Source organism: Deinococcus aquiradiocola (assembly GCF_014646915.1).
GTDB classification, from domain to species: domain Bacteria; phylum Deinococcota; class Deinococci; order Deinococcales; family Deinococcaceae; genus Deinococcus; species Deinococcus aquiradiocola.
In genome coordinates, this window is the sequence record NZ_BMOE01000009.1 from 55,359 (window position 1) to 168,868 (window position 113,510).

Below are 113,510 nucleotides of genomic sequence, written 5' to 3' on the forward strand. Positions count from 1 at the left end.
GAACTGCCCGTACAGGAAGCGGCCGCCGGGCGTGCCGCTCGGCGCACGCCGTCCCCGGAACACCGCGTCGGCCAGCGCCAGGGCACGCGGACCGCTCACCCGCACGATGCCCACTCCGGCGCTGCCCGGAGCGGTCGCGACGGCGGCAATGGTGTCGGACAGGCCCAGACGAGTCATGCCCGGCAGCATAAACGATCCCTGGTATCTTCCGGCCATGCCGCCCACCCTGATCCTCGTCACGGGCCTCCCCGCCTCCGGCAAGACGCACCTCGCGACCCGCGTCGCCCGGACATTCGGGCTCCCGCTCGTCAGCAAGGACGAGTACGAGGAAACGCTGCACGACCACCTGCCCACACTCACGCAGGCGCAGTCCCGGCCGCTCAGCTTCGCGCTGATGTACCGCGTGGCGCACGTCATCCTCTCGGCGGGCGGGCACGCCGTCATGGAGACGCACTTCTACCGCGGCGTGAGCGAGGCTCCCATCCTCGACCTGCTCACGCAGACGGGCGCGGACCTGCTGCAGGTGTTCTGCCACGCCCCGCTCGAAGTCATCCTCGCGCGGCACGAGGCGCGCGTGGCGCTCGGGCAGCACCCGCACCTGTACCGCCCCTGGCCTGCCCTGGCGGCCCTCCCGCCGCACATGTGCAGCGAACCGCTCGCGCTGCAAGGACCGCTCCTGCGGGTGGACACCACCGTGCCGGGCGGCGAGGACCGGGCCGCCGCGTGGCTGCGTCATCACCTGCCCCCGGCACGTCAGGCGCTCCGGTCGCTGCCCGCGCGCGCCTGGAGCGACCCGTGAAGCGCCCCGTCGTTCCTGTGAATCCCGTTCCATTGTCCCTGCGGCACGTTCGGGCGGGCCGGGCGGGTGTTGAATACCGGCATGTCTCTTCCCCTGTCCATTCTTGATCTGGTTCCGGTGCCTTCGGGGTCCGGGAGTTCGCAGGCCATCCGGAACTCGGTGGCGCTCGCGCAGGCTGCCGACCGCGCCGGGTACACCCGGTACTGGGTGGCGGAGCACCACAACATGACGTCCGTGGTGAGCAGCGCGCCGGAAGTGCTGCTCGGCGTGCTGGCCACGCAGACGGAACGCATCCGTGTGGGGTCGGGCGGCATCATGCTGCCGAACCACGCGCCGCTGAAGGTCGCGGAGAACTTCCGGACGCTGGAGGCGCTCGCGCCGGGCCGCATCGACCTGGGGATCGGGCGGGCGCCCGGCACGGACGGCGTGACGGCCCTCGCGCTGCGCGGCTCGCAGGACGCCCTGCACCGCGACGACCTGCCGGACCAGCTGGCGGAACTGCGCGCGTACACCGGAGAGGCCGGGTACTTCCCGCCGTCGCATCCGCTCGGGTCGGTGCGTGCGACGCCGCAGGACGTGCCGCTGCCGCCCATCTACCTGCTCGGGTCGAGCACGTACAGCGCGCAGCTGGCCGCGCAGCTCGGGTACGGGTTCGCGTTCGCGTACCACTTCAGCGCGGCGAACGCGGCCGAAGCGATGCGGCTGTACCGTGAGACGTTCCGCCCGTCCGCGCAGCTGCAGCGCCCGCACGCGATCCTGGCGACCGTGGCGGTCGCGGCCGACACCGAAGCCGAAGCGCAGCGCCTGTCGTCGTCCATCGGGCTGTCGTTCCTGAACATCCGCAAGGGCCTCAGCCTGCCGCTCCCCAGTCCAGGGGAGGCGCTCGCGTACCCGTACACGGCGCAGGAGCGGGCGTTCGTGGAGGGGTACGCGGCCACGCACGCGGTCGGCACGCCCGGTCAGGTGCGCGCGAAGCTGGAGGCGCTCGCCGGGCGGTACGGCGCGGACGAACTCATGCTGACGGGCGCCGTGCACGACCCGGCTGCCCGCATCCGTTCGGCGGAACTCATCGCGGCTGCCTTCGGCCTGACCGGCGCTGCCCAGGCGGTGCGCGAACCCGTCCTGGCCAGCTGAGCGGACGCACGGCAAGCCTCGCCACCCACGGTTCGGGCGCTGAAGGGTGAACGGCCAACGCCCTGCAGTCCCGCCGGAACGGCGGACGGCCTCCACCCCGGGTGGCGCCGTTCGCCGTTCCGGGTTCAGGGCGTGGCCAGCCGCGTCCGTCCACGACGACACGCCCTGCAGGACGCCTGCCCGCTTCTTGGGCAGAACAGCGCCCATGAGGACGCTTGCCCGCTTCCATCTCCTCCGGTCCGGAGATGTTGGCGCACTTGTCGCTCGGCTGAACTGTACAGGTTCAGCTCAAAGCGGTATCAGTTGCCGCGCTTCCAGCGGGTGCGGCCGCGCGTGCCGGCCCGGCTGCCCGGCTGCGCGGTGCGGGCGCGCATCTGTTCGTCGTCCCAGCGCAGCAGCACGGCGAGGCGGGCGCGGCTGATGATGTGGTGCGGGTGTTTGGGGATGAAGGCCGTGACGACGTCCAGGCCGTCCTCGTACATCTGCGCGACGACGTGCAGCGGCAGGCGGATGCCGCCCGACTCGAAGAAGCCGCACACCAGGAAGCGGCGTTCCTGCGGGTACACGGCGCGCACGCGGCCGCTGACGAGCACGCCGACGATGTCGGGCTCCAGGAAACCTTCGGCGCGGGCGTGCCCGACGGCGTGCGCGCAGACGTGGTAGTGCCCGTCGTACACGAGGTCGCGCAGGCGGGCGTGCGCGCGGCCGAGGCTGAAGTCGTCGGTGGTGACGCCTTCGAGCTCCTGTTCGCGCTGCGGCTGGACGGGTTTCTGCAGGGTGGGTCTGGGGGTGGCGGCCTGCTCTGTGGCGGCCTTGCGGGCCTGTTTCTCGGCACGGGCCAGCTGTGACCTGAGGGTCAGCAAATCGGTGTGTTCACGCATCGGCAGCCTCCCCGCCCGTCGTCCGGGCGACCTTCCCGCCACCTGTTTCGTGTTCGGGGTGGTCCCCAAAACGAAAAAGCCCCCGTCCGTACACCCGTGCTGGTGTCTGGAGGAGGATGTGGCTTCGTACCCAGTTCAGGGCATGACAGCAGGATAGCAGGCGGAGTGCACGCTGAAAGGTGTGGGAGGCACGGCGCGGGGTGGGTCGGGGGGGTGAGGGGGGGGTTTGTACGATGGTTCACCGTCCGAAAAGTTCGGTGGCCGAATACTTCGGGAGATGAAAGATTCAGACTCCGAAGCAAATCGGCACGCCGGTGGTCCACCCCCGGACGACACCGCCGCACAGACCGGACCGGGCGGGCGCGAAGACATGCTCGCCGAGGTCTTCGAACTGCAGATGAGCATGCTGTGGCTCGCGCAGCAGGCCATGCGCGACCTGACTGCACGTCACGAACTGCACCCACCGCACATCATCATGCTGAACCTGCTCGGCGGCCGGAATCCCGGCGTGGCGGTCGCGCAGGGCGGCGGACTCAGCATGAGCGAATGCAGCCGCCACATGGACATGGCGCCCGCCAGCGCCACCACCATGGTGGACCGCCTCGCCTCGCAGGGGCTCGTGGAGCGCCACACCGGCGAGCAGGACCGCCGCGTCGTCATGGTGCGCCTCACCGAGCGGGGCCGCGAGGTGCTCGACAGCCTCACGCGCCTGTGGCAGCAGGTACAGCGCGACGCCTTCGAGGTGCTGTCCGACGCCGAACTCACCTCACACCTCGCGCTGATGCGGCGCCTGCAGGAAGGGTACCTGCGCCGCTTCCCGGAAGGACACCGCCCGCCGGGCGCGATGCCCTTCGTCACCCGCCCCACCTCCAGGGAGTCCTCATGAGAAGCCGTTCCTCCCGTCTGCTGGTCCTCACGCTGGCGCTCGCGCTGCCGGTGGCCGCCGCGCAGACGCAGCCCGCCCAGCCCGCGCAGACGCAACCCGCCCCGGCCACGCAGACGCAACCCGCCCCGGCCACGCCCGCCCTGCCCGCACCCGCCATGCGCGTCACGCTCCAGCAGGCCCTCCAGGCCCTGCAGCAGTCGCCCGGCTGGCGCAGCGCCGACCTGCAGTACAGGTCCGCCAGTCAGAGCCTCGACGCGGCCCGCGCCCGCGCCGGACTGAGCCTCACCGCCAGCGCCGACGTGAGCGCCGTCAAGATCCCTACTGACGGCGACTGGACGAGCGCCACCACGCTCGGCGTGCAGGCGGGCGTCAACGTCCTCCCCTGGAGCAGCGCGCAGGGCAGCGTCCGCCTCGCCGAACACGCCCTGTACCGCGCGGGTCTCGACCAGAAGGACGCGCAGAACACCCTCGCGCTCGGCATCGTGCAGGGCTACCTGAACGCCCGGAATGCCCTCGCCGCGCTGCAGGCCGCGCAGGCCCAGGCGACCCTCGCCGCCCGGCAGCTGCAGATCACGCAGGCACAGCAGCAGACCGGCACCCGCACCGCCGAGAACACCCTGACCGCGCAGGCCGCGCAGGAGAACGCGCAGGCCGCCCTCGCCCAGGCCAGCAGCGCCCTCGACACCGCCCTGCGGCAGCTGTACAACACCCTCGGCCAGCCCGCCCCGACCCTCCCCGCCGACGCCGTGACGGGCCTCAGCCTTCCCAGCGCCCCCACCGTGCCCGGCGCGCCCGCCAGCCTCGACACGCTGCTCGCCACGGCCGCCCGCAGCCGCGCCGACATCCTCAGGGCGCAGAGCAGCGTGCAGGACGCCCGCGAGGGCCTCGACGCGGCCCGCTTCGACCGGGCCGTCCCGAACGTGAGCGCCACCGTGCAGTACGGCCAGATCGCCAGCAGCACCGCCAGCGCGGGCAGCACCGTGAGCAGCAGCCTGAACTTCAAGACCGGGCAGCTGAACGCCACGGCCAGCGTCCCGCTGCGCTCCAGCGACCTCCCGACCGGACTCGCGCTCGGCCTGTCCGGCAGCTACGGCATCATCGACCGCAGCGCGGACGCCACCGTCACCAGCGCGAACCTCTCGCTCGCCAGCGCCACCCTCGGCCTGAGCAGCACCACCAGCGCCGCCGACCTCGACGTGCGCCAGAAGTACGCCGCCCTGCAGAACGCCCTGCTCGGCCTGAACGGCCCCCGCACCTCCCTGAAGGCCGCCAGCACCGCCCTCGTCAGCGCGCAGGCCAGACTGCAGGCCGGACTCGGCACGGCGCTCGACGTGCAGCAGGCAGAGCTGAACGTCGTGCAGGCCCAGAACACCCTCGATCAGGCCGTCAGCAGCGCGTACCTCGCGTCCCTGAACCTCAGCGTCGCCACGGGCGAGTTCACGCCCGCCCTGATCCAGCTGCCGGACGCTGCGCTGCCCGGCCTGAACCTCACGCTCGCCCTGAGCACCCCCACCCCCGAAGCCACCCCTGCCGCCCCCGGAGGCCAGCCATGAACCGCACCCGTACCCGCACCACCGCCCTGATCCTGACCCTGGCCCTCAGCGGCGCCGCCACCGCGCAGTCCAGCTACGACCTGAGCAGCGCCGTCGCGCGCGCCATCGCGAGCGGCCCGGACCTCACCACCGCCCGCGCGAACCTGCAGAAGGCGCAGGCGAACGCCGCGGCCGTCACGGCTGACCCCACCAGCCTCATCACCACCAAACTCAGCGCCCAGCAGGGCCTCGCCACCGCGCAGCTCGGCGTGCAGAGCGCCCGCCTGAACGTCATGAGCAGCGTCGTGAACGCCTACGTCGGCGCCTACGAGACCGGCCTGCGCGTCACCCTGAACGACGCGCAGGTGAAGCTCAACACCCGCCAGCTGCAGATCACGCAGGCGCGCGCCCGGGCGGGCACCGCCACCAGCCTCGACGTCACCAAGGCCCAGAACGCCCTGAACAGCAACGCGCAGGAACTCGCGGACGCCCGCGCGCAGCAGCCGATCCTCGAAGCGCAGCTCGGCAAGATCCTCGGCCTGAGCGGCGACCTGAAGCTCGCCCCGCTCCCCAAGGCCCCCACCCTGAACGTCTCGCTCGCCAGCCTGCAGAACGGCCTGGAGAACCGCCTGAGCAGCGTCCAGCAGGCCACGCAGCAGGTCGAGAGCGCCCGGCAGCAGGTCGACATCTCCGACAACGACTACACGCCCGCCCGCACCCTGCAGGACGCCCGCACCGCCCTCTCCAACGCGCAGATCACCCTCGACGACGCCCGCAAGGCCGCGCAGAACAGCCTCAAGGACGCGTACCGCAGCGCCCAGAACGCCGCGCAGCAGGTCGGCATCTCACAGGCGGCCCTGAACACCAACCAGACGACCCTCGCCCAGACGCAGGCGCGCCTGAAGGCCGGGACCGCCGCGGCCGTCGACGTGCAGAGCGCGCAGGTGAACGTCCAGCAGGCGCAGGTCACGCTGACGCAGGCGCAGGACACCCTCTGGAAGGCGCTCGCGGCGCTGTCCGTCGCGGCCGGACAGGACCTGACCGGACTGGTGAAGTGATGCGCGCCCGCCCCCTCGCCCTGCTCGCCCTGAGCGGCGCCCTGCTGCTCGGCGCGTGCCAGAAGCCCGCCACCACCGACGCCGGCGCAGCCAGCAGCACCGGTGCCAGCGCGGCCAGCGGCACCGCCAAACCCGCCGCGACCGGCAACAACCTCGACGCGGCCCCCGCCAAGAGCGCCGCCCTGAACGTCCGCACCGTGACCGCCGCGAGCGGCACCCTCAACGTCACGCGCACCGCCAGCGGCACCGTCAAATCCAGCCACGACAGCAACGTCGCCGCGCAGGCGTCCGGCACCGTCAGCCGCGTCCTCGTGCAGGTCGGCGACCGCGTCGGCAGCGGCCAGGCGGTCCTCGTGCTGGACGACACCACCCTCCGCCAGAACCTCAGCACCGCCCGCCTGCAGCTGCAGAACGCGCAGATCAACCTGTCGCAGGCGAGCCGCAACGCCGGACAGAACACCACGCAGCTGAACGCCACCGTCCAGAGCGCCCGCGCGAACCTCCAGAAGACCCAGCAGACCGTCACCGCCAACCGCGACCTGTTCCGGCTGGGCGGCATCTCGCAGGCGGACCTGACGGCCAGCGAAGCGCAGCTCGCGCAGGCACAGGCAGACCTCGCGCAGGCACAGAACAGCGCCGCCCAGAACGGCCAGAGCGGCGCGGGCAGCATCGCCCTGCTGCAGAACCAGGTGCAGCAGGCGCAGGCGAGCGTCACGCAGGCGCAGGACAACCTGAGCAAGGCCACCATCCGCGCGCCCTTCGCGGGCGTGATCGCCACCCTGCCTGTCGAGGTGGGCGAGAGCGTCCAGAACGGCGCGACCGCCTTCCGCCTCGTCGACCCGCGCGCCCTGACCGTCGAGTTCAACGTCGCGCCCTCCGACGCGGCCAGCTTCACCCGCGGCACCGGCATCAACATCCAGTACGGCGACCGCAAGCTCACGGGCCGCGTTCGCGAGGGCGACCGCGTGGCCGGCACGGACCGCCTCGTGCCGATCAGCGTCCGCCTGGACAGCAGCGACGGCCTGCCCGTCGGCGCGCCCGTCCAGGTCCGCTACACCCTCAAGCTCGGCGGCGGCCTCAAGGTCCCCGTGGACGCCATCCAGCAGACCGGCGGGCAGAACGTCGTGTACGTCGCGAGCGGCAACGTCGCCCGCCTCACCAGCGTGCAGATCGTCACGCAGTCCGGCAGCACCGCCATCGTCAGCGGCCTGAACGAAGGGGACCGCGTCATCGACCCCATCCCGCCCAGCCTCGGCGACGGCAGCAGCATCCAGGCGGACGGCACCGGCAGTACCGGAGGCAACCCGTGACGCACGACCCGCTCACTCCCGGCACCCCCCAGGAGGCCGAGCCGCGCATCAACCCGGCCGTGAACTTCAGCGTCAAACGCTACGTGTTCTCCATCGGCATCTTCGTCGCCATCGTGCTGCTCGGCCTGCTCAGCCTCCCGAAGCTCGGCGTGGATCTCCTCCCGAACTTCGAGGTGCCGATCCTGGCCGTGTCCACCTCGTACTCCGGCGCGACGCCCGACCAGGTGGACCGCAACGTGAGCCGCAAGATCGAGGACGCCGTCAGCACCCTGTCCGGCGTGTCCGACATCAGCAGCACCTCCGTCAGCGGCCAGAGCGCCGTCGTCATCACGTACCAGAACGGCACCGACATCGACTCCGCCGCGAACGCCGTCAGTCAGGCCGTCGCCGGGATTCGCGGCACGCTCCCCACCGACGCCGACGCGCCCGTCGTGCAGAAGTTCGACCCGAACGCGCAGCCCGTCATCACGCTCGCCCTGCTCGGCGGCACCGAACGCGTCAGCACCCTCAACACCTACGCCAGCGACAAGCTCAAACCCCTCCTGCAGCGCGTGAACGGCGTCGCCGACGTCACCGTCACCGGCGGCCCCGACCGGCAGGTGCAGGTGCAGCTCGACCCGCAGAAACTCCAGAGCTACAACCTCACGCCCGCCCGCGTCATCAGCGCCATCCAGGCGTCCGCGCTCGACCTGCCCGCCGGGAACATCACCCTGAACGGCAACCAGGTGGGCTTCAGCACCCGCAACACCCCCACCAGCATCGGCGACGTGCAGCGCATCCAGGTGGACTCGCAGGCCGGCATCCGCGTGCAGGACGTCGCCAGCGTCCGCGACGGCAGCGCCGACGCCACCACCTACGCCCGCCTGAACGGCCAGCCCGCCGTGCTGATCGGCATCCGCAAGGCCAGCGGCACCAACAGCGTCAGCGTCGTCGACAACGTCCGCGCCGCCATGAAGACCGCGCAGCTCCCCGAGGGCTACCAGGTCGTCGCCGCGAGCGACGGCACCCGCCAGACGCGCAGCAGCGTCAACGACACCTACAAGGAATTCTTCATCGGCATCCTCGCCGTCGGCGTGGTCGTCCTGCTGTTCCTGGGCCGCCTGAACACCGTGTTCGCCGTCGTGCTCGCCATCCCCATCTCCATCAGCGCCGCGCCGCTGCTGTACGGCGCGATGGGCTTCACGCTCAACATCATCTCGCTGCTCGCCATCATCGTCGCCATCGGCATCGTGGTCGACGACAGCATCGTCGTCGCCGAGAACGTCCAGCGGTACCGCGACCGCGGGTACAGCCGCGTGCGCAGCGTCCTGCTCGGCGGGTCCGAAGTGTTCAGCGCCGTCACGGCCGCCAGCTTCAGCCTCCTCGCCGTGCTCATCCCGCTGAGCTTCATGCCCGGCATCCTCGGGCAGTTCTTCCGGCAGTTCGGGCTGGGCCTCGCCGCCGCCATCACCCTCTCGTGGCTGGAATCCCTGCTGTTCCTCACGGTCCGCATGGCATACACCTCCGACCCGCAGCCGCTCACGTGGCGCGGCCTCGGGCAGCGCGTCGCCGCGTTCCCCGCCACGCTGCGCTGGGCCTTCACGCACTTCTACAAGGTCTGGGGCCTGATCGGCCTCGCCCTGTACGCCGGCGCCCTGTACGCCGCCTCCCGTCAGACCGGACCCGTCGTGTTCGTGGCGCTCCTTGCGTACCCGCTCGTGCTGGGCGTCGTCCGGTACGTCCTCGTGGTCCTGTACGGCCTGCTCGAAGCGCTGACCGGCACGCTGCACGGCATCACGGACCGCGCCGTGGACCGCGTCGCGGACGCCTACGCCCGCAGCGTCGCGTACCTGTTGCCCCGCAACGGCCTCGTGATCCTCGTCGCGCTGCTGTTCCTCGCGACCATCATCATCCCGCTCAAGGGCGTGGGCTTCGCGTTCACTCCCAAGAGCGACACCGGCGAGCTGCAGGTCACGCTCACCATGCCGCCCGCCGCGAGCCTCGACCAGACGAACGGCCTCGTGAGCCGCATGGAGACGTACCTGCTCGCGCAGAAGGACCTGCGCCTCCTGTCCACCAGCGTCAATGCCACCACCGCCACCCTCGACATCACCCTCGTCCCCAAGACGCAGCGTGACCCCATCGATACGGTCGTCGAACGCTACAACGCCGCGCTGCAGCCCATGGCAGCCCGCGTGACCGGCACGAACCTCGTGGTCGGCGTGCAGCAGGCCGGACCCGGCGGCAGCTACGACGTCTCGCTCGCCCTCACCGCGCCCAACCAGACGCTCCTGCAGCAGCGCAACCGCGACGTGGTCGCCCTGTTCAGCCGCGACGCGCAGGTCAGCGTCGTCAAGAGCAGCCTCTCCGAAACGAAACAGGAACGCAACTTCGTGCCGTCCAGCGCGCAGCTCGCCGGGACGGGCCTCACCGTCAACGACATCGCCAGCGCCCTGCGCAGCTACAACAACGGCACCACCGCAGGCACCCTCCGCGACGGCGACGACAGCATCGACATCGTCGTGCGACTCGACCCGGCCCTCGTCGCGGGCGACCAGGCCCTCCTGTCGCAGACCGTGTACTCGCAGGCGCTCGGCGCGAACCTCCCGCTCGGCTCGCTCGGCCGCTTCCAGCTGCAGCAGGCGCCCGCCACCATCAACCGCTACAACAAGGCGTACACCGCCACCATCAACCTCAACCTCAAGAAGGGCGCCCCCAGCCCCTTCCAGTACCAGACGACCCTCATCAAGAAAGCCGAAACCGCCGGATACCTGCAGGGCGGCGTCACGCTCGGCAACGCCAGCGCCTTCGGTTCCGCCGGACTGACGGGCGACCTCGTCTTCTACGGCCCGCTCGTCATCCTGCTCGCCGTGCTCCTCACGTACCTCGTGCTCGGCAGTCAGTTCAACAGCTTCCGCTACCCGCTGTACCTGCAGCTGCCCGTCCCGCTCGCCATCGTGGGCGGCGTGTGGGCCCTGTACCTCTTCAAGACGAACCTCGACGTCATCACGATCCTCGGCATGGTGATCCTGCTCGGCCTCGCCACCAAGAACGCCATCCTGTACCTGGAGTTCGTGGTGGAACGCATGCACACGCAGAGCATCTACGACGCGCTCGTCGAATCCGCCCGCCTGCGCTTCCGGCCGATCCTCATGACGACCCTCACGGTCCTCGTGATCAGCATCCCGCTCGTGTTCGGGCAGGGCGAAGGCGCCGAGTTCCGGCGCGGCCTGGGCATCGTGATCCTGGGCGGCGTCATCACCAGCACCCTGCTGACGTTCTACGTCGTGCCCGCCGTGTTCTACCGCTTCGAACGCAACCGCAGCGGCAAACGCCGCGAGGAGGACGACACGCGCCCCCTCCCGGACGGCATGCTCCCCACCGACTGATACGGTGTTGATCCGATTCCAGGGATGCCGGGAACAGCACCGGCATCCCTTCTTGGGCAAAACAGCGCCCTGCAGGACGCTTGCCCGCTTCCATCTCCTCAACACCGTACTTTTTGGCGCCCTTGTCGCTCGGCTGAACTCCAAAAGTTCAGCTCAAAACCGTATGACCTTCAGTCCGTTCCGGCCGTACGCGCGTGCCGCTCCCAGCCCGGGGGCGGCACGCGTCCGTTCTCCCCGGGCGGCACTCCTCACGCCCGCACCTGCCATCATGCTCGCGTGCGCTTCCCTGTTCCCGTCACCCTCGCAACCCTGGCCCTGCTGAGCGCGTGCGCTCCCGCAGACGCGCTCGGCACGGCCGACGTCACGTACCAGGGCACCGCCTACGCCGTCGTGACCGTCACACCGGGCCGCGACCACCTGCGCCTCTCCTGGCAGGGCCTCGACGGCCAGCCGTACGGCACGGTCGGCGCCCTGAAGGCCGCGCTGGCCGCGCAGGGCCGCCGCCTGCTGTTCGCCACCAACAGCGGCATCTACGCGCCCGGCCTGCGCCCCCTGGGCCTGCACGTGCAGCGCGGCGAGACGCTCACGCCCCTCAACCGCGCCACCAGCGGCGGGAACTTCGCCCTCGTCCCGAACGGCGTGTTCTGGGTCAGGGGCGACCGGGCGGGCGTCACCGAGACGCGCGCGTACGCCCGCAACGACCCGCGCCCCGACTACGCCAGCCAGTCCGGCCCGCTCCTCGTGCAGGGCGGACAACTGCACCCCAGCTTCAACAGGGGCAGCACCAGCTTCAAGCTCCGCAGCGGCGTCGGCGTGTGCGCGGGCGGCGTCGTCAAGTTCGCGATGAGCGAAGGCCCCGTCAACTTCTACACCTTCGCGACGTTCTTCCGTGACCGGCTCGGCTGCCCCGACGCGCTGTACCTCGACGGCACCATCAGCACCGTGTACACCCCGCAGCGCGGCGACCGGCAACTCGTCCCGTACGCGGGCATGTGGGCCGTCACCGACCGCTGAACCGCGCCGCCCAGCGTTGCTGGTGAAGGGGGGTCAGTGGGTGGGGTTGGGGATGCTGGCGAGGTCGTCGGTGCCGCGTTCGGTGTCCAGGGCCGTGGTGCGCCAGCCGCTATGCTGCTGGGCATGACTGGCCCTGCCGACGCTGCCCTGCCCGTGCCGCTCGTGACGCTGGAGGGTGTGCGCGTGACGCAGGGCGGCGCGACGGTGCTGAGTGACGTGACGTTCACGGTGCGAGCGGGGGAGGCGTGGCTGCTGACCGGCCCGAACGGAGGCGGCAAGAGCAGCCTGCTGGGCGTGCTGCGCGGGGACCTGTCGCCGCAGGAGGGGCGTCGCCGGTACGTGCTGGAGGGTGAGGTGCGCGTGTCGGCGGTGCGGGCGCGGCGGCTGCTGCCGCTGGTGAGTCCGGCACTGGAGGCGTGGTTCCTGACGCGCGACTGGGTGCAGTCGGTGTCGGACGTGCTGCTGGTGGGCCTGGAGGGCGAGATGCTGCGCCTGCGCGAGCCGGACGCGGCCGCCCGGGCGAGGCTGGCGGAGGTGGCGGCCCTGACGGGCCTGGAGGGCCTGCTGGAGCGGGACGTGCGGACCCTGTCGCACGGGCAGCGGCGGCGCGTGCTGCTGGGGCGGGCGCTGATGCCGCGCCCGGCGGGCCTGCTGCTGGACGAGTTCACGGACGGGCTGAGCGTCCCGGCGCGCGCGGAGCTGCGCGGCACGCTGGAGCGCGTGGCGGCGTCCGGGGTGGCGGTGGTGCTCGCCACGCACCGGCCGGATGAAGCGCCCGGCCTGGCCTGGCGGCACCTGCGGGTGGAGGGCGGCACGGTCCGGGAGGAACCCCTGCCCCCAGTGGGCGCGCCGGACCTGGCGGTGGGCGGCCCGCGCCTCGCACCCGCCCCACGGGCGGCGGACGGGGAGGTGCTCGTGGCGGTGCGGGACGCGGAGGTGTACCGCAACGGGCACCGGGCGCTCGGCCCGCTCGACTGGGAGTGGCGGCGCGGGCAGCACTGGCTGGTGACCGGCGAGAACGGCGCGGGCAAATCCACCCTGGCGCGCCTCGTGGCGGGCGAGTTCCACCCGGCGCTCGGCGGGCTCGTCACGCGGCCCTTCCTGAAAGACGCGCAGGGACAGCCGCGCGACGTGCTGCGTGAACGCCGCCGCGCGATCGGTGTGGTCGGCGCGGAACTCACCATCCGGCAGCGGCGCGACTGGACGGGGGAGGCGGTGCTGGCGTCCGCCTTCCACGGCAGCGAGGGGTTCGCGGGCGGCCTGACGGACGCGCAGGCGCTCGCCGTGCAGCGCGTCGCAGGGCGGCTCGGCGTGACGGACCTCCTGCCACGCCGCGCGGACACCCTCTCGCAGGGGCAGCTGGGGCGACTGCTGCTGGCGCGCGCCGTCGTGCACGCCCCCACGCTGCTGGTGCTGGACGAGGCCCTGAACTTCCTCGATCCGGACGGTCAGCGGCGCTTCCTGGACCTCCTGCCGGACCTCACGGCGACCGGCACGCACCTGCTGGTCGTCGCGCACCGCGAGCAGGACGTGCCGCGCGGTCTGACGCACCACCTGCACCTGAACGCGGGCCGCGTGGCGGGCGTGAAGGCCCTCACGCCCGACTGATACGGTTTTGATCCGATTCCAGGGATGCCGGAAGCAGCACCGACATCCCTTCCATCTCCTCAAAACCGTACTTGTTGGTGCTCGCTTCGCTCGGCTGAACTCTACAAGTTCAGCTCAAAACCGTATGAGACCAGATTGAGCTGAACGCCTGGAGTTGAGCCGTTCGGAGCGTGAAGCCGCCGCCCAGCCGCGAGCACCGGAGCGCCGGACCCGGCACCCACATCATGCCTTCATGTTCGCTTCAGGCGGTCACGTTGTGGTGAGCCTGACAGAGTGCCGTCCGCATACTCGCGGTATGACGACGCACGACCCTTCCGCGCCGGACGTTCACGAGGCCGCCTTCAATCCCGCCGCCCCGGCGTCCCCGTTGGAACGCGCGCGTTCCCTGCTGCACCTGACGCGCCAGGCGATGGCCGCGCCGGACCTGCAGGGCGGACTGCTGCCCGTCATGGAGGCCCTGCTGTCCGGCACGGCGGCGGTCGGCACGGCGTACTTCGAGGCGTCCGGCGATCAGGCGCTCGTGTACCAGGTGCGTGCCGCGGCGGGGGAGATGCCGTCCACGGCGGGCATGGCGGCCATCGCGGCACACGGCCTGCCCGCCAACGTGCCGCTGCTGCGGGTGCTGCAGGAGGCGCCCGAAGCGCTGTTCTACGGGGACGTACACGCGTCGCCGGACACGCAGGGCTTCGTGGAGCTGGGCGTCGCGAGTCTCGCGGCGGCGCCGGTGCAGGACACGCAGGGCGAGCTGTTCGGAGCGCTGCTGATGCACACCTTCCGGCCGCACGCGTGGACGCACGACGAGCGGCAGCTGTTCGGGATGGTGGCGGACACGGTCGCGTCGCTCACGTGTCGCCTGCGGGCCGAGGAGCACATGCGGGCCGCGCAGGAATCGAGCCTGCGGGCGCTGGGGCTGGCGCTGGAGGCGCGGGACGGCGAGTCGCTGGGGCACACGGACCGCGTGACGGCCCTCGCCCTGAAGATGGCGGGCCGACTGGCGTTCACGCCGCAGGAGACGTGCGCGCTGCGCTGGGGCGCGTACCTGCACGACATCGGCAAGATCGCTGTGCCGGACGCGGTGCTGCTCAAGCGCGGCCCGCTGGACGCGGACGAGTGGGAGGTCATGAAGGGGCACGTCGTGGCGGGCAGCAGTTTCGCGACGACGCTGGCGTTCCTGCCGGACGCGTCGCTGGCCGTGATCGCGCAACATCACGAACGCTGGGACGGCAGCGGTTACCCGTGGGGGATGAGCGGCGACGAGATCAGCCTGGGGGCCAGGATCTTCGCGCTGTGCGACGTGTACGACGCGCTCGTCAGCGAACGCCCGTACAAGGAGGCGTGGCGACCAGAGGACGCGCTCGCGGAGGTGCAGGCGCAGGCGGGACGGCAGTTCGACCCGGCGCTCGTGCCGGTGTTCGTGACGGTCGTGAACGAACAGGAGGGCTGAACCGGGCCTGCCGGGTCAGGCGTGCGTGGCGCCGGGTGCGGGTTCGGTCTGCAGGCGGTCCGCGAGGGCGTTCAGGTACGTGCCGAGCGCGCCCGGGCCGTCCACGGTGTCGTTCGCGTGCGGGCGCAGGAGTGGCAGGTTGCCGAGCTGCACGGCGTGCCCGGCGACCTGCAGCATGGCGAGGTCGTTGTCGGAGTCGCCGAAGGCGAAGGTGTGGGCGCGGTCCACGCCGAGCGACTGCGCGATGGCGAGCAGTGCCGCGCCCTTGTCGGCCCCGGCGGGCGTGACGGTCAGGAAGTCCGTGTACGGTTCCTGCGCGCCGGTCATGACGAGGTGCGGGTGCGTGTCGGCGAGCGCGTCGCGCCAGCCGCGAATGCCGGGGTGGTAGAAGCCGACCTTCTGCACGCGGTCCGTGGGGGCGGCGGCCAGGGGGGCGTGCGGGCGGCGCGACAGCCATTCGGGGACGGGCGTGCCTTCGGGCAGGTCCACGTACACCTGCTCCTCGGCGAAGGCGATGACGCGGGCGTCGTCGAGGCCGTGCGCGAGGACGGCCTGCAGGTCCTCCTGGCTGAACACGGCGCGGGTGTGCAGTTCGCCTCCGATCTCGATGCGGCCACCGTTGTTGGTGGCGACCGCGTCGGGCCGGGCCGCGTCGAGCACGTCGGCGGGCGGCGTGTCGCGGCCGGTGATGATGGCGGTCAGGACCTTCTGGCCGGGCAGGTCGCGCAGGCGCGCGAGGGCCTGGCGGGTGTCTGCGGGAACAAGGAGGCCGCCGTCAGGGATGAGGGTGCCGTCCAGGTCGAAGGCGAGCAGCAGGGGCGGGCGTGACATGACTCAGGCTAGCGCAGGGTGGTCAGCGGCGCTTGACGCCTGCGCCATATGTAACTAGTCTGATTACAGGTTGGGTGGAGGGCGTGCAGAGCGCCGCTTCCGCCTGCGTCCCTGTGCTGCCCGGCCTGCGCCCACCCCACATGTCACAACATCGGTGACACGTTGCCCTGCCGCCCCACACCCAAGGAGTCACGATGCCCGCCCGCCACCCCACCCACCTCGTCCTCGCGGCCCTCGCCCTCCTGACCGTCCCCCCGGCCCTCGCCGGAAGCGGTACGTCACCCGCCGCCCTTCTCCCGGCCACCGTCACCACTGCCGCCCCCACAGCCATGCCGTCCGCCAACGCCGCGCTCGTCCTGCGCCTCGTGCGGGACGGCCTGGAACGGCGCGACACCGCCACCGTGCGCCGCCTCGTCGCGCCCGACTACCGCGAGCACGACCCGCAGCGCGCCAACGGACGCGCCGCCCTGCTCGCCGCGCTCTGCGACCCCGCCACACCACGCGTCCGGTACGACGTGATCCGCACGCTGGTGGACGGCGACCTCGTCATCCTGCACAGCCGCGTCACCCTGACCGGCACCCCGAAACCCCTCGCGGCCTTCGACATCTACCGCGTCCGCGACGGACAGGTCACCGAACACTGGGTGAACCGCCAGCCGAACGCCGACGCCCCCAACCCCAGCGGCCGGACCCTGCTGGACGGCGAGACGCGCGTCACGGACAGCGCCCTCACCGCGCAGAACAAGGCGACCGTGAAGGCCTTCTACACCCGCCTGTTCCTGCAGGGCGACCTGAGCGCCCTGCAGACCATCGACCCGGACACTTACCTGCAGCACAACCCGGGCTTCGCGGACGGCGTGGACACCATCCGCAGGGCCTTCGGCGGCATGGCGGCCGCCCCCGCCGCTCCCGGTCATGCAGCCGCTCCCGCCAACACGGCCGCCGCGCCGTCTCCTCAGCCGCTCGCGGTGTCCGGCGAGGGCAACTTCGTGCTCGTCCGGACCGTCAGCAGCTTCGGGGGTGGCCGGAGCCTCGTGTACGACCTGTTCCGCCTGCACTCCGGGCGCATCGTGGAGCACTGGGACATCGTCTCGCCGGTGCCCGCCACTGCCAGCAACAGCAGCGGCGTGTTCTGATCCGGTTCTGAGCTGAACGCCTGAAGTTCAGCAGAGCGAAGCGAGAAGCCGCTGCCCGGCCGTGAACACCAACAACTCCGGTTTGGAGGAGACGGAAGCGGGCAAGCGTCCCCTCTTTCAGATCCGGACCAGTCTCCTGCGGAGCTATCCCAGTCATGGGCGATGTTTTGCCCAAGAAGGGGGTGCCAGTGCCAATTCCGGCATCCCTGAAACCGGATCAGAACCGTATGACCCGCTGAGTGAGGCAGAGCGAACGCAGAAGGGCGACGCAGGAATCGGTCCCTGCGTCGCCCTTCCCGGGTGGTGGGGCGCTTCAGCCGCGCACGATGGGGCGGGGTCTGCCGCTGGCGTCCACGGCCACAAACACGAACACGCCGCTCGTGGCGAGTTCCTGCTTGCCGGTGGCGAGCGTCTCGCGGAACACGTCCACCTTGACGCGCATGCTGGTGCGGCCGGTGTGGATCACCTCGGCCTCCAGCGCGATGGCGTCGCCGCGCCGGATGGGGAGGTGGAAGTCCACGGCTTCCATGCGGGCCGTGACGACTTCGCCCTGGCAGTGGCGGATGGCGGCCATGCTGGCGGCCTTGTCCATCATGGACAGCACGAAGCCGCCGAAGGCCGTGCCGTGCCCGTTGAGGTCTTTCGGGAACACGAGTTCCAGCATGCGGGCGCTGCTGCGCGGGGCGGGCTGGACGGGGGCGGGCGTGTCCGGCGTGGTGGGGGGCGTGTCGGGGGTCTCGGGGGAATTCATGCGGGCAGTGTACATGCTGTCCGGCCTCTGCCCGTGCGGGGGTGGACGTGCAGGGGCGGCCGCAATTCCCAAGGGAGGGTCAGGTTCACGTCACGGTTCTGTCAGAGCTGCGGCGTTACCCTGAAGGCCCGCTGGGTGAGCTTCCGGAGGTGTCCGGGAGCGGCTCGGGCGGGGCCTGACGGCGACGGCTTCTCATCCTTTCTGCGGTTGTGTTGTTCCAGGAAACTTGATACACTTGCACTCAAGTTATCTGGGTACTGTGTTCGCTGCGCGTGCAGCCCCAGCCCCGACAGGCGCCCACGCACCTGACAGCGACAGGCACGCACGATCAACGCACAGCGTTTTTCAAAGGTCAAAGGAGCCAACCATGCCCGACGTTCCCACCGACACCACCATCCCTGCCAACGTCCCGGTCTGCCCGGTGCGCGGCAGCGTGATCTACCCGACCATGGTGCAGCACATCGACGCGAGCCGCGCCATCAGCATCGCCGCCATCGACGCCGCCATGCTCGAAGAGAAGACCATCCTCATCGTCTCCCAGCGCGACAAGGACATCGACGACCCCCAGGGCAAGGACCTGTACGACGTCGGCACCCTCTGCAACGTCCTGCGCGTCCGCAAGAACGCCGACGGCACCGTCCAGATGCTCGTCAGCGCCGTCGGCCGCGCCCGCGCCACCAACTACACCCGCACCGACTTCCTGCGCGCCGACGTCACCCTCATCCGCAGCGAGACCGGCAAAGCCATCGAACTGCAGGCCCTCAGCCGCGAACTGAACGAGAAGTTCGAATCGCTCATCGCGGGCGGCAAGTTCCTGTCCAGCGAAGCCGTGACCACCATCCAGAACAAGGAAGACGCCGGCGAGATGGCCGACTTCATCGCCTTCAACATGGATTTCCGTATCGAGGACAAGCAGGCCGTCCTCGAAGCGACCAGGGTCACCGACCGCATCCGCAAGGTCCTCACCCTGCTCGACGGTGAAGCCGAAGTCCTCAACATGCAGCAGAAGATCCGCGCGCAGGTCAAGGAAGAAATCGACCGCAACCAGCGCGAGTACTACCTGCGCGAACAGATGAAAGTCATCCAGAAGGAACTCCACGGCGGCGAGGACGGCGAAACCGACGAGACCGAGGAACTCCGCAAGAAGATCGACGCGCTCGGCCTCGCCCCCGAAGTCAAAAAGGAAATCGACCGGGAACTCAACCGCCTCAGCCGCATGCACCCCGACGCGGCCGAAGCGAGCGTCATCCGCACGTACCTCACCACCATCAGCGAACTCCCCTGGAACACCCGCAGCGACGACCAGCTCGACATCGCCACGGCCGCCACCATCCTGGACGACGACCACTACGGCCTGGAGAAGGTCAAGGACCGCGTCCTCGAATTCCTCGCCGTGCGCCGCCTCCGCAAGGAACGCGCCGAACGCGGCGAGATCGACGCCGCCGAAGTCAACAAGGGCCCCATCCTCGTCTTCACCGGCCCTCCCGGCGTCGGCAAGACCAGCATCGCGCAGAGCATCGCCAAGAGCCTCGGCCGCAAGTACGTCCGCATCGCCCTCGGCGGCGCGCGCGACGAGAGCGACATCCGCGGCCACCGCCGCACGTACATCGGCGCGATGCCCGGCCGCATCATCCAGGGCCTGCGCAGCGCCGGAACCCGCAACCCCGTCGTGCTGCTCGACGAGGTCGACAAGCTCGGCAGCGGCATGCAGGGCGACCCCAGCGCCGCGCTCCTCGAAGTGCTCGACCCCGCCCAGAACGCCAACTTCACCGACCACTACCTCGGCGTGCCCTTCGACCTCAGCGAAGTGATGTTCATCGCCACCGCCAACTACCCCGAGCAGATCCCGCCCGCCCTGATGGACCGTATGGAAGTCATCGACTTCTCCAGCTACATCGAGCAGGAGAAACTCCAGATCGCCAAACGCTACCTGCTGCCCCGCCAGCTCAACCAGAACGGCCTGAAACCCAACCAGATCGCCATCACTGACGCCGCCCTGGAAAAACTCATCAGCCACTACACCCGCGAGGCGGGCGTACGCAACCTCGAGCGTGAGATCGGCACCGTCGCCCGCAAGGTCGCGCGCCGCGTCGCCAGCAGCGAAGTCAAACGCGCCAAGGTCACCGACAAGGAACTCGACCGCTACCTCGGACAGGCCCGCTACATGCCCGAGCACGAGAACCGCGAAGACATGGTCGGCGTCGCCACCGGCATGTTCTACACGCCCGTCGGCGGAGACATCCTGTTCATCGAGACGAGCGTCTCCCCCGGACGCGGCATGCTGCTCACCGGCCAGCTCGGCGACGTCATGAAGGAATCGGCCCGCGCCGCCCTCACGTACGCCAAGACCAACGGCGACCGCTTCGGCATCTCCAAGGAACGCATCGACGAGTCCGAAATCCACATCCACGTGCCCGCAGGCGGCATCCCCAAGGAAGGCCCCAGCGCAGGCGGCGCGATGCTCACCAGCATCATCAGCGCCCTGACCGGCATCCCCGCCCGCAAGGACGTCGCCATGACCGGCGAGATCACCCTCACCGGCCGCTACCTCCCCATCGGCGGCCTCAAGGAGAAGGTCCTCGGCGCGCGCCGCGCAGGCATCCGGCACATCATCATGCCCAAAGCCAACGAAGGCGACCTGCGCGACATCCCCTCCGACCTGCGCAGCACCATGCACTTCCACCCCGCCGAGACGGCCGACCAGGTGCTCGACGTGGCCCTCGTGGGCGGCCTGAAGGCCCTGGAAGCGCGCGGCAACGGAGGCGGCACCGTCACCCCGGAAGCCAAGCCCAAACCCGCCCGCCGCAAGCGCGGCAACGACGAAGCGGTCGCCACCGCCTGAACCGAACACATCAACGAGAGCGGCCCACTTCCCGAAAGGAGGTGGGCCGCTCTCGTTCTTGAATGCGTTCTGACGAATCGCTACTGCCGGGTCATTCTTTTCCGGCGTGGGCTTTCAGTTTCAGGTACTCGGCGTACACGTTCGCGGACGCGCTGTCCTGTTTCGTCTGGACCGCCTGGAGTTTCTGAGCGTTCAGGCTGCCCAGCGGACGCGTGACGCTGTTCGTACTCAGCGAGTACCGGTTGCCCTGCATCGCGTAGCATCCGGACATCTGTCCGCTCGACACCTCGATGAGGTAAGAGCATCCGCTCACGGTGTTCTGGGCGGTGAAGTCGAAAATGTAGAACTGATCGATGGTGTCACCGAGATCGAGCAGGGAGAAGACGCCGTGATCGCTGTCGTACCCGGCCACCACGGGACCGCCGTAATCGTTCGTGCCCGTCAGGTAGTAGTCGTTCGGGGCGTCCGGAGCGACGACCAGGTCTCTGAGCTTGTACCCGTCCGTGTAGGTGTTGAGGATGGTGTACGTAAACTTCCAGCTTCCGTAGAGGCGTTCGGTCTGCTGCTGGTTGCTCACAGGGGCAGGAGCGGTGGGTGCCGGAGTGGTCGTCGTGGGTCCACCGCCGCAACTCGCCATGAACAGAGGGACGGTCAACGCCAGAGCCAAGTACTGTTTCTTCACGCCGTCCACTGTAGCCCCGGCCTCCTGCGGGTGTCAGGGCAAGTGTCGCCCGGGTGCCGGGCATCAACTCGGCGCGAGGACCGTGGAGGGCGCGCGACGGCCGGGGATGCCTGACGCTACCCTGTCCCCATGCCTCTGTATCCTTCATCGCGTCAGCCCGTGTACGCCCGTCGGGGCATGGTCGCCACCGGTCAGCCGCTCGCCGCGCAGGCGGGCCTGAGCATCCTGCAGGAAGGCGGGAACGCCGTGGACGCGGCCATCGCCACGGCGATCGCCCTGACGGTGGTGGAGCCGACCGCGAACGGGATCGGCGGTGACAATTTCGCGCTGGTGTGGGCGGACGGTGAACTGCACGGCCTGAATGCGAGCGGCGCGGCCCCGGCGGGCCTGAGTCTGGGCGTGCTGCCGGACGGGCGGATGCCGGTGCACGGATGGCTGCCGGTGACGGTGCCGGGCGCGGTGCGCGGCTGGGCGGACCTGCACGGCCGCTTCGGGCGGCTGCCGTTCGCGCGGCTGTTCGGTCCGGCCATTCATTACGCGCGGCACGGCTATCCGCTCAGTCCGGTGGCGGCCCGCAACTGGGCGCGCGCCATCGGCATCTACCGCAGCCTGAACCTGCCGGAACTGCAGGAGTGGTTCGGCGTGTTCGCGCCTGCGGGCTTCACGCCGCGTCCGGGCGCGGTGTGGGCGAGCGAGGGGCACGCCACGACCCTGGAACGCATCGCGGCGAGCGGCGGGGCGGACTTCTACGAGGGGCAGCTGGCGGAGCGCATCGGGCGGCACGCGGAAGCGACGGGCGGCGTGATCCGCGCGGCGGACCTGGCCGCGCACCGCAGCGAGTGGGTCGCGCCGATCAGCGCCACGTACCGGGGCCACGAGGTGTGGGAGATCCCGCCGAACGGGCAGGGCATCACGGCCCTGATGGCGCTCGGCGTGCTGGACGGCCTGGACCTGCCGGACGAGCGGGACACGGCGCGCGGCCTGCACCTGCAGATCGAGGCGATCAAGCTGGCGTTCGCGGACGCGCACGCGCACGTGGCCGACACGCGGCACAGCGACGTGCCGGTCGAGCGCCTGCTGTCGGCCGCGCACTTCACGCAGCTGCGAGACCGGATCGGGGGAGAGGCGCTGGACCCGCAGACGCGGGCGCCCAGCACGGGCGGCACCGTGTACCTCGCGGCGGCCGACGGGGACGGCATGATGGTGAGCCTCATCCAGAGCAACTACATGGGGTTCGGGAGCGGCGTCGTGATTCCCGGCACCGGCATCGGCCTGCACAACCGCGGCCACAACTTCAACCTGGAGGACGGGCACCCGAACGTCCTGAAGCCCGGCAAGCGCCCGTACCACACCATCATTCCGGGCTTCCTGACGCGGGACGGCGGGCCGGTCGGGCCGTTCGGCGTGATGGGGGGCTTCATGCAGCCGCAGGGGCACGTGCAGGTCATCCTGAACACGCTGCGGTACGGCATGAACCCGCAGGAGGCGCTGGACGCGCCGCGCTGGCAGTGGCTGACGGGCCGCAACGTGGAGGTGGAGCACGGGCTGGGCGCGCACCTGAGCCGCGAACTGGGCCGCCTGGGGCACCGCGTGAACGTGCAGCTGGAGGCGGGGAGTTTCGGGCGCGGGCAGATCATCTGGCGCGACCCGCAGACGGGCGTGCTGGTCGGCGGGAGCGAACCGCGCACGGACGGCCTCGTCGCCGCGTACTGAACGCCGTGCCCGGCGGGTGGGCGGCCGCGTGTCACAGTCTCCTGACCGCTGCCGGGGTTGAATGACGCTGTGAGCGCGCCCGAAACCCCACCCACCGCCGAGCAGACCCTGGACGCCGAGGGCCTTCAGCCGCAGGCGCAACCGCAGCCCTCCGACCCCTTCTCGAACGGGTACGGGTTCACCCCCGGCCTGCCCGGCCCGGCCACGCCCGCCCCGGACGCGCTGTGGCTGGTGTTCTCCCGCGACAGCCTGCTCCTGCAGGACGCCACGTTCGCCCTGCCGGACGGCCCGCCCGCCGGGACGGAACACGCGCAGTACCTCGGCATGCAGCACCTCGGCGTGCAGCACCTCGGTGGGGAGCAGCTGGACGGCCGGAGCGGCACGGCGGACCGCGAGGTGTGGACGGCCCGCCTGACGGCGGACGCGCCGGACGGCCTGAAGTTCTCGCGCCTGCGCGGCCTGTACGGGCGCGTGCCCGACTGGCTGTGGGTGCTGGGTGGCTACGCGTACCAGATCGTGGAGTGGGACCGCACGCACACGTACTGCGGGAACTGCGCGACGCCCACCGTGCGCGGCGACACGGAACGCGTACGCCGCTGCCCGAACTGCGGGCTGAGCGTGTACCCGCGCCTCGCTCCGGCCGTGATGGTGCTTCTCACGCGCGAGCACGAGGGGCGCCCGCAGGTGCTGCTGTGCCGTTCCCCGCAGTTCCCGCCCGGCATGTACAGCGCCAACGCGGGCTTCGTGGAGCCGGGCGAGACGGTCGAGCACGCCGCGCACCGCGAGATGAAGGAGGAGACGAACCTCTCCATCCGGGACCTGCGGTACTTCGACTCGCAGCCCTGGCCGTTCCCGCACAGCCTGATGCTCGCGTACACCGCGCGGTACGCGGGCGGCGAGATCATCCCGCAGCCCGGGGAGATCGAGGAGGCCCGCTGGTTCGACCACGACGCCCTGCCCGCCCTGCCGGACCGCGCGAGCATCTCCCGCCGCCTGATCGAGTCGGTGGTGGGCCCGCAACCCGACTGACCGTAACTGCGCCCCCGGTTCCGCCGGGGCATGCATCTCCATCAGAAAAGGAACCCGGGTGGCTGCCCTGGGTTCCTTTTCTGGTGTACGGGTGCTGCGTCTCTGTCTTTGTCCGTCAGAAGCGGTGGTGGCCGCTCAGGGCGACCGTCACGGCCGTCAGCAGCGGAATGAGCGCCGCCAGCAGCCACACCGTCATGGCCCGCCCCCGGCCCGGCCGGATCAGCAGGACCAGCAGGCACAGCAGGGCGAACACGGTCACGGCCAGGTACAGCGTCGGCATCTCGGGAGCAGTGTAGCGGGTCCCGGCCCGTTCCCGCGCAGCGGCGTGTTCCGTCCGGCTGCCTTACCGCCGGAACCTGTCTTACTGGCTGGCTTTGCGCTGCGCTTCCTGCAGGGCGGCCGTGGCGGTCGCCTGGCCGGTGCTGGCCTTGTGAATGGCGTCCTCGAGGTACTTCTGCCAGGTGTAGTAGTCGGGCGCGGTGGGGCGGGTGGTGGTGTCGTCCATCTGGTCGTACGCGGCCTTGCGGTACGGGTTCTTGGCGTAGTAGGCGTCCAGGCTGGGCTGGACGCTGCGGCGCGGCGTGACGTACGCGGTCGCCTTGACCCAGTCGGTGAGGCGGGCGGGCTCCATCAGGAACTTCCAGAAGGCGAGGGCGCCCGCCTGCTCCTGCGCGCTCGCGCCCTTCACGATGCCGAGGTTCGCGCCGCCGATCGGGACGGTGCAGACCTTCTCGCACGGGAACTGCGCGGCGCCCAGCTCCACGAACGGCAGCTTCTGGAAGTCCGTCCAGTTGGCGATGCTGGCGACCACCATCAGGTTCTGGCCGCGCGTGAAGTCGAAGGCCGCGCCGAGCGCGTCGCCGAGCGTACGGGCCTGCGCGCTGCCGCTCCTGACCATGCCTGCCAGCTGTTCGAGCGCGTCCACGGCCTGCGGGGACGTGAAGTTCGGCTTGCCGTTCACGACGAGTTTCCCGCCGCGCACGCTCACCATGCTCTCGAAGGTCCAGGCGTCCGCGATGGTCAGGTACGGGCGGCGGCCCTGCTTGAGGCGTTCGGAGGTGGCCTGCAGTTCCGTCCATGTTTTCGGGACGCCCGCACCGGATTTGCGCAGCGCGCCCGCGTTGTAGAACAGGACGGGCGTGCTGACGTTCCACGGCAGGCCGAAGCGTGCGCCGTCCACCTCGCCGGCCTTCCAGACGGCCGGGTAGAAGTCCCGCACGAAGTCCGGGCTGAGCGTGCCCTCGTACCTGTCGAGGTTCACGAGCTGGTTGTCGCCGACGAGCTTGTTGAAGTACGTGAATTCCGCCTGGAACAGCACGGGCGCGTTCCCGGCCTTGATGGCCGCCTGGAGTTTGGCGGGCGTCTCGCGGTAGTTGCCGGCCGAGGTGGGGATCACCTCGTACTGGTTCTGGGAGGCGTTGAAGTCCCTGGCGTAGCCCGCGATGACGTCCTTGACGCCCTCCATGCTGTGCCAGAAGGTGATCTGGGTGGGCGCGGCGGCCGCGTTCACGGCGAGGCTGAGGGTGAGGAGGGAGCTGATCAGGAGGGCTGGGCGCTTCACGCCGGGCAGTCTAGAGTGCCAAGGTGACGCGCATGTGATGCCCGCTGCGGGTCAGCGGCGGCGGACGAGCATCTTCATGCGCTGCGTGAGGCGCTGGTACACGGGCGGCGCGTGATGCTTGCTGAAGTCCAGGGCGGCCAGCTCGCTGCCCACGTCGAACCCGTACCGCTGCGTCAGGAAGTACCGGTGATCCATGATCCACAGGTACAGGTCCGCCTCGGTTCGGCCGGGGAAGCGCGACAGCACGTCGTGCGTACGGATCTGCTCCACCACGCGCGCGTACAGGCGCACGTACCAGCTGCAGGTCGCCTCGTCGATCGGCACGTCGCGGCTGTACTTGCGGTCCAGGTAGTACTTGCGCGTCTGGATGTGCTCCGCGAGGCGGTCGTAGCGGCCCGGCGTGGTGAACAGGATCGCGTGGTGTTCCGGCATGAGTTCGTCGAGGTGCGTGGCGCGCAGGAAGTCCGCGTACTCGCCCTTGATGATCAGGTCCTTGAGGGTATCGCCCGGTTCGGGCGGAACCGTCACGTGCAGCTCGATCACCTGCGCGTCGATGTACGCCTGCCCCTGGCGGCGCGCGACGGACACGCGGTGGTTGCCGTCCTTCACGAAGTACAGTTCGCCGACCTTGTACACCTGGATGGGCGGCAGTTCCTTGCCCTGCAGCTGCGCGGCGCGCACGCCGATCCAGCGTTCGTCGAGGTGCGGTTCCTTCGGCAGGTAGTAGCGGTCGAACTCCTTGTAGCGGTCCACGGACCCCACGATGCTGGCGGTCGGGATGGCCTGCGTGCCGCGCTGGAATTCCGCGTCCGGGTGCAGGTGCCGCACCCACTCGAAGGGAATGAGTTCGTTCGGGGCGCGCACCACGGCGTTCAGCAGGTCGTGCACGTCGGCCGTCAGCCGCGCCCGTTCCACCTCGCTGCGCGCCTGATTGCGCATGTCGCGCGCACCTCCGTTTCCGCCTTCTGTCTGCATCTCCCGCTCCTGGACAGTCCCGTGCCGGGCCCGCCTCTTGGTGTCCATGCTACACCTGCTCGCCTGTCAGCTTCCTGACGGGCCGTCAGGGAACGGTCAATCGGACGCCGGGGCAGCACCACGCCGCTCCTTAGGTTTCCTTTGGGATGCCCGCGAATGCGGCCAGCACCACCGAAGCGCGCCCCCGGATACGGTCCAATACGGGCATGCTCGGACGATTCTTCAAGAAGCCCGATGACGACCTCGGCGGCCGCGTGCCGCCCGGTCAGACACTCACCACGCGCTTCCCGGTCCTCACGTACGGCCCGGTGCCCCGCTACAGCAAGGAAGACATCACCGTGCGCGTGTTTGGACTGGCCGAAGAGCAGACCTTCTCGTGGATCGACCTGCAGAAGATGCCGCAGACCACCCTGACGTACGACATCCACTGCGTCACGCACTGGAGCAAGCTCGACACCACCTGGACCGGCGTGCAGGTGCCGGAACTGATGCGGCACATCACGCTCAAGCCGGGCGCGACGCACGTCATGATCCACTCGGTGGGCGGGTACACCACCAACCTGTCGCTGGAGGACTTCGCGCGGGAGCAGAACCTCCTCGCGCACGCCTTCGGGAACACGCCCGACACGGTCGCGCCGCTCGAGACGGAGCACGGCGGCCCGATGCGTCTGGTGGTCCCGCACCTGTACTTCTGGAAGAGCGCGAAGTGGATGAACGGCCTGGAGTTCATGAGCGCCGACGAGGCGGGCTTCTGGGAACGCAACGGCTACCACATGCGCGGCGATCCCTTCAAGGACGAGCGGTACAGCGATTGACACCCCGTCCAGCGCGGGCACTCCGCTGACCGGCCCTGTCGCGGACGGCGGGACGGGCGCGCCGTACCTCGTGCCGGACCTGCTCGCACCGGACCTGCGCCTGCTGCTGGTGGGGTCGGCGCCCAGCACCATCAGCGCCCGCGCGCACGCCTACTACGCCAACCCGCAGAACAAGTTCTGGCGCACCCTGCACGCCGCACGCATCACGCCGCGCCTGTTCCTGCCGTCCGAGTACCCGGAACTGCTGACGCTGGGCGTGGGCCTCACGGACCTCGCCAAACGTCACGCCGGGGCGGACGCCGCCCTCCCCGGCCACGCCTGGGACCGCCCGGAATTCCTGACGAAGGTGCAGACGTACCGCCCGCGCACCGTCGCCTTCACCAGCAAGCGCGCGGCGAGCGAGGCGCTCGGACAGCCGACCGGTCGCCTCCCGTACGGCCTGCAGGTGCAGGACCTGCACGGCGCGCAGGTGTGGGTGCTGCCCAGCACCAGCCCCCTCGCAGACACGCACTTCCGGCTGGAGCCCTGGCTGGCGCTCGGCGAGACGCTCCACTCAGACCAGATTGAGCTGAACTCTTAGAGTTCAGCTGAGCGGAGCGAGCACCAACAAACAGGTACTGGATCAGACCCCACCTGGAGGCCGGTGTGTCACATCACGGCATGCCGACCGGCTGCCGCGCTCAGGTGGGGTTTTCCTCGGCCGCCCAGATGTCCGCCATGCTCTCGCGGCGGCGCATCGTTACCCAGTCCTGCCCGTCCCACAGCACCTCGGCCGGGCGGGGCCGCGTGAGGTAGTTGCTGCTCATGGCCGCCCCGTACGCGCCTGCTTCCAGGACCGTCAGCAGGTCGCCGCGCCGCGCGCCCGCCGGGAGCGGCACGTCCTGCCCCAGCAGGTCGCCGCTCTCGCAGGCCGGACCGGCCAGGTCAGACCGCGTCTCCTGACCCTCTCCCGCGCCTTCGTGCCACAGGGCGCGCACCGGGTGCTGTGCGCCGTACAGCATCGGGCGCAGCAGTTCCGTCATGCCCGCGTCCAGCAGCGTGAACGTCCGCCCTGTCGTCTTGCGGCCCATCACGCGCGTCAGCAGCACGCCCGACCGCGCCACGAGGTACCGTCCCGGCTCCACCCACACCCGCGCCCCGAACGCCGCCGCCGCTTCCCGCGCGCGCGCCGCGATGCCGTGCAGGTCGGCGTCCAGCCCCCAGCCGCCCCCCACGTCCAGCACCTCCAGCGGTCCCGTCACGGCACTCAGTTCCGCCACGCGCGCGAACGCCGCCGAGAAGTCCGCCGCGTCCCGGACGGCACTCCCCACGTGCAGGTGAAGGCCGCGCAGGGTGTGCCCACCCGCCCGCAGGTCCCGCAGCAGGCCCGGCAGGTCCAGCGGCCGCACGCCGAACTTGCTGCGTGCCGCGCCCGTGGCGAGGTGATCGTGCGTGCTGACCTCCAGGCCCGGATTCACGCGCACCAGCACCCGCGACCCTCGTGGCAGCAGCGCCGCCTCCTCCACGCGGTCCACGATGAACGTCGCGCCCAGCTGCCCGCCCAGGGCGTACTCCTCGTCCGTCTTGGCGGGCCCGTTCACGATCACCTCGTCGCCGCCCGCGCCGACGTGCACGGCGCGGCCCAGCTCGCCCAGCGACACGCACTCGAAGCCGACCCCGGCCCGGTGCAGGCGGCGCAGCAGCGTCAGGTTCGGGTTGGCTTTCATGGCGTACCACACGCGCGCGTCCCCGAACGCGACCCGCACGCGGGCGAGCGCGGCGTCCAGTTCGGCCGCGCTGTACGCGTACAGGGGCGTGCCGAAGCGCCTTGCCGCGTCGCGCAGCTGATCGTCCGTCAGGGGAACGTGCGGGTCCGTGTCAGTCCGGGTCATGACCGACAGGGTAACGCAGCGGGCCGCCCGGGGCAGGGGAGGGGCGGTCCCCGAAGTCACCATCTGCGCGCACGGCACCTGTTACACTCCCCCGGTGACGCACACGGCAGGAGACCCCCACGTTCAGCAGCCCACCCCCACCGCGCAGGCCCGGCCCGGCCGCGTGCTGTGCGCGATGTCGGGCGGCGTGGACTCCAGCGTGTCCGCCGCGCTCCTCAAGGAACAGGGCTACAGCGTGATCGGCGCCATGATGCGCTTCTGGCCGGACGACAAACGCGTGGACACCTTCGACTCCTGTTGCTCCCCCGACGCCGCCTACGAGGCCCGCCGCGTCGCGGATCAGGTGGGCGTGCCCTTCTACCTGCTCGACTACCGCGAGCAGTTCCAGGAGCACATCGTGCAGCCGTTCATCCGCGAGTACGCGGCCGGGCGCACCCCCAACCCCTGCGTGAACTGCAACACCAAGGTCAAGTTCGACGAACTCGTCAGGAAGGCGAAGATGCTCGGCTGCGACTACGTCGCGACCGGTCACTACGTGCGCCGCGCCGACACGTCCCACGGCGTCGAGTTCCACCGCGGCGACGACCCCCGCAAGGACCAGACGTACTTCCTGTGGGGCACGCCTGTGGACGCGCTGCCGTACATCCTGTTTCCGGTCGGCGAGATGGAGAAGCCGCGCGTGCGTGAACTCGCCGAGCAGCACGGCCTGCTGACCGCGCAGAAGCCCGAGAGTCAGAACATCTGCTTCGTGCCGGGCACCGTGAAGGAATTCGTGCAGGAGTTCATCCCGCAGGCGCGCGGCGCGATCCGCGAGATCCGCAGCGGCGAACGCGTCGGCGATCACCTCGGCACGCAGTTCTACACGCTCGGGCAGAAGAAGGGCCTGGGCCTGTACCAGTCGCACGCCGTGCGGCACGTCGTGCATCTCGACCCAGGAAGCAACACCGTCTGGGTGGGCGACCATGCCGACTGCCAGTGGAGCGGCCTCCGGGCCTCCGGCGCGAACTACCTGCTGCCCCTCCCGGAACTGCCCGAGGTGCTGGAAGTGCAGGTGCGCTACCGCAGCACGCCCGTCCGTGCGCGCGTCGTGCATGCCGACGAGCACAGCTTCCAGCTGGAGTTCGAGGAACCGCAGTTCGCGGTCGCGCCCGGCCAGAGCGCCGTGCTGTACAGCGGCACGCGCCTCCTGGGCGGCGGTCTGATCGAGGACCACGTCCGCACCCTGCCCGCCATTCCCGACTGAACGCCGGACACGGGGCGGCCGCGCGGTTCAGCCCTGCATGACCCGGCTCGGGGTGGGCGGGCCGGACGTCGCTTCGCCCCACTCCACTCGGTTGCGGCCCCGGTGCTTGGCGCGGTACAGGGCGCGGTCCGCGAGCTTCACGCTCTGCTGCGCCGACTGCCGCGCCGTGAGCGTCACCGCCCCGATGGACACCGTGACGGGCACCCCGACCTTCACGGGCAGGGTGCGTTCCACGCTGGCGCGGACGCGTTCGGCCACCATGCGCGCCTGCTGCGGCGTGCAGTGGCGCAGCAGTACCGCGAACTCCTCGCCGCCGTAACGGTACGCGCCGTCCCAGTGACGCAGGTTCTCGCGCAGCACCTGCGCCGTGACGGCCAGTACCTTGTCTCCGAAGTCGTGCCCGTGCGCGTCGTTGATGCTCTTGAAATGATCGAGGTCCAGCAGCAGCAGGAAGGATGGCGGGTCCGACTGGCCGGGCCGTAGGTCCTCGTCGAAGCGGCGGCGGTTGAGGAGGCCTGTCAGCTTGTCGGTGTACGCCATACGGCGGTAGTCGCGGTACGCTCCCACCAGCCGCAGGCGCGTCTGCAGGAGCGCCACGGCGAGCGCCAGCCCCACAGCCTTGACGGGCCACGTGAGCAGCAGCGGCCACACACCGCCCGGCACGAGCAGGTATGGGAGGTTTCCCGCCAGCGTCACGATCAGGCCCAGGCGGTAGAGCGGCCAGCCCTGCAGCTGGAAGGGCCGCCACACCCGCACCACGAGGACACTCACGCCGACCGTCAGCGCGACACTCAGCACCGACGGCCACACGCCCGCCCCGCCCAGCTGCGCGCGGTACAGCATGGTGGGGACGCTCACGCTCAGACCGTACAGGGGTCCGCCCAGCATGGTGGCGAGCGCTACCGGCAGGAACCGCAGGTCCGCCAGCACGCCCGACTGCAGGACGACCGCGTGCCCCAGCAGCAGCAGGCCTGTGCAGGTCAGCAGGCCCCAGCGGGACAGGCGGTGCGTGGCCCGCTCCGCACTCCGGTACGGGTACGTCAGGCCGAGCAGCGACACCATCCCGATCAGGAGGGTGAAGTTCACGAATGCACGGTCGAGCAGTTCCAGCGACAGCGGACTCCTCCCCGTCATGCCATTCTGTTCCGGCGCGACCCTGACGCGCACCCGGCACGCAGCGGCGCCATGACGTGCCTCATTGTGCCGGAACGGAGCGGACGCTGCCAGTCGGCCGCGCGTCCCGCTCCCCGCCCCGACCGCGCCTCCTGCCGTCCGGCCCGAACAGCGGGCAGGCGCCCCCCCTGAGGAGAGCGCCTGCCTGACCTTCACCAGCGGTGCCTGGCCGACCCCCGCACGGCCCCTGAACCTTCAGGGCGTGCAGGGGCGGGGTTCACTCGTAGCTGACGCTCAGGACCTTGAATTCCTGCGTGCCGCGCGGCATCTGCACACTGACGGTGTCGCCCACGCGGCTCCCGGCGAGCGCCTGACCGATGGGGCTCTGGTCGCTGATCTTGCCTTTCAGGATGTCGACCTCGTACGTGCCGACGATCTCGAAGCGGTGCTCGCGGCCCGTGCCGTCCTGCAGGACGACGTGCGCGCCGAGGGTCACGCCGTCCTGCGCGCCCTCCTCGATGATCAGGGCGTTCTCCAGCTGGTCTTCGAGCTCCAGGATGCGCGCCTCGTTCTCGGACTGGTCCATGCGCGCCTGATCGTAGGCGGCGCTCTCGCGGAGGTCGCCGTCCGCGATGGCGACGCCCATGTCGGCGCTGATCTGTTCACGGCGGGTGGTCTTGAGGTGCTCGATCGTCTTCTTGAGCTGATCGTAGCCCTTGCGGGTCATCTTCATCTTTTCGGCCATAGCACTCCAGTATAGCCGTTCGCGCGGGGCGGCGGCCAGTGCGCCGCGCGCCCGGAACGCGTGCGCCACGTCACACTTCGTTCAGAAGTTCATGCCCTGCCGCGTGATCATCATGCGCAGTTCGTGCGGACTGCTGGCCGACTCCAGCGCCTCGTCCATGGTGATCAGCGAGTGCCGGTACAGTTCGACGAGGTGCTGGTCGAAGGTGTGCATGCCGCGGATGTTGTCCTCCATCATGGCGTCCTTGACGAGCACCGTCTTCTCCTCGTCGCGGATGTAGTCCTGCACGAGCGGCGTGTTCACGAGCAGTTCCGTGCCGAGGATGCGGCCCACGCCGTCTGCGCGGCGCAGCAGGCGCTGACTGACGATCCCGACGAGTGAGTCGGCGAGCAGCAGGCGGATCTGGTCGCGTTCGTGCGGCGGGAAGAAATCCACGACGCGGTTCACGGTCCGCACGGCGTCCAGCGTGTGCAGGGTGCTGAGCACGAGGTGCCCGGTCTGCGCGGCCGTGATGGCGGCCTCCACCGTTTCCTTGTCGCGCATCTCGCCGATCATGATGACGTCCGGGTCCTGCCGCATCGCGTACTTCAGGGCCGTGCGGAAGTCGCGGGTGTCGGCGCCCACCTCGCGCTGCACCACGATGCTGCGCTTGTTCTTGTGCAGGATCTCGATCGGGTCCTCGATCGTGATGATGTTGAAGGGCTGCGTGCGGTTGATGTGGTCGATCAGGGACGCGAGCGTGGTGCTTTTCCCGCTGCCGGTCGGGCCGGTCACGAGGATCAGGCCGCGCGGCGCGCCCGCGAAGGCGCGCATGGTGGTGTCCGGCAGGCCGAGCGCCTCGAAGCTGGGGATGGCGTCCGTGACGACGCGCATCACGATGCCGACCGCGCCGCGCTGCCGGAACACGTTGCAGCGGAAGCGGGCGACGCCCGAGAGCGAGTACGCCGTGTCCATCTCGCTGCGGTACTCGAAGTCCTCCCACTGTTCGCCCGTCAGCAGGGCGCGCGCCATGGCGACCGTGTCGGGCGGCATCAGGGCCGCCGTCCCGAAGGCGACGAGCATCCCGTCCACGCGGCCCATCGGCGGGCTGCCCGCCTGCAGGTGCACGTCCGAGACGCGGCGCGCCACCATCTGCGTCAGCAGGTCCTGAATGGTGGTGGGGCCGCCCGTCAGCGGGATGTGCGGGGTGGGGGGACGCTGCGCCGTCACGCTGTGCCCTCCTCCGGGCCGGTCGCGGCAGGGGTGGGCCGGGGGTCGAGGGGCATGTTGTCGATCAGCCGCACGCCGAACATCCGCGCCGCGATGAGCACTCTGTACATGTCCCCAGTATGAAGGTTTGATGACGGCCCGTGCTGTTCGGAATACGACACGTCACCCGCCGCCGGGGAGGGGCACTGCCCGACCACGTTCAGCGCGTCGTCCACCACGCTCAGGTAATCCAGCGTGACCTCCGGCTCGGCCCTCAGGAGCGCCAGGCCCGCCTCCAGCACCGCGTCCACCTCGCGCTCCCCGCCCACGAAGGCCCCCTGCATGGCCCGCAGGGCCCGCGACAGCACCGTGGCCCGCACCTGCTGCTCCGCCGTCAGGTAACTGTTGCGGCTGCTGAGCGCCAGCCCCGCCGCGCCGCCCGACGCACGCACGGTCGGCACGCCCACCACCTGCACCGGCACGTTCAGGTCCCGCACCAGCTGCCGCACCACGGCCAACTGCTGCCAGTCCTTCTCCCCGAAGTACGCCCGGTCCGCCCGCGTCAGGTTCAGCAGCTTCAGGACCACCGTCGCCACCCCGTCGAAATGACCGGGCCGCGACGCGCCCTCCAGCGCCCGCGACACGCCCCCCACACTCACGCCGCTCCCGAAGCCCGCCGGGTACATCACGTCCCCGGACGGGTGAAAGATCAGGTCCGCGCCCGCCGCGCCCGCCACGCGCCGGTCGTTCTCCAGGTCGCGCGGGTAGCGGGACAGGTCCTCCTTCGGCCCGAACTGCAGCGGGTTCACGAACACGCTCACCACCACCACGTCGTTCTCGCGGCGCGCCTGCTCGATCAGGGTCGCGTGCCCCGAATGCAGGTACCCCATCGTCGGCACGAGGCCCACCCGGCCACGCCCGGCCAGTGCCTCACGCAGCGCCGACACGGACTCCACCACCGGCAGCAGCGCCGGCACGCTCAGGGTGCCCGTCACAGCTGTTGCCGCCTGCCGTCCAGCACGTGCAGGACGCTGTCCAGCACCCAGCTCACGACGGTCAGCACGAGCGCGCCCACCACCGCCGCACCGAAGTTCGCCACGACCAGCCGCGTCACGCCCGCCACGATGCTCAGCACCACGCCGTTCACGATCAGGGTGAACAGGCCCAGCGTCAGCACGTTGATCGGCAGGGACAGCAGCAGCAGCAGCGGCCGGATGAGCGCGTTCACGAGACCCAGCACCAGGGCCGCGACCAGCACGTCCCAGGTGCTGCCCTGCTCGAAGTACACGCCGCCGTACAGGCGCGTCGTGAGCCACAACGCCAGGGCATTGATGCCCAGCTTGAGGAGAAAATTCTGCATGTGTACAGCATAGGGGGTCCCGTCTGACAGGACCATGGACCGGAGTTCACACGTTCCTGAACGCCGCGTCCGGACAACGCCGTTTCTGGACGGTGCTGCTCCCGGACGCGGCCGGTCGCCCCTCAGCGCGTCATATTTGATCCGATGACAGGGATTCCGGAAAAAGCACCGGCATCCCTTCTTGGGCAGAACGGGAGGAGTGGCGTGGCCAGCCGCGTCCGTTCACGACGATACGCCCTACAGGACGCCTGCCCGCTTCCACCTCCTCAACACCGTACTTTGTTGGTACTCGCTTCGCTCGGCTGAACTCCAAAAGTTCAGCTCAAAACCGCATTACAGGCCGAAACGGCGGAAGGTGTGGTCCACCTCGCGCAGGTACCACTGCAGGTCGAAGGCGCGGTCCAGGTCGTCGTCCGTGAGCGGGTTCTCCGGGTCGCGTTTCAGCAGGTCGCGCAGGCCCTCGCCCGTCTCCCAAGACTGCAGGGCGTTGCGCTGCACGATGGCGTACGCCGCCTCGCGCGCCATGCCGCGGTCGTCGATCAGCAGGTGCAGGACGCGCTGGCTGAACACCAGGCCGCCCAGGTCGTTGAGGTTCTTCAGCATGCGTTCCGGGAACACCACGAGGTTCTTCAGCACGCCCGTCAGGCGGCGCGCGGCGTAACTGGCGGCCTGCACGGCGTCCGGCAGGATGACGCGCTCCGCGCTGGAGTGGCTGATGTCCCGCTCGTGCCACAGCGGCACGTTCTCCAGGCCCGTCACGAGGTACCCGCGCAGCAGGCGCGTGAGGCCCGTCACGTTCTCCGTCAGGATGGGGTTCTTCTTGTGCGGCATGCTGCTGCTGCCCTTCTGGCCCGCCCCGAACGGCTCCATCGCCTCGCGCACCTCGCTGCGCTGCAGGTGCCGGATCTCGACCGCGATCTTCTCCAGCGTCGTCCCGAAGATCGCCAGGGCGCTCAGCACCTCCGCGTGCCGGTCCCGGGCGAGCGTCTGGTTGGTGACGAGCGCGACCCGCCACCCCCACGCGGCCGCGACCATCTCCTCGACCTGCGGGGACACGTGCGCGTACGTGCCGACCGACCCGGACAGCATCACCACCCGGATGCGTTCCCGCGCGGCGTGCAGGCGCTCCAGGTCGCGGTCCAGCGTGGACATCCAGTTCAGGAACTTCAGGCCGAACGTCATCGGCTCGGCGTGAATGCCGTGCGTGCGGCCCACGGTGGGCGTGTGCTTGTACGTGGCGGCCTGCGTGCGGCACACCTCGCGCAGCGCCCGCACGTCTTCCGTCACCAGCGCGAGCGACTCGTCCAGCAGCAGGTTCTGCGCCGTGTCGACCACGTCGGTGCTCGTCAGGCCGTGGTGAATGAAGCGCGCCGCGTCCCCGTACCGTTCGGACAGGGCCGTCGTGAACGCCACGATGTCATGCCGCGTGACGGCCTCGATCTCCGCGACGCGCGCCGCGAACGCCTCGTCGAGCGGGTCGCGTTCCGACGCGGCCACCAGTTCGGTGTGCGCTTCCCTGGGGACCTCGCCCAGGGTGGCCTGCGCGTCCATGGCGCTCAGCTCGACCTTCAGCCAGGCGCGGTACTTGCTGGCCTCGCTCCACAGGGCGCGCAGTTCGGGGGTGCTGTAACGGTCAATCATGCCTGAAGCGTAGCGTGCGCCCGCCCCTCAGTTCGAGGGGCCGTCTGCATAGGGGGCGGGCGAGTGGTCGTTCACGCCCACCCACAGCACCTTCACGCCCGGCACCTTCAGGGCGTCCGCCGGGACCGCCAGACCCCACGCGGGGTGCGTGGGCACGGCGTCCGGCAGGTTCACAGCGCGCTGCAGGATGTTCTGGTACGTGCTGCAGTACAGCGCGTCCGGTTCGCTGCTCAGCGAGTAGAAGCGCCCGTCCAGGCGGTGCGCGGCCTCCCACAGCCTGGGCAGCATGTCCGGCCGCACGCCCGCGTCCAGCACGATCGCCGCGTAGTACCGGTACTCCACCGATTCCGGGTACGCGCCTGCACGCGGGCGGCTGTAGTTGTACGTCTCCATCACCTGTCCCGCCTTGTACTTGCGGGTGACGTGCGAGCACGGCCCCCAGAAGTTCGTGATGTCGGTGTCCTTCCAGCACGTCAGGATCAGCGCACCTTCCGGCGCGCGCTCGAATGCCTCCCGCAGGCTCACGAGCCGGTCGGCGGGCACCACCTGCCGCGTCAGCAGGGTGCGGGCGTCCACGTCCTGACCGGCCGGGCCGGGCGTGAAGTGCAGGTCGTACACGTCCGTCACGGCCAGCGGACCGCAGCCGGACAGCAGGCCCGCCAGCACGGCGGACCCCAGGACGAGGGAGGACAGGCGGGGCAGGGCAGACGGCATCCTTCCCAGTGTGCCGCAGCAAGGTAAAGGGCGTGTGCGTTCCCGCGTTCATGAAGTCCGCCCCGTGCGCCGCTTCGTGCCGGAACCTGCCTGTCGGCGCGGGCGGGCCGGACCGTACACTGAAGGCATGACCTCCCTCCCCGACCTTGACCTCGAGGCCGCCCTCCACCTCGCGATCCGCGCCGCGCACGAGGCGGGACGCATCCAGCAGGCGCACGTGGGCCGCGCGCACACCATCCGCACCAAGTCCAGCTTCAGCGACCTCGTGACGGAAGTGGACGGCCTGTGCGAGGCCGCCATCCGCGCCTGGATCGCGCGCGAGTACCCGGACCACGCGGTGCTCGGCGAGGAGGAAGGCGAGCAGGGGAGCGCCGCCGCCGAGTACCGCTGGGTGGTGGACCCGCTCGACGGGACCGTCAACTACGCGCACGGCTTCCCGTTCTACTGCGTGTCCATCGCCCTGGAACGCCGCTCGCAGGACGCGGACGCAGCGGAACGCCTGCTGGGCGTGGTGTACGACGCCACCCGCGACGAACTGTTCACGGCCGTCGCCGGGCGCGGCGCGCACCTGAACGGCGCGCCCGTCCGCGTGTCCGGCACGCCGACCCTCACCACGCCTGCCCTGCTCAGCACCGGCTTCCCGTACGATCCCGGCGATCACCGCAACCTGCGCCTGCTCGGGCAGCTGCTCGCGCTGGGCGTTCCCGTCCGCCGCCCCGGCGCGGCCGCCCTCGACCTGTGTTACGTCGCGTGCGGCCGTCTCGACGGGTACTGGGAGATGGGCCTGAAACCCTGGGACAGCGCTGCCGGAAGCCTGATCGTGACCGAGGCGGGCGGACAGGTGACGGACGCGCTCGGCGTGGCCCGCGCGGACGGCCCCGTGATCGTGGCGAGCAACGGCGCGCTGCACGACGAACTGCTCGGCGTGCTGGACGCGGGAGCCGTTCCGTGAACGGCCTGATCGTGGTCATGCTGATCCTCGTGAACGTCGGCGGGTTCGCGAGCCTGCTGTTCAGCCTGCGGCAGGGGCAGTTCGGCGGGGCGTTCAGCACGCTGCTGCTCATGGCGCTCCTCGACGCGTTCGGGCTGTGGCTGCTGCGCTCCATGCGCGAGGACCAGTGAGGCCAGACTGAGCTGACCTCCGGGCGTTCAGCCGAGCGGAGCGAGCACCAGCGCCGTGTCCCCCGGACACCAGCTGACCGGCCTGCGGGCGCGCGGTCCTCTGTACCCGTCCACACGTCCGGCACGGCGGGCCTGCGGCAGACTGCCGGGATGTTCCGGGCCTACACTCCCGCCGCGTACGAGTTCCCGCTTCCGGAGGGGCACCGCTTTCCGTATTACAAGTACCGCATGATGGCCGACCGCCTGCGGCCGCTGCTGCCGGTGCTGGACACGCCCAACCTGCCGTGGGCGGTGGCGGGCCGCGTGCACGACCCGCACTGGCTGCGGCGCTGGCGGCGCGGCGAGGTGGACCGCCACGAGGTGCGCGCGTTCGGGCTGCCGTGGTCGGAGGGCGTGGTAGAGCGCGCCCGTCGCGCGGCGGGCGGGAGTGTCGCGGCGCTGGACGACGCGCTGCGGGTGGGGTGGGGCATCAACCTGGCGGGCGGGACGCATCACGCCTTCGCGGACCGCGCGGAGGGCTTCTGCCTGCTGAACGACGCCGCGCTCCTGACGCGTCTGGCGCTGGACGCGACGCCCGACCACCCGGGCGGTCGGGTGGCGCGGGTGGCGGTGGTGGACCTGGACGTGCATCAGGGCAACGGGACGGCGGCGCTGCTGGGGCCGCTCACGCACGTGGCCGGGCCGCGCGCGTTCACGCTCAGCGTGCACGGGGAGCGCAACTACCCGTTCCGGAAGGAGCGCAGCAGTCTGGATCTGGGGTTGGGGGACGGCGTGACGGACGCCGAGTACCTGCAGGTGATGCGCGGGTCGGTGCTGCCCGCACTGGAGGCGTTCCGGCCGGAACTGCTGGTGTACCTGGCGGGCGTGGACGTGCTGGCGGGCGACCGGTTCGGGCGGTTCGCGCTCACGCTGGCCGGGGTGCGGGAACGCAACCGGCTGCTGCTGGCGTGGGCGCGGGCGGCGGGTGTGCCACTCGTGAGTCTGACGGCGGGCGGGTACAACGCGGACCATGCCCTGACGGTGGAGGCGCACGCGAGCGTCGTGCTGGACGGGCTGGACGTGTACGCCTGAAGGGAGGGCGGGGCTGGTGAGAGGTGCGGGTGTGCCCCCCCCGGTGTGGGGGGTTCCTGCTTCCTTTAGATTGCCGTCAGCTTACATTTCAGGGTTGTACAAAGCTTGTACAGTCTGGGCAGTCGAACGCCGAGGGCCCCAGACCCCACCCGGGGCACGGCCCGCATCCCGAGCAATTGCCGCCCGGCCCGTGAACGAGGGCCACCCACCCCAGGAGTGCCCCCATGACCATGCAGCCGATGACCGCCAGCACCACCCCCGAACTCCACGGCCGTCCCGTCCGCCGCGGCGACACCCTGTACTACGCCGGTGACCTCAGCTCCAGCCTGTACCGCCTCGAGAGCGGCCTGCTGCGCGCCGTGCGTCTCACTCCGCAGGGCCGCAACCTCACCGTGCGCCACATCCGCCCCGGCGACATCTTCGGCGAGGAAGCGCTGCACGGCCTGAACCGTACCCATCAGGTCATCGCGCTCACCGACGCCAGCATCCAGCCCATCCACCTCCAGCACCTCAGCGGCGAGGAACTGTGGCAGGTCACGCGCAGCCTCTCCGCGCAGCTGCAGCGCGTCATGACGGACGGCGTGCACATTCAGGACGGCGAACTGCGCGAACGCATCGCCCGCTACCTCCTCAACCTCGCCGACAGCAGCCTCGGCGGCCGCCACGCCAACGGGCAGCCCTTCGTGCGCGCCACGCACGAACTGATCGCCGAAGGCACCGGCGCCACCCGTGAAAGCGTCAGCAAACTGATCGGCGAGATGCGCGACGACGGCCTCCTCAGCCCCGCGTACCGCTGCATCACCCTCACGGCCGAGCAGGACCTCCGCACGCTCGCCGGCCTCGTCTGACCGGCAGGCCCGGACACCCGTACCCTTGAACAAGCTTTGATGAAGGACGCTTCATGCAGAGAGGGCCGCGAGCACATGCTCGCGGCCCTCTCTGCCCTGCTGTCCCGGCGTCAGCTGAGCTTGGCGCGGAACTCCTCGTAACTGAAGGTCTTCACGACCTCGTAGTGGCCGTCCGCGTGCAGGATGCCGATGTCGGGGTGCTTCACGCCGTTGAAGAACGTCGTCTTGACCATCGTGTAGTGGATCATGTCGTCGAACACCACCCGGTCCCCCACCTGCAGCTCCTGCGCGAAGCTGTACTCGCCGATCACGTCGCCCGCGAGGCAGGTCGTGCCGCCCAGCAGGTACGTGTGCGCCTGCACGCCACTTTCCGCCGCGCCCAGCACGCGCGGCCGGTACGGCATTTCCAGCACGTCCGGCATGTGCGCCGACGCGGAAATGTCGAGGATCAGGTTGTCCTTGACGTTGTGCACCACGTCCAGCACGCTGCTCACCAGCCACCCGGTGTCCCAGCCGAAGGCGCTGCCCGGCTCCAGGATCACGTCCACGTTCCAGCGTTCACGGAACTCGCGCACCACGCGGATCAGGCGTTCGGTGTCGTACCCGGCGCGCGTCATGAGGTGCCCGCCGCCGAAGTTCACCCACGACATGTTCGGCAGCACGTCCCCGAACTTCTCCTCGAACACGGCCAGCGTGCGCTCCAGCACGTCCGAGCCGTTCTCGCACAGGCTGTGGAAGTGCAGGCCGTCCACGCCGTCCAGCAGGTCCTCGCGGAACTCGCGGCGCGTCACGCCCAGCCGCGAGAACGGCCCGGCCGGGTTGTACAGGTCCGTCTCCACCTCGCCGTACTCGTGGTTCACGCGGATGCCGATGTGCACGACCTTCCCGGCCGCGCGGGCCGCCTGCACCTGCGGCCTGAACCGCTCCCACTGCGAGAAGCTGTTGAAGGTCAGGTGATCGGCGAGCGCCAGCATCTGCGGGAAGTCCGCGTCGCTGTACGCCACGGCGTACACGTGCACCTCGCCGCCCATCTCTTCACGCGCGAGGCGCGCCTCGTTCAGGCTGCTGGCCGTCGCGCCGTGAATGCCGTACTCGCGCAGGATCGGGAAGCTGCTCCACATGGAGTACCCCTTGAACGCCACGATGATCTTCGCGCCGGACGCCGCCTGCACGTCCGAGATGAGGCGCAGGTTCCGGCGCAGGCGCGACTCGTCCAGCACGTACGCGGGACTGGGAATGGACGCCCACGGGACGCGGTCGGTGGGAAACACGTCGGGGCTGGGGGAGGGCGCGGGCGTGAGGGGAGGCGTGGTCATGCCCCAGGGTAACAAGTCCGGGCGGCCCACACGGTAACGGCGTCCCGCGTACGGGACGGCGAACCGGAGGGGCACCCCGCACGCGTCCCACGACAGGCTAAGCACTCTCATGAAGCTGTCCCGGTATCATGCCGTCGTGCTCCGCGTCTCTGTCATCGTGCTCGTCTGCGTCGTCGCCTTCGGGACGCTGTTCTCGCTGCTGCCCTCCGGGAGCGGCGCGGCCGCGCGTTCCGGCGTCACCCTGCAGGGCGTGCAGTTCAGCCTGTACCCCGAGCAGGACCCGGGGGCGGTGTGGCGCTTCCAGGCGCGCCAGGTGACGATCGACCCCCTGCGGGACGAGAACCGGCTCGACGACCTCGGGCGCGGCGAGCGCTGGCTGCACCGGCCCGGCGAGCCGGAAACGCTGGACCTCACGCTCCGCACGCGCCGACTGGTCATCGATCAGGACGACAACCTCCAGGCACAGGAGGCCACCATGTACATCCCGCGCGACTGCACCACCCTCACGCTGCGCTCCACGGCCGACCGACCGGTCCTCATCAACCAGCGCAGCGGGTACAGCGCGCCGTACGTGAGCATCGACAACCCCAGCATTCAGGCCGAGTACGACGACTTCACGTCGCCCTTCGACCTGAGCAACGTCCAGGGCAGCCAGCGGGCCGGCGCGACCTTCCAGGCGAGCCCCGATACCGTCTGCGAGGCGGGCCGCACCGTGCCCCGCCACAGCTGAACCCGGCTGTCCCTTCACGTCCTTCCCGCGGCCTCCTGGCCCGCACGTTCCACCCGGAGGTCCCCATGAACCGTACCCCAGCCAACACCACCCGCACCCGCGCCGCCCTGCTCGCCGCCGCCGCCCTCGGCAGCGCCCTCGCGGCCGCCGCGACCGCGCCCACCAACCGCATCCTGAAGTTCGAGACGGGCGCGCAACTGCAGGGCGACCTGCGCAACGGCCCGTACAACTACAGCGGCAAGGGCGGCGCGGCCGTCAGGGCCAGCGTCGGCACCGTCAGCATCGCCGCGCCGCAGGCGAGCATGAAGGCCCCCGCCGGGACGGCCATGGCGAGCGCCGAAGGCAGACGCACCGCCGACTTCACGGGCGGCGTCACCGTGACCCGCAACCGCCTCACCGCGAAGGGCGCGACCCTGAACTACAGCGAGTCGACCGGGCAGGGCGTCCTGAGCGGCACGCCCAGCGCCGTCCTGCAGCCCGAGAAGGCCGGTGACGACGCCGTGAACATCGCCGCGACCACCATGAGTCTCGACGTGGACACCAACATGAGCACCAGCACCGGCAACGTCAAGCTCGTGAACGGCAACCAGACGGGCCGTGCCGACAAGGTCATCTTCGACGAGAAGCGCGAGCTGGGCGTCCTGAGCGGCAACCTCACCCTCAGCCGCGCCGCGACCGCCAAGGCCAAGGAACTGAACGTGGTCGGCAGCGAGGCGCGCATCCTGACCAAAGGCAAACTGCTGTACGTCAGCGGCAAGGTGAAGCTCACGCAGGGCACCATCACCACCACCGGCGACGCCGTGTACTACGACGACGCCAAGAACGTCGCGTACGTGGTCGGCAACGCCGTCAGCGTGGACAGCAAGAACGGCACGACCGTCAAGGCCCGCCCGAGCGGCGCGCTGGAGCAGCGCACCGACCTGGGCCGCGTCCGCTCCATCGACAGCGGGTTCGCCATTCCTGTCGCGCAGTTCAAGCTGGCGGGCGAGAAGTAAGCCGGGCCGTGGGCGCGGCGTCCGGCCGGGTGAGTGCACGCACTCACCCGGCCGGACGGCAAACGGCTAAGCTGGCCTGAACGGTGGACAGGAGGAACGGCATGGGTGGCGGGCGCGGCACGGACAGGCGATGGACGGACAGACAGGGGAGGGGGAGGCGGGCGCGCTGGCTGGCGCTCGCGCTGCTGGGCATGGCGCTCGCACAGACCCAGCCGACCCCGACCCAGCCGATGACGCCGCCGACCACCCAGCCTGCCTTGGACACGCCCACCCCACAGGTCGCCCCGGACGCGCCCGCGCCGGACGCCCCGGCAGACGGCACGGACGACACCGGGACGAGCGTCAGCCTGACCCGCACCGCCAAGGACGGCCGCAAGCGCCTCATCACGGTGCAGCGCACCGGCACCTCCGACGCGACCGGCATCTTCACGGCGTGTCAGCCGCTCGACGACGACCCGCCCGGCACGCCCACCATCTCGGTGTTCAGCGAGTCCGGTGCGGGCGGCGTGCGCGTCAGCATCGACAAGAACGTCATCGTCGCGCCGCTCGCCATCGTCACGCAGCAGGACAGCGGCGACGGGCACATCGAGGTGAGTGCCGGAACCGCCCGGTACCTCGACGCGGCCCCGCCGGGCGCCACGGACCGCCTCTCTCGTTGCGAGGTGGAAGCGAAAGCGCAGCCCGCGCCGGACACCGTGACCGTCACGCAGGGCAAGACGCGCCTGAACGGCAGCCGCCTCGTGTACGACGAGTCGGACGGCGTGGCCCGCATCGAAGGGCCCATCACGTTCAGCCGCCAGAATGGCGCGTCCACCCTGACCGGCACGAGCGGCAGCATCGAGGTGAACGTCGACGACGAGAGCACCACCCTGGTCGGCAACGTCACCCTCAGGGACGGCAGCCGCACCAGCACGGCCGAACGCGTCGAGTACGACGACACCGCCAACGTCGCCATCCTGCGCGGCACGCCCGCTGCTCCCGCGCGGTCCGTCACGAGCGACCAGACGCTCACCGCCAGCGTCATCCGCTACAACCTCGACACGGGCTCCGTCGTCGCGGTCGGCCCGATCGGCGGGGAATTCCAGGACGGCCCGGCTGCTCCCACCCAGTCCGGCACGCCTGCCCCGGCGGCGCCCAGTCCCGCGACGCCCGCCTCTCCCTCCACCCCCTGATCCTCAACGCTTCCGGGCCGCCCCTGCACGCGCCGCGTCAGGGGCGCTTTGTATACTGGGTTCCTATGACCTCCCCGCCCCCCCGCCAGGATTCACGTTCCTCCGCGTTCAGGCGCTGGCTCCTGGAAGGCACCGCGCCCTCCACCCCGCCCGCCGCTGAACACGAGGGCTTCTACGTCGAGGAGAAGGCGGTCCAGGCCCGGCACCAGACGCACCCGTGGTGGCAGGTGATGTGCCTCACCGGCGTGGACTACTTCAGCACCCTCGGCTACCAGCCGGGCATCGCGGCCCTCGCGGCCGGGGCGCTCTCGCCCTTCGCGACGCTGGTGCTCGTCATCGTGACGCTGTTTGGTGCGCTCCCCATGTACCGCCGCGTCGCGGAGGAAAGCCCGCACGGCGACGGCAGCATCAGCATGCTGGAACGCCTGCTGAGCTTCTGGCCGAGCAAGCTGCTGGTCCTCGTGCTGATCGGCTTCGTCGCCACGGGCTTCGTCATCACCATCACCTTGTCCGCCGCCGACGCCGCCAAGCACATGACCGAGAACCCTTTCCTGAAAGGCGCGCTCGGCAACGCCCAGATTCCCGCCACCATCGTCCTGATCGCGCTGCTCGGCGCGGTGTTCCTGAAGGGCTTCAAGGAAGCCATCGGGATCGCGGTGGTGCTCGTCACGCTGTACCTCGGCCTGAGCGCCGTGGTCGTCGTGAAGGGCGCCACGCTCGTCTTCGCGCACCCGCAGGTCGTGCAGGACTGGCTGGGCCTCCTCACCCGCAGTTACGCGAGCCCGCTCTCGCTGATCGGCGCGGCACTCCTCGTCTTCCCGAAACTCGCGCTGGGCCTGTCCGGCTTCGAGACGGGCGTCGTCGTGATGCCGCTCGTGAAGGGCGACCTCGGCGACCTGGAATCCCAGCCGACCGGACGCATCCGCAACGGCAAACGCCTCCTGACGACAGCCGCCCTCATCATGAGCGTGTTCCTGATCTCCAGCAGCCTCGTCACGACGCTCCTCATCCCGCCGGAAGCGTTCCAGCCGGGCGGCGTCGCCAACGGCCGCGCCCTCGCGTACCTGGGGCACGAGTACCTCGGCGAGGTGTTCGGCACCATCTACGACGCCAGCACCATCGCCATCCTGTGGTTCGCGGGCGCGTCCGCCATGGCGGGCCTGCTGAACATCCTGCCTCGCTACCTGCCGCGCTACGGCATGGCGCCCGACTGGGCGCGCGCCAACCGCCCGCTCGTGCTGGTGTTCATGGCCATCGCCCTGATCGTCACGCTCGCCTTCAAGGCCGACGTGGACGCCCAGGCGAGCGCGTACGCGACCGGCGTGCTGGCCCTCATGACGTCCGCCGCCGTCGCCGTGTCCCTCTCCGCCTTCCGGCACAAGGAACGCGGGCTGGGCGTGGCGTTCACCATCACCAGCCTCGTGTTCATCTACGTCACGGCCGTGACGGTCCTCAACAGCCCCGAAGGCCTGTACATCGCCCTGATGTTCGTGGCCGCCATCCTGGCTGTCAGCGTCGCGTCCCGCGTCCAGCGGTCCTTCGAGCTGCGCGTCAGCAGCGTCGAGATCGACGACGCGGCCCGCAGCATGCTGAAGGAATTCCCGATCCGGCCCCTGCGCTTCGTGGCGCACAACCCCGACGAGACGAGCCTCGCCGAGTACCGCAAGAAGGAACTCCGCGCCCGCCAGATGGCGCACCTGCCCGACGACGACCCCTTCCTGTTCCTGGAAGTCGAGGTGGACGACGCCTCCGAGTTCAGCGACGTGGTCGAGGTGACGTCACATCAGGTGGCGGAGTACCGCATCCTGCGCGCCAAGGGCAGCAGCGTTCCCAACACCATCGCGGCCCTGCTGCTGCACCTGCGTGGCAAGGGCACGCCCCCGCAGGTGTACTTCCAGTGGAGCGAGGAGGGGCCCGTGTCGGCCGCCATGCGTTTCCTGGTGGAGGGCGAAGGCGACATCCCGCCGCTCACGCACGAGATCCTGCGCCGCGCCGAACCGGACCGCGACCGCCGCCCCATCGTGCACGTCGGCGGCTGACCCGGCCTCCGGCCGAGCGGGCACGAACCGACAGAAGAGGCGAACCGGGGCCATCGCCCGGTTCGCCTCACTCGTTCAGTTCAACACCGCACGGGAGGGCGCGGGCGCTTCACCCGAACAGGTCGCCCAGTCCACCGTTGCTCCGGCTGCTCCCGCTGTTGCCGCTGTCGTCGCTGCGCAGGCCCGCGTGCTCCTCGTACGGCTGCACCACCACGAACCCGTCGCCCTGGAACACCATCTGCAGCGTCTCGCCGCCTCCGCGCCCCAGGAAGGAGCGCAGGCTGGCGTCCATCCGCAGCTGCGGCTGCAGGTTCTCGCTCCACGCGACCGTGGCGTTCGGGTCCGTGAAGATCGGTGTCTGCGGCGTGACCCGCAGCGTGAGCGGCGTCCCGTGACTCAGGATGGCGACCATGCCCTGCCCGTGCAGCTTCACGCTGAACAGCCCCCCGGACGCCATGTCGGCCACGCGGCGGTGCATGGTGATGTCGTGATGCACCGTGTCCTCGAAGGCGAGCAGGTCGTTGCCGTTCACGTTCAGCCCGTCGCCCGTCAGGCGCACGATGGTGATCTCCTTGCCCTGATCGGCGAGGTAGCACACGCCCTGCCCCTCGATCTTCGCGAGGGGTTCCATCTCGCTCGTCACGGCGCGCACGAGGGCCTTCATGATGCCGCCCTCCAGCATGCCCTCGCGCTTGAAAGTCAGGTTGCCCTTGTAGGCGACCATGGCGCCCAGCTTGCTCCAGATGCGGCCCCGGACCTTCACCTCCAGCATCTTGTGGCTTTCCAGCTCGAACACGTCGCCGGGGTTGTCGCGCTCGGCAGTTTCTCGGACGAACTCACTCAGACTTCGGGTGGGGGTCTGGTCGGCGGGCATGACTTCAGTCTACGACGCCTCACGCCCGGCACGCGGCAGAACCCGGACGGGCCGGGACGCTTCAGGAGCGGGCGAGCAGCTGGCCGTCCCGGTCGCGCAGTTCGTAGCGGTCCCGTTCGCGCCCGCCCAGCCAGTGCAGCAGTTCGAGCAGGTCGTCCCCCTCGTGCAGCACCTCCGGGTCGCCCTTCTGCCGGAGTTGATAGGCCGTGCTGACGGGCGGCTCCCACCTGGTGGGGCCGTCTTCCTTCACGAATGCTCTCGACATGCCTTCAGCGTAGGCGCCGCGCCCTGCCGGGCGGATGGGGAAGAGGTGAACTCCCCTTGGCGCCTTTCTCGCCGCGCTCTCGCCCGTCCGTCAGGCCTCCCCCTCCGGGTCCGCCGGGTGGGGGCGCAGGCCACGCAGCGCCAGCAGCACCCACACGCACTCCACGGCCATCAGGACGCCCGTCAGAAAGAACGGCGCACGGATGTCCAGATGCACCAGCAGCGCGCCCAGCAGCGGCCCCAGCGCGAACCCGAACGACGCCGCACTCGCCGTCAACCCGAACGCCACGCCCCGGTCCTCGCGCCGCACCACGCTGCCCAGAATGGCATTCGCGGCCGGAATCGTCCCCCCGATGAACACGCCCATCACGACCCTCAGCACGCCCAGCACCAGCACCGACCCCGCCAGACCCTGCAGGCCCGCGGACAGTGCCGCGCCACCCGCACACACGGCCAGCACCGTCCGCGCAGGCAAGCGGTCCGACAGCCGCCCCGCCAGCAGCGCCCCCACACTGGCACTCACCGCGACCGAACCGAGAATCGTGCCGGTCGCCGTCGCCAGCCCCGGCCCGCCCGGCCCCGACAGGTCCGCGATCACCAGCGGCAGCACCGGCCCCACCACCGAGTTCGCCAGCTGATCCAGGAAGTTCACCACCACGATCGGCGCGAGCGCCCCCCACAGCATCCGCGCCCGCACGCGCGGCACATGCACCCCCGCCTCCCTCGGCGCGGGGCGACGCTCGTGCGTGAACAGCGCGACCATCACGCCCGACACCAGCAGCAGCGCCGCTGTCACCGCGAACGGCACCCGGAACCCGAGCGCGTCCGCGATGAACCCCCCGATCAGCGGCCCGCCCGCCGCGCCCGCGAACACCGCCGTCTGCATCAACCCCATCCCGAATCCCAGGCGCCGCTCCGGAATGGTGGACGCCACCAGCGTATTGCTGGCCGACACCGTCCCCGTCAGCAGGCCCTGCAGCAGCCGCAGCAGCAGCAGCGGCACCGGCCCGCCCACCAGCCCCATCGCGCCCACCACCACCACCCCGCCGAACGTCGCACGGAGCACCATCGCCTTCGCCCCGAACCGGTCCGCGAGCCGCCCCCACACGGGCGCCATGACGGCCATCGCCACGCCACTCGCCGTGGCCGACGCGCCCGCCCACAACGCCGCCGTCTGCGGGTCCCGCACGCCCAGCGACTGAATGTACAGCGGCAGGAACGGCAACCCCAGCGTGAACGCCGTCTGCGTCACCAGCTGCGACGACACCATCACCCACAGGGTCCGCTGCCACGAGTCCCGCCGTGCAGGCGGGATCGGAGCGGCATCGTCAGACACCGGGGCATGATACGCCCCACCCGCACGGGCAGGGCGCCAGGCGCGCCTTCAGTCGCCTCACATGGGGGGAGGCCCGGTCAGGCAGGCATGGCGGGCCTGCCGGAACGGCCGACTCCGGCCACAGGGGAAGTGCCCGACCTCAGAGTCCGGCCAGCCGCTCCAGTACCGCTTCGATCTGTTCGAGGCTGGTGGCGTAGCTGAGGCGCACGCGGCCCGGCGCGAGGAAGTCCGTTCCGGGCACGACGGCCACGCGCGCGTCGTCCAGCATGATGCGCGCGGCCTCCAGCTCGTCCGTGTGGATGCGGGAGGTGTCGGCCAGCACGTAGAAGGCCCCGTCGGGGGTGGGGGTGGGGAAGCCCAGCGCGTTGAGGCCCGCCACGATCCGGTCGCGGCGCTGCTGGAACTTGCCGCGCGCCATCTCGATGAACGCGCGGCTGTCCTGTATGGCGGCCACGGCGGCCCACTGGGAGACGCTGCTGGCGTTGCTGGTGCTCTGGCCCTGGATGGCGTTCATGGCGCGGATGACGGGCAGCGGTCCGGCCGCGTACCCGATGCGCCACCCGGTCATGGCGTAGGCCTTGCTGGCCCCGTTCACGGTGAGCGTGTGGTCCGGCGCGAAGCGGGCGATGCTGACGTGCGCGTGGTCGTAGATGATGTGCTCGTACATCTCGTCCGTCACGATCATCAGGCCGCGTTCCTGCGCGAGGTCCGCCACGGCCCGCAGGGTCGCTTCGGGGAACACGGCGCCGGTGGGGTTGCCGGGACTGTTCAGCACGATCATTTTCGTGCGGGGCGTCACGGCGGCCCGCAGGACGTCCGGGTCGAGGCGGTACGCGTCCTCGGGGCGCGTGGGGACGGCGACGGGTACGCCGCCCGCGAAGCGCACCATTTCCGGGTAGCTCACCCAGTACGGACTGGGGATCAGCACCTCGTCGCCCGGGTCGAGCAGCGCGAAGAACGCGTTGAAGAGGCTCTGCTTGCCGCCGTTCCCGACCGTCACCTGGTCCGGGGTGTACGTGAGGCCGTTCTCGCGCAGGAGTTTCGCGGCGATGGCCTCGCGCAGTTCCGGGATGCCCTGCACCTGGGTGTAGCGGGTGCGTCCGGCGTCGATGGCGGCCTTGGCGGCGGCCACGACGTGCGGCGGCGTGTCGAAGTCCGGTTCGCCTGCCGCCATGCTCAGGACGTCCACGCCCGCCCGCTGCAGTTCCAGGGCGCGGGCCGTGACGGCGATGGTGCTGGAGGGCCGCAGGCGCTGAACCTGCTCCGAGAGGCGCGGCGTGAAGGTCGTCATGCCTGACATGGTAGGGCCGCGCGGCCCGGCAGGTGAGACGGTTGCCTGACCCGGTGCGGCCCGTGGCGGGCGCGCGGGTTCAGTTCTGGATGTCCGCGTCGGTGTGGGCGTCCACGGTGCCGTCCGCGAATTCCAGCGTGACGCGCTCGCCCGCGCCGAGCTGAGCGGCGCGCGTGACGACCGTCCCGCCCGGCCGGGTGCGGACGACCGCGTACCCGCGTTCCAGGGTTCGTTTCGGCGTGAGGCCCAGCACGGTCCGCATGGTGTGGTTCACGCGTTCGCTCTCGCCGGTCACGCGGGCGCGGGCGGCGCGCGTCACGCGGTCCTGCGCCCACGTCGCCTCGCGGTCCGCGTGCGTCAGGACGCTGCGTCCGGCATCCATGATCTGCCGGTACGCGTCCAGCGCGGTGGCGGCCGCGCCGGTCACGCTGTTCACGAGGTACGCGGCGGCCTTGCTGGGCGTGTCGGTGCGGACGCAGGCGATCTCGTCAAGGATGCTGTCGTCGCGCGCGTGCCCGATGCCCGTCACGACCGGCACCGGGAAGCTCGCCACGGCCCGCGCGAGCTCCAGGTCGTTCAGCCACGCGAGGTCCGTCTGCGCGCCGCCGCCCCGGATGATCACGAGGGCGTCCAGCGGCGCCTGTGCGTGCGCGAGGAGCGCCTCGGCGAGCGCGGTCAGCAGGCTGGGGGCCGCCTCGCGTCCCTGGAAGGTCGCGTTCAGGTACACGAAGTCCACGGCGCCCGCCCGCGCCAGCCGGTCCGCTTCCCGCCGGAAGTCGCCGAGGCCCGCCGCGTTCCGGGGTGCGAGGACCGCCACGCGCTGCGGGTCGTGCGGCGGCGGGAGGCGGCGGTTGCGGTCCAGCAGACCCTCGGCGTCCAGCACGCGCCGGATCTGTTCGAGCTTCACGGCCTGATCGCCGAGCGTGAATTCCGGCGCGATGTCCAGCACGTTGAGCGAGAACCCGTACTGCGGGTGGAATTCGGCCGTGACGTACAGCAGCACCGACATGCCCGCCCGCAGCGTGCCGCCCGTCGCCTTGCGGAACTTGCCTTCCAGCGCGTACCGTTCGCGTGCCCAGAGGGTCGCGCGGGCCTTGGCGACCTCCTGCCCGTCCTCGCTCTGCACGACGTCCATGTACAGGTGGCGGCGGTCCGTGACGCTGCTCAGCTCGGCGCGCACCCACACCGCGCCGGGAATGCCGTGGTGAATCACCTGACTCACGTACCCCAGCAGGTCCGACAGCTGCAGGTGCGCGTCCGGCGTGCGCGTCACCGGCCCACCACCCGCCCGGCGAGCGCGGCGAGCAGGCCCAGCCCCACGTTCCCGAGCAGGTACGCGCCCGCCCGGAGCGTGTCGCCGCGCAGCAGCATGCCGTCCAGGTCCACGCTGAAGGTGCTGAACGTCGTGTACGCGCCCAGGAACCCGACGCCCAGTGCGGCGCGCGCCTCCGGGCTGACCGTGCCGCGCAGCGCGAGGGCCGACAGCAGCCCCAGCGCGAACGACCCGCTCACGTTGATGAGCAGCGTCACCCACGGAAAGCCGGACTTCAGGACGAGCGGGGCGAGCGCCGCGCCGAGCGCGTAACGGGCGAGTGCGCCCAGCATTCCGCCCAGGGCGACACCCGTCAGCAGCGTAGGGGACCACATGCGGCCCAGGATAGCCCGCCTTCCTGCACCTGCGGGCTATCCTGTGCGCGTGATCCGTTCCAAATCCACGCGCGGCGAGGGGTGCGACTGGCAGGACCCGAACTCCGAAGCCATCTGGGTGGACGCCCAGGCCCCCACCGAGAGCGAACTCCAGGCGCTCCGCGCCCGCTTCCAGATTCACCCGCTCGCGCTCGAGGACGCGCTGGAGCACGGCCACTGGAGCCGCTACGAGCAGTACCCGGCGCACGAGTTCATCACGTTCCGTACCCTGGCGCAGCCGAACGGCGGGGACGAGTTCACGGAACGCCTCAGCCTCTTCCTGTTTCCGGGCGTGATCCTCACGCTCAGCGACGACGGCGCCAGCTACCTCGACAGCGTGTGGGAACTGGTGGGCCGCGAGAGCGTCAACACCTCGCTGGAGGTCGCGTACGAACTGCTCGACGAGGGCAGCCAGACCTTCTTCCGGTACATCGCGGCCTTCGAGAACGGCCTCGATCAGGCCGAGGAGCGCATCTTCGCGCAGCGCCGCAACCAGGACGCGCAGGAAGTCTTCGAACGCAAGCACCGGCTGGCGCAGGTGCGCTCCCTGGCGGCCGAGGCGCAGGCGGCCGTGAGCCTCATGAACCGCCACATGACGCTCGACATGGCCGACCAGATCCGTTTCCGGGACGTGCTCGACACCCTGAACCGCGCCACCCTGCGCCTGGACGGGCTGCGGGACAGCCTGCGCGGCCTGCTGGACCTGCAGCTCAGCCTGCAGAACCAGCGCATGAACGAGGTCATGAAGACCCTCACGGCCGTCAGCACCGTCTTCCTGCCGCTCACCTTCCTGGCGGGCGTGTGGGGCATGAATTACCAGTTCATGCCGGAACTGCACTGGCGGTACGGGTACGCGTTCGCGTGGGCGAGCTTCATCCTGACGGCCGTGCTGCTCGCCGCGTACTTCAAGCGCCGCCAGTGGTGGTGAGCCGTATTCCGCTCATACGGTGATGCGGCGCGTGCCACTCCGGCGCGGTGTTGCCCGGCGTGCGGTTCGTTCAGCGGCTCAGTAGCAGAGGAGGGGCGGGCCACCTGCACGGGTGAGCCGTCCCTCCTTCGCTGGGGTGCCTTACAGCATGCCGGCCAGGAAGCCCTGCTGGCGCACCGTCCGGATCAGGTCCATGACGGTGTGGCGGCTGGGGTCGTAGTGCACCTCGATCTGACCGTCGTCGGGCGTGGCTTTCAGGACGCCGTCCATCTGCAGGAGCGTTTCCGCGACCCGCAGACCGGCGGCCTTGTCCATGCCGCGCACGCCGATGAGGGTTCTGATGGATTTGGAGGGAGGGGTGCTGGCCTGGGTCATGAGTCCATGATGATACCGGAACTCTGACAGGCTCCTTGCATTTGCGTGCCGCGCCGTCTTCACGGACCCCCACGGTCCGGGCGGGCGCGCGTCAGCGGCGTCCGGCGTCGGTGTACCCGCCGCCCCGCAGGCGCTCGCCGGGCGCGGTGTCCTGACGGCTGCCCAGGTGGTGCACGGCGTAGCGGCCCGTCACGTGGCTGCCTTCCGCCTCGCCGGCCGCGTGCAGCAGCGGCGTGAGCGGGTAGTGCACCTCGTACACGGCGGCGTCGTAGGCGCTCTTGATGACGGCGTGCAGGAGTCCGGCGGCGGTGCGGCCCTCGTCTTCCGAGCCGGGCCTCACCAGGCAGGCCGTGACGAGAATGATGGGCTTGTCGCCCATCCAGACGCTCTGCGCGAAGATCAGGCCCGTCAGCTGGCCGCTGTCCTCACTGCCCTGCACGCGCTCCTCGGAGATGAAGCTGTGTTCGCTGCGCAGGTAGAAGCGCAGGGCGGGCAGGCTGGTGCGCAGGCGGCCCTCCTGCTCGCGTTCCGGCAGGGTGGGCCAGGCGGGGTCCTGCGCCTGCACCTGCCGGTCCAGGTCACTCATCGCCTCGAAATCGTCCTCGGTAAATACGCGGTAACGCATGCCTTCACCCTAGAGCATTTCGGGGTGGACGGCGGGTCCCGTGGCGGGCGGTTCGGGCGGGTTTCGTGTGTTGGCCCGCAGTCCGGGGGCGACGTGCTGCCGCTGGTGGGCGGGGGCCGGAGCGGGAGTCCCAACGATTGGCAAAACGTGGGGGGCGGGTGCGTTCACGCGCCTCCTTTAGACTGTCGTTCATGAGTGCTTCTTCCGTCCGTCCGCAACTGGTGGCGCTGGCCACGGCCCTGCGTCACTTTCATTCGGCCCTGCTCGACGTCGCCAAGTCCGACCACGAGTTCCGCGAGGGCCGCATCGAGGGGCCGTTCGCGCTGTACAGCCTCGTCATGAACCACCCGAACTTCCAGTGGCTGCGGCCCCTGAGCGGCCTGATGGCGACGCTCGACGAGGTGATCGACAGCAAGGAGGCCCTCACGCAGCGCAACCTGCTGGACGTGCAGCAGGCGCTCGGTCTGCTGATGGGCGGACTCGACACGAACTTCGCGGACTTCCGTGCCGGGTACGCGCGCGCCGCGGCCGACCCCAAGGTGCGGGAGACGGAGGCACGCTGGCGGGCGCTGATCGCGGAGCAGGGCGGGTCGGCCGAGGTGCCGGGCACGCTCGACGCGTGAAGCTGATCGCCGGGCTCGGCAATCCGGGCACGCAGTTCGCGCGCACGCGGCACAACGTCGGCTGGCTGGTCCTCGACGAGCTGGCGCGCCGGGCGGGCGTGCCGTGGTCGAAAGCCACGAATGCCGAGACGGCGGAACTGCGTCTGGGCACGGAGAAGGTGCTGCTGGTGAAGCCGCAGACCATGATGAACGCGAGCGGACGGGCCGTGCAGCCGCTCATGGCGTACTTCAGGCTGGAGCCTGCCGATCTGCTCGTGGCTCAGGACGATCTGGACAGTCCGTTCGGGCTGCTGCGCCTGCGGCACGGCGGGCGGCACGGTGGGCAGAACGGCGTGCGGGACATCATCGCGCGGCTGGGCGAGGAGGGCTTCGACCGCCTGAAGATCGGCATCAGTCGTCCACCTGCCGGGCGCAACCCGGCCGACTGGGTGCTGAGCCGCTGGGCGGAGGACGAGGCGACGACGCTCGCGCAGCTCGTGACGCTGGGCGCGGACGCGGCGACGCTGTGGGCGACGCAGGGGCTCGCGGAGGCGCAGGGCAGGTACAACGGGACGGACCTGCGCCCCGCCCCCCCATCGCCACCCGCACCGGCGGTGCAGGCGGTCACACCCGCCGCCGCGCCGGGCCGTTCCGACCCGGAACCGTCCGCCTGAGCGTGCGGCGGCGCGGGCCAGCCCCGTCCGCGTGATTTGCTGACGTCGCCCTGACCGCCGGGGGGACCGTGGCGGGGGATGGTGCGCGGGCACGGCGTCCCTTACGCTGAGGGCATGGAATCCTTCCTGATGCCGCTCCTGTCGGGCCTGGGCCTGTCGGGGGCCGCCGGTCTGAACGCGTACATCCCGCTGCTGCTGGTCGGGCTGCTGGAACGGGCCGGGGTGACGCACCTCGCGCAGCCCTTCGACCTGCTGGCGAACCCGTGGGTGCTGCTGGGCGTGGCAGTGCTGGGCGCGCTGGATTTCGTGGGCGACAAGATTCCCGGCGTGGATCACGCGCTGCACGTGTTCGGCGGTGTGGTCAACGCGGGCGCGGGCGCGCTGCTGTTCGCCAGTCAGCACGGCGTGGCGGGGCACCTGGATCCGGCGCTGGCGGCGGTGCTGGGGCTGGTGGTGGCGGGCGGCGTGCAGGCCACGCGGACGGTGCTGCGGCCCGTCTCGACAGGCGCGACGGCGGGCCTGGGCAACCCGGTCGTGTCGAGCGTCGAGGACGGCAGTTCGCTGCTGCTGAGCGTGCTGGCGGTGTTCGCGCCGGTCGTGGCGGTGGTGCTGCTCGTGCTGCTGCTGGTGCTGGCGTGGCGCGCGCTCGCCAGCGTGAGGCGACGCTGGGCGTGAAGCCGGACGTGCCGGAACCCGCGTGAGCGCGGGCGGTGGGGGAGAGGGGCGGACCTGAAGGTGGGGTCCGCTCCTCTCCTCTTGTGGTCCTCCTGTGGCCTGGGTGCCTGCCCGGCAGAAACGGTGGGTGCATTCGGGTGCGCGGTGGTCGAAATTCTGCAAACAAGGCGCATTTTCCTCCTGACTTCAGGCTCGGCTGCCCAAAAATTCTGCAATTTGTACCGTCACTTCTAGTCAAATGTCCATTTCTGAATTGACAGTGTGTAAGACCTTCAGCTACCGTGAGGGCAGTCCGGCCGTGCGCCGCACCCTCGCCATACCGGCGTCGGGCAGCCACGGGATGGAGCGGGAGGAGGCCCAGACATGAAACTGATCACGGCAGTCGTGCGACCCGAGCGCGTACAGCAGGTCAAGGAAGCGCTGTTCCAGGCGGGCATCAGCGGCCTGACCCTCACCAAGGTCAGCGGCCACGGCGGCGAGCAGGAAGTCGTCGAGCACTACCGCGGCACCCGCGTGATGGTGGAGTTCCGCGAGAAGGTCGAGTTCAAGATGGCCGTCTCCGAACCGTTCGTGGAGGTCGCCATCCAGGCCATCCAGAAGGGCGCGCGGACCGGCGAGGTCGGCGACGGCAAGATCTTCGTGCAGACGCTCGACCGCGTCGTCCGCATCCGCACCGGCGAGATGGACAACGCCGCGCTCACGCCCGTCACGCAGACCAACACCACGCCCGTCCCGGTCTGAAGTCCCCGGCCTGAAGTTCACGCTGCGCCCCACCCAGGAGACACCGATGCTGAACCTGTCATCCGTCCGCCCCCAGGCTGCCCACCGCCTCCTCCCGCTGGCCGTCGCCAGCCTCGGCCTGGCCTCCGCGCAGGCCGCGACCCCCAAGCTCGACACGGGCGACACGGCCTTCATGCTCGTGTCGGCCGCCCTCGTGATGCTCATGACGCCCGGCCTCGCCTTCTTCTACGGCGGCATGGTGCGCAGCAAGAGCGTCCTGAACACCATGATGATGAGCTTCATCGCGCTCGCCATCGTGGGCGTGCTGTGGGCCGTGATCGGCTACACCGTCGCGTTCGGCGCGGGCGGCAACACCATCGTCGGCAGCCTCGTGAACCTGGGCCTCAAGGGCACCACCGGCCCGAACGCCCTGACCGGCACCATCCCCACCCCGGTCTTCGTGGCGTTCCAGGCGATGTTCGCGATCATCGCGCCCGCCCTCATTTCCGGCTCCGTGGTGGACCGCATGCGCTTCGGCGCGTTCGCGCTGTTCGTGGCGCTCTGGAGCCTGCTGATCTACTCGCCGCTCGCGCACTGGGTGTGGAGCAGTGACGGCTGGCTCTTCAAGAAGGGCGTGCTGGACTTCGCGGGCGGCACCGTCATCCACATCGCGGCGGGCGTGTCGGGCCTCGTGGCGGCCCTCGTGATCGGGCCGCGGATGCCCATGACGCGCCGCGCCACCCTGCCGCACAACGTGCCCTTCGTGCTGCTCGGCGCGGCCCTGCTGTGGTTCGGCTGGTTCGGCTTCAACGCCGGGTCCGCGCTGGGCGCCAACTACATCGCCGCGAACGCCTTCATGACCACCAACACCGCCACCGCCGCCGCGCTGCTCGGCTGGCTCGCGTGGGAACTGCTGCGCGGCCAGAAGCCCACCGCGGTCGGCGCGGCGACCGGCGCGGTCGTGGGCCTCGTCGCCATCACGCCCGCCTGCGGGTTCGTGAGCCCCATGGCGTCCGTCGTGATCGGCCTCGTCGCGGCCAGCGCGAGCTTCTGGGCGGTGCAGCTCAAGACGCGCTTCAGACTGGACGACGCGCTCGACGTGTTCGCCTGCCACGGCGTGGCCGGCATCGTGGGCGCCCTGCTGACCGGCGTGTTCGCCAGCAAGTACGTCAACCAGACCATCGCGGGCGGCGTCGTGGACGGCAACTGGGCGCAGCTCGGCACGCAGGCGGTCGGCGTGGTCGTCACCCTGCTGTTCGTGGGCATCGGCAGCTTCATCCTGCTGAAGCTGATCGGTCTGGTGATGCCGCTGCGCGTCACGGAACGCCAGGAGACGGTCGGCATCGATCTCGTCTCCCACGAGGAAGAAGGTTACCGCGAGGCGGAAAGCAGCCTGAGCGCGCCTGTCATGCTCGGCGGCGACTGAATTTCACGCCCCTGAACGCGGCCCGGTCCTCTCGACCGGGCCGCGCTTCGTTGGGGCGTGCGGGCAAGACAGGCGGGCTGCGCGACCGCCCGGATGCTCTATGCTCGCGGTATGAAACTCATCACGGCGGTCGTGCGGCCCGAGCGCGTGCAGCAGGTCAAGGAAGCGCTGTTCCAGGCGGGCATCAGCGGCCTGACCCTCTCGCGCGTCAGTGGTCACGGCGGTGAGCAGGAGGTCGTCGAGCACTACCGCGGCACCCGCGTGATGGTGGAGTTCCACGAGAAGGTCGAGTTCAAGATGGCCGTCTCCGAACCCTTCGTGGAGATCGCCGTGCAGGCCATCTTGCAGGGCGCGCGGACCGGCGAGGTCGGCGACGGCAAGATTTTCGTGCAGTCGCTGGACCGCGTGATCCGCATCCGGACAGGCGAGGAGGACAACGCAGCCCTCACGCCCGTCACCGAGACGCAGCTGAACCCGCAGCGGTGACGCGTACACGCCGTCCGCTGAGCGCATCTATAGGCTGTTCTCATCTAGACAGCAGAAAGTAAAGGCCCGACGCGCCCTGCACGCCCCCCACCGCCCCTCCCACGCCCCTGACACCGCACGCCTACCCTGTCTCCCAGAGGGGGAACACGGCCCGGTCGGGATGCTTGTCCCGTTCTGCAGCAGGAAAAGCCTGTGGTAACATAACGCCGAGCTTGACATTAACGGTTCGTCGGGCATCACCAATTTCTGTGAATCCCGAACACCACGCCCCTGGGGCGCGGTGTCTTGATGCACGGAGCCACAACAGCCTGGACCAGGGACAGCCTGCACCACCAGGAAAGGAGGGAGAATTTGGACGCTTCAAGTCGAGTCCTGAGTGAACTTGCCGCCCGTGAGCAGGCGCTGGACGCCAAGATCGAGGCCGCCCGCACTGCCGCTCAGCAGCAGGTGCAGGCCGCCGAGGCCCAGGCGGCACAGATTCTGAAGGACGCCGAGGGACGCATTCAGGCCATGACGGCCGCGCACGAACTGGAGGTGGACGGCGAAGTACAGGCCATCCGCAGCCAGGCTCAGACGCAGGCCAGCACGCAGGCGCAGGCCACCCGTGACCGTGCCGAAGGCAAGCTGCAGCAGGCCATCGAAACCATCATGAGGGCGGTGCTGCCTTGATCAACCAGATGCAGCAGGTGGTGGTGGCGGGCCGTCAACGCGACAGCCGCGCCATCATGCAAGCCCTTCAGACGGCGGGCGTGCTGCACATCGTTCCGGTCGACACCTCCAGCCACGCCTCCGCCGGCGCGTTCCAGACCGGACCGCTCGGCGGGGCCGCCGCCGACGAACGCCGCGAGACCGAACGTCTCCTGGCGCGCACCGAGAGCAGCCTCGCGCAGATCGGCGTGCCGAAAGACACGACCCGTTCCGCGCTGCTGCCCGAGGACCAGTGGGCCGCGCTCGTCGAGTCGGTCGCCACCCCGGCCGCCGCCCTCGAGGACCGCGAGGCGGCGCTCCGCAGCGACCTGGACGCCCGGCGCACCTATGGTGATGTGGTGTCGGTGCTGTCCAAGCTGGCGTCCCGCCTGGACGAACGCCCCCGCTTCGCGGTGCTGTCCCTGACCACCGAGAAGCCCGAGGAACTCCAGGCGGCCGACGCGGCCCTGCGTGCCGAACTCAAGGACCGTTACGCCCTGAGCAGCGCCCCCGTGCGCGATGGCCTGAACGCCGTGGTGGTGGCCGTGCTGGCCGCCGACCGCGAACGTGCCCGCAGCGCCCTCAGCAAGGCCCGCCTCGGCGAGCTGCGCCTCCCCGGCCGCTTCGAGCGCCTCCCGCTCGCGTCGGTCGCGCAGGAGTTCGACCGGATCGGCAGCGGCAGCGACGCCGCCCTGAACGACGTGCAGGCCCAGAAGAAGCGCCTCGCCGACCAGCACGGCCCCGCCCTGCTGAGCGTGCGTGACGCCCTCGCGGACCGCGTCGCCATCGATGACGCCCGTGCCCAGACGGCGCGCGGCAAGTACGGCTTCGTGCTGCAGGGCTACGTGCCCGTGGACCGCGTGGACGGCATGAAGGCCGCCCTCTCGCCCTTCGGCAACAGCGTCCTCACCGAACTGAGCGCCGTGGACGAGCACCACAATGCGGGCGCCATCCCGGTGCAGCTGAAGAACAACGACTACACCCGGAACTTCGAGTTCATGCTCAACATCTCCGACCCGCCCCGCTACGGGACCTTCGATCCCAGCTGGGTGGTGGCGTTCTTCTTCCCGATCTTCTTCGGCTTCATCGTCGCGGACATCGGCTTCGGCGCGCTGTTCCTCGGCGTCGCCATCTACATGCTCGGCAAGAGCCGGCGCGGCGAGAGCATGCCCGTCAACCTGCTGGGCCTGACGCTCGACCCCGCCACGCTGTACCAGGTGGGATACGTGCTGCGCACCATGAGCCTCTGGAGCATCCTGTTCGGCGCGCTCACCGGTGAGTTCTTCGGGAACATCCTCGAGAAACTGCACGTCTTCTACGTTGACCCCGGCATCATCAAGAGCCTGTGGGGCGTCACCCTGACCGGCGAGGAGCACGCCACCGGGATCTTCCCGATCCTGCTGCCGCGCGTCCTGCCGGAATTCTCCAACACCCTGATGGTCATCTGCCTCCTGATCGGCATCGTGTTCGTGCTGTGGAGCTGGGCGCTGCGCCTGCAGCTGTCCTTCAAGCACAAGCACATGCACCACTTCTGGGAAGCGCTCGGCATGCTGGGCGGCCTGGTGGGCCTCATCTGCCTCGCCTTCGTGTCCCGCGCGGGCCGCGACTTCGGCGCGCTCGGCAACTTCAGCGACTGGCGCGTGGACCTGATGATCGTCGGCTTCGTGGTGTTCGTGGTCGGCCTGATCATGTCCCGCGCGGTCCTGATGCTCATCGAGATCCTCTCGCAGGGCGGCAGCATCATCAGCTTCACGCGTCTCTTCGCGGTCGGCGTGGCCGCCGCGATCCTCGCGAACCTCGCCACGGACCTCGGCTGGAGCCTGGGCGGCACGCTGCCCGTCATCGGCCCGATCCTCGGCATCCTGGTCGGCCTGCTCGTCCACACCTTCCTGTTCGTCCTGACCATCCTCGGTCACGTGATGCAGCCCATCCGACTGATGTGGGTCGAGTACCTCAACCCGACCGGCTTCTACCAGGAGAACGGCATCCGCTACAACCCCTTCGCCCGTGTCAGCCTCCGCAAGTAAACGCACGCTGACCCGCCTCACCCACCATCTCGTTCGGACCAGTCCCGGTTCACCCCAATTCCGGAGGAATCCCATGAAGAACATCACCAAGTACCTGCCCGCCGCCGCCGCCCTCGCCACCGCCGCCGTCAGCTCCGACGCCTTCGCGCAGGCCGCGACCGGCACCACCACCAGCGACGTGGGCCTCAAGGCCATCGGCGCGGGCCTCGCCCTCGGCCTCGGCGCCGTCGGCACTGGCCTCGCCCAGGGCCCCATCGGTGCGGCCGCCGCGGGCGTCACCGCCGAGCGTCCCGAGAAGTTCGGTCAGATGGCCATCTGGTTCTTCATTCCCGAAACCCTGGTGATCTTCGGCTTCGTCGGCTTCTTCCTCCTCAAGTAAGGCGCGATCATGAGCCTTGCAGAGATTCTGGAACAGGAAGTCCAGGGCGAGATCACAGCCATCCAGCAGCAGGCCGCGCAGAAGGCCGCCGAGATCGTCGCCCAGGCGCAGGAACGCGCCCAGAGCATGATCGAGAGCCGCACGCGCCTCCTCGCCAGCGAGAAGGCCGCCGCGCTCACCCGCGCCCGCAGCGCCGCCGACCTCGACGGCAACGCCCAGCAGCTGAACGCCGCCAACACCCTCCAGAGCCGCGCCTTCGTGCAGGCTGAAGGGCAGCTGAAGGCCATCCCGCAGCACCCCGAGTACCCGCAGATCCTGGCCCGACTGATCCAGGAAGCCCACGCCGCGCTGCCCAGCGCCGACGCCATCGAAGCCAACCCGGCCGAAGTGGACGCCGTGCGTCAGGCCACGCAGACCCTGGGCCTGCCCCTCGAGGTCCGCCCCAACAGCAGCGTCGCCACCGGCGTGCGCCTCGTGGGTGCGGGCGGCAAGACCAGCGTTCAGAACACCCTGATCGGCCGACTCCAGGCCGGACGGGAGACCCTGAGCGCCCAGGTGTCACGCCTGCTCAACGAGTAAAGGGGGGACCATGAACAACCCCTACGGATACATCAACGGACGCATCCGCATGATGCGGGTCGAGCTGCTCGAAAGCCGCTCGCTGGACGAAGTGCAGAACGCGGCCAGCTACAGCGACTACCTGCGTCAGCTGTCCGAGACCAGCCTCCGCGAGGACCTCGGCGAGGCCACCGCGCAGGGCGCGGGCCTCGGCCAGCTCGACGAGGCGCTCAGCCGCAACTACCTGCGCAGCGTCCAGAAGCTCCGCAGCATCGTGACCGGCCAGCCCGCCCAGGAAGTCGAGGCGCTGCTGCTCCGCTACGACCTGCAGAACATCAAGACCCTCGTGCGCGGCATCCTCACCGGACGCAACGCAGACGACATCGTGGGCGGCCTCATCCCGGCCGGCACGGTTCCCTGGGTCACGCTGCAGGGCGCCGCCCAGAGCACCGACGTGCCCTCGCTCGCCCAGACGCTCTCCGTCGCGGGCGGCAAGCTCGGCGGCGTGCTCCGCACTGCCGTCAGCGGCGGCGCGAACAGCATGCTGGACCTAGAAGTCGCGCTCGACCAGGGCTACTACCGTACGGTGCTGGCCGGGGTGCGCGGCGCCGCCGTCCGCCGGTACTTCACCCGCGAGATCGACGTGCGCAACCTGCTGATCGCCCGGCAGATGCGCGGCACCGCCAGCAGCAACCGGTACTTCATTCCCGGTGGCCGCGACGTGACCGAAGCCGACTTCCTGCGTATCGCGGGCGGCGACAACGGCACCGTGCCGGACCTCGCCCCGATCCTCGAAGCGGCGGACCTCGGCACGGCCGAAGCCATCGCCCGCCGGATGCTGAACGAGTCGGCCCGCAACGTCGCCATGAGCGACCCGCTCGGACCGGGCGTCGCCCTCGACTACCTGCGCCGCAAGGAACAGGAAATCGCGCGGCTGCGCCTCACGGGACGCGCCAAGTACTACGGGCTGAGCCGTGACGAACTGCAGAAGGAGCTCGCTGATGGCTGACCACACGCAGAAGGTCGTGGTCCTGACCGACGCCGAAAGCGCCACCGGATTCCGGCTGGCCGGCAGCGAAGTCGTGGACACCACGCCCGAACAGGCCGTCGCCGAACTGGAACGCATGGTCACGCAGGGCAACTACGGCCTGATCGCCATCGACCAGTCCCTGATCGCCGACCCGGCCAAGGCCGTCGAACGCGCCATGCGCGGCCGCGACCTGCCGATCCTGCTGCCCATCCCCAGCCTGCAGGACGCGTTCTCCAGCGACACCGTGGACGCCAAGGCGTACATGGGCAAACTGGTCCGCGACACCATCGGCTTCGACATCAAGCTCTAAGCTGACCCCACCCCCGTCCGCCCGCCCGTACGTCAGCCACCTCCCCAGGGAACCCTGACCGCCCCTCGCCGGGACACCGGGCGCGGACGGAAGGCCAGCCGCAACACCCATCTCTTCGGAACGCTCCCCACGGGAGCGCAAGGAGCACCACATGACTCAGAACACCCAGGGCAAGGCGGGGATCGTCGAGCGCATCGCCGGTCCCGCCGTGATTGCCCGCAACATGTACGGGGCCAAGATGTACGACCTCGTGCGCGTGGGCCAGGAACGCCTCGTCGGCGAGATCATCCGCCTCGACGGCGACACCGCCTTCGTGCAGGTCTACGAGGACACCTCCGGCCTCACGGTCGGCGAGCCGGTCGTCAGCACCGGCCTGCCCCTCAGCGTCGAACTCGGGCCGGGCATGCTGAACGGCATCTACGACGGCATCCAGCGCCCCCTCGACAAGATCCGCGAGCAGTCCGGCGACTTCATCGCGCGCGGCATCGAAGTCTCCAGCCTCGACCGCACCAAGGTCTGGAACTTCACGCCCAGCGTCAAGGCTGGCGACGACGTCAGCGGCAGCGCCATCCTCGGCACCGTGCCGGAGTTCAGCTTCACGCACAAGATCCTCACGCCGCCCGACAAGGCCGGCAAGATCAAGTGGATCGTCCCGGCCGGTGAGTACAACATCGACCAGACGATCGCCGAACTCGAAGACGGCACGCAGCTGCGCCTCGCGCACTACTGGCCCGTCCGCGCGGCCCGCCCCGTCTCCCTGAAGAAGGACCCCTCGCTGCCCTTCCTGACCGGCATGCGCATCCTCGACGTGCTGTTCCCCCTCGTGATGGGCGGAGCGGCCGCCATCCCCGGCCCGTTCGGGTCCGGCAAGACCGTCACGCAGCAGAGCGTGGCGAAGTACGGCAACGCCGACATCGTGGTGTACGTCGGCTGCGGCGAGCGCGGCAACGAGATGACCGACGTGCTCGTGGAGTTCCCGGAACTGGAAGACCCCAAGACCGGCAACCCCCTCATGCAGCGCACCATCCTGATCGCCAACACCAGCAACATGCCGGTGGCGGCCCGCGAAGCCAGCGTGTACACCGGCATCACCCTCGCCGAGTACTTCCGCGACCAGGGCTACAGCGTGTCCCTGATGGCCGACAGCACCAGCCGCTGGGCCGAGGCGCTCCGCGAGATCAGCTCCCGCCTCGAAGAAATGCCCGCAGAAGAAGGCTACCCGCCGTACCTGTCGGCCCGCCTCGCGGCCTTCTACGAGCGTGCCGGAGCGGTCCGCACGTTGAGCGGTGAAGACGGCGCCGTGTCCGTCATCGGCGCGGTCAGCCCCGCCGGCGGCGACATGTCCGAACCCGTCACGCAGGCCACCCTGCGCATCACGGGCGCCTTCTGGCGTCTGGACGCCGGCCTCGCCCGCCGCCGTCACTTCCCCGCCATCAACTGGAACGGCAGCTACAGCCTGTTCACGCCCATCCTCGACGGCTGGTACCGCAAGAACGTCGCCTCCGACTTCCCCGAACTGCGCCAGCGCCTCCAGAACGTCCTCCAGGAAGAGGCCGCCCTGCAGGAAGTCGTGCAGCTCGTCGGTCCCGACGCCCTGCAGGACAACGAACGCCTCACCATCGAGGCGGGACGTATGCTGCGCCAGGACTTCCTGCAGCAGAACGGCTTCGACGCCGTCGACGCCAGCGCCAGCATGCCCAAGAACTACGGCCTCATGAAGAGCATGCTGAAGTTCTACGACGTGGCCGGAGTCGCCCTGAAGGACGGCGCCACCATCGACGACATCATCCAGTCGCCCGTGATCGAGAAACTCTCCCGCGCCCGCTACGTGTCCGAGACCGACTTCCCGGCCTACAACGACGCGCTGCTCGCGGAGCTCGACACCACCTTCAAGGGAGTGAAAGCGTGACCCTGCTGCAGAAGGAATACAACGACGTCGCGTACATCTCCGGGCCGCTGCTGTTCGTCAACAGCGCGTCGGACCTCGCGTACAACGCCATCGTCAACATCAAGGACGGCTCAGGCCGCGTCCGTGGCGGTCAGGTCATCGAAGTCAGCGATGAGCACGCCGTCATCCAGATCTTCGAGGACACCCGTGGCCTCGACCTCGCCACCGCCAGCGTCAGCCTCGTCGAAGACGTCGCCCGCCTCGGCGTCAGCAAGGAAATGATCGGCCGCCGCTTCGACGGCCTGGGCCGCCCCATCGACGGGCTGCCCGCCGTGGTCGCCGAGAAGCGCCTCAGCATCAACGGTCAGGCGATGAACCCCGCCAGCCGCGCGAAGCCCGAGGAGTTCATCCAGACCGGCATCAGCACCATCGACGTCAACACCAGCCTCATCCGCGGCCAGAAGCTCCCGATCTTCTCCGGCTCGGGCCTCCCGCACAACGAGCTCGCCGCGCAGATCGCCCGTCAGGCGAAGGTGCCCGGCCACGAAGGCGATTTCGCCGTCGTGTTCGCCGCGATGGGTCTCACGCAGCGCGAAGTCAGCTTCTTCACGCAGGAGTTTGAACGCACCGGCGCGCTCGCCCGTTCGGTCCTCTTCCTGAACAAGGCCGACGATCCCACCGTGGAACGCATCCTGACGCCCCGCATGGCGCTCACGACCGCCGAGTACCTCGCCTTCGAGCACGGCTACCACGTCCTCGTGATCCTGACCGACCTGACGAACTACTGCGAAGCGCTCCGCGAGATCGGCGGCGCCCGCGAAGAGATCCCCGGACGGCGCGGCTTCCCCGGCTACATGTACACCGACCTCGCGTCCCTCTACGAGCGCGCGGGCGTGGTGGAAGGCAAGCCCGGCTCGGTCACGCAGATCCCGATCCTGTCCATGCCCGACGACGACATCACGCACCCCATCCCCGACCTGACCGGCTACATCACCGAAGGTCAGATCGTGGTGGACCGTGGCCTGAACGCCAAGGGCATCTTCCCGCCCATCAACCCCCTGCCCAGCCTGTCCCGACTCCAGGGCAACGGCATCGGCAAGGGCAAGACGCGCGCCGACCACAAGAACGTCTCGGACCAGCTGTTCGCCGCGTACGCCAACGGCCTCGACCTGCGCAAGCTCGTCGCGATCACCGGTGAAGACGCCCTCAGCGACACCGACAAGCTCTTCCTGCGCTTCGCGGACGACTTCGAGAACTACTTCATCGGGCAGGGTGGCCAGGACCGCAGCATCGACGAGAGCCTCACCGTCGCCTGGGGCATCCTCAGCAAACTCCCCCAGAGCCAGCTGACCCGCCTCAGCAAGGACACCATCGACAAGTACTACGGCACCAAGATCGACGAGATGTGGAAGGGCAACCGCATCTGAGGCCCCCGGCCGTGGACCCACCCGGTTCACGGCCACCTCAGCGGCCCGCCCCCCACCCCACCGGAAGGAGGTGAACACACATGGCAGAACAGATCAGCCCCACCCGCAGCGCCATGCTGGCGAGCAAAGCCAGCCTCAAGACCGCCAGCAGCGGCGCGGACCTCCTCAAGCGCAAACGTGACGCCCTCATCGGCGAGTTCTTCGCGCTCGTCAAGGACGCCCTCGCCGCCCGCGAGGAACTCAGCGGCGTGAGCAAGGGCGCGTACGTGTCCCTGTTCGGCGCGAAGTCCTGGGACAGCCCCGAAGCGGTCGAGAGCCTCTCGCTCGCCCAGGGCGGCGAGTACAGCATCGACATGCAGATCGAGAGCATCTACGGCGTCAAGGTCCCCAAGATCGCGATTCCCGAGCAGACGCGCGCGGAATTCAGCCCGATCAACGTCGGGTCCCGCACCATCCAGGCCGCCTCGGACTTCCAGGGCGTCATGGGCGCCCTGGTCAAGGTCGCCGCGACCGAAACGAAACTGCGCCGCATCGGCGAGGAGATCAAGAAGACCTCCCGCCGCGTGAACGCGCTCGAACAGGTCGTCATTCCCGGCATTCAGGCCGACATCCGCTTCATTCGCGGCGTGCTCGACCAGCGTGAACGCGAGGAAAGCTTCCGACTCAAGAAGATCAAGGCCAAGCTGGAAGGCGAAGCCGAGAAGGAAAAGAAGGAACGCCAGAACGCCCAGGCGGGCCTGCACGGCAGCGCCGCAGACTGAGCCTCACGCGGCAACGAAGACGGGTCCATGCGGCCCGTCTTTTTTCATGCCTGCGGGGCACGGGAACGCAGCAGCGCGTCCCAGCGGTCCTGCGCGTCCACCTCGTCCCGCGCCCCGGCGAGGACCGTCACGGCCGCCTGCAGGTGAGTGCGCGCCCCGCCCTCTAGGCCCGAGAATTCCGGCGTGACGTACACCGCCCGCCCCAGGAAGCCCTCCAGCACCCGCGTCCGCCCGGCCTGGTACGCGGGCCACGGCACGAACCGGTACTCGGCCCGGATGGCCCGCTCGTACGCCCAGAAGGCCGCGTCCGGCGCGCCGAACACGCCGAGGTCGGCGTCCACCAGCAGGGCCGCCGCGCGGTCGGTGGGTGGTGCCCGGTGCTCCGTCTCCACGATCAGGCGGCGCACCTCGGCCACCAGTTCACCCTCTGCCCCCTGCGACTCCAGCCACGCCCCGAACCGTTCGGCGCTCCTGGCCTCGCTGTCCGTCCCGCGCGCGTCGTAGATCAGGTCATGGCCCCATACGGCCAGCCCCAGCGTGTCCGTCAGGACGCCCCGCTCCGCCAGGGCGTCCAGCATCGCCTGAACGTGCGCCGCCGTGTGGTATGCCCGTCCCGCCTCCGCGTAGAACGGCAGGCAGAAGGCCGGAGCGAGCCGCAGCAGCCGCCCGGCGTCCTGCCCGGTCATCCCGGCCGCCCCGCTCATCCCAACCGCCCGCCAAGCAGCGCCCAGACGCCGTCCTCGTCCGCCTCCACCGCCAGCCGCACGTTCGCCGCGCCGTCCGCGCGGACCGTCATGCCGCTGCCTTCCGTGTCGTCCGCCACGACCTGCAGGTGCGCGTCCTCCAGCCGGAACAGGTCCGGGCGGACCGCGTACGCCACCGTGCACGGATCGTGCAGCGCCCCCACCCGCTGATCCCGCCGCTCGATCAGGTCGAGGTACCCGTTCAGCATGTCGGCACTCAGGCGCGCGGCGGGCGTCCCGGCTGCCGCCAGGGTCGCCGTGCGCTCCCGCGTGACGCGCACCTGCCGCGTGAGGTTCAGGCCGAACAGCACGGGCCGCGCGCCGCTCTCCAGCACCACGCGCAGCGCGTGCGGGTCTGCGAACGCGTTGAACTCCGCGTACGGCGTGACGTTCCCGAGCTTCGGCGCGCCCACGTCCACGCTGCCGCCCATGACGATCACCTCGCGCAGACCGCGCAGGAACCCGGGCCGCAGCCGTTCCGCCAGAGCGAGGTTCGTGACGGGACCGGTCGCGCAGACGCTCAGGTCCGGCCCCACCCCGTCCGCCAGGGCCAGCAGGGCGAGCGCCGCGTGCAGCGCTCCCACCGGGACGGGCGAGCGTGGCAGGTCCGAGCCGCCCAGCCCGCCCTGCCCGTGAATTTCCGGCGCGTACACCGCCGCCCGCACGAGCGGCCCGGCCGCGCCCGCATACACCGGCACGTCCGCCCGCCCCGCGAACTGCAGCAGGTCGAGGGCGTTGCGGGTGGTGCTGGCGAGCGACACGTTGCCGTGCGTGGTCGTCACGGCCCGCAGGTCCAGGTCCGGGCTGTGCAGCGCGAGCAGGAGGGCCACGGCGTCGTCCGTGCCGGGATCGCAGTCGTGGACGATGGGTCGGGGGAGGGAAGTCACGCGTCCAGTGTACGTGCCCGCCCGGCACGCGCCGCCGGGCCGGACCTGCCTGCCCGCCCGCAGGCGAGGCGTGCCACACTGCAGGCATGACCCACCCGCCCGGTGATCCCTGGAACCCGCCGCCCCTCCCAGACGACCGCCCGGCCGACCGCCCGGCCGACCACGTGGCCGGGGGCGCCCCCGTCACGTGGACCGCCCCGGCCCCCGACCCGGAAGTGCTGCGCGCGCGACTGACCCGCAGCACCTCCCTGCTCGGCCGGGGCCTGAACGTCCTCGCGGCCCTGACCATGGTGGGCGGCGCGGTCAGTGCCCTGAGCCTGACGTTCGGCGGGCGGGCCGCCCTGGCGCTCCTCCCGGCCGCCGCGCAGGACCGCGCGGGCACGGCGACCGCCCTGCTGAGCGTGGCGGGCCTCCTGACGCTCGCGCTGACCGGCGTGTACGCCAGCGTGATCCGCTGGGCGCGTGAACTGCTCACGCGTCTCGGGGAATGGGTGCACGCACCGGACGCACAGCCACCGGACGCACAGACGCCCGCCCCGGACGCCCCGCGCATGGAACGCCTGCGGCGCACCCTGGCAGGCTGGCTGGTGTTCAGCCAGTGGGGAAACGCGCTCGGCGTCCTGCTGAGCCCACTCCTCATCCCCTTCACCACGCGCCTCACCGAACGGCTGCTGGACGCCTCGGACCCGGCCCTCACGGACGGCCTGGTGACCGGGCCGGGCCTCATCGCGTACCAGACGGTGAGCGGCGTCGTGTCCGGCATCCCGGTCGCCGTCATCACCTGGCTGATCCTGGGCACCGTGCTGCGCTTCATGAACGTCGCCGTGCAGCGCGCACGAGGCATGCAGGGACCGCCACTCGCGCGCACCGCGCAGCTCGCCGGGCAGTGGTTCCTGCTGAGCATGATCCTGCTCGGCTTCCTCGCCCTGAACCTGCTGATCGTGCTGGCCCTCGTGCTCTTCCTGACGATCGCCCTGAACAGCGGCGCCATGAGCGACTCGCTCTCCTTCCTCACCCCGCAGGTGAGGGCCGCGCTCGTCTGGCTGCCCGGCGTGCTGCTCGGCCTGTGCCTGTACGGCCTCGGCGTGTACCTCCTGCTGTTCCTGCTGCTGATGTGGTCCCGCACGTACGCCAGCAGCCTCGCCGCCCTGCTCGACGCGCGCCCCGTCCCGGCCCCCCAGGCGGAGAGCGACCGGCCCGCAACTCTGAACGGCCCTTAAGCCGACCCGAGCCCGCCCGCCGCCGAACGGGCGTACGCTGCGTCATGACCGCAACAGACAGGAGCGAGCACGATCCAGGCGAACCGTCCAGCATCGTCATCTCCGGCCTGGACGGCCCCGAATACGCGGACGGCGAGGCCAACATCAGCCCCACCGACGAGGCCGTGCAGCGTCTCCAGTCGCAACGCGAACGCGGCGAACCCGAAGACGAGGACGGCTGACACAGGCTCACCCTGAAGCGGGCGTTTTCCGGAAACCGCACGGACCACGCACCCCACCAGCCCCACAGAGAAGCGCCCCGGGATCATGTCTTCCCGGGGCGCGGTCTCGTTCAGGCGAGGGCCGTCACTTCCCGAGCGTCTTCAGTTCCGCACGCGCCGCATCGTCCCCGTTCGCGGCCGCCTTCCTGAACCACTCGGCGGCCACCTTCAGGTCCTTCTTCACGCCCGTCCCCGACCGGAACATCCGGCCCAGCTGCGTCTGCGCCGGACCGTACTCCTGCGCCGCCGCCTTCTGGAACAGCGTCAGGGCCGCCTTCGGGTCCTTCTTCACGCCGCGCCCCTGCAGGTACAGCACGCCCAGGTGCGTCCGGGCCGCCGCGCTCCCTGCGTCCGCCGCCTTGCGGTACCAGGACGCGGCGACCGCGTCGTCACGCTTCACGCCCTCGCCGTGCTCGTACATGTACCCCACATTGTCCTGCCCGGTCGGGCTGCCCGCGTCCGCCGCGCGGCGGTACAGTGCCAGCGCCTGCGCGTAATCGCGTTTCACGCCCTGCCCCGCCTCGTACAGGTCGCCCAGGTGGTTCATGGCGGACGTGTTCCCCTGATCCGCCGCCCGGCGGTACCAGTCGGCAGCGGCGCGCGTGTCGGCCTTCACGCCGTACCCGCCCTCATACACGTACCCCACGGCGTTCTGCGCGCGGGCGTTGCCCTGGTCTGCCGCCAGCCGGAACCACTTCAGGGCCTCGGCGTTGTCCTCGCGGACGCCGTCACCGTAGAAGTACAGGTAACCGAGCGCCACCTGCGCGCGCGCGTTCCCCTGATCGGCCGCCTTGCGGTACCACGTCGCGGCACGTGCGGCGTCCGCCTTCACGCCCTCGCCGTTCTCGTACACGAGGCCCAGGTCGTACTGCGCGGCCGCGTACCCCTGATCCGCCGCCTGCTGGTACCACAGGAGCGCCTGCGCCTCGTCCTTCCGGACGCCCAGCCCCTCCGAGTACATCTGCCCCAGCCGGTCCTGGCCGCGCGCGCTGCCCTGGTCCGCTGCCCGGCGGTACCACTGCAGGGCCTGCACGTTGTCCTGCTTCACGCCCGTCCCTTCACGGTACGCGTCCCCCAGGTACGACTGCGCCGTCGCGTTCCCCTGCTCTGCCGCCGCACGGTACAGGCCCGCCGCGCGCGAGTCGCTCTGCGTCACGCCGCGCCCCAGCTCGTATATCAGGCCCAAGCTCAGCTGCCCTGCCGCGTCTCCCTGGTCGGCCGCCTTCTGGTACCACGCGGCCGCCTGCACGTCGTCCGCCTTCACGCCGCCCTGCCCGGCCCGGTAGAAGTCGCCCACGTATACCTGCCCGCGCGCGCTGCCCTGATCGGCCGCCCGGCGGTACCACTGCAGGGCCGCCACGTCGTCCCGGCCGACGCCGCGCCCCGTCTCGTACATGACGCCCAGACTCACCTGCGCGCGCGCGTCCCCCTGATCCGCCGCCTGCCGGTACAGTGACACGGCCCGCCCCTCGTCCTTCGGGACGCCCAGGCCCGCCTCGTACAGGTACCCGAGGCTCACCTGCCCGCTCGCGTCGCCCTGCGCGGCGGCCCGGCCGTACAGGTCCGCCGCGCGCGCCGGGTCGGCCTTCACGCCCAGGCCCGCCTCGTACAGGTAGCCCAGGCTCACCTGCCCGTACGCGCTCCCCGCGTCCGCCGCCTGCAGGTACAGTTCACGCGCCCGCACCACGTCCTTCTTCACGCCGTACCCGTACTCGTACAGCAGGCCCAGGTCCACCTGCGCCGTCGCGTACCCCTGCGTGGCCGCCTGCCCGTACAGTGCCGCCGCGCGCGAAGGGTCGGCCTTCACGCCGAACCCGTTCTCGTACATGTACCCCAGGAAATCCTGCCCGTACGCCGAGCCGCCCTCCGCGGCCGCCTGCATCAGCTGCACGCCGCGCGGCACGTCCACCGCCACGCCCAGCCCGTACACGTACAGGCGACCCAGGCAGTAACTCGCGTCCGCGTTCCCCTGCGCCTGCGCCTTCCCGCACCACGACAACGCCAGCGCCGCGTCCTGCGCCATGCCCTCCCCGAACATCGCCATGCGACCCAGGTAGAACTGCGCGACCGGCTCGCCCATCTCCGCGCGCGGCGTGAAGATCGCCAGCGCTCCCACGAAATCCCCGCGCAGGTACGCGGCCACGCCACTGTCCGCAGACGACAGCCCGGACGCGGGCGCCCCCGACACAGGCGCAGGTGCAGGTGCAGACACGGGCAGAACGGACGGCAGGGCGGGCGAACCCTGCAGGGCAGACCCCTGCCCGGCCAGCAACACGGTCACGACGACGGCGGAACGGAATGAATTCATGTATGACTCCTGCAGGGTCCGGCCGGTATGGCCGGACCCGGAACTGATTTCCGACCAAGTATGCCCGCCCCACCCGCACCGCAGGCGCTCACCTGCGCCCGCAACCGCTCAGGCGCCCGCACCGCTCAGGACCGCAGTGCGGCCCGCACCTGTGCGATGCGCTCCTGCACGCTGCCGTGCAGCACGGTGAACGGCACGCGGCGCGTGGCGAGGTCCTGCCGGATGAAGGCCTGCTGCACGGCGCGCACCTCGGTGTTCGCGCGCCACCCGTCCTGCTCGTGCGGGAGGTCCGTACCGCACACGAAGGCGTGCGCGTACCGCATCCTGCACTCGTCCGCCAGCGCGTGCAGTTCCGGGCGGGCCGTGCCGGTCAGCAGGTGCGACCACATCAGGGTCGTGGCGGCGTCCGTGTCGCTGAACACCCACTCGCGCACGCCCGGCGACACGATCGCCTCGTCCTCCAGCGCCCGGTGCCCCCGCGCGATCTCCAGGAAGTGCTCGGGCGTCAGCGCGCCGCGCTCGCGCTCGTACACGTCCCGCCCGTACTCCCGCACCCACGCGGTCCCGAAGTCCTCGCCCAGCGCCCGCGTCAGGGTGCTCTTGCCGGTGCTCTCCGCACCCAGGATCACCACGCGCCGAACGAACTGCGCGTACACCACGGGATCCAGAAACGCCCGCAGGCCGTGCACGTCCGCCCGCAATGCCGTGCCACTGACCGGCACGGCCTCCCGCGCCCGGTCCACGCACACGTGCGCCGCGCCCAGCGACGCCGCGAACGCCTCCCCGTACCCCTCGGACGTGAACACCGCGTCCGGACGCACGCTCCAGCCGTCCAGCACGCCGCGCACGTACGCGCGGTGCACGGCGTCCGGCTCGTCGTTCAGTGGCGGATTCGGGGCGTCCGGCAGCAGGTCCAGGCCCGGAAACAGCCGCGCCGGGTACAGCGCCCGAATCCAGCCGCGCCGCAGCGGACCGGGCATCTCCGGGAAGTCCGGGCGGGAGTAAACCCACACGCTCACACGCTCACACTGCTCAAGCGCCGCGTCCAGCAGCAGCATGTGCCCCCGGTGCAGCGGCGCGAACTTTCCCACGATCAGGCCGTGCCGGAACCGCCCCCTGTGAACGTCAGGCAAACGCGACCTCCCGCCGCTCGTCCCGCCGCCACTCGCGCCAGCCGACCACGCTCATGGCCGCCAGCACGAACTGCAGCCCGAACAGCACCCAGTACCCCGCATGCCAGAAGTACGCCGCCTGCACCGCATTCACCGCGATCCACACCGGCCACGACCACGTCCAGCGGCGCGTCGTCCCGAAATTCGCGACCAGCGACAACGTCACCGCCACGAACTGCACCCAGTTCCACCCCGCGCCGAAGTCCGTGACCGCCACCGTGTACGCGAAGATCGCGAGGCTCGCCACCCACGTCACCCCGTACCACGGCCCCTCACGGAACGGCACACCCCGCTCCGCCCGCTGCCGCTCCAGATGCCACAGGTACAGGCCATGCACCCCGAACAGCAGGTACGTCACCTGCAACCCCGCCAGCATCCACTGCCCGCCCGCCACGAACAGCAGGAAATAAGGCAGCAGCGACAGGTTGCTCCAGTGCCAGTACACGCTGGACTTCGCCCACAAAAAGTACAGACTCACCAGCACGCACACGCCGCCCGACAGGTCCAGCACCAGCGGCGGGATACTCAGGCCGAACACGTTCACGGTCCCTCCCGCAGCGCCGCGCGCAACTCCACCAGCAGCTCACCCAGGCGGTTGCGGCCCGAACCGTCCCCGCCGTCCGCCCAGTACGCGTCGTTCCGCGTGTGCTCCACGATCACCGCGTCCCCCGTACCCAGCAGCAGCGCACGCAACGCCGGGTGCTGCGTGAACTTGGCACGCAGGGCCACGCTCATCACGTCGTCCTTCACGGCGTCCCAGTCCGCCCGGAACGGCAGGTCACGCCGCCGCCCCATCTGCGCGGCCAGCATCGGCGTCGGCTGCGCCCGCACCCCCTCCACGTGCGGGCTGCCCGCGAACTTCTGGGCCTGGAAGTAGTGCTCGGTGGTCGGCCACGTCACGCCGTCCAGATCGACAGGATGCCGACTGAAATTACTGAACTCGCCGTAAGGTTTGTCCGTCGCATAGAACAGAATCTGGCTCATCGTTGTCGCTCCTGCAGACTCTCGGAATATTCGGCTTCTTGGCTTCATACCATGTGCTAATTTGCGAACAAATGACCCTGCCCGACTGGATGAAAACCAGAACGTATTCGAGACCTTCTCCTGATCTCGCACCAGCAACCCGACTTTCCCTCCTTTGCTTCGGCCTACTCTTTGGAGTGATCAGTTGTTTTGTCGCCAAAGATATCTATATGTCCATTTCTGAGCCGGTGCTATGGGGCAAAGTCACCGGGAACAGATTCGAAACCAAAACCTCTTCGAGCAAAGACAGCCAGGGGAGGCAAACAACGTCCTCTACCTGCTACATGACTACTTCGTTCGAAATTGAAACGAGGGGAGAATACGAAATAGAATCCAGACGTCATTTTGGTGAATGCGAAGGGGAAATCCCACCTCAGAACCGCGAGTTTGGTAAGTCTCTTGCTGTAAGAAAAAGTACATTTGGCGACGGGTATGTTTATGCGGGAATAAGTCCCCTCTCCTGTACCTTGTTCATCTTCTTTGCAGGAGGAGCTGTCGTGGCACTGCTGATGGCCTTCAACATCCTGAAGCGGAGGTAAGAGCATCCGGCGCGCGACATGTTCAGCAAGGAATGTAAAACCCGAGCCGGTGCGCGCCACGGGCTATGGCATTCCTCCTCAGGTGTCGATCCGCAGGGACGCCACGCCCGCCCACGTGCCGAGGGGCAGCCGCGCCACGTCGATCAGCAGCAGCGCCACCCTTCCCGCCGTGACCGTCACCAGCCGCCGTTCCGTTAACCCCATGAACACGGCCTCCGCCGCCCGGATGGCTTCGGCCTCGCCGGGCGCGTAGAAGTCCGCTGCGTTCCCGTCCGCCTCACGCCGCGCCAGCCGCTCCGCGAGCCGGAAGTCCGAGGGGCGCACCTCGACCTCCACCTCACCGGTCGGGAGGGGGAGGAGGCCCAGCCAGTCCACGCGCTCCAGCTCCCCGGGCGTGAACGCGCGCGACAGCACGAACGGCACGAACGGCGTGTCCGTGTCGCTCGACTCCGTCACGGACGCCAGCGTCCCCGCCAGCCCCGCCGCGAACGTCACGCCCTCCTGCACGCCCGCCCCGTCCACAGGCGGCCCCGGCTGCTCCGCCCACGAGAACACCCCGTCCGGTGACAGGCGACCCGCCACCACCACCGGCGACACCGACCCGTCCGCCCGGTAAGCCACCAGACGCTCCAGCTGCACCTGCACGTTCAGATCACGGCCCGTCGTTCTGGTCACAGCGGTTCCTCGAATCCCACGCGGCTGAGCGTGGCGACCTGCCGCGCCAGCGCGGTGAGTTTCCAGGCCTGAGCGGGTGCCGTCTGGTTGGTCCACGGGTCTGGCTTCACGGCCACGGTGTCCTGCGTCAGCAGCCCCAGTTGCCTTAGCCCCAGCAGCGCGGCCTGGAATTCGTGCCGGGTCAATCCGGCCACCGTAACGCTGCTGTCAATCGGGAACGCGTCTGCATACGGGTCGATCGGGTCCAGCAGCTGAAAATACTCGGTGAACACCTTCAACTCCCGGTCGGACATCCCCTCGATGATCCGCATACTCTGAAACCTGTCCAGTGTCGGCGGCGGGAAGCTCAGCGAGCACCCGGCCAGGGCGCGGGCGATGAAGCGCAGCTTGCCTTCCGACTCCGCGACCTCCGCCGCCCGGAGCGCCTGCATCACGTTGGCGGTGAACGACTCGGACCGGACGTACTCGTGGTCCAGGCGGAGCTTCCTGGCCTCGACCTTCTGGTTGAGCAGGCCGACCTCAGAGCGCAGCGCCTGCTCCAGCTGCTCGATCTTCCGCTGACTGGCCGCGATGTATGCGCCCTGCAGGAAGGAAGCGGGAATGTTGACACCGGGAATGGTCGAGAGGACGGGGAGGAGACGTTCTAGGGATTGGTTCACACCCGTCCCCGCACCTCGTCGAGCGTGTCGTCGACCAGCAGTTCGCCGTTCCTGAACACGACCCTCAGCACGGACCCTGGGAATTCGGTGTCGAAGGTCTGGTACTGCTTGGTCACGTAGCGTCCGTTCTCCATCACCAGGTCGAGCACGCCGTCCTTGCTGCGTTTGCCAGGGTCGGTGACGGGGTCCTTGTAGATGGGCTGGAAGTGTCCGTCGATCAGTCCGGCGCTGGCCTTGTAGGCGAAGCGTTGTGTGTCGCGGTTGACCTGTTGCAGGAGGGCGCCGCCCATGCCGAAGGCGATGTTCTCGGCGGAGAAGCCGTCGCCGGTCACGGTCTGCAGGATCTCGCGGATGCTGTTCTCGTCGATGCCGTCGCCCTGCATGACGCGCACGTGCCGCAGCACCTTGTAGCCTTTGCTGTTCAGGTCGCTGCCGAATTTGGCGTCGAGGGCGCGCACGGCGAGGCGCACCATCGCGGCGGGTTCGCCGCTGTCGGGCCGCACCACGAGGGTCGCGCCGCTCTCTTCCACCTGTTTGCGCAGCGTTTCGCCCCAGTGGACGTTGATGGCGTACTTCAGGTCGTAGCTGTCGCTGACCACCGCGAAGGTCGCGCCGGGCCTGGCGAAGGTGTTGACCATGTTGCGGTACGCTTCGACCTCGTGCGCTTTGCCCCAGCTGGTGATGGTGCTGTGCTCGGCAGCGGGGATGGAGTAGGCGGCCACATCTGTGCCGTAGTAGTTGCGTCCGGTGCGGAGGGCTTCGAGGGTGTCGCTGCCCATGAAGTTGGTCAGGTGCGCCAGCCCGCCCAGGCCCGCGCTCTCGCGGCTGCTCACGCCGCGACTGCCGAAGTCGTGCAGCTTGAACGGCAGTTCGGCCTCGGCGTGGTCGCTGGTGCGCTCCAGGGCTTCCCGGATGATCTGCTTCAGGGAGTAGCTCTGCGTGGCGACGGTGGTCGGGTACCAGACGCGCATCAGCATGGTCTCGAACCAGCCGACCAGCCAGGGCAGTTCGGGGTCGGTGTTGGTGACGCTCATCAGCACGTTGTGGGTGGGCACCAGCGTCCCTTCCGGCACGGCGCGCACCTCCAGCGGCAGCTTGCCGCCGTGCTCGGTGACCACGCGCATCCAGCCGTCGTACGGGAAGGGCTCGCCGTGCGCCTCGATCAGGCTTCTGGCTTCTTCCACGTCGGCGGCGGTGACGACCGTGCTCAGGTAGCGTTTCAGGATGTACTGCAGGCCGAAAAAGCGCGTGGCGGGGTACTTGCCGCCGCGCGACTCCAGGTACGAGAACAGCCGCGTGGTCTTGGGCGGGTACTGCAGGAAGTGGCTGGCCTTGTAGCTGTCGGTGTCGAGGATGATGTTGGTGTCGGAAAGGTGGGTCATGGCGGTGCTCCTTGGTGGAACGAGGACGAATGGGCTACCGGTCGAGATTCTGGAAATACTGCTCGACGAACTGTGGCTGCTCGCCTTCGATGGCTTTGATGTCACGTTTCTTGCGAACGAACTGGATGGCGTCGTCAGCCCCGAACTCGCCTGACCTCACCAGCAGACAGGCCACCAGCATGCCGCTGCGGCCCAGGCCGCCCAGGCAGTGCGCCACCACCGTCTCGCCCGCCTTCAGCTGGGCGTAGATTTCCTCGACCAGTTCGGCGAAGGCGGCGGGGTCGCTGGGGACGTTCACGTCCACCACCGGAAAGCGCCGCACGTTCAGTCCGGCGCGCTGCGCGGCCTCGTCGTAGCCGTGCATCTGCCAGCGGGTCTCCTCGTGGGCTTCCATCATGTTGACCACGGTGTTCACGCGCTCTGCGGTCAGGCGGGCGAAGTCGGCGTTCAGGTCGCGGTTGTGCGAGCGTCCGAGCATGGTGCCTTTCTTGCCGGGCGCGATGGTCAGGCCGAGCCGTCCGGCCCACAGCGGCGTGAGGGCGGGGTCGTGGATCCAGACGACGTTCAGCGGGTTGTTGAGGCTGGTGCTGACGGTCATGGTCACCACGCCTTCTGCGTGAGGGCGGCGCTCTGGCGTGCGAGTTCGTCCGCGTACTCGATGCGGGCGCTCCAGTCGGCGGGGAAGGCGTGCAGGCCGAGGTGCGCGCCGCTGAAGGCCCCGGCGAGGCAGGCGAGGCTGTCGCTGTCGCCGCGCGTGACGGCGGCGCGGCGCAGGGTGTTCACGGGGTCGTGCGGGCTGAGCAGGAAGCACAGCAGCCCGGTCGCGAGGGCCTCCTCGGCGATCCAGCCCTCACCGGTGAAGTCGCAGGGGTCGGCGTCTTCGGGGATGGGGGCGCGGGTGGCGTCCGAGAGGCGCTGCAGGACGTGGAGCGCCTCGTCCCATCCCTGCCGGATGTATGCCGCCGGGCTGGACGCTCCGGCGACGCGCCACAGGTCCCCGAGCCAGTCCTCGCGGTACGTGCCGCGCTGCGTGTGGGCGTGCGCAGTGAGGGCGTTCACGAGGGCGCCGGGGGGCGTGCCGTCCAGCAGCAGGCGGACGGTTTCGGCGGTGAGTTCGGCGGCGGTGAGGGCGGTGGGGTGGCCGTGCGTGAGGGCCGCCTGGAGTTGCGCGTACCCGGCGCGGGCGTCCGCGTCCCGGATGAACGCGGCGGGCTGGACGCGCATGTTCGCGCCGCAGCCTTTGCTGGCCGTGACGGTCGCGTCCTGCCAGCGGCCGCCCGCTTCCAGGTTCTCGCAGGCGCGCAGGCAGGTGAGGCCGGGCGCGCGGGTGTTCTGCGGGTCGTGCAGCCACGCGCCGAACTCGTGGCGCAGTGGTCCTTCGGCGGTGCTGGCGGTCAGGGTGGGCGTGCCGAGCAGGGCGCGGCCGACGGCGAGCATCATCTGCGTGTCGTCCGTGACGCTGCCCGCGTGCAGGTCGGTGGGTCCGGCGGGCGGGTACTCGCTGCGGATGCGGTGCAGGTCGCGCGTGAACTCGGTGGGCGCGGCGAGCGCGTCGCCGTAGGCGCTGCCGTACAGGACGCCGCTCAGGCGGTCTGTGGTGGTCATGGTTACCCCTTCAGCACGAAGTGCTCGATGATGGCGTGGTGGTCCTCGAAGAACGCTTCGGGTTGCGCGAGCGCCTCGTTCAGCGGCATCCAGAACACCTGGTCGTTTTCCGGGCCGGGCCGGACCTGTGGGAGCTGTCCGGTGCCGAGGTCGAAGTGGAAGGCGTGCGTGATGGTGCGGCCGCGCAGGGAGCGGTCCGGGTAGTCGAAGACGGCCTGGGCGCGCAGGTGCTGTTCGAGCGGCGGGTGCGTGAGGCCCGTCTCGTGCCGGACCTTGTGGATGCAGGAGGTGAGGAGGGTGGCGTTCACGTCGAGGAAACCGCCGGGCATGGCGAGCCTGCCGTGGCCGGGTTGCCCGCCGCGCCGGACGAGCAGCACGTGCCCGCTGCGGGTCACGGCGGCGTCCGTGGTGACGAACACGGGCGGGAAGGGGCTGGCGGCCCACGCGGCGCGGTACTCGGCGAGGTACGTGTACTCCTGGCGCAGTTCGTCGTAGTCGGGCGTGCTGCGGAAGCGGTCGAGGAAGTCCTGCACGGCGGGCGGGACGAGGTCGGTGGTGGGCGTGCCCTCGAAGTACGCGCGGCGGACGCCGGTGGCCGACAGGGGGCTGACGACGTGCGCGGGCAGGAATTCCCAGGCGGGGAAGGAGCGCAGGTAGTAGCTGCTCTCGTCCTTGACGTGTCCGATGAGTGCCACGTCGCTGCTGCCGCGCGTGTGGGCTGCCACGCCGCCCTGCACTTCGGAGAGCCACAGGGATTCGTTGTAGAAGTAGTCGCGCACGGCGACGAACAGCACGCGGGCACGGGGGACGCCTGCGGCGCGCAGCATGCCGGAGATCATCTCCTGGCGTTCCTCGTACGTGAAGGGGTTCTTGGTGGTGCGGGCGCCGCGTGCGGAGCCGATCACCACGATGAGCTTCTGCACCTGTTGCAGGGCTTCCTGCATCACGGCGAGGTGCGCGAGGTGCGGGGGTTCGAAGCGGCCGATGTACACGCCGAAGGTGCGGCGGCGGCGGGCGGGGCGTGGGGTGGGGGAGGCGGGGTCGTCCATGTGGATCTCCTGTCTCATAAATACTCCCATCAATTATTAGAACGGTGAGCAAGTCGCGGAGAGTCCAGCCACCGACCCTTCAGCCTGCCCGCACCCCGCACCTCACGTCCCCTCCGGCCCGCTGGGCCCGAACAACGGCTCCGCCTCCAGCAGTGCGGGCTGCAGCAGCCGCGCGATCGGCGCGTAACTCCGGCGGTGCACGTCGCTCACGCCCAGCCGCTCCAGTGCCGCCCGGTGCGCCGGAGCGCCGTACCCTTTATGCCCCGCGAACCCGTACCCCGGATGCCGCACGTCCAGTTCCTCCATCAGCGCGTCCCGCTCGGTCTTGGCCAGGATGCTGGCCGCCGCCACGCTCAGGCTCAGGGCGTCCGCCTTCGGCGGGGCCAGGAGGGGCAGGTCGGTGCGGAGCTTCAGGTAATCCGTCACGAGCGCCTGCGCCGCCGGCACGAGCCGCGCCACCGCCCGGAGCGCCGCCGCGTGCGTCGCCCCCAGGATGTTCAGCCGGTCGATCTCGTCCGGCCACGCGTGCTCCACCGCCCACGCCACCGCCACCCGCCGCACCTCGCCCGCCAGCCTCGCCCGCTCGGCGGGCCGCAGCACCTTCGAATCGTCGAACGCCGCGCCCTGCAGTGTGCTCGGCAGGATCACCGCCGCCACCGTCACCGGCCCCGCCCACGCGCCCCGGCCCGCCTCGTCCACGCCCGCCACCCGGAAGTACCCGCGCCGCCAGTGCTGCAACTCCAGACTGAAATCCGGACTGGACCCCGCCCCCGTCACCCGGCCCCCGTCACGCTGCGCCCGTGCCCGTCCTCATGTCGCCTCACCCGGCCAGCGTAGCGCGCCCCGCCCGCCGGGGCGGGCATAATGCCCGTGTGAGCACCAAGAAGACCACCTCCCCGCGTTCCGGCCGCCCCGCAGGCCGGAAGGGCACCCTCAAGATCGGGACGCGCGCCCCCGCCGCGCCCGCCGAGGCCCGCGCGCCACACACCGGCGCGCCACGCGGGTACTTCGAGACGTACCCGGCCGAACTGCCGCCCAAACTCTCCAACCTGCGGCGCGGCGTCGCCACCAAGGCCGGCGTGCGCGGCGCGCCCGGCCTCGACGCCGCCCAGACGCTCCTCGTGACCACCATGTACCTGGACGGCGTGCGCGGCGACGTGCTCGACCTGACCGCCATGGGCGGCCTGACCGGCTGCCTGCCCGGCGTCACCCTGCGCGCCGTCGAAGGCAGCGCCCCCGCCCTCGCCGCCCTGCGCGCCTCCGGGCACGACCCGGTCGCCGCCATTCCCGGCGACGACCTCAGCGCCCACTGGCCCGGCCGCACGCCCACCGTCGCCCTCGTCCTCGCGGGCGACCGCGGCAACGCCTACGCCGAAGCGCAGATCAGCTGGGCGCACGCCGTCACCCCGCCCGGCGGCACCCTGTACCTCGCGGGCGACAAGGACAAGGGCTTCGACCGCTACGTGCGCCGCGCCGCCGCCCTCTTCGGCAGCGGCGAAACCGTCGCCCGCGAGACCGGCATGCGCGCGGCGAAACTCGTGCGCCGCCCCGGCCAGACGCCCCCCCAGCCGGACGCCGAACGCTACGAGACGCACGGCCTCACCGTCGTCGGCCTGCCCGGCGTGTTCAGCGCCGCGAAACTCGACAAGGCGACCGCCCTGCTCCTCGACGTGCTCGGCAGTGAGGACCTGCACGGGCAGCGCGTTCTCGACCTCGGCTGCGGGTCCGGCATCATCGGCGCGTGGGCCGCGTCGCGCGGCGCGGACGTCACCCTGCTCGACGCGGACCTGCAGAGCGTCCGCAGCGCCGAAGCGACCCTCGAAGCGAACAGCCTCGCCGCGCGTGTCCTGCACTCCGACGTGGACGCCGCCCTGCAGGACGACGGCTACGACCTCGTGCTCAGCAACCCGCCCTTCCATGTCGGCAGGGGCGTCGTGCTCGACATCACGGCCGAATTCGTGCAGGCCGCCGCGCGCCGACTGCGCCCCGGTGGACGCCTCGTCATGGTCGCCAACGAATTCCTGCCGTACGAACGGCTCCTGCGAGACTGGCAGGACGTGCGCAGCCTCGCGCAGCAGGGCGGCTTCAAGGTCCTGACCGCCACCCGCGCCTGACCCGCCGCCCCCGGAACGGGGGGGCGCGCGGGGCTACACAAGCGGCACCCGATGCGACATCATGGAGGCCACATGGCCACTCCCCCGAGGAAGTCCAGCCTGCGCCACGTCCCGTCGGTTCCCGAGACGACCCTGATGCAGGCTGGAAGTGCGCCCCTCGGCAGCGCGGACGGCCCGGAAGACGCGGCCCCCGGCCCGCCCCGCACCCCCGCACGACCCGTCAGGCCCGCCCGGTCCGCCACGCCCGCCCCGGCCACCCCAGCCCCGCACGAGGACAGCGGGCCGCCACCCCTGCACCTCGACCCGCCCACGCGGCCCGCCCGGCCCGGCCCGCGCCGCACCACGCCCACCGTCAGCCTCACCCCCGTCCGGGCGCACCACGCGCACCCCGCTATCCAGGCGCTCGTGACCGCCGGTCCGGGCAGCAGCGTCAGCAGCGACGACGTCGCCACCGCCCTCGCCACGGCCCTCGAAGCGACCGGGCAGGACCCCGAGAACCCGGACGCCTTCGAGGACCTGCAGGTGTACCTGAACGCCCAGGGCGTCACCGTCGACGACCCCCCGGACGATACCGACGACGACCCCGACGACCCGCAGGGCCGCGCGCCCGAACAGGACGACCCCGACCGGGACGACCTGGACGAGGAGGCCTTCCTCGGCAGCCTGCCGCGCACCGTGTCCAGCGACCCCGTCCGGCAGTACCTGCACGAGATCGGCCGCGTGCCGCTCCTCACGCTGGAAGAGGAGATCAGCCTCGCACGGCGCGTCGAGGAAGGCGAGCACGCCAGACGCCAGCTGGACGAACACCTGCACCTCCACGAACGCGAACGTCGCCTCCTGCAGCGCCAGGCGGAAGACGGCGACGCGGCCCGCCAGCACCTCACCGAAGCGAACCTGCGCCTCGTGGTCAGCATCGCCAAGAAGTACACCAACCGCGGCCTGAGCTTCCTGGACCTCATCCAGGAAGGCAACGGCGGCCTCATCCGCGCCGTGCAGAAGTTCGAGTACCGCCGTGGCTACAAGTTCAGCACGTACGCCACCTGGTGGATCCGGCAGGCCATCAACCGCGCCATCGCCGACCAGGCCCGCACCATCCGCATCCCGGTGCACATGGTCGAAACCATCAACAAACTCACCCGCACCGCCCGGCAACTCCAGCAGGAACTCAGCCGCGAGGCGACGCCCGAGGAGATCGCCGAGGCGATGGGCCCTGGCTGGGACGCCGCGAAGGTCGAGGACGTGCAGAAGGTCAGCCAGGAACCCGTCAGTCTGGAGACGCCCGTCGGCGCGGAGAACGACAGCTTCTACGGCGACTTCATCCCCGACGAGCACCTCGACTCGCCCGTCGACAACGCCGCCCGACTCATGCTGTCCGAAGCGCTGGAACGCACGCTCGGGACCCTCACCGAACGCGAGGCGATGGTCCTGAAATTCCGCAAGGGCCTCGTGGACGGCCGCGAACACACGCTCGAAGAGGTCGGGCAGCGCTTCAACGTGACGCGTGAACGCATCCGCCAGATCGAGAACAAGGCGCTGCGCAAACTGAAGTACCAGGAGAGCCGCACCCGCGCCCTCCGCGATTTCCTGGAGTGATTCCGGACTGAGCGGAGCGCGAAGCCGCCGCCTGCCCCCCGAAACCCGAAGCGACGTTCAGGGCGTCCCGATGGCCTGACGGGCGCGCTGCACGGCCGACCCCACCGCGCGGGACACGCTGGCCGCGTCCGGCGCGTTCAGGAGCGTGTCGACGGTGCGGCTGCCGAGCCACTGGCTGTACGCGAAGCGCGCCGTCTGCGGCTGCCCGTCCTCGGACGCGAACCGGGCACGCATCATCAGGGCGCGCAGACGCTCGACCTGCGTGGCCCGGCCCGCCTCGAACCGGGCGCGGTCGTCTTCGCCCAGGGCGGCCAGCACCTGCGCGTGCAGCACGCCCGCCGCCTGCACGTCCAGCGCCTCCCCGGCAGGCCGCGCGAGGACAGCCGCGAGCGCGCGGCGCTCCGGGCCGCCCACGGGCCAGCCGCGCGCCGCGTCCTGCACCTGCCGCAGCGTGACGAGCAGCTCCAGCACCGGACGGACGGCATTCAGGCGCGGATCGGTGCTGGCGTACGGATTCACGGGGACCCCCACGGGTGCAGGCCCCACAGGCGAGGAGCGGACGGGGGAGACGGTGCCCGCACCGGGACCGGTGGGGAGCGGGCGGACGGGCGTGGCCTGCACGGACACGCAGGTCAGGGCGAGCAGCAGCGACACGATCCGGGCGGTCATGCGCGCAGTGTACCGGGCGCGGCTGAACCCGGTCTGACGCGCCGCACCGGCAGGCAGACGGGAGAGCGGGCGGGCAGGGGAAATCCCCTGTCCCGCCCGCTGTTCATGTCCCGGAACCGGCGTGTCGCCGCGTGGCGCTTACTTCGCGAGGCGCAGTCGGGTGAGGAAGGCGGTGGATTCCGGCCGGATGGCCGTGCCCTGCACCGGCAGGTAGTTGTTCACGCGGCGCGGCAGGGTCTTCTGGGTGGCCAGGCCGTCGAGACGCTCGTACCACCTGTACGGCTGCACGTTCACGCCTGCTGCACGGGCGGCGTCCACGACCGAGCGGTACGCGGCGTGCGCCTGCGTGGCGGCGTCCAGGTAGTTCAGGTCGCGGTAGCTGCCGAGCGCGCTGCCGAACTGCGCGTCGGCGGACGTGGCGGCCGCGTTGACGGCCTTGACCTTGTCGGGACCGGCCTGCTGCACGAGCTGCAGGATGGCGTCCGTGTTGTTGAGGTACGCGGCCGTCAGGTAGCGGTACTGGCTGTCGAGGTTGAACTGCCCGAAGCCGCGCGTGAGGTCGTTGTACGCCATCACGGTGTTGCTCATGTCGCCGGAGTTCACGAACGCGAATTCGCCGCTGGGGCCGTACTCGGTGTTCGTTTCGCTGTCGTACCCGTCGTGCGGGTGAGACAGGCTGAAGTGATGCCCCGTCTCGTGCGTGATGGTGTCCGTGAAGCCGTACCCGGCGGCGTTCAGGTCGGGCGTCAGGAAGCTGTTCACGACGGCCTGCGTGCCGGTCACGCCGTCGTCGCCCGCCACGCCCAGCAGGCCCGGCTGGGTGTTCTCGCCGTCGTTGAAGGCGTAGATCGGCACCTGGTAGTCGCTGAGGGTCTTGTACTGGTTGCGGACGTCGTTCAGCGCGTAGGTGAAGAGGCGGTCGCCGGTCGGGTCGGCACGGTCCGGCGAGCAGATGTCGGCGTCCGTGGCGGGGAACAGGCACTTGTACGCGTCGAACACCTCGCCGCTCAGCGGGGCCGTGCGGATGGAGTTCGTGAGGGTCGCGAAGGGCTGCAGCACCTTCAGGCGGTCCTGCGACAGCTGCGGGCGGTACAGGTTCGCCTGCGTGTCCGCGCCTGCGCCCTGCTCGAAGGCGACGTTCAGGTTGATGCGTTCGGGCATGTTGGGCGGCGTGAGCGACACGCGGTAGATGGGGGACGGCGTGAACAGCAGGTCGAGCGCCACGTAGCGCGTCACGAGCGCCAGGTCCGGCCCGACCTTGGTGAAGGGACGGTACGTGGCCTTGCGGGTCCCGTACTCCCAGATGGGCGGCATACGGTAGTCCGGGACCTTGTCGCCGTCCACGTCGGCGTTCGAGACGTCCCAGTTGTTGGTCCACGCTTCGGGGTTGGCGGACAGGTCGTAGAACCACACGCGCTGCGTCCTGCCGTCGTCGCGGGGCGTGCCGCCCCAGGCGTTCAGGCGGCGCGAGGAGCGCTGACCGAACTTGGTGCCGGTGTCGCTGTCGGCGGCGTCGGCGCGCGTGAAGCTGTGGAACTTGAAGTCGGGACGACCGTACCAGTTCACGAGGAACACCGTGTACTGGCGGGCGTCCACGCCGATGCTGGAGGCGTTGTCGGCGAGCCAGTTCTCCGCGAGCACGCCGTCGATCTCGAGGTTGCCGGTCACGGCGCGCGCGATGTTGGTGGCGGGCGTGGCGCAGCTGAGATCGTCGGTGCTCTGGCAGTTGTACGCCTTCTGGTACACGGTGAGGGGCTTCTCCGTGCCTTTCGAGGTCAGGTACGAGAAGAAGTTGTCCTCGAAGCTCTGGCTGGCGTACACGTAGTTGTACTGGTACGTGTAGGTGTTGCCGGTGGATTCCAGCGCGCCGTACGCGGACGGGATACGCGCGATGTTGCGGCCCGTGCCGGGCAGGATGGACGTGAAGTCGCTGACGTTCACGTCGCGCGGCCCGGCGACCTGTCCGGGCGCGGTGGGGTGGTAGCCGACGAGCACGACGTTGACCTTGACGGCCGCATCGATGTCCTGCTTCTGGCCCGGCTGCAGGGTGCTGAGCGAGAAGGTGCCGGGGTCGGCGGCGGGCGTGCCCTGCCCGCACGCGGCGAGGGTCAGGGAGAGTCCGAGCAGCGAGATCGCCTTGAATCTGGAAGTCATGGTGTCCCCTTCAACGCAGACAGGTCCGCTGAGTGCGGCCCGGAATGTCTGGTTGCAGTGAGTCTAGATGAGTGGCGTCCATTTTCAAGCGACTCTGTGACCCACAGTGTGCGCTGGGGTCCAGTGTGTCGCGGCCCGGACCGCGCTCAGGGCGGGCTCAGGTGCGTTCATGAAGGTGGGCGCGTGCCGGGCCATGTCGCCGTGGTGGGGGGCGCGGTTCAGCTGGCGGTCGATCAGGCGTCTGTCAGCAGCACGGTCACCTGTCCGACCGGCGTGAGTCGCCGCGCGACGCCCGCCTCGGTCCGGTACGCTTCGCCCGCGCGCAGCGTCACGAAGTCCCCGTGCGGGAGGTCCAGCAGCAGCGTGCCGTTCAGGCACACGAACCAGCACGCGTCCGTCCCGCCGTCCTGCGCTTTTGTGAGCGACAGGATCCGTACCGCGCCGCCCGGCAGGGTCAGCGCCCGTTCGGGGCTGGACTGCGCGAGCCGCGCGAGGTGCAGCGCCTCCGGCATTACTCGCCCCGCGCGGCCTGATTCAGTTTCTTGCTGGCCTGCAGGGCCATGCCCTTGGCCTTCTTGACGTCCAGGCCCAGGTCCGGCGCGACGTCCTCGACCTTCCGGCCGTGCTCGCGGGTGGCGGTCACCAGCGCGCGCTCCTGCTCGCTCAGCAGGCCCAGGTGCGGTTTCAGGTCCGCCCAGGCGAGTGCCGCGCGGGCGGGGGCCTTGGCGGGCGTCTTCTTGGCGGCGGGTTTCGCGGCCGTCTTCTTCGGGGCGGACTTGCTGCTGGCCTTCAGCGGCGTGTGGATCGCCATGCCGCCCTCGGCGGGCGCGGCCTTGCGGGCGGGCGCCTTGCCCGTGGCCGTCTTGCCGGTCGCGGTCTTGCCTGCCGTCGCCTTGCCGGTCGCCGCTTTCCTGGGCGCGGCCTTCTTCGCGGCCGGTTTGCGGGCGGAGGCCTTGCCGGGCTTCTTCTGCGGTTCCTTGCCGCGCTCCTCCAGGATGCTGCGCGCGTCCGCGTCCGTGAGGTCCGCGCCCTCCTCGCCCTTGCGGAGGGTGGCGTTGCGCTCCCCGTCCGTCAGGTACGGCCCGAACCGCCCGCTCTTGAGCAGGATCGCCGTGCGGTCCGGGAACTCGAAGGTCTTCAGCGGGCCCGCCACGGCCGACCCGCGTCCACGGAAGCGCGGCTGACGGAACGCCTCCTCCGCCTCCGGCACCGTGATGGTGAACAGCTGCTCATGCAGGGTCAGGCTGCGGCTGTCCGACCCGCGCTTCAGGTACGGCCCGAACTTGCCGTTCAGCGCCCACACCTCCTCACCTTCCGACACGCCCACCAGGCGGGGCAGCGTCAGGAGCTTCAGGGCGCGTTCCAGCGTCAGGGTGTTCAGGTCGTCGCCAGGGAAGAGGCTCGCCGTGCGGGTGGGCGGGTTGGTGTCGCCCAGCTGCACGTACGGCCCGAACCGTCCGGCCTTGCCGATCACGGGCAGGCCCGAGTCGGGGTCCGTCCCGATGGGGTGGTCGCCGCTCGGGCGGGACAGCAGGTCCAGCGCGAGCGGCAGGGTCAGCTCGTCCGGCGCGAGTTCCACCGGGATGTTCGCCTTGGTGTCGCCCTGACTGAGGTACGGGCCGTAGCGGCCCACGCGCACCTCGATGCCGCTCCCCGACAGGCGCGGCACGTCGATGGTCGCGACGGCACGCGCGTCGATGGCGCCCATCTGCGCCTCGATGAGCGGGTGGATGCCCATGCCGCCCGCGTCACCCAGGTAGAAGCTGCGCAGGTACGGCACGCGCTGCTTGCGGCCCCCGGCGATCTCGTCGAGGTCCTCCTCCATGCGGGCCGTGAAGTCGTAGTCCACCAGCTTCCCGAAGTGGTGCTCCAGCAGCGCCGACGTCGCGAAGGCCGTCCAGGTCGGCACGAGCGCCGAGCCTTTCTTGGCGGCGTACCCGCGGTCCTGGATCGTCCCGATGATGCTGGCGTACGTGCTGGGCCGCCCGATGCCCTGCGCTTCCAGTCCCTGCACGAGGCTCGCCTCGGTGAAGCGCGCGGGCGGCTGCGTCTCGTGCCCGCCGGGCGTCATGCGTTCCCCGGTCACGCGTTCGTTCACGCGCAGCGGCGGCAGGATCACCTCGCGGTCCTCCAGCGCGGCGTTCGGGTCGTCGCTGCCCTCCACGTACGCGCGCAGGAAGCCGGGGAAGTCGATGGCGCGGCCGGAGGCGTTCAGCGTCACGCTGCGCCCGTCGCTCGCCTGACCGGACAGGCGCACCTGCATGCGCCGCCCACGCGCGTCCGCCATCTGCGACGCGACCGTGCGCTTCCAGATCAGGTCGTACAGGCGCCAGCCGTCACTGTCCAGTTCGCTGCGCAGGCTGTCCGGCGTGCGGAACGTCTGCCCGGCGGGCCGGATGGCCTCGTGCGCCTCCTGCGCGTTCTTGGATTTCGCGGCGTACACGCGCGGCTGCGGCGACAGGTACGCGTCGCCGTACATATCCTTCACCTGCGTGCGCGCGGCGTTCATGGCCTCGGCGGACAGGTTGGGGCTGTCGGTACGCATGTACGTGATGTATCCGCCCTCGTACAGTTTCTGCGCGGCGCGCATGGTGCGCTGCGCGCCGAAGCCCAGCTTGCGGGACCCTTCCTGCTGCAGCGTGCTCGTGATGAACGGCGGGTACGGGCGCTGCGTGAAGGGTTTCTCCTCGGCGCTCGCCACGGTCAGCGTGCCGCCCGTGAGCTTCGCGGCGAGGTCGCGCGCCTGCACTTCGCTGAGCATGACGACGGCGACGGGCTTGCCGTCCGGGCCGACCTTCAGCTTGCCGGTCGCCGGGTCGAAGTCGCGGCCCTGAGCGAGCCGCACGCCGTCCAGCTCCGCGAGGCGGGCCGGAAAGCTGCTGGCGTCGGCGGTCACGCAGGCCGCCTCGATGTCCCACCAGCTGCCGGACACGAACCGCATGCGTTCCCACTCGCGCTGCACCAGCAGGCGCGTCGCGACGCTCTGCACGCGGCCCGCCGAGAGTTTCGGCGCGACCTTGCGCCACAGCACCGGGCTGACCTCGTAACCGTACAGGCGGTCCAGGGCGCGGCGCGCCTCCTGGGCCTCCACGAGGTTCGTGTCGATGCTGCGCGGGTTCGCGATGGCCGCCTGGATCGCTTCCCTGGTGATCTCGTGGAACACCATGCGTTTGACGGGGACCTTCGGTTTGAGTTCCTGCAGGAGGTGCCACGCGATGCTCTCGCCCTCGCGGTCGTCGTCGGTCGCGAGGATCAGTTCGTCGGCCTCGGCCGTCAGTTTGCGGAGTTTGGCGACGTGCTGGCGTTTCTCGGCCGACACCACGTACAGAGGCCGGAAGTCCTCTTCGACGTTCAGTCCCAGCCTCGCCCATGCCTCGTTCCTGTACTTCTCGGGAATCTCGGCGGCGCTTTTGGGCAGGTCACGGATGTGCCCAATGCTCGACTCCACCGTGTACCCCTTTCCGAGGTACTTCTCGATGGTGCGCGCTTTGGCCGGAGATTCGACGATCACTAGGGTATTGGGCATAGTCAGGGTGGGGAGCGGCAGGGGGCTGCCGCCCGACGGCGTCAAGGTATCACAGCGGTCCTCGCGTCACTGCACGGCGTCTCCCAAAGGGCGCGTACGTGAGGCCGGGTGAGGCGACGCCCAAGTCCGTCCGGGCGCGTGCGGGCCGTGCGGCGGGAGGGGTCCGGGCACGCCGCGTGGAGTTTTTCACAGCGGCCAGCGCGGCTTTACCTGCTCTTCATGTCGCGTGCTACATTCGGTCCGATGCGGCAGAACGGCAGGTCACAGGGCAGCCTGGGCAGCGGTGCCCTGGCCCTCCTGCTGCTCGCCGGCGCGGGCCTCGTCACGGCCCTCCCGCTGCCCCGCCCCCATGCCCCCGCCCGGCCTCACGCGACCCTGCTCGTGCTGGGCGCCGCGCAGTACAACGGCCGCCCCAGCCCCGCCTTCCGCGAACGCCTCGACCGCGCTGCCGCCCTTTACCGCGCGGGCGGCGTGACGCGCGTCGTCGTGAGCGGCGGCGTGGGCACCGGCGACCGCTACGCGGAAGGCACGGTGGGCCGCCTGTACCTCGCGCGGCACGGCGTGCCCATCGCGGACGTGCAGGCCGAGACGCGCAGCCGCACCACCCTCCAGAACCTCCAGTACAGCCGCGCGCTGCTGCAGGACGCCGCCCGGCCCGGCCGGACGCTGCCCGTCACGCTCGTCACCGACGAGGCGCACGCCCCGCGCGCCCTGGCACTCGCCCGTGCCAGCGGCCTGAACGCCGACGTGAGCAGCGTCCCGCTCGGGTCCGGGCAGGCCCGCTACCGCCTGCGCGAGAAGCTCGCCCTGCTCGCGTACACCCTGCTGGGCGTCGCCCGCCCCTGACCGCCCGACCGGTCGGGCCAGGCAGGAACAGGGGAGACCCAGGTGAAGACAGGAGAAGGCGGGCGGCCACGGGGCCTCGCCCGCCTGCCGCCCGCCTCCCGTCCGTTCAGGGCTCGAAGCTGTCCTGGAAGGCGTACCGGTCGCCGCGCACCCAGTAGTTGACGTAACTGGCGCGGCGCGACCCGCTGAACGTCGTGCGGCGCAGCAGGAACGCCGCCGTGCCGACCGGCACGCGCAGCAGGTCCGCTTCCTCCTGACGCAGGTTCACGGCCTCCAGGCTCTGCTCGACGCGCGTCATGGGGACACCCATGCTGACCATCACCTCGTGGATGCTCTCGCTCGTGAGGTTGTGTTCCAGCAGGCCGCCCGCGAGGCGCGCGTCGATGTACCGCTTCTCGATCACGAGCGGTTCCTCGCCCGCGAGCCGCAGGCGGTGAATGAAGATCACGGGATTGCCCGTCTCGACCTGCAGCACGCTGGCGATCTCGGGCGTGGCGTTCAGCTGCATGCTCTGCAGGATGGTGTTGTGCTGGTCCGGGTCGCGCGCCCATTCCCGGAAGGGACGCACGCGGAACATGCCCTGACGGAAGCGTTTGCCGGTCGGGAAGGTCCCGGCGCCCTGCACGCGGTACACGTACCCTTCCCGTTCCAGTTCGTCGATGGCGCGGCGGGCCGTCATGCGGGACACTTCGAATTCGCGGGCGAGTTGGGGTTCACTGGGAAGAGGGAACCCTTCCGAGTAGTCTCCACCCAGCAGCCGATCTTTCAGGGTGGTCTTGATCAGTGGGTATTTGGCCATGTTCCCTCCCAGACGGTAGACAGCGACAGATCGCGGCGTGGTGTGCGCTTCGGGCCGGGTGCCCGGCGCCGCACAGAAGCATAAACCGGAAAGCGGTGGTCGGGACGTGCAGGGTGGCGGGCCGCCCGGACAGGCGGGCGCGGCGACCCCGTGGACGCGTCCTTAACTCAGCTTAATCTATTTGTGTACGAAGTACACGCACGCCGGGCGACCTGACCCCCGACCCCCCCTGTTCCTGAAGGGGGAACAGCGCACAATCCCTTCATTTCTGCCCCGCGACACCCGAAAAGCAGGCGCGGACGCCCCGGAACCCCGCCGGTCGCCGGTCCGGCCGCCTCAGCCGCCGATATGAGACATCTCGACCTTCGGGCGGTCCGCGTGCGTCGCCTCGCCGCGCTCCTCCGAGTACCGGTCGCGCCGCGCACTCCACGTCCCGGCCAGCAGCGCCGCGAGCTCACCGTCGCTCGCGCCGTCCCGCAGCGGCGAACGCAGGTCCAGCCCGCCCGTCGCGAACAGGCACGTGTACAGCACGCCCACCGCCGACAGCCGCGCCCGCGTGCAGTCGCCGCAGAAGGGCCGCGTCACGCTCGTGATGAGTCCCGCCTCGTGCCCCTCCGCGTCCACCCAGCGGGACGCCACCTCGCCCCGGTACTGCGCGTCCACTGGCCGGAAGTCCCCGCCCAGCCGCGCCAGCACCTCGCGCGGCGGCACCACCGCGTCCAGGTTCCAGCCGTTGTGGTTCCCGACATCCATGAACTCGATGAAGCGCAGCACCGCGCGGTCCCGCAGTGCCGCCCACAGCTCACCGAGCGCCGCGTCGTTCACGCCGCGCTGCACCACCGTGTTCACCTTCACGCCCAGCCCCGCCGCGAGCGCCGCCTCGATCCCGTCCAGCACCCGGTCCGGATGCACACCCAGCCCGTTCATGCGGCCGAACACCTCCGGGTCCACGCTGTCCAGACTGACCGTCACGCGCCGCAGGCCCGCCGCCTTCAGGTCCGCCGCGAGACGCGGCAGCAGCAGGCCGTTGGTGGTCATGGCGATGTCCTGCACGCCCTCTATCCGCACGAGGCGCGCGATCAGGTCCGGCAGGTCCCGCCGCAGCAGCGGCTCGCCGCCCGTCAGGCGCAATTTCTGCACGCCGCCCGCCACGAACACCCGCGTCAGGCGCTCCAGCTCCTCGAAACTCAGCAGTTCCGTGCGCGGCAGGAACGCGAAATCCGGCCCGAAGACCTCGGCAGGCATGCAGTACGTGCAGCGCAGGTTGCAGCGGTCCGTGACCGACAGCCTCAGGTCACGCAGCGGTCGGCCCAGCACATCGGTGAGCGGCGAAACGGAGTTGGAGGGCACGCCCGCCAGCATACCCGCCCGCGTGGCCCGCCCGTGTGACCGCCCTCCCGCTTCACCGGCCCCGCTCCCTGAACCCGGTCCACGTCTCACGGTACCGGCACGGTAACCCAACCCAAAGGCAACCCCGCAGCCGCTACAGTGAACGCCAACACCGCCGCACACAACTTCAGGCCACGCTTCCGCCCGCCACGGGCACCCACGGAGGTCGTCATGACCGGCAAGATCGAGCACGCCTCGCACGACGAGGCCCCCGTCGCCCCACCCACCGACTTCGCGGCCCGCGCCAACGTCACCGAACAGCAGTACCGCGACATGTACGCGCGCAGCATGCACGACCCCGAAGGCTTCTGGGGCGATACCGCCCGCGAACTGCACTGGCACGCCCCCTGGGACCGCGTCCTCGACTGGCAGTCCCCGCACGCCCAGTGGTTCGTGGGCGGCCGGACCAACATCGCGTACAACGCCCTCGACCGGCAGGTGCAGCGCGGCCTGGGCGACCGGCGCGCCATCGTCTGGGAAGGCGAGAACGGCGACATCCGCACGTACACGTACGCCGAACTGCTCGAACAGGTCAAACGCGCCGCGAACGCCCTGCTGAACCTCGGCGTGGTCAGCGGCGACCGCGTCACCCTGTACCTCCCCATGATTCCCGAGGCGGCCATCGCCATGCTCGCCTGCGCCCGCATCGGCGCGACGCACAGCGTCGTGTTCGGCGGCTTCAGCGTCTCGGCCCTCGCCGACCGCATCCAGAACGCGCAGAGCAGGGTCCTCATCACCGCCGACGCCAGTTACCGGCGCGGCACGCTCGTCCCCCTCAAAGGCAACGCCGACGCGGCCGCCGCGCAGGCCCCCGTCCTCGAACGGATGCTCGTCGTGTGCCGCGCCGACTGCGACGCGCCCATGCAGGAGGGCCGCGACACGTACTGGCACGACGCGCTCGCCGCCGCCAGCAGCGACCACGACGCCGCGCCCCTGGACAGCGAACACCCGCTGTTCGTGCTGTACACCTCCGGCAGCACCGGCAAACCCAAAGGCGTCGTGCACACCACCGGCGGGTACATGGTCGGCACGTACCTCACCACCCGCACCGTCTTCGACCTCAAGGAAGACGACCTGTACTGGTGCACCGCCGACGTCGGCTGGATCACCGGGCACAGCTACATCGTGTACGGCCCCCTCCTGAACGGCGCGTCCGTCCTCATGTACGAGGGCGCCCCCAACCACCCCGACTGGGCGAGGTTCTGGGACATCACCGAACGCCACGGCGTCACCGTGCTGTACACCGCGCCCACCGCCATCCGCAGCTTCATGCGCGCCGGAGACGACTTTCCCGCCCGGCACGACCTGAGCAGCCTGCGCCTCCTCGGGTCGGTCGGCGAACCCATCAACCCCGAAGCGTGGCGCTGGTACCACCGCGTCATCGGCGGCGGACGCTGCCCCGTGGTGGACACGTGGTGGCAGACCGAGACGGGCAGCATCATGCTCACCACGCTGCCCGGCGCGTTCCCCGCCAAGCCCGGCACGGCCGGACTGCCGATGTTCGGCGTGGACCCCGCCATCGTGACGCGCGAAGGCGACGACGTTCCCGACGGCGAGGGCGGCCTGCTCGTGATCCGCAAACCCTGGCCCAGCATGCTGCGCACCGTGTACGGCGACGACGAACGCTACGTCAGGACGTACTGGGGCGAGATTCCCGGCGTGTACTTCGCCGGGGACGGCGCGCGCCGCGACGCCGACGGGTACATCACCGTCATGGGCCGCGTGGACGACGTCCTCAACGTCTCCGGGCACCGTCTCGGCACGAGCGAGATCGAGTCGGCCCTCGTCGGTCACGCGAGCGTCGCGGAGGCCGCCGTCGTCGGCCGCCCCGACGAGGTCAAGGGAGAGGGCGTCGTCGCCTTCGTGCTCCTCCAGAACGGCCACACCGCCGACCCGGCCGAACTGCGGCGGCACGTGAGCCGCGTGATCGGCGCGCTCGCCCGCCCGGACGCCATCTACATCGCCGACGCGCTCCCCAAGACCCGCAGCGGCAAGATCATGCGCCGCTTCCTGCGGCAGGTCGCGGCCGGACAGGAGATCAGCGGCGACACCAGCACCCTCGAAGACCCCAGCGTCCTCGACCGCCTCGCCGCCACCCCCGCCCAGTGAGCATGACGCCCAGTGAAGTGACGCGCGCGGCCCCCCGGCCCGGACGGACGCTACCCTGACGGCATGACCAACCCCCTGTCCCCCGACCTGCGCGGCACCCTGTACGACCGCATCGGGCCAGCCACGCTGCGGGACCTGCTGGAACGCTTCTACGCCCGCGTGGCGCAGGACCCGCTCATCGCGGACCTCTTCCCCGGCAGCCGCGACCCCGCCCTGTGGAGCGTGACGCTCGACAAGCAGTTCGCGTTCATGAGCGGCTTCCTGGGCGGCCCGCCCCTGTACCACAGGCAGTACGGGAACCCCATGCTGCGCGCCCGGCACCTCCCGTTCCCCATCACGCCGGACCGCGCCCGTGCCTGGCTCGCGTGCATGCAGGCCGCCCTGCGCGACACGCCGGACCTCGACCAGGGCACGGCCGCCGAACTGCACATGAGCCTCACCCGCGTCGCGATGCACATGGTGAACACCGAAACGCCCTGAGCGCCCCGCCCGGACGAGAAAGGAGAAGCGCTGCCCCACCCGATGCATTCCGGGTGGGGCGGCGCTTCCCTGCGGGGTCCGCCGTTCAGTCTCTTATCAGTCGAGGCCGAGGGCCGCTTCGAGCGCGACTTCGATCATCTGGTTGAAGGTCGTCTGGCGTTCCTCGGCGGTCGTGACCTCGTGCGTCACGAGGTGGTCGCTGACCGTCAGGACGGTCAGGGCGCGCACGCCCGCCTTGGCGGCCTGCGTGTACAGCGCGGCGGCCTCCATCTCCACGGCGAGCACACCGTGATCCGCCCACATCTGGAAGGACTGGGGGTCGTCCTGGTAGAAGATGTCGCTCGACATGATGTTCCCGACGTGCGCCGCGAAGCCGCGCGCCTGCGCGCGCTGGTACGCGGCCATCAGGAGCGAGAAGTCCGCGATGGGCGCGTAGCTCAGGCCCTGGAAGCGCGTGAAGTTCAGGTTCGAGTCGGTGCAGGCCGCCTGGCCGAGCACGATGTCGCGCACGTGCACGTCCTTCTGGTACGACCCGCAGGTGCCGACGCGCACGAGCGTCTTGGCGCCGTAACTGTGGATGAGTTCGTGCACGTAGATCCCGGCGCTGGGCATGCCCATGCCGGTGCCCTGCACGCTGACGGGCTTGCCGCGGTACGTGCCGGTGAAGCCCAGCATGCCGCGCACGCTGTTGTGCTGCACGGGGTTGTCGAAGAACGTCTGCGCGATGTGCTGCGCGCGCAGCGGGTCACCGGGGAGCAGCACGGTGGGGGCGATCTGGCCTTCCTGGGCGTTCAAGTGGACACTCATACGGTCAGGGTAACGCAGCGGGCGCGTCCGCACGAACAGGGGGGAGGTCAGGGGCGCGCGTCGGCCGGTCCGGGGGCGGGCCGGTCGTCCGGGTTCACCGCGTCCGGGTCTTCGGTTTCGGTCACGGTGCCGCTGTCGGCGAGCGCGATCAGCCACAGCATGAGCTGCGCCACGGCGAGCGCCATGCTGGGCAGGCCCGCGATCATCATGACCCACCCGCTGTTCACCTGATTCTGCAGCGGCGTGGTGTTCCACAGGCACAGGGCGCCCACGTACGGGGCGTACAGGACGCGCGGACTGTACAGCCACACGGCGGCGACCGCCATCATGGGGAGGCTGGCGAGCAGCCCGAACCAGCCGCGGTTCCCGAACCCGCGCCCCTGCACGGTCGGCAGGGGGCGCAGCACGACCGCCCAGCTGAGCAGGCCGCCCAGCACGTACAGCAGCGGCAGCAGGCCGGACGCGGTGTTGCTGACGAGCGACGCGCTGAAGCCCGCCGGGACGTTCCAGAAGACGATGATGACCGTCCACAGCGCGAGTGCCACCCACGGGTCGAGCAGCCACGACAGCGCCCGCGCCGCCCGGCCGCGCGGCACGAGGTGCCCGGCAGGCAGGCCGAGGATCACGAGGGGCGGCACGACTTCCGCGAGGACCATCAGGCGCGCCATGTACAGCGTCATGCTGTTCAGCGTGAAGTCCGTCACGGCCGTCTGCGTGACGAGCAGCGCGACCAGCAGCCCCAGCCCGAACAGTGCGGCGCGCCACGCGGGCCACGCGGCGCGCGGCGCGTGCACGAACCCCAGCGCGTACCAGCCGCCCAGCAGCAGCAGCGCGGCGAGCCATGCGGCGTCCGGGCGCGGCGCGAGCAGGTCCGCGAGGGTGGGGGAGAGGTTGGGGGTCACGGCGTCGCCATCACTTCACGCACGTCCTTCAGGACGCGTGCGGTGTCGTTGAGCTGCGTGTAGTCCCACAGCAGGCGGCGGCGGCCCTGCGCGTCGATCAGGAAGGTGGCGCTCGTGTGGTTGATCTGGTAGTCGCCCGCCCGGCCGGGCAGTGGGGCCTTCACGTACGACACGGCGTACGCGCGCGCCAGGGCCGCCAGGGCGGGCTCGCGGACCTGCACGCCCTGCGCCTGCCCGAAGTACCGGACGTACTCGCCGATCTTCTGCGGGGTGTCGCGGTCCGGGTCCAGCGACACGAACAGCACCCGGAATCGCCGCTGCTCGTCCGGCGTCATGGCCTGACGCACGCGTTCCAGGTACGCGAGCGACAGCGGGCAGATGTCCGGGCAGTGCGTGAAGCCGAAGAACAGCGCGGTGGTGGTCCCGCTGCCCGGCGTGAAGGTGTACGGCGCGGCGCCCTGCCCCCGGTCCGTGAGGCCCGTGACGGGCGCGGCGGGCAGCGGGGTATCGTACACCGTGCCGTAGTACGGGAAGGGGCTCTTCAGGCGCGTGTATGCCCACACGCCGCCCAGCAGCACCAGCACCGCCAGCAGCGCCGCGAGGGCCGACACGTACCAGGGGCGCTTCACCATTTGCGGACCGGGAGCGTGAAGGTGCGCGCGGAGCCGTCCGAGAAGGTCAGGGTGAGCGGCACGCGCTGCCCCGGTTGCGGCTGCGAGCGCAGCGCCTGCAGCATCAGGTGGGCCGTGCCGGGCAGGACCTTCAGGGTGCCGCCGGCGGGCACGGTCAGGCTGGCCGTCATGGTCATGCTCTCGCGGCCGGCGGTGTCGCGGGTGGTCGTCATGAGCATGGCGTGCCCGCTGACGGGCGTGCGGACGCCCGTGACGCGCACGGCGGTCCGGCCGGGGTTGCGGAGTTCCAGGTACGCGGAGAGTTCCTGCGCGCCGGGAGGGGCGGCCGCCACCCAGCCCTGCCGCAGCTGCAGGCCCTTCACGGCGGCGCTCGTCACGGCGGGCGTGGCGCTGCGGGGCGCGGTGGCCGTGCCGCTGGACGGGCCGCCCGGGTGGGGGGGCGTCATGCCGGGCATTCCGGCCATGCCCTGCGCGCCGCCCAGCCCGGCCAGCAGGCACAGGACGAGCAGCGCGCCCGCCCGTGACCCGCCCGGCGTGAGTGTCAGGGGCCGCTTCGTTCGCTTCATGCCTCCACTGTAGGCGCGTGCCGCTGGGCCTTTGTCCCCGTCAGCGACGGTCCGTGCGGTCCGTGCCGTGCCGGACGCGGCCCTGACCGCCGCGTGCCATGCTGCCCCGTCCCGCCCGCTGCCCTGTGCGCTCTGGCGGGTGCGCGCTCCGGCGGGCGCGGCGCGCGGCACTAGCTATTTCGCCCGTATTCGTGTATCATTTACACTCGTTGTCGGTGGCGAGCCTTCCCAGGCAGGCTCCAGACCGATCAAACCTTCGCGACTGAAGACACGCAGCGCGAATTCAATAGGGGTCAGTTCGGCTTTGCGGCACGTTTGTGCGACCCTTCAGTCAGCCCGAGTTGGACGGCTTGATGAAGTGGTGAGGTCGGGAAGAAAGCTAGGCAGTGGGTGAGTACAGTGCGTCTGAACGTTCAGAGCGCGTGGTGTTCGCCGGACTACCCCGGAGGATACAACCATGCAGTTTACTGAACTGGTCAGCCCAGAACTCTCCGCCTTGCTCGAAGCGCGCGGCATTCTCGAAGCGTCTCCCATTCAGGCGCAGTCCCTGCCGCATACCCTGGCCGGACGCGACCTGGTCGGCCGTGCCCGCACCGGCACCGGCAAGACGCTCGCCTTCGCGCTCCCCATCCTCAGCAAGCTGACGCCCAGCCGTGAACGCGGCCGCCTGCCGCGCGCCATCATCATGGCGCCCACCCGCGAACTCGCGAAGCAGGTCAGCGAGGAGTTCAGCAAGAGCGGCCCCGCCTTCGAAATCCTGACCATCTACGGCGGCGCCGCCTACGGCCCGCAGGAGAAGGCCCTGCAGCGCGGCGTCGACATCGTTGTCGGCACGCCCGGCCGCATCATCGACCACATCGAGCGCGGCAACCTCCGCCTCGACGACGTGCAGTTCGCGGTGCTCGACGAGGCCGACGAGATGCTCAGCGTGGGCTTCGCGGACGCCATCGAGAGCATCCTCAGCTCCACTCCCCCTGAGCGTCAGACGATGCTGTTCAGCGCCACCATCCCGGACGGCCTCGCCCGCATCGCCCGCAAGTACCTCGACAACCCCCTGACCGTCGACCTCGTCGGCGACACCCGCATGCAGGCCGCCACGACCGTGCAGCACCTCAAGATCAAGGCCGGACGCACCCGCACCCGCCTGCTCGCCGACCTGCTCACCGTGTACAACCCGGAGCGCGCCATCATCTTCACGCGCACCAAGCGCGAAGTGGACGAGCTCGCCATGGAACTCATCCACCGCGGCAACGAGGCCGAGGCGCTGCACGGCGACCTCGCGCAGAGCCAGCGTGAACGCGCCCTCGGCGCCTTCCGCAGCGGCCGCGTCAAGGTGCTCGTCGCGACGGACGTCGCCGCGCGCGGCCTCGACATCCCCGAAGTGGACCTCGTGGTGCAGTACCACCTGCCGCAGGACCCCGAGAGCTACGTGCACCGCTCCGGCCGCACCGGCCGCGCGGGCCGCACCGGCACCGCCATCGTGCTGTACGGCGACCGTGAACTCCGCGACCTGCGCGGCCTGGAGAACGCCACCGGCGTACACTTCCAGGAACGCGCCCACCCCACCCCGCAGGAAGTCAAGGACGCCAGCAGCCGCGCCGCCGCCGACCAGGTCCGCAGCGTCGAAGCGCAGTACGGCGATCCCTTCAAGGCCGAGGCGGAGCGTCTCTTCAGCGAACTGGGCCTGGACGCCCTGAGCCGCGCGCTCGCCCGCATCAGCGGCGCGACGCAGCCGGTGCGCAACGTCTCGCTCCTCAGCGGTGAGGAGGGCGTGGTGGCCGTGCAGCTCGAAGGTGGCCGCATGAGCATCCCGCGTGCCGTGGCGCTCATCTCGCGCAGCACCAACGTCGAGAGCCGCAAGCTCGGCAAGGTGCGCCTCCTGACCTCCGGCGTGGCCGCCATCGCGGACGTGCCGACCGAGGTCGCGCAGCAGCTCATGAAGCTCTCCCCGCTGGACGGCGAGGTGACGGTCAGCGTCCCGACCGAACTGCCGGAACTGCAGGAACCCCGCGAGCGCGAGGGCAGCCGTGACGGTGGCCGCTTCGGCAGCCGTGGCGGGAGCGGCGGCGGTGGCCGCAGCTACGGGAACCGCGAGGGCGGCTACCAGGGCAACCGCAGCCGCTTCGGTGGCCGCGACGAGGGCAACAGCAGCGGTGGCCGCGACTTCAGCGACCGCGAGTTCCGCCCCCGCGAGGACCGCCGCCGCTGACCCCGCCGCGCGCCCGTGAGGGCGCGTGACGGCGGAGCGACACGCAGGACATCAGCACAGAAGGCCGGGCGGGAGCTTCCACTGGAAGCTCCCGCCCGGCCCTGTCGTCTCTGGCTGCCGCGCCGGGATCCCGCGTGGCCCGGACCGCTGCCCGCCGTGGGCAGGCATGAAAAAACCCGCCTTGCGGCGGGTGGTTGGTGGAGCCAAGCGGGATCGAACCGCTGACCTCGTCATTGCGAACGACGCGCTCTCCCAGCTGAGCTATGGCCCCTTTCGTGCGTGCCTGCTTTCCAGGCGAAGCAGAGAGTAGCATGCGCTCCGCGCGCGCGCAAGTCCCCGCCCTGTCTGGGGCAGTGTCACCTGGGTTCCCAGCCGTCCCGCCCCGCCCTGCTATGCTGACCCAAACCGGTCCGCCGCCCACCCCGGCAGCGGCAACCGCCCGCCCGGGCCGCGCGCCCCCCCCACACCACGATGTTCCCGCCCTCACCCGTCCAGGAGGACTTCCTTCATGCCCGACCAAGCCGTGCTCGACCCCCAGCAGACCCCGCAGACCCAGGACCGTTTCGCGTACAAGTTCGGGCGGGAAGGCATCACCTTCGACGACGTGCTCCTCCAGCCGCGCCACTCGCAGGTGCTGCCGCACCAGGTGGACATCGGCACGCAGCTCACCCGCAACATCCGCCTGAACATCCCCTTCCTGTCCGCCGCGATGGACACCGTGACCGAGACCGCGATGGCGGTCGCCATGGCGCGCGAGGGCGGCATCGGCGTGATCCACAAGAACATGCCGGTGCAGGCGCAGGCCGAGATGGTCCGCAAGGTCAAGCGCAGCGAGAGCGGCATGATCGTGGACCCCATCACGCTCCCCATCACCGCCAGCGTACGCGAGGCGGACGAGATGATGGCCGAGTACCGCATCAGCGGCGTGCCCATCACGGACGAGGCCGGGAAGCTGCTCGGCATCATCACCAACCGCGACATGCGCTTCGTGGACGACATGACGCTGCCCGTGTCGGCCGTCATGACCAAGGACGACCTCGTGACCGTGCCGGTCGGCACGACGCTCGAAGAGGCGCAGGAGATCTTCAAGCGCACCCGTATCGAGAAGCTGCTCGTGGTGGACGACGCGTACACCCTGAAGGGCCTCATCACCGTCAAGGACCTCAGCAAGCGCGTCAAGTACCCGAACGCCGCCAAGGACGCCCTGGGTCGCCTGCGCGTCGCGGCCGCCATCGGCGTGAGCGCCGACCTGATGGAGCGTGCGGGCGCGCTCGTCGCGGCGGGCGTGGACGTGCTGGTGCTGGACAGTGCGCACGGACACTCGGAAGGCATCCTGAAGGCCGTCTCTCAGGTCAAGGCGGCCTTCCAGGTGGACCTGATCGCCGGGAACGTCGCCACGCGCGAGGGGGCGCTCGCGCTCATCGAGGCGGGCGCGGACGCCGTGAAGGTCGGGATCGGGCCGGGCAGCATCTGCACCACCCGCGTCGTGACGGGCGTGGGCGTCCCGCAGATCACGGCGATCTTCGAGGCGTGCGAGGCGGCCCGCGCGCACGGCATTCCCGTCATCGCGGACGGCGGCATCAAGCAGACGGGCGACGTGCCCAAGGCCATCGCGGCGGGCGCGAGCGCCGTCATGATGGGCAGCATGCTGGCCGGGACGGACGAGGCGCCCGGCGAGACGGTCCTGCGCGACGGTCGCCGCTACAAGAGCTACCGCGGCATGGGGTCGCTCGGCGCGATGGACCAGGGGTCCGCCGACCGGTACTTCCAGGGCGGCAGCCGCAAGTTCGTGCCGGAAGGCATCGAGGGCATCGTGGCGTACAAGGGCACGGCGGGCGAGGTCGTGTACCAGTTCGTGGGCGGCCTCAAGAGCAGCATGGGGTACTGCGGGGCGGGCACGCTGGAGGCCCTGCAGCGCGACGCGCAGTTCGTGCGCATCACGGGTGCCAGCCTCATCGAGAGCCACCCGCACGGCGTGACCATCACGCGCGAGGCTCCCAACTACAGCCGCTGAGCGGGGCGGGGGAGGGCGGGCCGGACCGTGGAGCGCAGGCTCCCGTCCGGCCCGCTCCCGTCTTTCGTGCTGATCCTGCCCTGCCGAATAGCTGACACTCTGTCATTTGCTTGCATGCAAAGGCGTACACTGAAGGCATGACCCGGCCCCTGCACCGCCTCCACCCCTCCCGCCTGCGCGAACCGGTCAACAGCCTCACGCACTGGGCCGGCGTGCTGCTCGCCGTCCCTGTCCTCGCGGGCCTGCTCGTCTGGGCGCACCTGCACCACCTCAGCCTCTGGCCCTTCATCGTGTTCGGGCTCAGCATGGCCGGCCTGTACGCCGCCAGCGCCACCTACCACAGCCTCAACGTCGGCGAACGCGCCATGCTCTGGCTGCGCAAACTCGACCACAGCGCCATCTTCCTGCTCATCGCGGGCAGCTACACGCCGCTGGCGTACTTCGGCCTGAACGGCATCTGGCGCGAGGTGGTGCTGTACGTCATCTGGGGCATCGCCCTGTCCGGCATCCTGCTGAAACTCCTCACCATGCGCCTCCCCCGCTGGATCAGCACCCTGCTGTACGTCCTGATGGGCTGGCTCGCCCTGGCCTTCATCCCGCAACTGAGCCGCAACCTCCCGCACGCCGCGATCTTCTGGCTCGCCGCGGGCGGCCTGCTGTACACGGCCGGGGCCGTCGTGTACGCCACCAAACGCTGGAATCCCCGCCCCGGCGTGTTCGGCTTCCACGAGATCTGGCACCTCTTCGTGCTCGGCGGGACCGGCGCGCACGTCGCCATGATGTTCGCCCTGCGCTGAACGCCGCAGCCGTGAAGGCACACGAATGCAGGGCGGGCCGGGGATGCACTCCCGGCCCGCCTTCTCTGTGCTTCTCTTTTTCTCTGTCGTCCCGGCCGCGCCGGTACAGGCCGTGCTAGTACAGGCCGATCAGGCCCAGCACCCACGTCTGCACGCCGCCGATGATCCCGCTGATGACGGGCCGCCCCAGGTAGATCACGACCATCACCAGAATGAAGCTGTACGGCTGCATCTCGAACTCCATCAGGGCGCGGCCCAGCGTGCGCGGGAACAGCGCCGCCACGATCCGGCTGCCGTCCAGCAGCGGCAGCGGAATGAGGTTGAAGACCGCCAGCACGATGTTGATGCTCAGCACGTAGAACAGCACGGTGTCGCCCAGTTCGCTGCGCGGCACGACCTTCAGCAGCACGGTCGCCACGACCGCGATCAGGATGTTGCTGATCGGCCCGGCCGCCGCGACCCACAGGCCGCCCCAGCGGCCCAGGTTGTTCGGGTTGATCGGCACGGGCCGCGCGAAGCCGAAGCCCGCCACGAGCAGCAGGATCGCGCCGAAGGGGTCGAGGTGAGCGAGCGGGTTGAGCGTCACGCGGCCCGCGCGGCGCGGCGTGGAGTCGCCCAGCCGGTCGGCCGTCCAGGCGTGAGCGAATTCGTGCACGGTCAGGGACAGCACGAGCGCCACCGCGACGATCACGAAGGCGACGGGATTGGTGGTGAGCAGGCTGAGGAGACCCATACCGGCAGTCTAGCGGCTCACCGCCCGCCGCTTGTCCCAGCCCACGCCCCGCCCGCGCGGGCGTCACCCTTCAGGGCAGCAGGCCCACCACGCCGCTCAGGGCGCGCCACGCGGGCTCGGTGGCCCAGCTGAGCGTGCCGCTCAGGGCCAGCAGCAGCCACGCGATGTACGCCAGGACCGGCCCGGCCATCTGCAGCTGCGCGAGACCCTGCCGCAGCAGGCGCGGCCCGGTCAGCGCCAGGGTGCGGCCCAGGTCCAGGCCCGGCAGCGGCAGCAGAAAGAACACGCTGTGCTGCGTGAGCCCGTACGCGGCCCGCCCCAGCGCCAGCCCGAGCGGGTCGAAGCCGCTCAGCAGCCACTGCTGCACCCGCTGCAGCAAGAGGAGCAGCAGCGCCACGCCCAGCAGCGTGAACGGGCCGGACAGCAGCGTCAGCGCGGCGGGACGGCCGTGCAGGCGCAGCGGCACGGGGCGCGGCAGCGCCAGGCCGAGCAGCAGGTACATCAGCAGCGACACGAGCGTGTGGTGCACGGGTGGTTCCGGCGACACGAAGCCCGCGTCGGCGGCGGACGGGTCGCCCAGGCGGCGCGCGAGGAGCGCCTGCGTCATGTTGTGCAGCGTCAGGCCGCCCAGCACGGCCAGCACGAGCAGGACGAGGACCAGCGGGTCACGGGCGATCAGGGTGATGGGGCCGAACATGCGCCCTTACCCTACCCCGGCGGCCGCCCTCACTGCGGCGCGTCCAGCCACGTGAGCGCGGCGCGGCGTTCGTCGTCGCGTGTGGCGTACCGTCCGGCGCGGCGCTCCTGAGCGAGCCGCGTGAGGAGCTGCCCCACCTGCGGGCCGGGCGGCACGCCGAGTGCCAGCAGGTCGCGGCCCTGCAGCGGCGGGTACGGCGGGGTCAGGCCCAGCAGGTCGCGCAGCGTGTGTTCCGGCGTGCCGGGCCGGGCGGGCTGGTCGCCACGCGCGCGGTCCAGCAGCTCGGCGGGTTTCGGGCCGAGCGCGAGCGCGTCCAGCCGCTCGGGGCCGCGCGGCAGGCTCAGGAGTGCCGCCGCGTACAGGGTGCGGTGCGTGCCTCCGGGCGCAGCGCCGGACTGGGATGCGCCGGGCTGGAGGGCGTCCAGGCGTTCGAGCAGGTCGGCGGCCCCTTCCGGCAGCAGGGTCGCCGCACCCCAGTCGCTCAGGGCGCGCGCGGCGCGGCCCGGCCTGGGCTCGTCCAGCAGCAGCCGCAGCTCCGACGCGAGGCGCGGCGTGCGGGCTGCCATGCCCAGCGCGTCCGGCACCTGGGCCAGCAGCTCCGGGTGCGCGTGCAGCGGCAGCCGCCCCGCGAGGCGCGCGGCCCGCACCAGCCGCGACGCGTCCTCGTGCAGCGAGAGGGCGTGCAGGGGCCGCAGCGTGCGTGCCCGCAGGTCCTCCAGGCCGCCCGGCACGGCCAGCAGCGCCAGCGTCCCGTCCGGCGTCACCTCCAGCGCCAGCGCGTTCAGCCCGAAGTCGCGGCGGGCCAGGTCGTCCTCCAGCGTGCCCGGCAGCGGGACCGGCGACCCGCCCGGCACGGGGTACGTCTCGCGGCGCGCCGTCACGAGGTCCGCGCCCTCCCCGCCCGGCAGGGTCAGCGCCGCATTCCGGAAGGCGGGGTGCCACACGAAGTCCCCCAGCCGCCCTGCGAGCCGCTGCACGTCGTCGCCCGCCACCACGAGGTCCAGGTCCGGCGACGCGCTCCCGCGGCCGAGCAGCGCGTCGCGCACCGCGCCGCCCACCAGCGCCACGCGCGCGCCCGGCACGGCCAGCGCCCGCAGCTCGCGCAGCAGCGTCCGCGCGTGCGGCGGCAGCGCCTCCCACACGGTCCGGGCGTCCAGCGCCGCGCCCGGGTCCGGGGCGGGGGAGAGGGACGTCATGCGGCGCGGCCCTGGCTGCACGCGGCCGCCCCCCGCACCGCGCGTGGTTCCCTGCATGGTCCGGTCATCCCTTCATCCTGCCACCTGCGCCCGGCCGGCGTGCCCTTCAGTTCGTCTGCTGGAAGGCGGCGGCGTCCAGCGTCAGCTTCACCTGCCGGGTCTTGCCGCCGCGCACCAGCGTGAGCGTGACCGTGTCGCCCACCTTGCGGTCGATCAGGCCCGCCTGCAGGTCTTCCAGGCTGTCGACCGCCTGCCCGTTCACGGCCGTCACCACGTCCCCGCCCAGACTGATCTGCCCGCCCTGGAAGCTGCGGGTGCTCGTGCCGCCCACCAGGCCCGCGCGCGACGCGGGCGAGTCCTTGTTCACCTGCGCGATCACCACGCCGCGCGCCGGGAGGCCCAGCTGCGCCTTCGCGCTCTCCGTCAGGGACCCCAGGCCCAGCGCGACCGGCTGCGGCCCGCTCTGCGACTGCTGCAGCGCCACGAGGCCCGGCGTGATCCCGATGATCGGGGCGCGCACCTCCTTGCCGTTCGCGTTCTGCAGGCGCGTCAGCAGGTTCCGGGCGGTGTTGATGGGAATCGCGAAGCCCACGCCCGCGTTCTGCCCTTCCCCGCCGGAACTGGCGGGACTGATGATCTGCGTGTTGATGCCGATCACCTTCCCGGCGCTGTCCAGCAGCGGCCCGCCGCTGTTGCCGGGGTTGATGGCCGCGTCCGTCTGGATGGCGTTCTGCGTGATGCCCTGCGCGCTCCCGCCGTTCGAGAATCCGATCGGGATGCGGCGGTTCGTGGACGACACGATGCCTTCCGTCACGCTGAAGTCCAGCCCGAACGGCGCGCCCATCGCGACGGCCTTCTGCCCCACTGCGAGCCTGTCGCTGTCACCGAGCGGGATGGGCCGCACGAGGTTCGCGGGCAGCTTGCTGGGCCGGATGAGCGCCAGATCGTACTGCGGGGCGCGCCCCACCACGGTCGCGGTGTACGTCTGCTTGTTGCCGAGCAGCCGGATCTGGATCCTGTCCGCGTCGCGCACCACGTGGTAGTTCGTGAGGATGTCGCCCGCGGCATTCACGAAGAACCCGGACCCGACGCCCTCCACCTGCTGCGTCCCGCCCTGCCCGAACATCATCCCGAAGGGGTCGGCCTGCACGGTCTGCTCGGTGCTGATGTACACGAGGCCCGGCTCGTAGCGTTTCACGATGTCGATGGTGTTCGCCTCGTTCTGCAGGCGCGCGGCCGTCTCGTCGAGCTTCGGGGCGGTCGCCTGCGTGGACTGCGCCTGTGAGACGGGCACCTGGCCGCGCAGGACGGTGGCGCCCAGGCCCAGGCCCACCAGCGCGGCCACCGTGACGATGAGAGTGTTGCGGGACGTCATGCCACCAGGGTAAGTGAGGAAGGCGAGGCCTGAACCGCACGGCCCTAAGGACACGTTTAGAATCGCGCCCCTCCCGCAGTGACAGCTTCTGTCCTTCGCCGGGCGGGCGCGTGTGGCGTTCCATCCGCGTGAACTGCTAGCCTGTGCGGGCCATGCTGGCCTACGTCATCAATCCCGGTTCCAGTTCCACGCGTCTCGCGCTGGCCGACATCCAGCCGAGCGAGAACCCGGACCTGCCCGGCCAGCTCCGCCTGACGCTCACGCGCGCCGAACTCGACCTGCCCGACACCCTGCAGACGCTCACGCCGCTCAGCGGGGCGTGGGTGGCGGCCCTCGTCGCGGACCTGCACCACGCGGCCCGCGACTGGCCCGCCCCGGACGCCGTCGTGTCGCGCGGCGGCGCGATCGGCGAGGTGACGGCCGGGACCTTCGTGGTCACGCCGGAACTCGCGGCGCACGCCCTGACCGGCCAGTCCGGCGAGCACTCCGGCAACGTCGGCGCGGCCCTCGCGCTCGGGCTCGCCCGGCAGTACGGCGTCCCCGCCCTGATCGTGGACCCGCCCAGCCTCGACGAGCGCCTCCCCGAAGCGCGCGAGAGCGGCCTGCCCGGCGTGCCGCGCAGCAGCCGCTTCCACACCCTGAACGCGGGCGCCGTCGCCCGCCGCGCCGCGTACGAGGTCGGACGCAGCTTCCATGACGCGCGCGTCGTCGTCGCGCACCTCGGCGCGGGCATCAGCGTCACCGCCTTCGACAAGGGCCGCGCCATCGACACGAGCGGCATCTCGCAGGGCGAGGGGCCCTTCAGCGCCACGCGCGCCGGACCGCTCCCCCTGCCGGGCCTGCTGGACCTCGCGTACCGCCTGCCGCGCCCCGAACTGGAAGCGCACCTCACGCAGGCGGGCGGCTTCGTGGGCCTCACCGGCAGCGGCGACCTGCGCGAACTGGAGCGCCGCGAGAAGGCCGACCCGCAGGTGCGCCTCGCGGCGGACGCCTTCGTGCAGCAGGTCTGCAAGGCGCTCGGCGCGTACAGTGCCGCGCTGCCGGGCCGCCCGGACGCGCTCGCCATCTCGGGCGGCATCGCGCGCTGGCAGAGCCTCATCGACCGCATCGAGCGCCGCGTCGCGTGGATCGCGCCCCTGACCGTCATCCCCGGCGAACTGGAACTCGAAGCGCTCGCCGAAGGTGCGGGCCGCGTCCTGCTGGGCCTGGAGGAAGCGCAGGAATGGCAGGACCCCGCCCGCCTCGCCGTGCAGCCCGCCGGGCCGGAGCCGCACCCCGACCAGCCCACCCCAGACCGGCCCTGAACCCGCCACCCGGCTCCGGCCCGTCCGGGCGCGGCCTTCACGCCCGCCCGCTATCATGCGCCCCATGCAGCGCCCCCCCTTCTCGGCCCTCGCGGGCGTGTACGACGCCATCATGGCCGACATCGAATACGGCGACTGGGCGGACTTCGTGCTCGACTACGCCCGCGACCGCGACCTCACGCCCGCCACGGCCCTCGACCTGGCGTGCGGGACGGGCGCCCTCACCGCCGAACTCCAGCGGCGCGGCCTGAACGTCACGGGCCTCGACTACAGCGCCGACATGCTCAACGTCGCCCGCGCCCGCCTGCCCGGCACGCCCTTCGTGCAGGGCGACCTGCGCGACTTCGACCTGCACGCCCGCTACGACCTCGTCACCTGCGTCTTCGACAGCCTCAACAACCTCACCGAGCCCACCGACCTGCAGGCCGCCCTGACACGCATGACCGCGCACCTGAACCCCGGCGGCCTCCTCGCCTTCGACGTGAACACCCGCGTCGGCGTGCGCGACCTGTGGGAAGGCGAAGTCATGGAGGGCCTCGCGCCCATGACGGACGGCCGCGAAGTGCACTACCACTGGTCGCACCACTACGACCCCGACACGCAGCTCGGCACGGTCCAGGCCATCTGCCGCGTCGAGGACGAGGAATTCATCGAGCTGCACACCGAACGCGGCTACGACGCCGCCGACCTCGAACCGATGCTGCGCGCCGCCGGGCTGCACAGCTGGGAATTCTGCGAGTACCCCGACTACGCCGAACCGTGGCCCGACACGCCGCGCATCTGGGTGTTCGCCCGCACCGCAGGCGGAGCCGCGTGAACACCGCACCGGACACGCCCGTCCCCGTGCTCGGCGCGGGCGGCTGGGGCACCGCGCTCGCCGCGACACTCGCCCGGCACGGCCGCCCCAGCACCCTCTGGGCGCGGCGCGAGGAGGTCGCCCGCACGCTCGCGCAGGACCGCGAGAACCGCGACTACCTGCCCGGCGTGCCCCTCCCGCAGGCCGTGCACGTCACCGCCGACCTGCACGCCGCCGTGCACGGCCGCGACTGGGCCCTCCTGACCGTGCCCAGCGTCGGCATTCCCGACCTGCTGCACGCCCTCCCGCGCGACCTGGGCGTCGTGCTGTGCGCCAAGGGCCTCGCGCCGGACGGCGACCGCCTGAGCCTCCTCGCGGGCCGCCTGGGCTTCACGCGCGTCGCCGTGCTCAGCGGCCCCAACCACGCTGAGGAGATCGGACGCGGCCTGCCCGCCGCGACCGTCGTCGCCAGCAGCGACCCCACCCTGAGCGCCACCGTGCAGGACGCCCTCATGACGCCCGCCCTGCGCGTGTACACCAGCCGCGACCTGAGCGGCGTCGAACTCGGCGGCGTCCTCAAGAACGTCATCGCGCTCGCCGCCGGACTCATCGACGGCCTCGAACTCGGCGACAACGCCAAGGCCGCCCTCATCACGCGCGGCCTGCGCGAGATGGGCCAGTACCTCGCGTCACAGGGCGCCGAGGAAGGCACCGTGTACGGCCTGTCGGGCCTCGGGGACCTCGTCGCGACCGCCGGGAGCCGCCACTCCCGCAACCGCGCCGCCGGAGAGGCCATCGGGCGCGGCCAGAGCGCCAGCCAGGGCGGCAAGGTCGTGGAAGGCGTCCGCACCGCCGGCCTGCTGAGCGCCTGGGCCGAAGCGCACGGGCAGGACCTGCCCATCGTGCGCGCCGTCGCCCGCGTCGTGTCCGGCGAGTGGACGCCCCGCCAGGGCGTGCAGGAACTCATGGGAAGGCAGGCCAGAAGCGAATAGGAGTGGCCCCGGACCCTCCGGTCACTCCGACCTCACGTGACGCCCGCCGGGGCCTGGGGCGCTCAGTCGAGCAGCGCGTCCCGCGCTTCCTGCACCTCGTTCCAAGGAATCGTCTCGTGCAGGCGCTCCAGCGTCTCCTCCGGGCCTTTCCCGGCGAGCAGGACCGTGTCGCCGGGCCGGGCGAGGCGCACGGCAGCACGGATCGCCTCGCGGCGGTCCGGGACGCTCGTGTGGTTGCTGCGGCCGCCCGCGCCGCGCTCCATCTCCTGCAGGATGTCCCGGATGGGCGTGTCGCGGCTGTCCTCCTCCGTGAAGAACGCGTGGTCGGCGAGGCGCGTGGCGACCTCCCCGAGCGGCGCGCGCTTGCTGGGGTCGCGCAGGCCGCCCGCAGATCCGAGCACCACGATCAGGCGGCCCGGCGTGGTGACGCGCAGCGTGCCGAGCGCCTTCTCCAGGCTGGGCGGCGTGTGCGCGAAATCCACGACGACGCGCCGCCCGCCCGCGTCCGGCACGAGCTCCATTCGGCCCGGCACGCCCGCGAAGCTCGCCAGGCCGTCCAGCAGCGTCCCGAGGTCCGCGCCGAGCTGCGCGGCGGCCGCCATTGCCGCGAGGGCGTTGTGGACGTTGAAGCGCCCGATCATCGGCAGCCACGCCTCCGCTTCACCGAGCGGGCAGTGCAGCCGGAAGCGCAGGCCGCCCACCTCCTCGCGCACGTCCGCCGCACGCCACGCCGCTTCCGGCGCCTCGCCGTACAGGGTGTGTGGGCCGAGCGCGGTCAGGTGCGCCGTCCAGGGGTCGTCGGCGTTCAGGACGGCGAAGGGGGCACGTTCGATCAGTTTGCGTTTCTCCTCGAAGTACCCCTGCACCGTCCCGTGAAAGTCGAGGTGCTCGGACGTGAGCTGTGTCCACACCGCCACGTCCCACGCCACGGCCCGCACGCGTTCCAGCGCGAGCGCGTGACTGCTGGCCTCCAGCACCACCGCCCGCGCGCCCGCCTGCAGCTGCCCGGCGAGGTTCTCCTGCACCTGCGGCGCTTCCGGCGTGGTGAAGTGCGCCGGGAAGTGCCGCACCGCCCCGTCCGGCAGCTGGTACCCGGCGGTGCTGAGCAGCCCGGACGGCAGGCCCGCCGCGCGCAGCAGGTGCACGGTCATCCAGCTGGTGGTGGTCTTGCCGTCCGTGCCGGTCACGCCGACCACCTTCAGGGCGCGGCTCGGGTCGCCGTGCAGCGCTGCCGCCACGTCCGCCAGCGCCGCGCGCGCCTCCGGGACCCGCAGGTACGGCAGGGGAGCGGCCACGCCGTCCGGCAGGCCCTCCCCGAGCACCAGGACCGCGCCGCGCGCCGCGACGTCCGCCAGGAAGCTGTGCCCGTCGAAGCGTGCGCCACGAATGGCGACGAACGCCATGCCCGGCTGCACCCACGCGGCGTTGTGCGTGACGCCGCTCACGTCGGGGTCCGGCGTGCCGTCCGGGAGGGAGAGGTTCAGGGCGCGGGCGAGGTCGTGCAGCTTCACGCGCCCAGTCTACCGGGACGCCGTCTGCCGGGACACCGTGACCCGGCCCCGCCCCTCCGGGCAGCGTGGCGTGGGGAACAAAAAAAGCGCCCTTTCGGACGCTGATATGGAAAGTATACCCCGGTATGCACCCGGTGTCAAACGATGCACGCGGGTGGTCGTGGACTCTTGGGCACGACAGTGGTTCAATGAACCATGAACGAGCTTACGTG

Annotated in this window: 108 protein-coding genes and 1 tRNA gene (1 of these 109 only partly in view); 55 read left to right on the forward strand and 54 right to left on the reverse strand. The window is 70.5% G+C overall.

Annotated features, from left to right (window positions below; genetic code table 11):
- A protein-coding gene (mnmE, locus tag IEY33_RS12955; RefSeq protein ID WP_188963706.1) for a tRNA uridine-5-carboxymethylaminomethyl(34) synthesis GTPase MnmE crosses the window boundary here: on the reverse strand, positions 1-177 show its 5' portion. The gene continues 1,134 nt to the left of window position 1, outside the view; 177 of the gene's 1,311 nt are visible here — the first part of the coding sequence; its start codon is at positions 175-177; its stop codon lies beyond the left edge, outside the window.
- Positions 178-214: 37 nt separating this feature from the next.
- Between mnmE and IEY33_RS12960 the strand changes: the two genes are divergently transcribed.
- The gene (locus IEY33_RS12960) at positions 215-799 is read left to right on the forward strand and encodes a P-loop nucleotide/nucleoside kinase family protein (protein WP_188963707.1); all 585 of its coding nucleotides are present in this window, start codon (positions 215-217) and stop codon (positions 797-799) included.
- A gap of 81 nt (positions 800-880) precedes the next feature.
- Positions 881-1,933, forward strand: coding sequence for an LLM class flavin-dependent oxidoreductase (locus IEY33_RS12965; protein WP_188963708.1), 1,053 nt, complete (start codon positions 881-883; stop codon positions 1,931-1,933).
- Positions 1,934-2,232: 299 nt separating this feature from the next.
- On the opposite strand, the gene IEY33_RS12970 is transcribed toward IEY33_RS12965, so the two are convergent.
- Complete coding sequence (locus tag IEY33_RS12970) at positions 2,233-2,814, reverse strand: DUF4258 domain-containing protein (protein ID WP_188963709.1); 582 nt, start codon at positions 2,812-2,814, stop codon at positions 2,233-2,235.
- Between the two features lie 277 nt (positions 2,815-3,091).
- Here IEY33_RS12970 and IEY33_RS12975 point away from each other — a divergent pair, with 277 nt between their 5' ends.
- From IEY33_RS12975 to IEY33_RS13010, 8 genes are all read left to right on the forward strand, one after another.
- On the forward strand, positions 3,092-3,700 hold the full coding sequence (locus tag IEY33_RS12975) for a MarR family winged helix-turn-helix transcriptional regulator (RefSeq protein WP_188963710.1): 609 nt from the start codon (positions 3,092-3,094) through the stop codon (positions 3,698-3,700).
- Positions 3,697-5,253 (forward strand): TolC family protein, encoded by a 1,557-nt coding sequence (locus tag IEY33_RS12980; protein WP_188963711.1) that lies wholly within the window; start codon positions 3,697-3,699, stop codon positions 5,251-5,253. The genes IEY33_RS12975 and IEY33_RS12980 overlap by 4 nt, the downstream gene beginning before the upstream one ends.
- The gene (locus IEY33_RS12985) at positions 5,250-6,290 is read left to right on the forward strand and encodes a TolC family protein (protein ID WP_188963712.1); all 1,041 of its coding nucleotides are present in this window, start codon (positions 5,250-5,252) and stop codon (positions 6,288-6,290) included. Before IEY33_RS12980 ends, IEY33_RS12985 begins: the two co-directional genes overlap by 4 nt.
- Positions 6,290-7,600, forward strand: a complete 1,311-nt coding sequence (locus tag IEY33_RS12990) for an efflux RND transporter periplasmic adaptor subunit (protein WP_188963713.1) — start codon at positions 6,290-6,292, stop codon at positions 7,598-7,600. Before IEY33_RS12985 ends, IEY33_RS12990 begins: the two co-directional genes overlap by 1 nt.
- The gene (locus IEY33_RS12995) at positions 7,597-10,968 is read left to right on the forward strand and encodes an efflux RND transporter permease subunit (RefSeq protein ID WP_188963714.1); all 3,372 of its coding nucleotides are present in this window, start codon (positions 7,597-7,599) and stop codon (positions 10,966-10,968) included. Before IEY33_RS12990 ends, IEY33_RS12995 begins: the two co-directional genes overlap by 4 nt.
- Positions 10,969-11,244: 276 nt before the next feature.
- Positions 11,245-11,982 (forward strand): phosphodiester glycosidase family protein, encoded by a 738-nt coding sequence (locus tag IEY33_RS13000; RefSeq protein ID WP_229670998.1) that lies wholly within the window; start codon positions 11,245-11,247, stop codon positions 11,980-11,982.
- Positions 11,983-12,105: 123 nt separating this feature from the next.
- The gene (locus tag IEY33_RS13005; RefSeq protein ID WP_188963716.1) at positions 12,106-13,590 is read left to right on the forward strand and encodes an ATP-binding cassette domain-containing protein; all 1,485 of its coding nucleotides are present in this window, start codon (positions 12,106-12,108) and stop codon (positions 13,588-13,590) included.
- Positions 13,591-13,885: 295 nt separating this feature from the next.
- Positions 13,886-15,034, forward strand: coding sequence for an HD-GYP domain-containing protein (locus tag IEY33_RS13010; RefSeq protein ID WP_188963717.1), 1,149 nt, complete (start codon positions 13,886-13,888; stop codon positions 15,032-15,034).
- Between the two features lie 15 nt (positions 15,035-15,049).
- On the opposite strand, the gene IEY33_RS13015 is transcribed toward IEY33_RS13010, so the two are convergent.
- Positions 15,050-15,865 (reverse strand): HAD-IIB family hydrolase, encoded by an 816-nt coding sequence (locus IEY33_RS13015; RefSeq protein WP_188963718.1) that lies wholly within the window; start codon positions 15,863-15,865, stop codon positions 15,050-15,052.
- Positions 15,866-16,059: 194 nt separating this feature from the next.
- Between IEY33_RS13015 and IEY33_RS13020 the strand changes: the two genes are divergently transcribed.
- Positions 16,060-17,001 (forward strand): nuclear transport factor 2 family protein, encoded by a 942-nt coding sequence (locus IEY33_RS13020; protein WP_188963719.1) that lies wholly within the window; start codon positions 16,060-16,062, stop codon positions 16,999-17,001.
- 313 nt (positions 17,002-17,314) lie between these two features.
- On the opposite strand, the gene IEY33_RS13025 is transcribed toward IEY33_RS13020, so the two are convergent.
- Positions 17,315-17,752, reverse strand: coding sequence for an acyl-CoA thioesterase (locus tag IEY33_RS13025; protein ID WP_188963720.1), 438 nt, complete (start codon positions 17,750-17,752; stop codon positions 17,315-17,317).
- Between the two features lie 367 nt (positions 17,753-18,119).
- Between IEY33_RS13025 and lon the strand changes: the two genes are divergently transcribed.
- A complete protein-coding gene (gene lon, locus IEY33_RS13030) occupies positions 18,120-20,594 on the forward strand; it encodes an endopeptidase La (protein WP_188963721.1) in 2,475 nt (824 codons plus the stop codon).
- Between the two features lie 91 nt (positions 20,595-20,685).
- Here lon and IEY33_RS13035 read toward each other — a convergent pair whose 3' ends face one another.
- Positions 20,686-21,171, reverse strand: coding sequence for a hypothetical protein (locus IEY33_RS13035; RefSeq protein ID WP_188963722.1), 486 nt, complete (start codon positions 21,169-21,171; stop codon positions 20,686-20,688).
- Positions 21,172-21,405: 234 nt separating this feature from the next.
- Here IEY33_RS13035 and IEY33_RS13040 point away from each other — a divergent pair, with 234 nt between their 5' ends.
- Together IEY33_RS13040 and nudC are read left to right on the forward strand one after the other, a co-directional pair.
- Complete coding sequence (locus tag IEY33_RS13040) at positions 21,406-22,989, forward strand: gamma-glutamyltransferase family protein (RefSeq protein WP_229671000.1); 1,584 nt, start codon at positions 21,406-21,408, stop codon at positions 22,987-22,989.
- Between the two features lie 69 nt (positions 22,990-23,058).
- The gene (gene nudC / locus IEY33_RS13045) at positions 23,059-24,018 is read left to right on the forward strand and encodes an NAD(+) diphosphatase (RefSeq protein WP_188963723.1); all 960 of its coding nucleotides are present in this window, start codon (positions 23,059-23,061) and stop codon (positions 24,016-24,018) included.
- Positions 24,019-24,133: 115 nt separating this feature from the next.
- Here the strand turns inward: nudC and IEY33_RS13050 are convergent, their stop codons facing one another.
- From IEY33_RS13050 to IEY33_RS13060, 3 genes are all read right to left on the reverse strand, one after another.
- Positions 24,134-24,298, reverse strand: coding sequence for a hypothetical protein (locus IEY33_RS13050; RefSeq protein WP_188963724.1), 165 nt, complete (start codon positions 24,296-24,298; stop codon positions 24,134-24,136).
- An 81-nt stretch (positions 24,299-24,379) separates the two neighbouring features.
- On the reverse strand, positions 24,380-25,579 hold the full coding sequence (locus IEY33_RS13055; protein WP_229671001.1) for an ABC transporter substrate-binding protein: 1,200 nt from the start codon (positions 25,577-25,579) through the stop codon (positions 24,380-24,382).
- Positions 25,580-25,630: 51 nt separating this feature from the next.
- A complete protein-coding gene (locus tag IEY33_RS13060) occupies positions 25,631-26,518 on the reverse strand; it encodes a DUF4032 domain-containing protein (RefSeq protein ID WP_229671002.1) in 888 nt (295 codons plus the stop codon).
- A 242-nt stretch (positions 26,519-26,760) separates the two neighbouring features.
- Between IEY33_RS13060 and IEY33_RS13065 the strand changes: the two genes are divergently transcribed.
- Both IEY33_RS13065 and IEY33_RS13070 read left to right on the forward strand, forming a co-directional pair.
- Positions 26,761-27,369 (forward strand): sulfite oxidase-like oxidoreductase, encoded by a 609-nt coding sequence (locus IEY33_RS13065; protein ID WP_188963726.1) that lies wholly within the window; start codon positions 26,761-26,763, stop codon positions 27,367-27,369.
- A gap of 70 nt (positions 27,370-27,439) precedes the next feature.
- Positions 27,440-27,949, forward strand: a complete 510-nt coding sequence (locus IEY33_RS13070) for a mismatch-specific DNA-glycosylase (RefSeq protein WP_188963727.1) — start codon at positions 27,440-27,442, stop codon at positions 27,947-27,949.
- A 100-nt stretch (positions 27,950-28,049) separates the two neighbouring features.
- On the opposite strand, the gene lysA is transcribed toward IEY33_RS13070, so the two are convergent.
- A complete protein-coding gene (lysA, locus tag IEY33_RS13075; protein WP_188963728.1) occupies positions 28,050-29,240 on the reverse strand; it encodes a diaminopimelate decarboxylase in 1,191 nt (396 codons plus the stop codon).
- 163 nt (positions 29,241-29,403) lie between these two features.
- Between lysA and mnmA the strand changes: the two genes are divergently transcribed.
- A complete protein-coding gene (mnmA, locus tag IEY33_RS13080; protein ID WP_268238836.1) occupies positions 29,404-30,483 on the forward strand; it encodes a tRNA 2-thiouridine(34) synthase MnmA in 1,080 nt (359 codons plus the stop codon).
- A gap of 27 nt (positions 30,484-30,510) precedes the next feature.
- On the opposite strand, the gene IEY33_RS13085 is transcribed toward mnmA, so the two are convergent.
- The 7 genes from IEY33_RS13085 to IEY33_RS13115 form a co-directional block, all read right to left on the reverse strand.
- Complete coding sequence (locus IEY33_RS13085) at positions 30,511-31,617, reverse strand: GGDEF domain-containing protein (protein ID WP_188963730.1); 1,107 nt, start codon at positions 31,615-31,617, stop codon at positions 30,511-30,513.
- A 256-nt stretch (positions 31,618-31,873) separates the two neighbouring features.
- Positions 31,874-32,341, reverse strand: a complete 468-nt coding sequence (gene greA, locus IEY33_RS13090) for a transcription elongation factor GreA (RefSeq protein WP_188963731.1) — start codon at positions 32,339-32,341, stop codon at positions 31,874-31,876.
- Between the two features lie 81 nt (positions 32,342-32,422).
- On the reverse strand, positions 32,423-33,514 hold the full coding sequence (locus tag IEY33_RS13095) for a type IV pilus twitching motility protein PilT (protein WP_188963807.1): 1,092 nt from the start codon (positions 33,512-33,514) through the stop codon (positions 32,423-32,425).
- A gap of 32 nt (positions 33,515-33,546) precedes the next feature.
- On the reverse strand, positions 33,547-34,524 hold the full coding sequence (gene panC / locus IEY33_RS13100) for a pantoate--beta-alanine ligase (RefSeq protein ID WP_373288087.1): 978 nt from the start codon (positions 34,522-34,524) through the stop codon (positions 33,547-33,549).
- The gene (locus IEY33_RS13105) at positions 34,521-34,889 is read right to left on the reverse strand and encodes a phage holin family protein (protein WP_188963732.1); all 369 of its coding nucleotides are present in this window, start codon (positions 34,887-34,889) and stop codon (positions 34,521-34,523) included. Before IEY33_RS13105 ends, panC begins: the two co-directional genes overlap by 4 nt.
- Positions 34,890-35,222: 333 nt before the next feature.
- Positions 35,223-36,530, reverse strand: coding sequence for an adenylosuccinate lyase (gene purB / locus IEY33_RS13110; protein WP_188963733.1), 1,308 nt, complete (start codon positions 36,528-36,530; stop codon positions 35,223-35,225).
- 27 nt (positions 36,531-36,557) lie between these two features.
- Positions 36,558-37,244 carry a hypothetical protein gene (locus tag IEY33_RS13115; protein ID WP_188963734.1) on the reverse strand — a complete coding sequence of 229 codons (687 nt, stop codon included), beginning with the start codon at positions 37,242-37,244 and terminating at the stop codon, positions 36,558-36,560.
- 127 nt (positions 37,245-37,371) lie between these two features.
- Here IEY33_RS13115 and IEY33_RS13120 point away from each other — a divergent pair, with 127 nt between their 5' ends.
- The 4 genes from IEY33_RS13120 (at position 37,372) to IEY33_RS13135 (ending at position 40,285) form a co-directional block, all read left to right on the forward strand.
- A complete protein-coding gene (locus tag IEY33_RS13120; protein WP_188963735.1) occupies positions 37,372-38,196 on the forward strand; it encodes an inositol monophosphatase family protein in 825 nt (274 codons plus the stop codon).
- Positions 38,193-38,366, forward strand: coding sequence for a hypothetical protein (locus tag IEY33_RS13125; RefSeq protein WP_188963736.1), 174 nt, complete (start codon positions 38,193-38,195; stop codon positions 38,364-38,366). The genes IEY33_RS13120 and IEY33_RS13125 overlap by 4 nt, the downstream gene beginning before the upstream one ends.
- A gap of 150 nt (positions 38,367-38,516) precedes the next feature.
- Positions 38,517-39,437: a histone deacetylase family protein gene (locus IEY33_RS13130; protein ID WP_188963737.1), complete on the forward strand. Its 921-nt coding sequence runs from the start codon at positions 38,517-38,519 to the stop codon at positions 39,435-39,437.
- A 224-nt stretch (positions 39,438-39,661) separates the two neighbouring features.
- Positions 39,662-40,285 (forward strand): cyclic nucleotide-binding domain-containing protein, encoded by a 624-nt coding sequence (locus IEY33_RS13135; protein WP_229671003.1) that lies wholly within the window; start codon positions 39,662-39,664, stop codon positions 40,283-40,285.
- 110 nt (positions 40,286-40,395) lie between these two features.
- Here the strand turns inward: IEY33_RS13135 and nspC are convergent, their stop codons facing one another.
- Positions 40,396-41,601, reverse strand: a complete 1,206-nt coding sequence (nspC, locus tag IEY33_RS13140) for a carboxynorspermidine decarboxylase (protein WP_188963738.1) — start codon at positions 41,599-41,601, stop codon at positions 40,396-40,398.
- Positions 41,602-41,737: 136 nt separating this feature from the next.
- Between nspC and IEY33_RS13145 the strand changes: the two genes are divergently transcribed.
- From IEY33_RS13145 to IEY33_RS13160, 4 genes are all read left to right on the forward strand, one after another.
- A complete protein-coding gene (locus IEY33_RS13145; RefSeq protein ID WP_188963739.1) occupies positions 41,738-42,331 on the forward strand; it encodes a hypothetical protein in 594 nt (197 codons plus the stop codon).
- A gap of 65 nt (positions 42,332-42,396) precedes the next feature.
- Complete coding sequence (locus IEY33_RS13150; protein WP_188963740.1) at positions 42,397-43,326, forward strand: LptA/OstA family protein; 930 nt, start codon at positions 42,397-42,399, stop codon at positions 43,324-43,326.
- 101 nt (positions 43,327-43,427) lie between these two features.
- Positions 43,428-44,498 carry an LptA/OstA family protein gene (locus tag IEY33_RS13155; protein WP_229671004.1) on the forward strand — a complete coding sequence of 357 codons (1,071 nt, stop codon included), beginning with the start codon at positions 43,428-43,430 and terminating at the stop codon, positions 44,496-44,498.
- 65 nt (positions 44,499-44,563) lie between these two features.
- Positions 44,564-46,537, forward strand: a complete 1,974-nt coding sequence (locus IEY33_RS13160; protein WP_188963741.1) for an APC family permease — start codon at positions 44,564-44,566, stop codon at positions 46,535-46,537.
- A gap of 109 nt (positions 46,538-46,646) precedes the next feature.
- Here the strand turns inward: IEY33_RS13160 and IEY33_RS13165 are convergent, their stop codons facing one another.
- The 6 genes from IEY33_RS13165 to crcB form a co-directional block, all read right to left on the reverse strand.
- Entirely contained in the window at positions 46,647-47,411 is a 765-nt protein-coding gene (locus IEY33_RS13165; RefSeq protein ID WP_188963742.1) for an AIM24 family protein, read from the reverse strand.
- 61 nt (positions 47,412-47,472) lie between these two features.
- The gene (locus IEY33_RS13170) at positions 47,473-47,676 is read right to left on the reverse strand and encodes a hypothetical protein (protein WP_188963743.1); all 204 of its coding nucleotides are present in this window, start codon (positions 47,674-47,676) and stop codon (positions 47,473-47,475) included.
- A gap of 90 nt (positions 47,677-47,766) precedes the next feature.
- The gene (locus IEY33_RS13175) at positions 47,767-49,011 is read right to left on the reverse strand and encodes an MFS transporter (protein ID WP_188963744.1); all 1,245 of its coding nucleotides are present in this window, start codon (positions 49,009-49,011) and stop codon (positions 47,767-47,769) included.
- 139 nt (positions 49,012-49,150) lie between these two features.
- The gene (locus IEY33_RS13180) at positions 49,151-50,302 is read right to left on the reverse strand and encodes a pyridoxal phosphate-dependent aminotransferase (RefSeq protein ID WP_188963745.1); all 1,152 of its coding nucleotides are present in this window, start codon (positions 50,300-50,302) and stop codon (positions 49,151-49,153) included.
- 79 nt (positions 50,303-50,381) lie between these two features.
- Entirely contained in the window at positions 50,382-51,575 is a 1,194-nt protein-coding gene (gene xseA, locus IEY33_RS13185; RefSeq protein ID WP_188963746.1) for an exodeoxyribonuclease VII large subunit, read from the reverse strand.
- Positions 51,572-51,949, reverse strand: a complete 378-nt coding sequence (gene crcB, locus IEY33_RS13190) for a fluoride efflux transporter CrcB (protein WP_188963747.1) — start codon at positions 51,947-51,949, stop codon at positions 51,572-51,574. The genes xseA and crcB overlap by 4 nt, the downstream gene beginning before the upstream one ends.
- Before the next feature lie 49 nt (positions 51,950-51,998).
- Between crcB and IEY33_RS13195 the strand changes: the two genes are divergently transcribed.
- Complete coding sequence (locus IEY33_RS13195) at positions 51,999-52,916, forward strand: magnesium transporter CorA family protein (protein WP_229671005.1); 918 nt, start codon at positions 51,999-52,001, stop codon at positions 52,914-52,916.
- A 141-nt stretch (positions 52,917-53,057) separates the two neighbouring features.
- On the opposite strand, the gene IEY33_RS13200 is transcribed toward IEY33_RS13195, so the two are convergent.
- Positions 53,058-53,291: a heavy-metal-associated domain-containing protein gene (locus IEY33_RS13200; protein WP_188963749.1), complete on the reverse strand. Its 234-nt coding sequence runs from the start codon at positions 53,289-53,291 to the stop codon at positions 53,058-53,060.
- Between the two features lie 91 nt (positions 53,292-53,382).
- Complete coding sequence (locus IEY33_RS13205; protein ID WP_188963750.1) at positions 53,383-53,916, reverse strand: DUF1999 domain-containing protein; 534 nt, start codon at positions 53,914-53,916, stop codon at positions 53,383-53,385.
- Between the two features lie 191 nt (positions 53,917-54,107).
- Here IEY33_RS13205 and IEY33_RS13210 point away from each other — a divergent pair, with 191 nt between their 5' ends.
- The 15 genes from IEY33_RS13210 to IEY33_RS13280 all read left to right on the forward strand — a co-directional run bounded on the left by IEY33_RS13210 (position 54,108) and on the right by IEY33_RS13280 (position 67,566).
- On the forward strand, positions 54,108-54,539 hold the full coding sequence (locus tag IEY33_RS13210; RefSeq protein WP_188963751.1) for a hypothetical protein: 432 nt from the start codon (positions 54,108-54,110) through the stop codon (positions 54,537-54,539).
- A complete protein-coding gene (gene pth / locus IEY33_RS13215) occupies positions 54,536-55,192 on the forward strand; it encodes an aminoacyl-tRNA hydrolase (protein ID WP_188963752.1) in 657 nt (218 codons plus the stop codon). The genes IEY33_RS13210 and pth overlap by 4 nt, the downstream gene beginning before the upstream one ends.
- 114 nt (positions 55,193-55,306) lie before the next feature.
- On the forward strand, positions 55,307-55,867 hold the full coding sequence (locus IEY33_RS13220) for a DUF4126 domain-containing protein (RefSeq protein ID WP_188963753.1): 561 nt from the start codon (positions 55,307-55,309) through the stop codon (positions 55,865-55,867).
- A gap of 363 nt (positions 55,868-56,230) precedes the next feature.
- Complete coding sequence (locus IEY33_RS13225) at positions 56,231-56,608, forward strand: P-II family nitrogen regulator (RefSeq protein ID WP_188963754.1); 378 nt, start codon at positions 56,231-56,233, stop codon at positions 56,606-56,608.
- Positions 56,609-56,654: 46 nt separating this feature from the next.
- A complete protein-coding gene (locus IEY33_RS13230; RefSeq protein ID WP_306415615.1) occupies positions 56,655-58,013 on the forward strand; it encodes an ammonium transporter in 1,359 nt (452 codons plus the stop codon).
- 111 nt (positions 58,014-58,124) lie between these two features.
- Positions 58,125-58,499, forward strand: coding sequence for a P-II family nitrogen regulator (locus IEY33_RS13235; protein ID WP_188963755.1), 375 nt, complete (start codon positions 58,125-58,127; stop codon positions 58,497-58,499).
- A 351-nt stretch (positions 58,500-58,850) separates the two neighbouring features.
- Entirely contained in the window at positions 58,851-59,168 is a 318-nt protein-coding gene (locus IEY33_RS13240; RefSeq protein ID WP_229671006.1) for a V-type ATPase subunit subunit G family protein, read from the forward strand.
- On the forward strand, positions 59,165-61,213 hold the full coding sequence (locus tag IEY33_RS13245) for a V-type ATPase 116kDa subunit family protein (RefSeq protein WP_229671007.1): 2,049 nt from the start codon (positions 59,165-59,167) through the stop codon (positions 61,211-61,213). Before IEY33_RS13240 ends, IEY33_RS13245 begins: the two co-directional genes overlap by 4 nt.
- 73 nt (positions 61,214-61,286) lie before the next feature.
- On the forward strand, positions 61,287-61,592 hold the full coding sequence (locus IEY33_RS13250; RefSeq protein ID WP_188963756.1) for an ATP synthase subunit C-like protein: 306 nt from the start codon (positions 61,287-61,289) through the stop codon (positions 61,590-61,592).
- A 9-nt stretch (positions 61,593-61,601) separates the two neighbouring features.
- Positions 61,602-62,171, forward strand: coding sequence for a V-type ATP synthase subunit E (locus IEY33_RS13255; protein ID WP_188963757.1), 570 nt, complete (start codon positions 61,602-61,604; stop codon positions 62,169-62,171).
- A 10-nt stretch (positions 62,172-62,181) separates the two neighbouring features.
- Positions 62,182-63,159 (forward strand): V-type ATPase subunit, encoded by a 978-nt coding sequence (locus IEY33_RS13260; protein WP_188963758.1) that lies wholly within the window; start codon positions 62,182-62,184, stop codon positions 63,157-63,159.
- Positions 63,152-63,490, forward strand: a complete 339-nt coding sequence (locus IEY33_RS13265; protein ID WP_188963759.1) for a V-type ATP synthase subunit F — start codon at positions 63,152-63,154, stop codon at positions 63,488-63,490. Before IEY33_RS13260 ends, IEY33_RS13265 begins: the two co-directional genes overlap by 8 nt.
- Before the next feature lie 151 nt (positions 63,491-63,641).
- Positions 63,642-65,399 (forward strand): V-type ATP synthase subunit A, encoded by a 1,758-nt coding sequence (locus tag IEY33_RS13270; protein WP_188963760.1) that lies wholly within the window; start codon positions 63,642-63,644, stop codon positions 65,397-65,399.
- Complete coding sequence (locus IEY33_RS13275; RefSeq protein WP_188963761.1) at positions 65,396-66,805, forward strand: V-type ATP synthase subunit B; 1,410 nt, start codon at positions 65,396-65,398, stop codon at positions 66,803-66,805. Before IEY33_RS13270 ends, IEY33_RS13275 begins: the two co-directional genes overlap by 4 nt.
- A gap of 80 nt (positions 66,806-66,885) precedes the next feature.
- The gene (locus tag IEY33_RS13280) at positions 66,886-67,566 is read left to right on the forward strand and encodes a V-type ATP synthase subunit D (protein WP_188963762.1); all 681 of its coding nucleotides are present in this window, start codon (positions 66,886-66,888) and stop codon (positions 67,564-67,566) included.
- Positions 67,567-67,610: 44 nt separating this feature from the next.
- Here IEY33_RS13280 and IEY33_RS13285 read toward each other — a convergent pair whose 3' ends face one another.
- Positions 67,611-68,252 (reverse strand): HD domain-containing protein, encoded by a 642-nt coding sequence (locus tag IEY33_RS13285; RefSeq protein WP_229671008.1) that lies wholly within the window; start codon positions 68,250-68,252, stop codon positions 67,611-67,613.
- Positions 68,253-68,266: 14 nt separating this feature from the next.
- A complete protein-coding gene (locus IEY33_RS13290; RefSeq protein WP_188963763.1) occupies positions 68,267-69,196 on the reverse strand; it encodes a nucleoside hydrolase in 930 nt (309 codons plus the stop codon).
- Positions 69,197-69,282: 86 nt separating this feature from the next.
- On the opposite strand from IEY33_RS13290, the gene IEY33_RS13295 reads away from it, so the two are divergent.
- Both IEY33_RS13295 and IEY33_RS13300 read left to right on the forward strand, forming a co-directional pair.
- A complete protein-coding gene (locus IEY33_RS13295; protein WP_188963764.1) occupies positions 69,283-70,416 on the forward strand; it encodes a hypothetical protein in 1,134 nt (377 codons plus the stop codon).
- 44 nt (positions 70,417-70,460) lie between these two features.
- Positions 70,461-70,637 carry a hypothetical protein gene (locus tag IEY33_RS13300; protein WP_188963765.1) on the forward strand — a complete coding sequence of 59 codons (177 nt, stop codon included), beginning with the start codon at positions 70,461-70,463 and terminating at the stop codon, positions 70,635-70,637.
- A gap of 124 nt (positions 70,638-70,761) precedes the next feature.
- On the opposite strand, the gene IEY33_RS13305 is transcribed toward IEY33_RS13300, so the two are convergent.
- The 4 genes from IEY33_RS13305 to ybiA form a co-directional block, all read right to left on the reverse strand.
- On the reverse strand, positions 70,762-72,984 hold the full coding sequence (locus IEY33_RS13305; RefSeq protein ID WP_188963766.1) for a tetratricopeptide repeat protein: 2,223 nt from the start codon (positions 72,982-72,984) through the stop codon (positions 70,762-70,764).
- A 125-nt stretch (positions 72,985-73,109) separates the two neighbouring features.
- Entirely contained in the window at positions 73,110-74,117 is a 1,008-nt protein-coding gene (locus IEY33_RS13310) for an AAA family ATPase (protein ID WP_188963767.1), read from the reverse strand.
- Positions 74,110-74,700 (reverse strand): nicotinamide mononucleotide transporter family protein, encoded by a 591-nt coding sequence (locus IEY33_RS13315; RefSeq protein ID WP_229671009.1) that lies wholly within the window; start codon positions 74,698-74,700, stop codon positions 74,110-74,112. Before IEY33_RS13315 ends, IEY33_RS13310 begins: the two co-directional genes overlap by 8 nt.
- Positions 74,697-75,140: a riboflavin biosynthesis intermediates N-glycosidase gene (gene ybiA / locus IEY33_RS13320; RefSeq protein WP_188963768.1), complete on the reverse strand. Its 444-nt coding sequence runs from the start codon at positions 75,138-75,140 to the stop codon at positions 74,697-74,699. The genes IEY33_RS13315 and ybiA overlap by 4 nt, the downstream gene beginning before the upstream one ends.
- A 71-nt stretch (positions 75,141-75,211) precedes the next feature.
- Here ybiA and IEY33_RS13325 point away from each other — a divergent pair, with 71 nt between their 5' ends.
- Positions 75,212-75,718, forward strand: a complete 507-nt coding sequence (locus IEY33_RS13325; RefSeq protein ID WP_188963769.1) for a hypothetical protein — start codon at positions 75,212-75,214, stop codon at positions 75,716-75,718.
- Positions 75,719-75,796: 78 nt separating this feature from the next.
- Here IEY33_RS13325 and IEY33_RS13330 read toward each other — a convergent pair whose 3' ends face one another.
- The 7 genes from IEY33_RS13330 to rnhB all read right to left on the reverse strand — a co-directional run bounded on the left by IEY33_RS13330 (position 75,797) and on the right by rnhB (position 81,865).
- Entirely contained in the window at positions 75,797-76,393 is a 597-nt protein-coding gene (locus IEY33_RS13330; RefSeq protein ID WP_188963770.1) for a hypothetical protein, read from the reverse strand.
- Positions 76,390-77,052, reverse strand: a complete 663-nt coding sequence (locus IEY33_RS13335) for a hypothetical protein (protein ID WP_188963771.1) — start codon at positions 77,050-77,052, stop codon at positions 76,390-76,392. The genes IEY33_RS13330 and IEY33_RS13335 overlap by 4 nt, the downstream gene beginning before the upstream one ends.
- Positions 77,049-78,434: a nicotinate phosphoribosyltransferase gene (locus IEY33_RS13340; protein ID WP_188963772.1), complete on the reverse strand. Its 1,386-nt coding sequence runs from the start codon at positions 78,432-78,434 to the stop codon at positions 77,049-77,051. Before IEY33_RS13340 ends, IEY33_RS13335 begins: the two co-directional genes overlap by 4 nt.
- A gap of 34 nt (positions 78,435-78,468) precedes the next feature.
- Entirely contained in the window at positions 78,469-79,032 is a 564-nt protein-coding gene (locus IEY33_RS13345) for a phosphatase domain-containing putative toxin (protein ID WP_229671016.1), read from the reverse strand.
- 2 nt (positions 79,033-79,034) lie between these two features.
- Positions 79,035-80,039, reverse strand: a complete 1,005-nt coding sequence (locus IEY33_RS13350) for an ADP-ribosylglycohydrolase family protein (protein WP_188963774.1) — start codon at positions 80,037-80,039, stop codon at positions 79,035-79,037.
- A gap of 2 nt (positions 80,040-80,041) precedes the next feature.
- On the reverse strand, positions 80,042-81,088 hold the full coding sequence (locus IEY33_RS13355) for a bifunctional nicotinamide-nucleotide adenylyltransferase/Nudix hydroxylase (RefSeq protein ID WP_188963775.1): 1,047 nt from the start codon (positions 81,086-81,088) through the stop codon (positions 80,042-80,044).
- 102 nt (positions 81,089-81,190) lie between these two features.
- Entirely contained in the window at positions 81,191-81,865 is a 675-nt protein-coding gene (gene rnhB, locus IEY33_RS13360) for a ribonuclease HII (RefSeq protein WP_188963776.1), read from the reverse strand.
- A gap of 95 nt (positions 81,866-81,960) precedes the next feature.
- On the opposite strand from rnhB, the gene IEY33_RS13365 reads away from it, so the two are divergent.
- Both IEY33_RS13365 and rpoD read left to right on the forward strand, forming a co-directional pair.
- Positions 81,961-83,202: a class I SAM-dependent methyltransferase gene (locus tag IEY33_RS13365; RefSeq protein ID WP_373288090.1), complete on the forward strand. Its 1,242-nt coding sequence runs from the start codon at positions 81,961-81,963 to the stop codon at positions 83,200-83,202.
- A gap of 72 nt (positions 83,203-83,274) precedes the next feature.
- Positions 83,275-84,795 carry an RNA polymerase sigma factor RpoD gene (rpoD, locus tag IEY33_RS13370; RefSeq protein ID WP_306415616.1) on the forward strand — a complete coding sequence of 507 codons (1,521 nt, stop codon included), beginning with the start codon at positions 83,275-83,277 and terminating at the stop codon, positions 84,793-84,795.
- Between the two features lie 57 nt (positions 84,796-84,852).
- On the opposite strand, the gene IEY33_RS13375 is transcribed toward rpoD, so the two are convergent.
- The 4 genes from IEY33_RS13375 to topA form a co-directional block, all read right to left on the reverse strand.
- Positions 84,853-85,464, reverse strand: coding sequence for a hypothetical protein (locus IEY33_RS13375; RefSeq protein WP_188963777.1), 612 nt, complete (start codon positions 85,462-85,464; stop codon positions 84,853-84,855).
- Between the two features lie 138 nt (positions 85,465-85,602).
- Positions 85,603-87,618, reverse strand: coding sequence for a zinc metalloprotease (locus IEY33_RS13380; protein ID WP_188963778.1), 2,016 nt, complete (start codon positions 87,616-87,618; stop codon positions 85,603-85,605).
- 233 nt (positions 87,619-87,851) lie between these two features.
- Complete coding sequence (locus IEY33_RS13385; protein ID WP_188963779.1) at positions 87,852-88,130, reverse strand: hypothetical protein; 279 nt, start codon at positions 88,128-88,130, stop codon at positions 87,852-87,854.
- The gene (gene topA / locus IEY33_RS13390; RefSeq protein ID WP_188963780.1) at positions 88,130-91,144 is read right to left on the reverse strand and encodes a type I DNA topoisomerase; all 3,015 of its coding nucleotides are present in this window, start codon (positions 91,142-91,144) and stop codon (positions 88,130-88,132) included. Before topA ends, IEY33_RS13385 begins: the two co-directional genes overlap by 1 nt.
- Positions 91,145-91,387: 243 nt before the next feature.
- On the opposite strand from topA, the gene IEY33_RS13395 reads away from it, so the two are divergent.
- Entirely contained in the window at positions 91,388-91,990 is a 603-nt protein-coding gene (locus IEY33_RS13395; RefSeq protein WP_188963781.1) for a YdcF family protein, read from the forward strand.
- Between the two features lie 106 nt (positions 91,991-92,096).
- Here the strand turns inward: IEY33_RS13395 and IEY33_RS13400 are convergent, their stop codons facing one another.
- Both IEY33_RS13400 and moaA read right to left on the reverse strand, forming a co-directional pair.
- The gene (locus IEY33_RS13400; RefSeq protein WP_188963782.1) at positions 92,097-92,789 is read right to left on the reverse strand and encodes a GntR family transcriptional regulator; all 693 of its coding nucleotides are present in this window, start codon (positions 92,787-92,789) and stop codon (positions 92,097-92,099) included.
- 336 nt (positions 92,790-93,125) lie between these two features.
- Positions 93,126-94,139 (reverse strand): GTP 3',8-cyclase MoaA, encoded by a 1,014-nt coding sequence (moaA, locus tag IEY33_RS13405; protein WP_229671010.1) that lies wholly within the window; start codon positions 94,137-94,139, stop codon positions 93,126-93,128.
- 210 nt (positions 94,140-94,349) lie between these two features.
- Here moaA and acs point away from each other — a divergent pair, with 210 nt between their 5' ends.
- Both acs and IEY33_RS13415 read left to right on the forward strand, forming a co-directional pair.
- Positions 94,350-96,287 (forward strand): acetate--CoA ligase, encoded by a 1,938-nt coding sequence (gene acs / locus IEY33_RS13410; protein WP_188963784.1) that lies wholly within the window; start codon positions 94,350-94,352, stop codon positions 96,285-96,287.
- Positions 96,288-96,350: 63 nt separating this feature from the next.
- On the forward strand, positions 96,351-96,767 hold the full coding sequence (locus IEY33_RS13415) for a globin domain-containing protein (RefSeq protein ID WP_188963785.1): 417 nt from the start codon (positions 96,351-96,353) through the stop codon (positions 96,765-96,767).
- A gap of 96 nt (positions 96,768-96,863) precedes the next feature.
- On the opposite strand, the gene deoD is transcribed toward IEY33_RS13415, so the two are convergent.
- Genes deoD through IEY33_RS13435 form a run of 4 tightly spaced genes read right to left on the reverse strand, consistent with a single transcriptional unit; the run spans position 96,864 to position 99,674 of the window.
- The gene (deoD, locus tag IEY33_RS13420; RefSeq protein ID WP_188963786.1) at positions 96,864-97,574 is read right to left on the reverse strand and encodes a purine-nucleoside phosphorylase; all 711 of its coding nucleotides are present in this window, start codon (positions 97,572-97,574) and stop codon (positions 96,864-96,866) included.
- A gap of 47 nt (positions 97,575-97,621) precedes the next feature.
- Positions 97,622-98,476 carry a cytochrome c oxidase assembly protein gene (locus IEY33_RS13425; RefSeq protein WP_188963787.1) on the reverse strand — a complete coding sequence of 285 codons (855 nt, stop codon included), beginning with the start codon at positions 98,474-98,476 and terminating at the stop codon, positions 97,622-97,624.
- The gene (locus IEY33_RS13430; protein ID WP_188963788.1) at positions 98,473-99,108 is read right to left on the reverse strand and encodes an SCO family protein; all 636 of its coding nucleotides are present in this window, start codon (positions 99,106-99,108) and stop codon (positions 98,473-98,475) included. Before IEY33_RS13430 ends, IEY33_RS13425 begins: the two co-directional genes overlap by 4 nt.
- Positions 99,102-99,674 (reverse strand): copper chaperone PCu(A)C, encoded by a 573-nt coding sequence (locus IEY33_RS13435; protein ID WP_188963789.1) that lies wholly within the window; start codon positions 99,672-99,674, stop codon positions 99,102-99,104. Before IEY33_RS13435 ends, IEY33_RS13430 begins: the two co-directional genes overlap by 7 nt.
- A 457-nt stretch (positions 99,675-100,131) precedes the next feature.
- Between IEY33_RS13435 and IEY33_RS13440 the strand changes: the two genes are divergently transcribed.
- Positions 100,132-101,883, forward strand: coding sequence for a DEAD/DEAH box helicase (locus IEY33_RS13440; protein WP_188963790.1), 1,752 nt, complete (start codon positions 100,132-100,134; stop codon positions 101,881-101,883).
- Positions 101,884-102,078: 195 nt separating this feature from the next.
- On the opposite strand, the gene IEY33_RS13445 is transcribed toward IEY33_RS13440, so the two are convergent.
- Positions 102,079-102,154: transfer RNA gene (locus tag IEY33_RS13445), tRNA-Ala, on the reverse strand.
- Positions 102,155-102,391: 237 nt separating this feature from the next.
- Between IEY33_RS13445 and guaB the strand changes: the two genes are divergently transcribed.
- Both guaB and trhA read left to right on the forward strand, forming a co-directional pair.
- Positions 102,392-103,897: an IMP dehydrogenase gene (guaB, locus tag IEY33_RS13450; RefSeq protein ID WP_188963791.1), complete on the forward strand. Its 1,506-nt coding sequence runs from the start codon at positions 102,392-102,394 to the stop codon at positions 103,895-103,897.
- A 137-nt stretch (positions 103,898-104,034) separates the two neighbouring features.
- A complete protein-coding gene (trhA, locus tag IEY33_RS13455) occupies positions 104,035-104,694 on the forward strand; it encodes a PAQR family membrane homeostasis protein TrhA (protein WP_188963792.1) in 660 nt (219 codons plus the stop codon).
- Between the two features lie 115 nt (positions 104,695-104,809).
- Here trhA and IEY33_RS13460 read toward each other — a convergent pair whose 3' ends face one another.
- From IEY33_RS13460 to IEY33_RS13475, 4 genes are all read right to left on the reverse strand, one after another.
- Positions 104,810-105,427 carry a site-2 protease family protein gene (locus IEY33_RS13460; protein ID WP_188963793.1) on the reverse strand — a complete coding sequence of 206 codons (618 nt, stop codon included), beginning with the start codon at positions 105,425-105,427 and terminating at the stop codon, positions 104,810-104,812.
- A gap of 70 nt (positions 105,428-105,497) precedes the next feature.
- Positions 105,498-106,124, reverse strand: a complete 627-nt coding sequence (locus IEY33_RS13465; protein WP_188963794.1) for a hypothetical protein — start codon at positions 106,122-106,124, stop codon at positions 105,498-105,500.
- Positions 106,125-106,153: 29 nt separating this feature from the next.
- Complete coding sequence (locus tag IEY33_RS13470) at positions 106,154-107,320, reverse strand: tRNA nucleotidyltransferase/poly(A) polymerase family protein (protein WP_188963795.1); 1,167 nt, start codon at positions 107,318-107,320, stop codon at positions 106,154-106,156.
- 106 nt (positions 107,321-107,426) lie between these two features.
- On the reverse strand, positions 107,427-108,695 hold the full coding sequence (locus IEY33_RS13475) for a S1C family serine protease (protein ID WP_188963796.1): 1,269 nt from the start codon (positions 108,693-108,695) through the stop codon (positions 107,427-107,429).
- A gap of 152 nt (positions 108,696-108,847) precedes the next feature.
- Between IEY33_RS13475 and IEY33_RS13480 the strand changes: the two genes are divergently transcribed.
- From IEY33_RS13480 to IEY33_RS13490, 3 genes are all read left to right on the forward strand, one after another.
- Positions 108,848-109,999 (forward strand): butyrate kinase, encoded by a 1,152-nt coding sequence (locus tag IEY33_RS13480; protein WP_188963797.1) that lies wholly within the window; start codon positions 108,848-108,850, stop codon positions 109,997-109,999.
- 64 nt (positions 110,000-110,063) lie between these two features.
- The gene (locus IEY33_RS13485; RefSeq protein ID WP_188963798.1) at positions 110,064-110,816 is read left to right on the forward strand and encodes a class I SAM-dependent DNA methyltransferase; all 753 of its coding nucleotides are present in this window, start codon (positions 110,064-110,066) and stop codon (positions 110,814-110,816) included.
- Entirely contained in the window at positions 110,813-111,787 is a 975-nt protein-coding gene (locus IEY33_RS13490; RefSeq protein WP_188963799.1) for an NAD(P)H-dependent glycerol-3-phosphate dehydrogenase, read from the forward strand. The genes IEY33_RS13485 and IEY33_RS13490 overlap by 4 nt, the downstream gene beginning before the upstream one ends.
- Before the next feature lie 62 nt (positions 111,788-111,849).
- On the opposite strand, the gene IEY33_RS13495 is transcribed toward IEY33_RS13490, so the two are convergent.
- Complete coding sequence (locus tag IEY33_RS13495) at positions 111,850-113,298, reverse strand: UDP-N-acetylmuramoyl-L-alanyl-D-glutamate--2,6-diaminopimelate ligase (protein WP_188963800.1); 1,449 nt, start codon at positions 113,296-113,298, stop codon at positions 111,850-111,852.
- Positions 113,299-113,510: the final 212 nt, after the last annotated feature.

Bases quoted from the DNA above. Each gene is read 5' to 3' on its own strand.
- IEY33_RS12960 (WP_188963707.1), top strand. From the start codon at position 215: ATGCCGCCCACCCTGATCCTCGTCACGGGCCTCCCCGCCTCCGGCAAG.
- IEY33_RS12965 (WP_188963708.1), top strand. From the start codon at position 881: ATGTCTCTTCCCCTGTCCATTCTTGATCTGGTTCCGGTGCCTTCGGGG.
- IEY33_RS12970 (WP_188963709.1), bottom strand. From the start codon at position 2,814: ATGCGTGAACACACCGATTTGCTGACCCTCAGGTCACAGCTGGCCCGT.
- IEY33_RS12975 (WP_188963710.1), top strand. From the start codon at position 3,092: ATGAAAGATTCAGACTCCGAAGCAAATCGGCACGCCGGTGGTCCACCC.
- IEY33_RS12980 (WP_188963711.1), top strand. From the start codon at position 3,697: ATGAGAAGCCGTTCCTCCCGTCTGCTGGTCCTCACGCTGGCGCTCGCG.
- IEY33_RS12985 (WP_188963712.1), top strand. From the start codon at position 5,250: ATGAACCGCACCCGTACCCGCACCACCGCCCTGATCCTGACCCTGGCC.
- IEY33_RS12990 (WP_188963713.1), top strand. From the start codon at position 6,290: ATGCGCGCCCGCCCCCTCGCCCTGCTCGCCCTGAGCGGCGCCCTGCTG.
- IEY33_RS13005 (WP_188963716.1), top strand. From the start codon at position 12,106: ATGACTGGCCCTGCCGACGCTGCCCTGCCCGTGCCGCTCGTGACGCTG.
- IEY33_RS13010 (WP_188963717.1), top strand. From the start codon at position 13,886: ATGACGACGCACGACCCTTCCGCGCCGGACGTTCACGAGGCCGCCTTC.
- IEY33_RS13015 (WP_188963718.1), bottom strand. From the start codon at position 15,865: ATGTCACGCCCGCCCCTGCTGCTCGCCTTCGACCTGGACGGCACCCTC.
- IEY33_RS13020 (WP_188963719.1), top strand. From the start codon at position 16,060: ATGCCCGCCCGCCACCCCACCCACCTCGTCCTCGCGGCCCTCGCCCTC.
- IEY33_RS13025 (WP_188963720.1), bottom strand. From the start codon at position 17,752: ATGAATTCCCCCGAGACCCCCGACACGCCCCCCACCACGCCGGACACG.
- lon (WP_188963721.1), top strand. From the start codon at position 18,120: ATGCCCGACGTTCCCACCGACACCACCATCCCTGCCAACGTCCCGGTC.
- IEY33_RS13040 (WP_229671000.1), top strand. From the start codon at position 21,406: ATGCCTCTGTATCCTTCATCGCGTCAGCCCGTGTACGCCCGTCGGGGC.
- IEY33_RS13050 (WP_188963724.1), bottom strand. From the start codon at position 24,298: ATGCCGACGCTGTACCTGGCCGTGACCGTGTTCGCCCTGCTGTGCCTG.
- IEY33_RS13060 (WP_229671002.1), bottom strand. From the start codon at position 26,518: ATGCGCAATCAGGCGCGCAGCGAGGTGGAACGGGCGCGGCTGACGGCC.
- IEY33_RS13065 (WP_188963726.1), top strand. From the start codon at position 26,761: ATGCTCGGACGATTCTTCAAGAAGCCCGATGACGACCTCGGCGGCCGC.
- lysA (WP_188963728.1), bottom strand. From the start codon at position 29,240: ATGACCCGGACTGACACGGACCCGCACGTTCCCCTGACGGACGATCAG.
- IEY33_RS13085 (WP_188963730.1), bottom strand. From the start codon at position 31,617: ATGACGGGGAGGAGTCCGCTGTCGCTGGAACTGCTCGACCGTGCATTC.
- greA (WP_188963731.1), bottom strand. From the start codon at position 32,341: ATGGCCGAAAAGATGAAGATGACCCGCAAGGGCTACGATCAGCTCAAG.
- IEY33_RS13105 (WP_188963732.1), bottom strand. From the start codon at position 34,889: ATGCAGAATTTTCTCCTCAAGCTGGGCATCAATGCCCTGGCGTTGTGG.
- purB (WP_188963733.1), bottom strand. From the start codon at position 36,530: ATGATTGACCGTTACAGCACCCCCGAACTGCGCGCCCTGTGGAGCGAG.
- IEY33_RS13115 (WP_188963734.1), bottom strand. From the start codon at position 37,244: ATGCCGTCTGCCCTGCCCCGCCTGTCCTCCCTCGTCCTGGGGTCCGCC.
- IEY33_RS13120 (WP_188963735.1), top strand. From the start codon at position 37,372: ATGACCTCCCTCCCCGACCTTGACCTCGAGGCCGCCCTCCACCTCGCG.
- IEY33_RS13130 (WP_188963737.1), top strand. From the start codon at position 38,517: ATGTTCCGGGCCTACACTCCCGCCGCGTACGAGTTCCCGCTTCCGGAG.
- IEY33_RS13135 (WP_229671003.1), top strand. From the start codon at position 39,662: ATGACCATGCAGCCGATGACCGCCAGCACCACCCCCGAACTCCACGGC.
- nspC (WP_188963738.1), bottom strand. From the start codon at position 41,601: ATGACCACGCCTCCCCTCACGCCCGCGCCCTCCCCCAGCCCCGACGTG.
- IEY33_RS13150 (WP_188963740.1), top strand. From the start codon at position 42,397: ATGAACCGTACCCCAGCCAACACCACCCGCACCCGCGCCGCCCTGCTC.
- IEY33_RS13155 (WP_229671004.1), top strand. From the start codon at position 43,428: ATGGGTGGCGGGCGCGGCACGGACAGGCGATGGACGGACAGACAGGGG.
- IEY33_RS13160 (WP_188963741.1), top strand. From the start codon at position 44,564: ATGACCTCCCCGCCCCCCCGCCAGGATTCACGTTCCTCCGCGTTCAGG.
- IEY33_RS13165 (WP_188963742.1), bottom strand. From the start codon at position 47,411: ATGCCCGCCGACCAGACCCCCACCCGAAGTCTGAGTGAGTTCGTCCGA.
- IEY33_RS13170 (WP_188963743.1), bottom strand. From the start codon at position 47,676: ATGTCGAGAGCATTCGTGAAGGAAGACGGCCCCACCAGGTGGGAGCCG.
- IEY33_RS13180 (WP_188963745.1), bottom strand. From the start codon at position 50,302: ATGACGACCTTCACGCCGCGCCTCTCGGAGCAGGTTCAGCGCCTGCGG.
- crcB (WP_188963747.1), bottom strand. From the start codon at position 51,949: ATGTGGTCCCCTACGCTGCTGACGGGTGTCGCCCTGGGCGGAATGCTG.
- IEY33_RS13200 (WP_188963749.1), bottom strand. From the start codon at position 53,291: ATGACCCAGGCCAGCACCCCTCCCTCCAAATCCATCAGAACCCTCATC.
- IEY33_RS13205 (WP_188963750.1), bottom strand. From the start codon at position 53,916: ATGCGTTACCGCGTATTTACCGAGGACGATTTCGAGGCGATGAGTGAC.
- IEY33_RS13210 (WP_188963751.1), top strand. From the start codon at position 54,108: ATGAGTGCTTCTTCCGTCCGTCCGCAACTGGTGGCGCTGGCCACGGCC.
- IEY33_RS13220 (WP_188963753.1), top strand. From the start codon at position 55,307: ATGGAATCCTTCCTGATGCCGCTCCTGTCGGGCCTGGGCCTGTCGGGG.
- IEY33_RS13225 (WP_188963754.1), top strand. From the start codon at position 56,231: ATGAAACTGATCACGGCAGTCGTGCGACCCGAGCGCGTACAGCAGGTC.
- IEY33_RS13230 (WP_306415615.1), top strand. From the start codon at position 56,655: ATGCTGAACCTGTCATCCGTCCGCCCCCAGGCTGCCCACCGCCTCCTC.
- IEY33_RS13235 (WP_188963755.1), top strand. From the start codon at position 58,125: ATGAAACTCATCACGGCGGTCGTGCGGCCCGAGCGCGTGCAGCAGGTC.
- IEY33_RS13250 (WP_188963756.1), top strand. From the start codon at position 61,287: ATGAAGAACATCACCAAGTACCTGCCCGCCGCCGCCGCCCTCGCCACC.
- IEY33_RS13255 (WP_188963757.1), top strand. From the start codon at position 61,602: ATGAGCCTTGCAGAGATTCTGGAACAGGAAGTCCAGGGCGAGATCACA.
- IEY33_RS13260 (WP_188963758.1), top strand. From the start codon at position 62,182: ATGAACAACCCCTACGGATACATCAACGGACGCATCCGCATGATGCGG.
- IEY33_RS13265 (WP_188963759.1), top strand. From the start codon at position 63,152: ATGGCTGACCACACGCAGAAGGTCGTGGTCCTGACCGACGCCGAAAGC.
- IEY33_RS13270 (WP_188963760.1), top strand. From the start codon at position 63,642: ATGACTCAGAACACCCAGGGCAAGGCGGGGATCGTCGAGCGCATCGCC.
- IEY33_RS13280 (WP_188963762.1), top strand. From the start codon at position 66,886: ATGGCAGAACAGATCAGCCCCACCCGCAGCGCCATGCTGGCGAGCAAA.
- IEY33_RS13285 (WP_229671008.1), bottom strand. From the start codon at position 68,252: ATGACCGGGCAGGACGCCGGGCGGCTGCTGCGGCTCGCTCCGGCCTTC.
- IEY33_RS13295 (WP_188963764.1), top strand. From the start codon at position 69,283: ATGACCCACCCGCCCGGTGATCCCTGGAACCCGCCGCCCCTCCCAGAC.
- IEY33_RS13300 (WP_188963765.1), top strand. From the start codon at position 70,461: ATGACCGCAACAGACAGGAGCGAGCACGATCCAGGCGAACCGTCCAGC.
- IEY33_RS13305 (WP_188963766.1), bottom strand. From the start codon at position 72,984: ATGAATTCATTCCGTTCCGCCGTCGTCGTGACCGTGTTGCTGGCCGGG.
- ybiA (WP_188963768.1), bottom strand. From the start codon at position 75,140: ATGAGCCAGATTCTGTTCTATGCGACGGACAAACCTTACGGCGAGTTC.
- IEY33_RS13325 (WP_188963769.1), top strand. From the start codon at position 75,212: ATGACCCTGCCCGACTGGATGAAAACCAGAACGTATTCGAGACCTTCT.
- IEY33_RS13340 (WP_188963772.1), bottom strand. From the start codon at position 78,434: ATGACCCACCTTTCCGACACCAACATCATCCTCGACACCGACAGCTAC.
- IEY33_RS13345 (WP_229671016.1), bottom strand. From the start codon at position 79,032: ATGACCGTCAGCACCAGCCTCAACAACCCGCTGAACGTCGTCTGGATC.
- IEY33_RS13350 (WP_188963774.1), bottom strand. From the start codon at position 80,039: ATGACCACCACAGACCGCCTGAGCGGCGTCCTGTACGGCAGCGCCTAC.
- IEY33_RS13355 (WP_188963775.1), bottom strand. From the start codon at position 81,088: ATGGACGACCCCGCCTCCCCCACCCCACGCCCCGCCCGCCGCCGCCGC.
- rpoD (WP_306415616.1), top strand. From the start codon at position 83,275: ATGGCCACTCCCCCGAGGAAGTCCAGCCTGCGCCACGTCCCGTCGGTT.
- IEY33_RS13375 (WP_188963777.1), bottom strand. From the start codon at position 85,464: ATGACCGCCCGGATCGTGTCGCTGCTGCTCGCCCTGACCTGCGTGTCC.
- IEY33_RS13380 (WP_188963778.1), bottom strand. From the start codon at position 87,618: ATGACTTCCAGATTCAAGGCGATCTCGCTGCTCGGACTCTCCCTGACC.
- IEY33_RS13385 (WP_188963779.1), bottom strand. From the start codon at position 88,130: ATGCCGGAGGCGCTGCACCTCGCGCGGCTCGCGCAGTCCAGCCCCGAA.
- topA (WP_188963780.1), bottom strand. From the start codon at position 91,144: ATGCCCAATACCCTAGTGATCGTCGAATCTCCGGCCAAAGCGCGCACC.
- IEY33_RS13395 (WP_188963781.1), top strand. From the start codon at position 91,388: ATGCGGCAGAACGGCAGGTCACAGGGCAGCCTGGGCAGCGGTGCCCTG.
- IEY33_RS13400 (WP_188963782.1), bottom strand. From the start codon at position 92,789: ATGGCCAAATACCCACTGATCAAGACCACCCTGAAAGATCGGCTGCTG.
- acs (WP_188963784.1), top strand. From the start codon at position 94,350: ATGACCGGCAAGATCGAGCACGCCTCGCACGACGAGGCCCCCGTCGCC.
- IEY33_RS13415 (WP_188963785.1), top strand. From the start codon at position 96,351: ATGACCAACCCCCTGTCCCCCGACCTGCGCGGCACCCTGTACGACCGC.
- deoD (WP_188963786.1), bottom strand. From the start codon at position 97,574: ATGAGTGTCCACTTGAACGCCCAGGAAGGCCAGATCGCCCCCACCGTG.
- IEY33_RS13430 (WP_188963788.1), bottom strand. From the start codon at position 99,108: ATGGTGAAGCGCCCCTGGTACGTGTCGGCCCTCGCGGCGCTGCTGGCG.
- IEY33_RS13435 (WP_188963789.1), bottom strand. From the start codon at position 99,674: ATGAAGCGAACGAAGCGGCCCCTGACACTCACGCCGGGCGGGTCACGG.
- IEY33_RS13440 (WP_188963790.1), top strand. From the start codon at position 100,132: ATGCAGTTTACTGAACTGGTCAGCCCAGAACTCTCCGCCTTGCTCGAA.
- guaB (WP_188963791.1), top strand. From the start codon at position 102,392: ATGCCCGACCAAGCCGTGCTCGACCCCCAGCAGACCCCGCAGACCCAG.
- trhA (WP_188963792.1), top strand. From the start codon at position 104,035: ATGACCCGGCCCCTGCACCGCCTCCACCCCTCCCGCCTGCGCGAACCG.
- IEY33_RS13460 (WP_188963793.1), bottom strand. From the start codon at position 105,427: ATGGGTCTCCTCAGCCTGCTCACCACCAATCCCGTCGCCTTCGTGATC.
- IEY33_RS13465 (WP_188963794.1), bottom strand. From the start codon at position 106,124: ATGTTCGGCCCCATCACCCTGATCGCCCGTGACCCGCTGGTCCTCGTC.
- IEY33_RS13470 (WP_188963795.1), bottom strand. From the start codon at position 107,320: ATGACGTCCCTCTCCCCCGCCCCGGACCCGGGCGCGGCGCTGGACGCC.
- IEY33_RS13475 (WP_188963796.1), bottom strand. From the start codon at position 108,695: ATGACGTCCCGCAACACTCTCATCGTCACGGTGGCCGCGCTGGTGGGC.
- IEY33_RS13480 (WP_188963797.1), top strand. From the start codon at position 108,848: ATGCTGGCCTACGTCATCAATCCCGGTTCCAGTTCCACGCGTCTCGCG.
- IEY33_RS13485 (WP_188963798.1), top strand. From the start codon at position 110,064: ATGCAGCGCCCCCCCTTCTCGGCCCTCGCGGGCGTGTACGACGCCATC.